This window comes from Gordonia sp. NPDC003429 (assembly GCF_053588575.1).
On sequence record NZ_JBSFQF010000011.1, the window covers coordinates 23,192 to 131,228 of the forward strand.

The following is a 108,037-nucleotide window of genomic DNA, read 5'->3' on the forward strand; positions in this document are numbered from 1 at the left end:
TGAGCGTGCCCACTTCCGGGTCGAGCGTGCCCAGAATCCCGTTGAGCGTGCCCACTTCCGGGTCGAGCGTGCCCAGAATCCCGTTGAGCGTGCCCACTTCCGGGTCGAGCGTGCCCAGAATCCCGTTGAGCGTGCCCGGGTCCGCTCGCTGCCGCCCCTGACGTCAGATCAGCTTGCGCAGCCGGGCGAACTCCTCGACGTCGGCGCGGAACGCGTCCAGCGTGACCAGCGTGTACATCCCGTCGATCTGCTTGTCGGCCCAGAGCTGATGGATGCGACGGAGGTCGGATTGCCGCGATTTCCAACCGATTCCGTCGATCACCGCCAACACGAGTTGCTTGGGCAGACGTACCTCGGCCATTTCCTCGATCTCGCGGACCGCGTCGGTGAGTTTGCTGCCGGTGGAGTCGAACCCCTTCGCGGCCACCACGATGTCGGCCGCACCCTCGCGTCCGACGATGAGGTCGGCGGGTGCGTCCCGGCCGCCGCGGCCGGTGAAGCGAGAGCGAGTCACGTACGGCAGATTCAAATCCCTTGCGATGGACTCGATCTCGTCTTCGATGTGCCGCCCGGAAGCTCCCGCGCGGGTGGCCGTGGCCCGCGTACCCGACCGGGCGACGAGAATATCGGCGAAGGTGTAGGTGCGGGCCATCTGCGCGCGGAGCATCCGAACCAGATCGAATTCTCGGTCCATCCAGTCGACGAGGTCGTACGGGGCGCTGCGCGCCACCTTCTGCCACGACGATGTACCGAACTCGTGGCGCAGGTTGTTGCGCATCTTCTCCTGGGACAGTCCCACCGCCAATCGCAGAATGGTGTCCTCGTCGGCGTGATCGCGCGCCCACACCGCCAGACCGGTCAGGTCGGTGTCGAGCACTTCGGAGAGTGAGTCGACGGCGTCGACGATCCGCTCCGCCTCGGGCGTCGATGCCGTCGGGTCCACGTGCGCGGTCAGCCGACCCAGCGACAAGAGGTAGTCGTCGAACTCGCCGGCGTCACTCATCGGGACCAATCCTGCATCATGGGTGAATCCTGTTGTCGCTCAGTCCCGGCCGATGAACAGGAACTCGCTCACGTCCCGGCGGGTGGCGGCCGCGTGCGTACCGAAGCTGTACTTGTGATCGATCGCGATCACCTCCACCGACGGCTTGACCTTGCCGAGCAGATCGACGATCCGGTCGTGCCCGGGTAACGCGTTCGACGAGTAGGAGAGCACGATCGCACCCGCGGACTCGAAGTGCTCGAAGGTGCGCAGCAAGGCGTCGTCGATGGTGCGTTTGTAGGCGAAGGGAGTGAACCGCTTGGGCAGCTTCTTGGTCTTCGTGTTCTCCATGATGCTCATCCCCTCCCAGTAGACGGAGAGACCCTCCAGGAAGTGATAGCGCTTGATGTAGTCGTTGTCGTCGGTCGGCGGGGCGTACGGCGGGTCGAGATACACCAGGTCGGGTGCTGTGGTGTCGAGGTCGATGTCGAAAACGTCGCCGCAGATGCTGCGATGCCGCCGGCCATTGCTGAACACCGTCGCGTTGTACTCGTGGGCCGAGCGCAGCCGGAAGTGGTCGCGCAGCGACATCCGCAGGTCGCGGCGGCCGTCGGCGTAACGCGAGGAGTCGGTGAAGGTGAATACACCGCGCGGCTGCTTGCGGGCCGCCGACAACACCAGCGCCGAGATGGCGAGGTCGCGCCGGTAGCCGCGCAAACGGTCGATGTGCGACCACGCGGAATCCAGAAAGGCGCGGTCGTCGGCGGAGAAGTAGAGGCCGTCGAAGGTGCGGGCGATGAAGTCACGGTCGTCGGCGGGTGGGCCGCAGATCTCGTCGACGAGGTCGGGTTCGAGGCGCACCGACGAGTTGGCGACCGTCGCGCGGGTGATGATGTGCGGGAAGGTCAGGAAGTCGTTGGTGGTGACCGCGAATCCCTGTGCCTTGAGCAGGTAGGAGACGACGCCGGACCCGGAGAACGCGTCCACCGCGGTGCTGCCGCCGATCTCGGCGAAGGTGCGCTCGAGGTGGGGGAGCAGGCGATACTTGGAGCCCATGTAGCGCAGCCGCGGGAACCGCTGGGCGCGCGCCACCACCGCCGCGGAACCGACCGGATGCCCGCCACGTGGCGACTCCGGCCCGTCGCCGGTGAACTCTTGTCGACTCACGAGGAAAGAATGTCACGGGCTCCCGACAGATCCACGGCCAACACGGGAACGGACGCTCGACAACTACGGTCATCGGGCGTCGAATCGACCTAGACTGTTGGTATGTCGTCGGTATTCACCAAAGTCATCAATGGAGAACTCCCCGGTCGTTTTGTCTGGAAGGACGGTCAGTGCGTGTCCTTTCTGACCATCGAGCCGGTCACCCCGGGGCACGTGCTGGTGGTACCGCGTAAAGAGGTCGACCACTGGGAGCAGATGGACACCGCGTCGTTCACCCATCTCGCCGACGTCGCACAGAAGGTGGGACGCGCGATCAAGGAGGGGCTCGGGGCGCCCCGCATCGGCATGTTGATCGCCGGTTTCGAGGTTCCGCACGTGCACATCCACGTGTTCCCGGCAGTGAGCATGGAGACCTACGACCTCAGCAAGGCCCGCAGGGACATCTCGGCCGAGGAACTCGACGCCGACGCGAAGAAGATCCGTGCCGCCCTGCGCGCCACCGGATACGGGGAGTACGTCGCCGACTGACGTCGAGCGTGCCCACTTTCGGGTCGAGCGTGCCCGGATTCGCGCGGTTCACACGGTGCGATGGATCAGCAGCGGCAACACCGCTGACGCACCCGCCTCACGCAACGCCGCCGCGGCCAGGGTGATCGGCCAGCCGCTCCGCGTTTCGTCGACCACCAGCAACACCGCCTGACCCGACACCTCCGGAGGCGGATCACCGAGATGGTCACGCCAGTAGCCGGCCTCCACGGCACCCGGCGCATCACGACCGGGCGGGTCGCCCTGACGAACGGGCAGCGCGCCGCCAGGGCGACGTCCGACGACCCGCAGGTGTTCGGCGAGGTCGTCGGCCAGTCCGGTTCCGGTCAGGCGCAACGAGAGGATCAGGTCGGGCCGAACCCCGGTGGAACGAACCCACGCCGACAACGTCGCCACCGCGGCGTCGCCGAGATCGGCGAGCGCCTGCGTGTCGTGGTCACGGGCAGCGGTCAGCAGATCCGACCACTCCGGCGCATCGGCGTGGGCCAGTACCCGGCCTTCGGCGGCCGCGAGATCCGCCGGAATGCGACCGCGACGGCCGAAGTCACCACCCGGCCACATCTTGCGGGGTTCCAGGGTCTGCGCCGATCGACGCAGCGAACCCGTGATCGTCCGGACCGTTGCCGGGTCGACCGCGGCGTTCAGCGGAGGGGTGAGAGCGCCGCGACAGACCGAACACCGGCCGCACGGCTCCGACTGTGCATCGTCGAGAGATTCGGTGAGCAACTGCATCAGGCAGCGGCGGCCGGCGATGTAGGACCGCATGATGTCGGCTTCCCGACGACGCACCGCCAGCACGCCGTCGTAGTGGTCGGCGTCGTATACCCACGGCGTCCCCGTCGCCGACCATCCGTCCGGTCCGCGCTCGGTGGCGCCGTCGACGGCGAGTTGTTTGAGCATCAGCTCGATGCGTCCACGACGCATTCCCGTCCCGGCCTCCAACGCGGGTACCGACATCGGTGCGTCCGCGGCGCCGAGTGCATCGAGCAGAGTCCGCATCCGCTCGGGCTCGGGGATGGTCGCGGTGGCGAAGTACTCCCACACCGAGTTGTCACCGGCCGCGGCGAGCAACACCACCACCGCATCGTCGAGCGCTCGCCCGGCGCGACCGACCTGCTGGTAATACGACACCGGCGACGGCGGCGACCCGACGTGGACGACAAATCCGAGGTCGGGTTTGTCGTAGCCCATCCCCAGCGCCGACGTCGCGACCAGTGCCTTGACCTCGTTGCGCAGAAGTGCGTCCTCGAGTTGGTGGCGGCGGTCGGCGTCGAGTTGGCCGGTGTAGGCGGCGACCGGGACGGCGTCGCCGTGCACCGCGCGAATCGCGTCGACGAGACGGTCCGCATCGGCGACGGTCAGCACGTAGACGATGCCCGAGCCGGGCAGTTCCGGCAGGTATTGCGCCACCCAGGCGTATCGATCGATGGGTGAGAGTCCATCGATCACGTTGAGATGCAACGACTTGCGGGCGAGTGGACCGCGCAGCACCAGCGTGTGCGAGCCGAGTTGGGTGGCCACGTCGTCGGTCACCCGGCTGTTCGCGGTGGCCGTGGTCGCCAACACCGGGGTGTCGGGATTCAGCGACCGCAATACGTCGGCGACACGGCGATAGTCGGGCCGGAAATCATGACCCCAGTCGGAGATGGCGTGCGCCTCGTCGATCACCAGCAACCCCAGATTGCCGGCCAGCGCGTCGAGCACCCGGCGGCCGAAACCCGGATTGGCCAGCCGTTCCGGCGAGACCAACAGCACGTCGACGTTGCCGGACCGCAAATCGGATTCGATGGAATTCCACTCGTCGACGTTGGACGAGTTCAACGTCGCCGCCCGCAGCCCGGCACGTCCGGCGGCGGCCACCTGATCACGCATCAGTGACAGCAGAGGTGAGACGATCAGCGTCGGTCCCCGGCCATGCGCCCGCAGGATCGCCGTCGCGGTCCAGTACACGGCCGACTTGCCCCACCCCGTCGCCTGCACAACGAGTACACGCGGCCCGCTCGCTTCGCTCACGGCGCCGGGCACACGTGGCCCGCTCGCTTCGCTCCCGGCGCCGGGCACACGTGGCCCGCTCGCTTCGCTCCCGGCGCCGGGCACACGTGGCCCGCTCGCTCCGAGCAACCCGACCACCGCAGAGAGCTGGTCGTCGCGCAACCGGGCGCCGTCACCGGCGAGGCTGCTGATCACCCCCTCGGCGACTGCGCGGTCGGCATCGGAGAGGGTGGGGGCGCTGGTCATGTCCGCAAATCTAGCGACCCCCGCTGACAGCGCCTGATCCTGCAGCTTCCCGCGTCTCCATTTCCTTCCCGCGTAGGTAATTTGCGACGCGGGAAGGAAACAGGTGCGCGGGAGCGAGGAGACAGCCGGATGTGGGCACGCTCGACGGGGATCTGGGCACGCTCGACGCTCACAGCCAACTGGCAGGTTCGGCGCAGAGTGGATGAAGTTTGCGCACCGATTCTTGATGACATGACCACAGACGCCCTCCCGCAGGCCGCGGCCGCAGTGACGACCGTCGCCGACACCTCGGTGGCCGTGCCCGTCCTCGACATCGTCGTGCCCGTCTACAACGAAGAGGCCGACATCACCCGCTGCCTGCAGCGACTGCACGCTCACCTCACCGCCGACGTACCGTTCACCGCGCGGATCACCGTCGCCGACAACGCGAGCACCGACAACACCGTCGCGATCGCCGCCGAACTCGCGGGCGAACTCGGCGGCATCCGCGTGATGCACCTCGACGAGAAGGGCCGCGGCCGGGCGCTCAAGGCGGTCTGGACTCGCAGCGACGCGCAGATCGTCGCCTACTGCGACGTCGACCTCTCCACCGACCTCAACGCGTTGCTGCCGCTGATCGCGCCACTGGAGTCCGGCCACTCCGACATCGCCATCGGCACGCGGCTGGCGCGGTCGTCGCGGGTGGTGCGCGGCCCCAAGCGTGAATTCATCTCGCGCAGCTACAACCTCATCCTGCGCACCACGATGCGGGCGAGGTTCTCCGACGCCCAGTGCGGCTTCAAGGCCGTGCGCGCCGACATCGCCCGGCAGGTGCTGCCCTACGTGAGCGACACCGGCTGGTTCTTCGACACCGAGTTGCTCGTGATCGGCGAACGGATCGGACTGCGCATCGCCGAGGTGCCCGTCGACTGGACCGACGACCCCGGCAGCACCGTCGACATCGTGTCCACCGCGCTGGCCGACCTGAAGGGGTGCGCGCGGGTGGGCTACGCGCTGGCCACCGGCCGCCTCCCGATCGCGCAACTACGGGCCACCGTCGGACGCGAGCGTGCCCCCGGCCCCGCCATCGCGGGAGTCCCCCACGGAATGGTCGGCCAACTGGCCCGCTTCTGCGTGGTCGGGGTGGCCTCGACCGTCGCCTACGCGGTGCTCTACCTGCTGCTGCACTCGATTCTCGGCGCCCAGGTCTCGAACTTCGTCGCCCTGGCGATCACCGCGATTCTCAACACCGCGGCCAACCGCCGCTTCAGCTTCGGGGTCCAGGGCCGCGAGGACGCACTCAAACACCAGTTCTTCGGCCTCGGGGTGTTCCTCTTCGGGTGGGCCGTGACCGCCGGTTCGCTGGTCGCGTTGCACTCCTTCGCGCCCGCCGCGTCCAAGCACGTCGAACTCGCGGTGCTGGTGATCGCCAACCTGGTGGCCACCGCCACCCGCTTCGTCGGGCTGCGCTGGGTGTTTCGCGCTCACCTGAAGGCCCGCACCGCCGGGTGACCCCGCGCCCCCACACGCCTACGCTCCCAACGACGAGAATCGAGACGATGACAACGACCGCAGATTCGACGACGGCCCCGGATCACCGGGGCCGTGCCGCTGTCGACGCACCGAGCACCTCCACCCGCGCACGGCTGTGGGAATCGCTGTCCCTGGCCGCGCTGCTCATCGGGACGACGGTCATCTACCTCTGGAACCTGTCGAGCAACGGGTTCGCCAACTCCTTCTACTCCGCCGCGATCCAGGCCGGTTCGCAGTCGTGGAAGGCATGGTTCTTCGGGTCCAGCGACATGGCCAACTCCATCACCGTCGACAAACCGCCTGCGTCCCTGTGGATTCCGGCGATCTCGGTGCGCATCTTCGGTCTCAATTCGTGGGCGATCCTGGTGCCCAACGCGCTCATGGGCGTGGCATCGGTGGCGCTGCTGTACTGGATCACCCGCAAGTACCTCGGACACTGGGCGGGAATTCTCGCCGGCGCCACGCTGGCGATCACACCGGTCGCGGCGCTGATGTTCCGGTTCAACAATCCCGAGGCGCTGCTGATCCTGCTGATGATCGCCGCGGTGTGGGCGTGTCTGAAGGCGGTCGAGGACGGCCGGTTGCGCTGGATGATCCTCACCGGTGTCTTCGTCGGATTCGGTTTCCTCACCAAGCAACTGCAGGTGATGCTGATCGTCCCCGCGCTCGCGCTCACCTACTTCGCCTTCGGTCCCGGCACCTGGCTCCGGCGGCTCGGTGGCTGCTTCGCCGCGCTGGGCGCGATGATCGTCAGCGCCGGCTGGTGGCTGCTCACGGTGGAATTGTGGCCGGCGTCGTCGCGACCGTGGATCGGCGGCTCGCAACACAATTCGGTGCTCGAACTCACGTTGGGCTACAACGGGTTCGGACGCCTCAACGGCAACGAAACCGGCAGCGTGGGACCGGGCATGAACCGCGGCTACGGCGCGGCATTCGGACCGGGCGGTACGGCAGGCGACTTCGCCGGACCGCCCGGAGCCGGCGGCCGCGGACCGGGCGGCGGCATGTGGGGTCAGCCGGGCTGGCTGCGCATGTTCCAGCCCGAGCAGGGTGGGCAGATCGCATGGCTCATCCCGTCGGCCCTGGTGCTCGGCGTGGCGGCGTTCATCGTCATCGGCCGCGCCAAGCGCACCGACACCCGACGCGCCTACCTGTCGGTGTGGGGACTGTGGCTGCTGGTCACCATGGGTGTGTTCAGCTTCATGGCGGGCATCTTCCACAGCTACTACACCGCGGCCCTGGCGCCGGCGGTGGCCGCGGTGCTGGCCGGTGGGGCAGCGGTGGCGTGGCGTGCCCGCACCACGATCTGGGTGCGATGCGTGCTGGCCGCCGCGGTGTGGATCGCCGCGATCTGGGGATTCGTGCTGCTGAACCGCTCACCCGATTTCGTTCCGTGGCTGCGGTACGTGGTAATCGTTGTCGGCATCATCGGGGGTGCGGTGATGCTGGTGGCCCACCGCGCCTACCTGGGTGCGCTCGCCATCGCGACGTCGCTGCTGGCCGCGCTGGCCGGACCGTTCGCCTACACCGTCGACACCATCACCACACCCAAGCAGGGGTCGATCATCAGTGCGGGCCCCGCTGTCGCGGGTGGATTCGGGCCGGGTGGATTCGGACGCGGCGGCATGCGTATGGGTCGGTCGAACTGGGGCCAGGGTCCTGGAACCATGCCTCCCGGCGGGATGGCTCCCGGCGGCCCCGGACAAGCTCCCGGTGGCCCGGGACAGGCACCCGGCGGCACGGCACCCGGCGGCCCGAGACAGGCTCCCGGCGGCATGGCACCCGGCGGCCCGGGACAGGCTCCTGGTAACCCGACCGGCACCGGTGCCGACGGCGGCATGGGCACGTACGGCATGGGCGGACCCGGCATGGGCGGACCCGGCGGCGGCCTGCTCATGGGATCGCGCCCCAGCGCGGAGATGATCACGCTGCTGCGCACCGACGCCGACCGGTTCACCTGGGTGGCCGCCGCCGTCGGCTCCAATACCGCATCGGGATACCAGCTCTACTCCGGCTACTCGGTGATGCCGATCGGCGGCTTCAACGGCACCGATCCGTCGCCGACCCTCGAGCAGTTCCAAAAGCTGGTGGAGCAGAAGAAGATCCACTACTTCATCGCCGGCGGCGGTTTCGGGGGCCGAGGTTCGGACACCAGCAGGCCGTCGGGACAGATCACCGAGTGGGTGGAACAGAACTTCACCGCCAAGACGGTCGACGGCGCCACCGTGTACGACCTCACCGACCCGAAGTAGGCCGCAGCGCGACGTGACGGGGCAGGCTGCCCCGATTAGGGTCACACCGTGGCACTCACCATCGGACACCGGCTGACCAGGATGATCGGCCGCGACCCCCACGAGCAGCGACGGGCCGCGACCAACCTGGAACTGTTCTACGACCTCGTGTTCGTGGTGATCTTCTCGGTCGCCGGCACCCAACTCGCGCACTACCTCGCCGAGGGACACTTCCGCACGGCGATCCTCGGCTACGTGCTGTGCACGTTCGCCGCGATCTGGGCGTGGATCAACTTCACCTGGTTCGCGTCCGCGTTCGACACCGACGACTGGTTCTTCCGCGGCGTGGTGCTGGTGCAGATGATCGGCGTCGCGATCCTCGCGCTGGGCGTGTCCCCGGTCTTCACCTCGATCGACCACAACGAGCACGTCGACATCCGCGTCGTGGTCACCGGTTACGTGGTGATGCGCGTCGGTCTCCTGACCCAGTGGCTGAGAGCCGCGTACCAGAGTCCCGAGTGCCGCAAGACGTGCCTCACGTACGCGGCCGCGATCATCGTGGCCCAGGTGATGTGGGTGATCACCGCCATCGTCGACCTCGCCTTGTGGCCCACGTTCATCGCCATTGCCGTCTGCGCGTTTGTCGAGCTCCTCGGTCCTGTGATCGCCGAGACCAGGGTGCGGCCCACGCCGTGGCACCCCCACCACATCGCCGAACGCTATTCGCTGCTGACCATCGTCACCCTCGGCGAGGGAGTGGTGGGCACCGTCGCCGTGCTGCAGGCGGTGGTCGACCACGACGGCTGGACGCTCGACGCGGGTGTGTTCGGGGTATCGGCAATGGTCGTCACGTTTGCCATGTGGTGGATCTACTTCACCGTGCCGGTGGGCGACGCCCTGCATGCGCACCGCAACAAGTGCTTTCCGTGGGGGTACGGACACACCATCGTGTTCATGTCGGCCGCGGCCACCGGTGGGGGACTCGAGGTGGCGGCGCTGTGGAGCGAACACGAGGCGTCCATCGGCGCCGGGGCCGTGGTGGCCTGCGTGGCCGTCCCGCTGGGCATCTACTGCCTGTCCATGCTCGTGATGTACGACTACCTGCTGCCGTTCGATCCCCTCACCATCGTCACCGGGATCGGGGTCATCGCGTTCCTGACAGCCGGGATCGCGCTCGCCTCGGCCGGTGTCTCGCCGGCCGTCGCCGTGGTGGTGGTGGCGGTGGCGCCGCTGTTCGTCGTGGTCGTCGACGAGTTGGTGGGCGTGCACCGGCGCGCGCGGGCCCTGTCGGGCATCGGGGTGGACATCCGCGTCGGGTGATGGCCACGCGCTCGGTGTCGACTGCGTGGGGTGGCTAGAGTCATGGGCGTGCGCGTACTAGTCATCGGTTCGGGCGGCCGCGAGCACGCCCTGCTCATCGCATTGTCCCGCGACCCATCGGTCACCGATCTGCACGTGGCGCCGGGCAATGCCGGTACCGCGTCGGTCGCGACCAACCACCGGGTCGACGCGACGTCGGCGGATTCGGTGGTCTCCCTGGCGCGGGAGATCGCCGCCGACCTGGTCGTGATCGGACCCGAGGTGCCGCTGGTGCTCGGTGTCGCAGATGCGTTGCGCGACTCCGGATTCGCCACCTTCGGTCCCAGCGCGCAGGCTGCGCGGATCGAAGGGTCCAAGGCTTTCGCCAAGGACGTGATGGCTGCTGCCGGGGTGCGCACCGCGCACAGCGAGATCGTCGACAACCCGGCGCGGCTCGACGCCGCACTCGACCGTTTCGGCCCCACGTGGGTGGTCAAGGACGACGGACTCGCCGCCGGCAAGGGGGTGGTGGTGACCGCCGACCGCGCCGCGGCCCGCAATCACGCCGCCGAATGCCTCGAGATGGGCCACCCGGTGCTGCTGGAGAGTTTCCTCGACGGCCCCGAGGTGTCGTTGTTCTGCCTGGTGGACGGCGACACCGTGGTGCCGCTCATCCCGGCGCAGGACCACAAACGTGTCGGTGACGGCGACACCGGACCCAACACCGGCGGCATGGGCGCCTACACCCCGTTGCCGTGGCTGCCCGACGAGGTGACCCGGCAGATCGTCGACGACGTCGTGACGCCGGTGGCCGCCGAACTCGTGCGCCGCGGGACACCGTTCTCCGGACTGCTCTACGCCGGGCTGGCCATCGGCGCCGACGGCCCCGCCGTGGTCGAGTTCAACTGCCGCTTCGGCGACCCGGAAACCCAAGCGGTGCTCGCGCTGCTGAAATCCCCACTGGGACAAGCACTCAACGCCACCGCGACGGGCACCCTGGCCGGCCTGCCGCCGCTGGAATGGGTCGACGGTTCGGCCGTGGTGGTGGTGGTGGCCGCGGAGAACTATCCCGGCACACCACGTACCGGCGACGTCATCACCGGCGCCGACGGCGAGGGTGTGCTGCACGCGGGCACCTCGCTCGACGCCGACGGGGCGGTGGTGTCCTCGGGCGGTCGGGTCCTCGGCGTGGTGGGAGTGGGCGCCGACCTCGCCGAAGCCCGGGCGCAGGCCTACGAGCGGATCGCCGGCATCAAGCTCCCCGGTTCGCACTACCGCACCGACATCGGCAAGGCCGCGCTCGAGGGGCGCATCCACATCTGACCGGCCCGGCTGTGATGACCGGCCCGGCTGTGATGACCTGGCGAGCCGGCTCGCGGGATGACCTGGCGAGCCGGCTCGCGGGATGACCTGGCGAGCCGGCTCGCGGGATGACCTAGCGGGCCAGTTCGCGGCCGAGGAACTCCACCTGATCGGGCAGCACCGAGCGCCAGTACCGGTTGGTGTGCCCGCCGGCGGCGGTGCCGAACGCGGCGGGCGGATGCAATCCCGCCGCCCATTGCCGCGTGTAGGTGAAGAACTGATCGCTCGATCCGATGCTGATCAGCAGCGGGATCTTCGCGAAGGCGGCCTGCTGGCCGAACAGCGAATTCTGCTGGTAGTCCTCGAAGCTGTCGAACGCGCGCGGCGGATAGTTGCGCGGGTCGGCCCATAGCGCGGGCGAACTGACCGTGACGGCGGCCACCCGCGGCGAGCCGAGCAGCGCGGCGAGGCGCAACGCCCCGTAGCCGCCCATCGACCAGCCGAACAGCCCGATCCGTTCGGTGGACAGATCGAGCTGGGTGTTGCCCGCCAGCATCGGCAGGAACTCGTCGAGGACCATCGCCGCGCCGTCGGTGCCGTCGACGCGGGGGTGCCAGTAGTTGCGGGCACCGTCGACGGCGGCGATCGCAAACGGCGGGTTGCCCGCGTCGACGTAGGACTGCAGCACGTTCTGGATGGCGAGCTTGTCGGTGAAGATCGCCCTCTCGTCGGTGTTGAGTGCGTGCAGCACCACCACCACGGGGAGCCGACCACTCACATTGTCCGGTCTGGCCACCGCCCACCGGGTGAGCCGACCACCCATCTTGGCCGACACGAAACTTCCGGTCACCAGCGCCGGACCACGCGCGATGGGGGCGGGTGAGGTTTCCGAGGGGAGCTCGTCGTCGGCGCCGCGCGGTTCGGCCCGGCGCTTGTCGACGGTCATCGCGTCCGAGCGGGAACACCCGGCCAGTGCGCCGAGGGCGGCGACGCCGGCGCCGGAGATCAGCAGCGAACGACGATTCACCCGGCCCACATCGGGGCCGGGTGAATGATGCTGGGGGATGGGGCGGTCGGTGCTCATCGCCTCAACAGGTTACTGGGTACGCCCGCCGATCACCCACGACGTGTACGTCACACGCCGCAGACGCGTCGCGGATGGTCGGGGACTCAGGCAGGAACCCCGGCGTCGAGCGTGGCGATCGCGGCCTTGAGCTTGGTGGTGGCGTCGGCGGCCACCTCGGGCAGCCCGGGGGAGTCGGTGACCCGCACCATGATGTCGGGGTTCATCGCCTCGACGATCACCGTTCCCGGTGCATCGACGTCCTCGCGGACCACCACGTTGCACGGCAGGAGCAACCCGATCTGACGGTTGGTGCCGAGCGCACGATGTGCCAGCGCCGGATTGCAGGCGCCGAGAATCAGATAGCGCTCCACGTCCTCGTCGAGCTTCTTCTTGAGCGTCGCTGCGACGTCGATCTCGGTGAGTACGCCGAATCCCTGTTCGGCGAGGGCGGCCTTGGTACGTTCCACCGCCTCGTCGAAGTCGATGTGCAGCGTGGTGCTGTAGCCGAGTTGCATTGCTGTCCTCTCGTTGCGCCGGTCAGGCGAGTGCGAGGAACAGTTTCTCGAGTTGTTCCTCGTTCATGGGCTCACGGGTGGCCTGGTCGCCGGTCATGCATTCGCGTAGGCCGGTGGCGACGATCTTGAAGCCGGCACGATCGAGCGCACGGGACACCGCGGCGAGCTGTGTCACCACGTCCTTGCACTCGCGTCCCTGCTCGATCATCGAGATCACTCCGGCCAGCTGGCCGTGCGCACGGCGCAGCCGGTTGAGCACAACGGTGATGGATTCTTCGTCGCCGACCATGACTACTTCTCTCTGTTCTTCCGACGCGGGATTGAGTACCCGCTCTTACACTGTATCCCCCACCGGGTATTCCGACGACCACCGAACTCAGTGGCTGAACGAGATCGACGGCAGGATTCGGTCGAGCCAGCGCGGGGTCCACCACGCGCCGCGGCCGGTGATCCGGAGCAGCACCGGGAGCAGCACGAGCCGGATGAGCATGGCGTCGAGCAGCACCGCCACACCGAGGATGATGCCCATCTCCTTCGGCGGCAGCGGCTGTGCCAGGGCGAAGGTGAAGAACACCGCGACCATCACCGCCGCGGCCGCGAAGATGATGCGCCCGCTGTAGGCGATGCCGTTGATCTGTGCGGTCATCGGGTCGTCGGAGTGCTCGTAATGCTCCTTGGCGGTGGCCAGCAGGAACACCGTGTAGTCCATCGCGATGGCGAAGATCATGGCGAAGAAGAACACCGGCCCCCATCCGTCGAGGAAGCCCTGCGGGGTGAAGCCGAGCAGTCCGGCGCCGTGACCGTCCTGGAAGATCAGCTTCGCCACACCGAAGGCGGCCGCCGTCGACAACAGGCTGACCAGCGTGCCGAGCAACGCGATGAGCGGTGCCCGCAGTGCCACGAGCAGCAGCAGGAAGCCGAGGGACAGGATCACCGCGACGATGATCGGGAACCAGTGATCCAGTGCGGCCTGCAGGTCGATGTTCTCGGCGGGAGCGCCGCCGACCAACGCCTGTGCGGGTAGCCGCTCACGCAGCGTGTCCAGGATCTGGTTCATCTGCGAGTCGGACGGGTCGACCGACGGAATCGCCTGCAGCATCACATAACCGGAGCCGTCGGTGGCGGACTGCGGGGGCGTCACCATGGCGATGCCCGGGGTGCTGGCTGCGGCCGCGGCGGTGGCCGCGGCATCGGCCTGCGGAACCACGATCTGCAGTGCCCCGGGTGCGCCGGCGCCCATCTGCGTGGCCACCACCTCGTAGCCCTGACGCACGGGGGCGTCATTCGGCACCACGTTGATCGACGGCATCGCCACCTTGAGCCCGAGGACCGGAAGTGCCAGCAAGATCAGGATCGCCACCGAGACCACGGCGAACGGCCAGGGATGCCGATGCAGCAGGTGCCCCCACTTCTCGAACAGCGGCGAGTGATGCTGCTGGGACTTCGCCCACGGCAGCGATCCGGCATTCACCTTGGGTCCGAGTGCGGCGAGCACCGCGGGCAGCAACGTCATGGTGGCCAGCAGCACGAACACCACCGCCAGCATGATGCCCACCGCCATCGTCCGCACCGCCGGTGCGGGCACCAGCAACACCGCCGAGAGACTCACCAGCACAGTCAATCCCGACAGCAACACGGCCTTACCCGCGGTCTCCATCGTCTCGACCACGGCGTGGCGGGGATTGTCGTGCAGGATCATCGCCGCGCGGAAACGCGACACCATGAACAGTGCGTAGTCGATGCCGAGGGCCAGCGCGAACATCATCGCGAAGTTCATCGCCCACACCGAGATCGGGGTGACCGCGTTGAGCAGCACCAGACCGCCGGCCGAGGCGACGAGGCCCGCGATCGTCAGCAGCAGCGGAAGACCCGCGGCGACAAGCGAACCGAACGCGATCACCATGATGGCCAGCGTCACCGGCCAGGAGAACATCTCCGCCTTGAGCATGGCGTCGTGGTTGGCCTTGTTGAAGTCACTCCACAGCGCCGACGATCCGGTCGGGTAGACATGGATTCCGTTGCCCGACAACGCAGTCAGTGCTTCTTTGTGATCGTCGACGGCCCTGACCATCTCGTCGGTGTTCGCGTTTGCCCCGATGATGACGATGCCGGTGCGGCCGTCACGGCTGATCGTCATGCCGGGCTGCGGCGGGATCACGTCGGCGAACCGCGAATCGGCGCGGGCGATGTCGGTGACCTCGGCGATCACCTGCTGGGCCTGTGGGTCCGTGATCGGTCCGTTGTCGGAGTGGATCACCACCTGCACCGCCGCCGACGAGTTTCCGCCGAAGTGCTGCTGCGCGAGTTCGCGCACGGCCACCGACTCCGACCCGTTGGCCTGCCAACCGGCGCCGGCGAGGGAGTTGAACACCGACGGCGCGGCCGCGCCCAGTCCGATGATCAGCAGGGCCCACGCGGCGAACACCCAGCGGCGGTGTGCGGCCACCCACCCGCCGGTGCGTCCGAGTGGGCCGACGCGACGTTCGGGGTCCGGCGGGGTGGGTGCGGCGTCAGGGGTGTCCTGCTCCGTGGGGATGGCGGTCACGTCAACTCCTCATACGGGGTGGGGTGTCGGGATTGATCGCCAACATACCCCAGGGGGTATCTGATGACAAGCTGGTGTCGCTCTGCGTCGACGGGTTGCGGGATGAGCGGATCCGCGAAACGCAACCCGAGCGCCGACCTGAGTTGGCAGCATGTGAACCATGACGGCGGCCACGACACCGAAAGGTGAGCGCCGGCGGTCTCGACTCATCGAGGCCGCCGGTGCGTTGCTGCTCGAGGGTGGTTTCGACGCCGTTCGTCACCGCGCCGTCGCCGACCGTGCGTCGCTGCCGCTGGCGTCCACCACCTACTATTTCGGGTCTTTGGAGGACCTGATGGCGGAGGCGGCCGGCCATGTGTCGCGCAACAACGAGCGCGCGATCGTCGAGCGCGGCGCGGCGGTCACCCGCCGCCGCCGCGGCCATCACGCGACCGCCGACACCCTGTCCGGGGTCTTCGTCGGCGCCGACACGACCCTGCAGGAACTCGCCGCCCGGTACGAGATGATCGCCATCGCGGCGCGTTACCCGCGGTTGCACGACGTGGTGATGGCCCGGCACGAGGTGCTGACCGCGGTGCACGCGGAGGTCCTGGAGAAGTCCGGGCGCGAGGCGCGGCCCGCGCGGATCGGCGACCTCATCGCGGTGGAGGACGGGGCCGTGGTGGGATCGCTGGGCCGTGGGGCGACGCCGGTGCGGGCGGCGCGCGACGCGCTGTCGGAGGTGGTCGACGTGCTGGCCCCACGCATGGGCGTCGGCGTCTAGGCGGGGGACACGTGGTGGCAGGGCGGTACTTCGGGTTCGGGGTCGGGAGACGGGCGGCGCTGGCCGCGCTGGCGCTGGGCGTCGGGGTCGCGATGGCGGTGGGGGCACCGACCGCGGGTCCGGCCACCGCCGCGCCGACCGGTCGGGTGGACCCCGGGGTGCCGTTCTCGTCGGTCGTCTACGGGACCGGATGCACCTACTGGCTCACCCAGCTCGTCAATTCCCGTGGCACCGTGACGTTTTGGGAGACCCGGCAGGGGTATGCCCCCCACCTGATCGCGCGCACGCAACCGCAGTGGGGGCAGGCAACCGTCCGGTGGATTCCGCAACGTCAGGGGAACCGGCTGCTCTACACCGAGCAGAACGGGGTGCGTTCGGCGGTGATCGTCGCCCGCGTCCACCAGGGGTACGGGTCCGGCGGCACCTGCTTCGCGCTCTGAGTGGCGCCCTTAGACTGGTGAGGTGTCCAAACCCGCCATCTCCAATGTCCTGGCCAGTCGCTACGCGTCCGCGGACCTCGCCGGGATCTGGTCGGCGACCAACAAGATCGCGCTGGAACGACGCTTGTGGCTCGCGGTCCTCAAGGCGCAGCGCGACCTCGGGATCGACGTGCCCGACGGTGCCATCGCCGACTACGAGGCGGTGATCGACCGGATCGACCTCGCGTCGATCGCCGAGCGTGAACGCATCACCCGCCACGACGTGAAGGCTCGGATCGAGGAGTTCAACGCGCTCGCCGGTCACGAGCAGATCCACAAGGGCATGACCAGCCGCGATCTCACCGAGAACGTCGAACAACTCCAGATCCTGGAGTCGCTGCGCCACGTGTACGCGCACGGCATCGCCGTGCTGGCCCGGCTCACCGAACGCGCCGCGCAGTATTCGTCGCTGGTGATGGCCGGCCGCAGCCACAACGTCGCCGCGCAGGCCACCACGCTGGGCAAGCGCTTCGCGTCGGCGGCCGACGAACTCATGGTCGCGCTGACCCGGGTGTCCGAACTCATCGAGCGCTATCCACTGCGGGGCATCAAGGGGCCGATGGGCACCAGCCAGGACATGCTCGACCTGCTCGGCGGCGACGCCACCAAACTCGCCGACCTCGAGGCGCGCGTGGCCGATCATCTCGGATTCGCCCGCTCGCTGACCTCGGTCGGTCAGATCTATCCGCGCTCGCTCGACCATGACGTGGTGTCGTCGCTGGTGCAGCTCGGCGCCGCACCGTCGTCGCTGGCCCACACGATCCGGCTGATGGCCGGCCACGAGCTGGTCACCGAGGGTTTCCAGCCTGGGCAGGTGGGCTCCTCGGCGATGCCACACAAGATGAACACGCGCAGCTGCGAACGGGTCAACGGGCTTCAGGTGGTGTTGCGCGGCTACGGGTCGATGGCCGCCGAGCTCGCCGGCGCCCAGTGGAACGAGGGCGACGTGTTCTGTTCGGTGGTGCGGCGGGTGGCGCTGCCCGACGCGTTCTTCGCCATCGACGGGATGCTGGAGACCTTCCTGACCGTGCTCGCCGAGTTCGGCGCCTACCCGGCGGTGGTCGCGAATGAGCTCGACCGCTACCTACCGTTCCTGGCCACCACCAAGGTGCTGATGGCGTCGGTGCGAGCCGGGATGGGTCGCGAGACGGCGCACGAGGCCATCAAGGAGCATGCCGTGGCGGTGGCGCTCGCGATGCGCGAGGAGGGTCGCGAACCCGACCTGCTCGACCGCCTCGCCGCCGACGACCGCATCCCGCTCGACCGTGCCGGGCTCGACGCGCTGCTCGACGACAAGGAAGCCTTCGTCGGGGCGGCCGGCGCTCAGGTGGCCGACGTCATCGCCGCCGCGGAGAAGCTGATCGCCGAGAATCCCGACGCCGCGGCCTACGCACCGGCGCCCATCCTCTGACCGGTGCGCCCGGGTTGCTGACCGGTGTGTCCACGCCGTGTCACGCGTCGCGGTTGCGGTCGGCGTGGCCGAGTTGCCAGTCGGGCAGCCCGGCGTCGCGGACCCGGCGTTTGAGTTCGGCGGCGTCGGGGAACCCGCCGTCGGTCTCTCGCTCCCACACCTGCACATCGTCGACGTCGATGGTGAAGACGCCGCCGGTGCCGGGCACCAGCGTCACCGAACCGAGGTCGGTGCCGAAGGTGTTCAGCAACTCGGCGGCCATCCAGTTGGCGCGCAGCAGCCAGTTGCACTGGGTGCAGTAGGTGATGGTGATCCGCGGCCCGGGCATGCGGCTCAGACTGTCATACCTCTAAGGTCGAAGCCATGCGGCCGGCACTGGAGTCATATCGGCATCTCGCCTCGGGCAAGGTGCGCGAGATCTACGAGATCGACGCCGACACCCTGCTGATGGTGGCCAGCGACCGCATCTCGGCATACGACTTCGTGCTCTCGCCCGCGATACCCGATAAGGGCGCCATCCTGACCGCGATGAGCTTCTTCTGGTTCGACGCATTGGGTGTGCCCAATCATCTGGCCGGCGGCCCCGACGACGAACGCATCCCCGACGGGCTCGTGGGACGGTCGATGGTGGTGCACCGACTCCCGATGCTGCCGGTCGAATGTGTGGCCCGCGGATACCTGACCGGTTCCGGGCTGATCGACTACCGGGCCACCGGGGCGGTGTGCGGGGTGGCGCTGCCGGACGGTCTCGACGAGGCCGACAAGCTGCCCGAACCCATCTTCACCCCGGCAACCAAGGCCGAGCAGGGCGATCACGACGAGAACATCAGCTTCGGGAGGGCGGCGGAGATCGTCGGCACCGACGTCGCCGAGGCGTTGCGCACCGCCACCCTCGACATCTACGGGCGTGGTGCGCAGTTGGCCGCGGAGCGCGGAATCATCCTCGCCGACACCAAGTTCGAGTTCGGGCAGGCACCCGACAGATCGCTCGTGCTGGCCGACGAGGTGCTGACCCCCGACTCGTCGCGTTATTGGGACGCTGCCACCTATGCGCCCGGACATGTGCAGCCCAGCTTCGACAAGCAGATCGTCCGGAACTGGCTGACCTCGCCCGAGTCGGGCTGGGACCGGGCGGGCGATGCGCCGCCGCCCACGTTGCCCGCCGATGTCGTCACCCGCACCCGCGCGCGGTACATCGAGGCCTACGAATGGATTTCGCAGAAATCCTTCGACGACTGGCCGCACTAGACAACCGGCCACACCAGAGGATTGGAGATCCGTGCCCGCTCCCGCCGCCAAGAAGGTTCCCTCCGAACGCGTCCACCACGGAGACACCTTTGTCGACGACTACGAATGGTTGCGCGACAAGGACGATCCGGAGGTCGTCGCGTTCCTCGAGGCGGAGAACGCCTACACCGAGGAGAACACCGCCGATCTCGCCGATCTGCGCGCCAGCATCTTCGGGGAGATCAAGGCCCGCACCAAGGAAACCGACATGTCGGTGCCGAGTCGCCGCGGCAACTACTGGTACTACGGGCGCACCCACGAGGGCAAGCAATACGGGATCAACTGCCGCTGCCCGATCCGTGGCGAGGACGACTGGACGCCACCCGAGATCTCCGACGACGCAACACTTCCCGGCGAGCAGATCCTGCTCGACGCGAATGTCGAAGCCGAAGGTCACGACTTCTTCAGTCTCGGCGCGCTCTCCGTCAGCCACGACGGTCAGTGGCTGGCCTACAGCACCGATGTGGTGGGCGACGAGCGGTACACGCTGCGGTTCAGAAATCTCGAGACCGGTGAACTGCTGCCGGAGACCATCGCCGACACCGCGGGCGGTGCGGTGTGGTCGCTCGACGCCGCGCACGTCTTCTACCAGACGGTCGATGCCGCGTGGCGCCCGGACACGGTGTGGCGCCATGACATCGGTGCGGGCACCGAGGATGTCAAGGTGTTCCACGAACCCGACGAACGGTACTGGGTGGGTATGGGCACCACCCGCAGTGACAAGTACCTGATGATCGCCGCCGGATCGAAGATCACCTCGGAATGCTATGTGCTCGCCGCCGATGACCCGACGGGCGAATTCCGCAGTGTCGCACCGCGCGTGGACGGCGTGGAGTACACCGTCGAACACGCCGAGATCGGCGGGTCGGACTATTTCCTGATCGTGCACAACGACATCCGGGAGGGCGAGAAGGCCGACGATTTCGCCATCGACATCGCGCCGGTCGACGATCCGGGGGCGCGTACCGAGTTCATCGGGCATCGTCGCGGCGTGCGGATCGAGGACATCGATGCCTTCCGTGACTATCTCGTGCTCTCCTACCGGGCCGACGCGTTGCCGCGGGTGTCGATCGCCGACCTGCGCCGGATCGACGGTGTTCCGGTGGCCGAGGATTTCGTCGAGGTGGCGGTCGCGCAGGAACTGTTCTCCCTCGGGCTGGCCGGGAATCGTGAATGGGTCACGCCGCGACTGCGTTTCGGGTACGGCAGCTTCATCGAACCGGCCGAACTGTTCGAGCTCGATGTGCACACCGGCGAACGGGTGCTGCTCAAACGTCAGCCGGTGCTCGGCGGCTACGACGTGGCCGACTACGTGCAGTCCCGGGAGTGGGCCACCGCGGCCGACGGCACCCGGATTCCGCTGTCGATCGTGCGACACAAGGACGTCGCCGCACCGGGTGATCCCGGTCAGGCGCCCGCCCCGCTGCTCATCTACGGATACGGTTCGTACGAGGCCAGTTTCGACCCAGGGTTCTCGGTGTCGCGGTTGTCGCTGCTCGACCGCGGCGTGGTCTTTGTCCTCGCGCACATCCGCGGCGGCGGTGAGATGGGCCGGCACTGGTACGAGAACGGTAAGACGCTCACCAAGAAGAACACCTTCACCGACTTCGTCGACTCCGCACGGTATCTCGTGGATCGGGGCTGGACCACGCCCGGACAGATGGTGGCCGAGGGTGGTTCAGCGGGTGGACTGCTCATGGGGGCGGTGGCCAACCTGGCACCGGAACTGTTCGGTGGCATCCTCGCATCGGTGCCGTTCGTCGACGCGCTCACCTCGATCCTCGATCCGTCGTTGCCGCTGACGGTGATCGAATGGGACGAATGGGGCGACCCGCTGCACGATCCGACGGTCTACGAGTACATGAAGTCGTACTCGCCCTACGAGAACGTCACCGCCCAGCCGTACCCGCCCATCCTCGCCGAGACGTCACTCAACGACACCCGGGTGATGTTCACCGAGGCCGCGAAATGGGTTGCCAAACTGCAGGATCTGAGCACGTCGGACAATCCGATCCTGCTCAAGACCGAGATGTCGGCGGGCCACGGCGGGGTGAGCGGCCGCTACAAGCAGTGGGAAGAGATCGCGTTCGAACTCGCCTGGATTCTGCGTCAGACGGGCGCGGTCACCCCGTCGCCCGCTGGTTGAGCTGCTATCGCTGGTTGAGCTGCCATCGCTGGTTGAGCCTGTCGAAACCACCCGCTGGTCGATCCGCCATCGCTGGTCGAGCCGCCATCGCTGGTCGAGCCGCCATCGCTGGTTGAGCCCGCCCGCTGGTTGAGCTTGTCGAAACCACTACGCGGATCTGGGCACGCTCGACGCGGATCTGGGCACGCTCGACTGGGATCTGGGCACGCTCGACTGGGATCTGGGCACGCTCGACTGGGATCTGGGCACGCTCGACGGGGATCTGGGCACGCTCGACGGGGATCTGGGCACGCTCGACTCGGATCTGGGCACGCTCGACGCGGAACGTCAGTGCATGATCGTCGGCGTCATCGCTGCGTCGACATCCTCCTCGACCAGCGGTGAGGCGATCTTCTTGCGCGGCAGGAACAACGCCGGGATGAACGTCAATCCCACCAGCACCACCGCGACGATGAACGTGGTGCCGAACGCATCGGCGGCCCAGGAGAACCACTGATCCGGAGGTGTGGCCGGCAGGTGCATCTGCGGTGGCACACCCGGTGCGTTCGACGCCGCGACCGCCTGCTGGTACTTCTCCGGCGCCGCATTCGACGTGATCGCGAGCAGCGATTCGGTGTGGGTCTTGAGGTTGGTCGCGAGGATCACCGAGATCACGGCGGTACCGATCGACGACGCGGTCTGCTGGACGACATTCATCAGCGTGGACCCGTCGGGCACCTGCACGTTGGTGAGCGTCGCGAGGGCCGCCGACATGATCGGCATCATCGTCATGCCCATGCCGAGTCCCTGGACGAACAGCGCGCCGCAGAGCAGCCAGTACGAGGTGTCGGCGCCCAGGAACACAAAGGTGCCCATGCCCAGGAAGATCAGCACGATGCCACCGAGGACGAACTTGCCCGGGCCGATCTTGTCGGTCATCCGCCCGGCGATCGGCATGGTGAGCATCGCGCCGATGCCCTGCGGGGCCAGCAGCAGACCGGCCGAGAGAGTCGACTCGCCGCGCACACCGATGAAGTACTGCGGATACAGCAGTGACGCACCGAAGAACGCGATCATGAACAGCGTCATGGTGATCACCGCGATACTCAGTGTGCGATTGGAGAACAGGCGCAGGTCCAGCAGCGGCTTGTCCGAGCGCAGCGCGTGCCAGATGAAGGCGGCGATCAGCACCGCGCCGACGATGGTGGGGATGAGAACCTTCGCGGCGATGAACGTGCCCGCGTCGGTGCTCGACGACACGCCGTAAAGGAACAGCGCGAGACCCGGTGAGAGCAACAACAATCCGACGATGTCGATGCTGGGCCGGGACGTCTGCTGGTCACCGGAGAGGGCGAACCACGAGTAGACGAGCGCGACCAGTCCGATCGGCACGTTGATCAGGAACACCCAGTGCCAGCTGGCCTGCTCGATGAGCAGACCGCCGAGGATGGGTCCGGCGATCGGGCCGAGCAGCATGGGGATACCGAGCACCGCCATCACCGATCCGATGCGTTCGGGTCCGGCGGCCTTGGTCAGGATCATCATGCCGATCGGCATCAGCAGGCCGCCGCCGAGTCCCTGCACTACGCGGAAGGCCACGAGTGATCCGATGTTCCAGGCCAGCGCGCACAGCGCCGACCCGATGACGAACAGGACCAGCGAGGTCATGTAGACCCGTTTGGTGCCGAATCGCGCTGCGGCCCAACTCGACAGCGGGATCACCGCGGCCAATGCCAGGGTGTAGCCGGTCATCGTCCAGGCCGCGCCCGCGGCGTTGGTGTTGAACTCGTTCTGGAAGGTGTTCTGCGCCACCGAGACCACGGTGACGTCGAGAATCGACATGATGGCGCCGAGCACCACCACGCCGGCGACCATCAGGACGTGACGGTCGAGTTTGGTGTCGGGTGGACCGGCGTGGACGTTTCCGCCGGCGTCGGTGGAGGAGGTCATGAGAGCGTCTTCTCTTTCGTGATGGCGGACTGGTGAGTGAGATCGAAGTAGTCGACGTCGGCGTCGACGATCTGTCGGAGTGCGGACGTGAGATGGGCGCGAAATTCATCGGGCAGACCCGCGACGAACCGTCCGACGAGGTCGCGCTTCACGTCGAGTTGTGCGTCGACGGCCGCTTGTCCCTGCTCGGTGGGCGCCACCCGCTTGATCCGCCGGTCGGCGGGGTCCTCGCGACGATCCACCAGTCCGGCCTGAACCAGCCGGTCGACCACTCGACCGGCTGCGGCGACCGATAGGTCGACGGCGTCGGCGATCTCGTGCACGGGCATCGGCGTCGGCTCCATGCACACGACGAACAGCACGCGTAGCTGCGAGAACGTGAGTTCGGACGCGGCGAAGGTCTCCATGGCCCGGGCCGTGCCCAGGCAGCTCAACCGCTCCAGGAACGACGTCAGCGCTTCGCAGGCGGCGTCGGCCTGGGAGGTGTGGGGAGCGGAGGTCACCCCGAAATAGTAACGAGCACGCAACTATCGCAGCGACGCAAATATATGTGAGATGCATCGCGTGCGAGATCGGCTGTGATCTGGCCAACACCTCGTCGGTGGGCTGCGGCTACGCTCGGAACATGACCAATATCAAGGACATCCCCGTCACCGCGCTCGACGGCTCGGATCTCAGTCTCGCCGACTTCGGCGGGCCGCTGCTGGTGGTGAACGTCGCGAGCAAGTGCGGACTCACCCCGCAGTACGCGGGTCTCGAAGAGATCGCCGAACGCTATGCCGATCGCGGGCTGACTGTGGTCGGCGTTCCCTGTAACCAGTTCATGGGTCAGGAACCCGGCAGCCCGGAGGAGATCGCCACCTTCTGCTCCAGCACCTACGGCGTCACGTTTCCCCTCCTGGCGAAGTCCGACGTGAAGGGCGACGCGCAACACCCGCTCTACGCCGAGCTGACACAGACCGCCGACGCCGACGGCGAGGCGGGCGACGTGCAGTGGAACTTCGAGAAGTTCGTGGTCGACGCCGACGGGACGGTCACCCATCGCTTCCGGCCGCGCACCGAACCCACCGCACCGGAGGTCGTCGAGGCCATCGAAGCCGCGCTCTGAGCCCGGCCGGGGCAAACGGTAAGGTGAGCGTGGTCGCCGAACATCCAGCCATCATCTGACGGCTGGATTCTTCTCCAGATGGGAGCGCTAGCCGATGGCACGAGTGGTGGTCGATGTGATGCCGAAGGCCGAGATCCTCGACCCGCAGGGGCAGGCGATCGTCGGCGCGCTGGGGCGTCTGGGCTTCACCGGGATCGGCGAGGTACGCCAGGGCAAGCGATTCGAACTCGAGGTCGACGACTCGGTGGACGACACCACGCTCGAGCGCATCGCCGAGGAGCTGCTCACCAACACGGTGATCGAGAACTTCAACGTCTCGCGCGTGGTCGACTGACCGCCCGCGACACCAGACGATCCCCCCTCATCCGGCGCCTCTGTGACGAGTAGGACCTCATGACTGCACGAATCGGTGTGATCACCTTCCCCGGCACCCTCGACGACATCGACGCCGCCCGCGCGGTCCGTATCGCCGGTGCCGAGGCCGTCGAACTGTGGCACGGCGACGCCGATCTCAAGGGTGTCGACGCGGTGGTGGTGCCGGGCGGTTTCTCCTATGGCGACTACCTGCGTGCGGGCGCCATCGCCAAGTTCGCGCCGGTCATGGGATCGGTGGTCGAGGCCGCCGGCAAGGGAATGCCGGTCCTGGGTATCTGCAACGGATTCCAGATCCTGTGCGAGGCCGGATTGCTGCCCGGTGCGCTCACCCGCAATGAGGGACTGCACTTCATCTGCCGCGATCAGTGGCTGCGCGTGGAGTCCAACAGCACCGCGTGGACCTCGCGGTACGAGCGCACCGCGGAGATCCTGATCCCGCTCAAGTCCGGCGAGGGACGCTACGTCGCGCCCGAGCGCAAACTCGAGGAACTCGAGGGCGAAGGTCTGATCGTGTTCCGCTATGCCGGCGACAACCCGAACGGCTCGGCTCTCGACATCGCGGGTATCAGCAGCCCCGATGGGCGCATCGTCGGCCTGATGCCGCATCCCGAGCACGCCACCGAGGCGCTGACGGGTCCCAGCGACGACGGGCTCGGCATGTTCTATTCGGTCATCGACTCGGTCCTCGCCAGTGCCTGAGACCCCTTCAATCGCCACCACCGCGACGGCGGGCGGTCTCGGTCGTTTCATCGACAAGTCCCCGTCGCCGTTCCACGTCTGCGCCACTGTGGCCACCGAACTCGAGGACGCCGGTTTCCGGAGGCTTCTCGAGGAGGACGACTGGTCCTCGGAAGAACATCTCGCACCGAACTTCCTGGCGCAGGACTCGTCGCGACGCTTCTACGTGATCCGCGGCGGATCGATCATCGCGTGGGACCAGGGCGACGGCGACGCGTTCCGGATCGTCGGCGGGCACACCGACAGCCCCAATCTGCGGGTCAAACAGAATCCCGACCGCTTCTCGGCCGGTCTGGCGATGGTGGCGCTCGAACCGTACGGCGGCGCCTGGCTGAACTCGTGGCTCGACCGCGACCTTGGTCTCTCGGGGCGGCTGGCCTATCGGGTGGGCGAGCGGGTGGAGCATGCGCTGGTGCACGTCACCGAGCCGGTGATCCGGGTGTCGCAGTTGGCCATTCACCTCTCCGAGGACCGCAAAGGGGTGTCGCTGAATCCGCAGCGCCACGTCGACGGAATCGTCGGGGTGGGCGAGGGGCGGCCGATTCTGCGGTGGGTGGCCGAGTACGCGGGCGTCGATCCCGATGCGCTGCTCGGCTGGGAACTGATGACCCATGACGTGAGTCCATGCAGTCTCGTCGGCGCCGACGACGAATTGCTCAGTGCGCCACGGCTGGACAATCAGGGCACCTGTTATGCGGGATTGCGGGCGCTGCTCGACGGTGAACCGTCGATCCACACCCGGGTGCTGGCACTGTTCGACCACGAGGAAGTGGGCAGCGGCTCCGAACGTGGTGCGGCATCGGATTTCCTGGCCACCACGCTGGAGCGAATCGTGTTGGCGCGCGGTGGATCTCGTTCGGACTATCTGCGTGCGATGGCGGCGAGTTGTTGCGTGTCGGGCGACATGGCGCACGCCACCCACCCGAACTACCCGGACCGGCACGAACCGTCGCACCGGATCGCGGTGAACGGCGGTCCGGTGCTCAAGGTGAACCAGAATCTGCGGTACGCCTCCGACGCGATGGGGGAGGCCATCTTCGCGCTCGCCTGCGAGGTGGCCGGGGTGCCGCTGCAACGGTACGTCCACCGTGCCGATCTGCCGTGCGGCTCCACCATCGGACCCATCACCGCCACCCGCACCGGACTGCTCACCGTCGACGTCGGGGCACCGCAGCTGGCGATGCACAGCGCGCGAGAACTGATGGGTGCGGCCGACGTGCCGATGTATTCGGCTGCGCTGCAAGCTTTCCTGAGCGCCGAGTGAGGGTCCGGAGTGAGTCCGGCCCGGTGGCCGCGCAGGATCAGTAGCTGCGGGCGAATCCGAGCACGTTGCTGACGTAGTCGGCGGAATTGTTGTAGCGCAGCACGGCTGTCCCCTCGGCAACCGGGTTGCGCAGATCCAGATTGCCGTCGCACAGGTACCGGGCGGTGGTCAGTGCGGCGTCGAAGATGTTCTGGGGGTCGGCGATTCCGTCGCCGTTGCCGTCGGCTGCGTACTTCTGCCAGGTGGCCGGGAGGAACTGCATCGGGCCCACCGCGCGATCGTGAGTGGGATCGCCGTCGAGACGTCCACCGTCGGTGTCGGCAACCACCTGATTGCCGGCGAGTGAGCCGTCGAGCGCGGGCCCGAAGATCGGGGTGCGCAGCGCGCCGTGGGCGTCGGTGTCGCCCTCGTTGGCATGATGTGATTCCACCTTGCCGATGCCCGCGATGAGCGTCCACGGAATGCCGCAGCCGGGCTGGGTGCGGGCCATGGTGTTCGCGGCGCGGCGATAGGCCTCATAGTTGATCGTGGGCACCGCACCGTCGGTCACACTGACCGGCAGCGGAGGCGGCGGTGCGGCCGGTCGGGCGACGACCGGGGCAACAGCAAGTGTGCGGGCGGGTGGGCTGTCGGGGCCGGTGGACTCCTGGTGCGGGCTCTGCGCCGCAACGGCCGGCACCGAGGGCTGCACGTGGTCGGCGCCTGCCGACGACGCCGCGGTGAGCGCACCGCCGGCCGCGAGCAGCGCGGCCGCGGCGAGCGGCACACGAGAGACGCTCGAGACCCGCGCCAGAATCGGATCCCGGGGCTTGGAGTGCTTACCCAAACTTCAACCTCACACGTACATCGGCGGACAGACCGGAGCCGACCGTACATGTTCCCGTGTCCGGAGCGTTATCTCAGCGTTATACAAAACTGAGGATGGGCTGAGCCTCCCAGGCGCCCGTGCAGGTCAGCTCGAACGCCCACCACGAACTATGAGCTCGACCACACCCGGCGCTCAGCCGGGACGTAGCACGCTCAGCGAGGTGCCCTGGGTGACGACGATGTATCCGTCCACGACGCGGGTCTGACCGAGAAGTGGCCGACGCCATGCGATGCGTCGTTGTGCCGGATCGAAGGCGGTGAGCTGATCGGCATTGGCGAAGACGACGAGGTCACCGGAGGAGCCGACACAGCGGAGCGAATCGATGTTGGCGTCGGGCTCGTCGAGTGACGGCACCGGAAGCGCCCCGACTCTCGTTCCATCTCTGAGGCGGTAGACCTCCCGGGAGCGATCCTTGCGGGCGAAGGCCACCATCGTCCCGCACGGCCGCGTGTTGGCCTTCGACAACTCGGGGTCGGTGATCTGCCACAACGGCTTTCCGCGGGCCGGGTCGCGCACCTCGTACTGCCCCTGGGTGGCGGCCTCCATCTCGGGGATGCCGGTGCCGGCGATCACCGGGAGGATCGACGCGCCGCCGAGCACCCGGGAATCGGGCTGACGTGCGGTGGGGCGCCGGCTGACGGTGCCGTCGACCACGGCGTAGGTGGTCACGCTCTCTGCCCCGAAAGTGTTGTGCGAAACGGTGATCCCCGAAGCGAAGCGCCGGATGTCGCACGCGGCGCAGGTGACCTCGTCGGTCCCGTCGGAGGGGTCGACGACGAACTCGTTGCCGTCGGCGGTCGAGATCAGCAGGATGCCGTGGGAGAACGAGGCGGTCGCCGCCGCGGCGAAGGTGCGGTTCCACACCGATCGCCCGGACGGCGAACGCATCGAGACGCGATAACCGGCCTGGTCGATCCGCAGGAAGTCCGTGCCCACGCCGATCACCTGTGCGGTGTCGTCGAGGGGCAACCGGGCGCCGAGTCGGCCGGTGTCGTCGACGGAGTAGAAGCCGTCGGGGGCCTGACCGAGTTTCAGTGCGCATCCGACGCCGCCGGAACCGTCGAAGGCGCACGCCCCCAGGCCCACCACCACCGGAGCGGACCACACACGACGGCCGGTGTAGCGGTCCACCATGACGAAGGCGCGGCCGATTCCGCTCGGATACGCCAGCAGCCAGCGGTCTCCGTGACTGTCGGCGACCTCGATCGGCGACGCCGACTGGTATCCGGGCAGGTCGGCGTCGGCGACGGTCCAGGCGACGTCGGGCTGTCGCGGGTAGCTGCGGAGCTGCCCGTTGTCGTAGGTGGCCTGCGATGTCGGAGTGCCGATGGAGAGCACCACGCCGACCGTCGCGACGAGCACGGCCGACAGGATGAGGGTCACCGTGCCGATGCCGAAGGGAACGTGTGCGACGAACCGCTTGGCGGCACCGCGGATGGACATGGGCAACAGTCAATCACGGGTGCGTGCCCGCGGAACCGGCCGCCGTGGTGGATCGCGGCGGCCGGGTCGGGTGATGCGGGCCCGGTCTGCTCGCCTAGGTCGCGGCGGGCTCGAATGCGGTCCGCGCCACCTCGGCGAACGAGGTCGACGGACGGCCGATGAGATCGGCCAGATCGGTGGAGTCCGAATCGAGCTCGCCGCGGGCCACGCCCGCGTCGGAGTCGGCCAGGATCTTCGCGAACGCCTCGGGGATGCCGGTGCTCGCGAGCGCCGCGGCGTAGTCGGCCTCGGGCAGATCCTGATAGCGGACGGGAGAGCCGCTGACCTCGGCGAACGTCGCGGCGAAGTCGGCGTGCGTGAGGTGTTCGGAGCCGTTGAGCTCGTACACCTCGCCCCCGCGGGCGTTGACCAGCGCGGCAGCCGCTGCCGCCGCGTAGTCGGCGCGCGTCGCGCCGGCCACCCGGCCGTCACCCGCACTGCCGTAGAGCACGCCGGAGGTGACCGCGGCCTGCGCGCCGCCGAGGTAGTTCTCCCAGTACCAGCCGTTGCGCAGCAGGACATACGGGATTCCGGCGTCGGCCAGTAGTTTCTCTGTGTCGAGATGCTCGGTGGCCAGCGCCAGTGTGCTGGTGTCGGCGCGCAGGATCGAGGTGTAGGCGATCACACCGACGCCGGCGGCCTTGGCGGCCTCGATCACGTTGGTGTGCTGGCTCACTCGCGCGCCCACCGCGCTGCTCGACACCAACAGGAGGCGGTCGACGCCCGCCAACGCCGAACGCAGCGCGGCGGGATTCTCGTAGTCGGCCACGCGGACGGCGACGCCCGCTGCGGCCAGCGCGCTCGCCTTGTCGGCGTCGCGCACGATGGCGACGATGTCGGTCGGTGCGATGCCCCTCTCGATCAGTGCGTCGACGGTGGCGCCGCCGAGATGTCCGGTCGCGCCTGTCACTGCATACGTCGTCATGGTGGTCCATACCTTTCTGGGTGATGTCAGCGATTCCTCTCGATCATGCACTTACTATTTGTGCAGTGCAACAGTGGGGGTAAGCACATGATGGTTGGTGGGGTATTGTTGTCTCATGGCCGCTGACCTGCCCACCCCCGGTGTCGACGTCGGTCTCGATCTGGACCCGACGCTCGAGGCCGACGTGTTCGCGCGCGACTGCGGGTCACGCGAGGTGCTGGGCGACGTCACCAGTCGGTGGGGGTTGCTGGCGTTGGGTGCGCTCTACGACGGTGATCTGCGATTCAGTGCGTTGCGACGGCGTGTGCAGGGTGTCAGTGAGCGGATGTTGTCGGTCACACTGCAGACGCTGGAACGCGATGGCATGGTCAATCGCACTGTGCTGCAGTCCATTCCGCCCAAGGTCGAGTACTCGCTGACCGAGTTGGGACGCGAGGTGGCGGTGCGCTTGATCGACGTGATCGAACTCGTCGAATCGCGATTGCCGGAGGTCAGTGACGCGCGCACGGCGTACGACGCGGCACGCGGTGACAGTGGATCTCCTCGCTGACGCCGATTTCCGGTCTGTGGTCAGAAGAGCTGACCGAGATAGAACCGCGCCCCCTGATCGTCGGCGCACAACGCCACCCGACCGTAGGCCTGCCGCGCGGGCTCGTCGACGATCTGCCCGCCCGCCTCGCGGACCCGGAGCACGGCGGCATCGATGTCGGCGACGTTCCACATCGGGATCGACACGGACTCGTCGGCACCGCCGGCGACTCCCACCTGCGGCCGCACGTCGTCGACCTCCCACCCGTCGTCGATGCGTCCGGCGTGGAACGTCCAGCCGAGCGCGGCGTGGTGGAAGTCCCGGAACCGCTCGCTGTCGGGCGTGTGGATGGTGAGGTACGACATCTCGCCGACACCGCGCGGGTGCTGATCGGGGCGTGCCGTGCCCGGTGCGGGTACGTGGACCGAGAAGGCGACCCCCTGGTCGTCGACGGCATCGATCACCTGTGTGCCGTCGCTCGACACGTCGGAGACCTCGCCCGCCCGGCCGCCCGCGGCGATGATCGCCGCGCTTGCCGCGTCGAGATCATCGACGGCGTACACGCAGTACAGGGTGTTCGTCCCGTAGCCGGGGGCATCCGAAATACCCAGTCGGTGAGCGAGATTGGTCACCTGCCTGCTCGCGGCGTCGTACTCCCAGCCGAGTACCGACCCGTAGAAGCGGGCGGCGCGCACCGCATCCGGCGTCTGCAGCGACATGTAGACGATGTCGCCGCGGCGGATCGGGTCGGCTGTCGGCTCACCACTCGCGGCGGTGACGACCGGTCCGGTGAGCATCCAGCGGTGACCGAACGGGTCGATGATCGTCGCCGTCCTGGTGCCGTGCGCCTCGTAGGGTTCGCGGGTGACCGCCGCCCCCGCCCGTTCGGCCCGGCGCAGCGCAGCATCGGTGTCGTCCACCGGCAGCATCAGGCTCACCGAGACGTGCCCGGGTTCTGGTGCACGCAAACCCATGTCGGGGAATTCCGTGGCGAGATAGATCACCCCGCCGCCGATCTCGAGTTCGGCATGACCGATCCGGTTGTCGTCCATCATGATCGGCTCACCGCGCAGTCGGGCGCCGAGATTGCTCACGTACCAGTCGATCGCCGCGCGGGCGTCGCCGACGGTGAGGTAGGGCAGGGCGCCGGGACGTTCGACCAGCGGTGTGTCGGGCTCGTCGAAAGTGGTGACAGCCGTGTCGGTCTCGACGATGGTGGTGTTGGACATGATGACTCCCTCGGGTAGGGTGGCGCCGCGTGTCAGCCGGTCACGCAGCCGGGCGGCGAAGTCGGGGTCGGGCGCGACCGGGGTGTCCCACCCGGGTGCCACGGAGGCGCTCAGGGCGACGAAAGGATCTGGTGCCGAACCGAATTCGGTGCTGTCGTGGCTCATCCGCGTTCTCCTTCCCGGATGATCGGCGATTCACTCGGATAAGCTTCGCGGAATGCGTGCTTGGCCCGGGTGAGCAACGCCTCGGTGGCGCCGACGGTCCGTTGGAGAATGGCCGCGCACTCGGCCACCGGTAGATCGTCGACGTAGCGCAGCGTCAGGGCCGCGCGGTTGACCGGTGAGAGCCGGGCAAGCGTGGCGTGAGCGACCATTCGGTCGAGGTGTGCATCCCAGTCGTCGAGTGCGGATTCGGGCGGGTCGCCCACGGGTTCGGGGGTGCGCTGGGCGCGGCGCCAGTGGTCGGCGAGCTTGTGGCGTGCCACCCCGATGAGCCACGGCGTCGTGGGAGCGGTGTCGGCGTTGCGGCGCAGGGTGTCCATCGCCGCGAGGAATGTCTCCGAGGTGACGTCCTCGGCCACGCGGCGATCCGTGCACCGCCGGAACACGTAGCCGTAGACGGCAGGCAGTGCCTCGTCGTAGACCTCGAGAAGGGCCTCGGGGCCGTGGGAGTGGACGCTCACATACTCATCATCGTCGCGGCGGGCGGGAATCCGACGCTTCGGCGCCGGATTCCCGCCCGCATTGTCCGAACCCGTTCTCTCGTGGGTGCCGAAACGCTCAGCTGTGCGGGGGGAACGTGCCGATCCGGAAGATCCGGCCGGCGAACCCGAACGCGGTCACCTCGGTGGGCCCGCCGCTCGCGCAGCACAGCGGATCACGGTCGAGCAGCCAGCGGTAGCGGACGGTGACCGAGTACTTCGTCGAGCGTGCGATGAAGGTGAACGGGTATGGCTTGGGGTCGACCGTGCCCAGGAACCGGCCGTGTTGGAACAGCAACACCCGCGATTCGTAGGTGCCGTCGCCGATCCCGTTCCCGTTGACCAGCATCCAGTCCAGAAAGCAGCCACCGGACACGGGATTGGTGCTGGCCCGGTACGGCGACCAGGTGCCGCCGTTGGAATCGCGGCCGATCTTGGTGAGCGAGGTTCGGGCGAGCGGCGAGTTCACGTCGAAACACAGCCCATGGCCGCTGCCGTACGGAGCGGCCGAGGCGGTTCCGCTCCCCAGCGCCGTCGCGCCGAGGCTGCCCGCGACGAGGCCGACGAGGGTGAGCATGAGCACGCACAGGCGCCGGAAGCCGAGCGAACGGACACGGCGGGTGCGGATGGGGATACCGGAGGAGAACCGGGTGGTGGGAGGGTGCATGGTCGTGCCTTCCGATCGGGGAGCCGGTGGACGCCGGCCGCAGACCGCGTGGCGGGCCCGCTGCTGGTGTGATCGGAGGTCGGCCAGGGCCCTGTTAGCGGTTCGGGGCGCTGGTCATTCGCGTGTCATACGACCTCGGCGTGGATGGCGCGAATGAGCCACTCGCGATAGTCGTCGTCCGACCAGCCGCGTTGACCGACGAGCATGTCGTAGATCTCCGGGGAGATGAGCGCCCACAAGGCATCCCGCAGGCGTTCGACGGTGACCGCGGCACGCGCCGGACCCGTCGACAGCAGTGTGGTCGCCAGGGCGGTCATCCCCGCGAGGCGCTGACGTAACAGGTCGTCGTACAGATCGGCGAGGGCGGGGTCGCGGGCAACGCCGTCGCGGATGGCGAGCATCAGCCGCGACGAGCGGGCGGCACGACCGGTCGCCAGCCGGGCGTACATGCGGATCTTCTCGTCCAGGTCGGGCTCCTCGTCGATGGCGCCCGACTCGGGGCGATCGGCCATCGGTACGGGGACGTCGTCGCCGGCGATCGCCTGATCGAAGGCCTCTTTGATCAGACCGGCCTTCCCGCCGAAGTTCTTGTAGATGGTCTCCGGGGAGACGTCGGCGGCGCGGGCGATGTCGGCGACGGTGGCGGTGTACCCGTCTCGTTCGACAACCGAGGTCGCAGCGGACACGATGCGACGCCGGGTGGCCCGGGCGTTCTCGCGTCGGGCGGAGTTGTCGTAGCCGCGCGTGCGGGCACCGCGCTCATTGACTCCAGGCACTCTGTAATGAATACTCTATTTCTAATACAGACCGTCTGTATCCAAATGACACGCCCGACCCGAGGATGCGACCATGAACACCTCCGAAGCGACCGACGTCGCGCTGCGCTCTCTCGTCGACATCGGTGCGGGCACCCGCGAATCGTTCGACGCGCACATCCATCCCGACGCGACCAATCGGGAGGCCCACCAGGAGCCGCCGGAGTGTCGCGGTCGCGGTCCGGAAGCGTTCTGGGCCACCGCGCTCTGGCTGCGCGCAGCGTTTCCCGACGTCACACACGAGGCGCATGAGGTGGTGGCCCATGACGACCTGGTGGTGGTGCACGCGACCATGTCGGGCACACACCGGGGTCCCTTCGTGGTGTACGACGACGCCGGCAACGTCGAACGGGCCTTCGCGCCGACCGGCCGGACATTCACCGTCACCCAGACGCACTGGTTCCGCATCAGAGACGGCCTGTGCGTGGAGCACTGGGCCAATCGCGACGATCAGGGCATGGCCGGCCAACTCGGCTGGATTCCGCCGAGTCCCGCCTACCTGCTGCGTTGTGCGCTGGCCACGCGGAGAGCTCGCGCGACGGCGCGATGAGATTCGGGGAGCCGGCAAGTCTGTATCCGCATGGCTACCGCAACGATTTCCTCCATGCTCCTGTCCTCGGACGATCCGAAGCGCCTCGCCCAGTGGTACGCGCGGGCGTTCGAGGCCGAGCTCATGAGCGTGCCAGGCGCACCCGACGGTGAGGGCTACACCATCGTCGACCTCGACGGCTTCGCTCTGATGCTGGACACACGTGCCGACGTCTCGGGCGCGAAACCGCAGGGAGCCCGCGCGATCCTGAATGTCGAGGTCGATGATCCCGTCGCCACCGCGGGCCGGCTCGACGCGCTCGGCGCGGAGTGGGTCAGCCCACTCGAGGATCGCGACGGCAACCACTTCGGTACCGTCGCCGATCCCGACGGCAACTGGGTGCAGATCCTGCGCCTGAGCGACGCGCACGAGGCTCAGATGAGCGCGCCGACGTCGGCGTTCTCGGGCTTTGCCGTACGTGACCTCGAGGCCACCGAGGCGTTCTATCGCGACGTGCTGGGCATGCGGGTGCTGCGTTTCCCGATGGGCGCAGACGCCGAGGGAGCGGGCGCGTACCTCCTGGGAATCCGGATCAACCGGGGCACCACGGTGCTCGCCTATCCGAAGCCCGATCACCAGCCGGCGTCGTTCACGGTGCTCAACATCCCGGTTCCGGACCTGGTGGCACGGGTCGACGAGCTCGCCGCGCGTGAGGTCGACTTTCTCCGCTACGACGGATTCGACCAGGACGAACGCGCGATCGCCCACGGACACGGCCGCGGTCCCGACATCGCCTGGTTCGCCGACCCCTCCGGCAACGTGATCGCACTCCAACAGCGCTGAAGGTCTGTCGTTTCGCTCTCGGCGTAGCGCAGTGCCCCTTAACGCGGAACATGGCCCTGTGCTGGGCGGTTGTACCCCGCAGACCCCGGTGAGACGGAAATCCGATCAGAACCGACCGGGCGTTAACTGCAGGTGCACACCACGCGACCACTAGAGTGGAGCACACGCTGGTCGTCGTCTATCCGACACCACCGCAGTTGTCGCCACCTGACGGTTTTCTCAACGACGGCCGGGGCGCTACCAATGTGAGGGAGAACAATGTTCGAACGGTTCACCGACCGCGCACGCCGGGTTGTGGTCCTCGCCCAGGAAGAGGCGCGGATGCTCAACCACAACTACATCGGGACCGAGCACATCCTGCTGGGTCTGATCCACGAGGGCGAGGGCGTGGCCGCCAAGGCGCTCGAGTCGCTGGGTATCTCCCTGGAAGGTGTCCGCAGCCAGGTCGAGGAGATCATCGGCCAGGGGCAGCAGGCACCGTCGGGGCACATTCCCTTCACTCCGCGCGCCAAGAAGGTCCTCGAGCTGTCGCTGCGTGAGGCGCTGCAGCTCGGACACAACTACATCGGCACCGAGCACATCCTGCTCGGCCTCATCCGTGAGGGTGAGGGTGTGGCCGCTCAGGTGCTGGTCAAGCTGGGCGCCGACCTCAACCGGGTCCGCCAGCAGGTCATCCAGCTCCTGTCCGGCTACCAGGGCAAGGAGCCGCAGGAGGCGGGCACCGGCGGCCGGACCAGTGAGTCGGGCACCCCGTCGACCTCGCTCGTGCTCGACCAGTTCGGCAGAAATCTGACCGCTGCCGCGGCCGAGGGCAAACTCGATCCGGTCATCGGACGCGAGAAAGAGATCGAGCGGGTCATGCAGGTGCTCTCGCGCCGCACCAAGAACAACCCGGTGCTGATCGGCGAGCCCGGCGTCGGCAAGACCGCCGTCGTGGAGGGTCTCGCGCAGGCCATCGTGAACGGTGCGGTGCCCGAGACCCTCAAGGACAAGCAGCTCTACACCCTCGACCTCGGTTCGCTGGTCGCCGGCAGCCGCTACCGCGGTGACTTCGAGGAGCGGCTCAAGAAGGTCCTCAAGGAGATCAACACCCGCGGCGACATCATCCTGTTCATCGACGAGCTGCACACGCTCGTCGGCGCGGGTGCCGCCGAGGGTGCGATCGACGCCGCCAGCATCCTGAAGCCGAAGCTGGCCCGCGGTGAGCTGCAGACCATCGGTGCCACCACGCTCGACGAGTACCGCAAGTACATCGAGAAGGACGCCGCCCTCGAGCGTCGTTTCCAGCCCGTCCAGGTGGGCGAGCCGTCGGTGGAGCACACCATCGAGATCCTCAAGGGCCTGCGCGACCGCTACGAAACACACCATCGGGTGTCGATCACCGATGGCGCGCTGGTCGCCGCCGCCACCCTGGCCGACCGGTACATCAACGACCGCTTCCTGCCGGACAAGGCGATCGACCTCATCGATGAGGCGGGCGCGCGCATGCGCATCCGCCGGATGACCGCGCCGCCAGACCTGCGTGAGTTCGACGAGCGGATCGCCGAGGCCCGCAAGGAGAAGGAAAGCGCGATCGACGCACAGGACTTCGAGAAGGCCGCGAGCCTGCGCGACAAGGAGAAGCAACTCGTCAACGAGCGTGCCGAGCGCGAGAAGCAGTGGCGCAACGGCGACATGGACGTCGTGGCCGAGGTCGACGACGAACAGATCGCCGAGGTGCTGGGCAACTGGACCGGTATCCCCGTGTTCAAGCTCACCGAGGAGGAGACCACCCGTCTGCTCCGCATGGAGGAGGAGCTGCACAAGCGGATCATCGGCCAGGAGGATGCGGTCAAGGCCGTGTCGAAGGCCATTCGCCGTACGCGTGCGGGTCTGAAGGACCCCAAGCGTCCGTCCGGCTCGTTCATCTTCGCCGGCCCGTCGGGTGTCGGAAAGACCGAGTTGTCCAAGGCGCTGGCCAACTTCCTCTTCGGTGAGGACGATGCGCTCATCCAGATCGACATGGGTGAATTCCACGACCGGTTCACCGCGTCGCGTCTGTTCGGTGCGCCTCCCGGCTACGTCGGGTACGAAGAGGGTGGCCAGCTCACCGAGAAGGTGCGCCGCAAGCCGTTCTCGGTGGTGCTGTTCGACGAGATCGAGAAGGCACACTCGGAGATCTACAACACGCTGTTGCAGGTGCTCGAGGACGGCCGCCTCACCGACGGTCAGGGCCGCACGGTCGACTTCAAGAACACCGTGCTGATCTTCACCTCGAACCTCGGTACCTCCGACATCTCCAAGGCCGTGGGTCTGGGCTTCACCAAGGGCGACGATTCGACGTCGAATTACGAGCGGATGAAGCTCAAGGTCAACGACGAGCTCAAGAAGCACTTCCGTCCTGAGTTCCTCAACCGTATCGACGACGTGATCGTCTTCCACCAGCTGACTCAGGAGGAGATCATCCAGATGGTCGACCTCATGATCAACCGGGTCGAGACGCAGTTGAAGAACAAGGACATGGCGCTCGAGCTCACCGACAGGGCCAAGTCGCTGCTGGCCAAGCGCGGTTTCGACCCGGTGCTCGGTGCTCGGCCGCTGCGTCGCACCATCCAGCGTGAGATCGAGGATCAGCTCTCGGAGAAGATCCTCTTCAACGAGCTGACCCCGGGTCAGATCGTGTTGGTGGACGTGGAGAACTGGGACGGCGAGGGCGACGGGGACGGTGCCAAGTTCACCTTCACCGGCTCCGAGAAGCCCCGCGAGCTGCCCGACGCTCCGGCCGAGCTGACCAGGCCGGCGACACCCAGGGCGACGTGAGCTAGCCCGGTCGATTCAGCGCGCGAGCGGCCGCCGTCGTGTGCGCGTTGAGCGTGCCCATTTCCGCGTTGAGCGTGCCCATTTCCGCGTTGAGCGTGCCCGCTTCCGCGTTGAGCGTGCCCGCGGGCGGTGGTTTCGACAAGCTCAACCAGCGGGGAAGCTCAACCGGCGGGCGGGATGCTCAGCTCCGCGGTCCGCCGAGGGCGTCGACCACCAGGTCGGCGACGCCGGTCTTGCCGGCTTCGTCGGGGTGATACGGGATCGGCGGGGCAAACCCACGCAGCCATGGTTGCGCCGAGCAGACGGTGTGCGCGGCTCCCGCACGTGACGCCTTCACCAGGGTCGCTCCGGTCTCCTGCGCCGCGCGAGCCGTCGCCGCGGCGAGTGCATCGAAGATCCGTACGGTTTCCGCGATCTGATCGGGGTTCAGCGGCAGCAGTGCGCAGGGCAAACCCCCAGCCACTACCGCGGGCGGATAGTCGACGAGGACCACCTCGGCTCGCGGCGCGCGCTGCCGCACCACGTGAATGGTGTCGACGATCTCGCGTTGCACGGCGGCGTAGCGAGCCGGGCCGGGTTCTGGCGCTGGCTCCCGGCCGAAGGCACATCCGCGCGGTGCTGTCCCCGGAATGATGCCGTCAAGGACGGTCTGGCAGCTCATCGTGATCAGTCGTGCGATGTAGCCGATGTCGTTGCCGCCGGTGGTGATGGTGACCAGCGCGGTATCGCGCGTCACGGCGTCGATCTGCGGGCTCGGCATGAACTTCTGTGGGACCGAAACGATGTTCGCAGTCGTCGCACCAGAACATGTGGCGTCCACCAACTGCATGTGGCGTGCGCGCGCGACCTGGTGCGGATAGTTGTCGGCGGTACGCAGGCATCCGCCCTCCGGGCCCGGGGACGCGTCGGGACCCGAGGCATAGGAGCTACCCAGGGCGACATACTTCGCCGGCGTCTCCGCGGCAGCCCGGACGGCCGGCTTCATCGTCGGTCCGGGCGTTCCGCCCCCACTGCCGGGCAGCACGACGGCCGCGGCCGCGACGAGAGCAGCGACCGCAATGAGACCGCGGTGCAGATGGCGACGGGACACGACAGACATTTTCACATACATCGTGCTCGCGTCGTCGGCGACACCGCTGTCGAGTGATCTACACAGACGACGAGGTCACCCGGTGGGCACGCTCGACCCGGATCCGGGCACGCTCGACGCGAATCCGGGCACGCTCGACGGGGATCCGGGCACGCTCGACGGGGATCCGGGCACGCTCGACGCGGATGTGGGCACGCTCGACGCGGATGTGGGCACGCTCGACGGGAATCTCAGACGGCTTGCTCGACATATTCGTGGTCGCGGTGCCGGTACTGATGCCACGCGACGATCAGCGCCGAGACCGCCAGCAGCGCTCCGGTGACGGCGAGCAGATTCCCCACCCACAGGCCGAAGACGCCGCGCAGCAGCGCGCCCACCGCGATCGACGCGACCGCGACGAGCAGCGAGCGCAGCGCATTCTGCGAGCGCCAGTCGATGCGGCTGCGACCGGTGGTGATCAGACTGATCGGGCTGCGGCGAAGCACCTCCACCACGAACACGGTGAGGGCGACCGTCGCGGTGTAGGCCAGCAGCACCCGCGGAAAACCCGGCCACGACGTGATGTTGATGGCGGGGTAGAGAGCACTCAGCGCCAGGGGATGGGCCAGATAGATCCCGAACGACCGGTCCGACGCGGTGCGCAACACGGCGTCGGGTATCGAGCCCGGCGTGCGGCGCTGCTGCCAGATGGTGCCGAGGCAGTAGAGGATCACGATGATGGCCATGAATGCGAACACGTTGTGCGGCAGGAACACGTTGGTGGCCCGTCCCACCGAGGTGCCGTTCGAGGTCAGGTAGAGGTAGTAGATCAGTGTGCCCACCACGGTCGCCGCGCACAGGGTCAGCAGCTGCCACCGCCACCGGATCACGAACGCCTGAAACGCCTCGTAATGCATGGCGGCCACACAGCCCGCGAGAATGAAGAACTGATACGGGAAGATCGTGATCACCAGGTGGGTCCACAGCACATGTGCGGGACCGTCGGCGAAGATTCTGGGTACCGGGCGCACCATGAAGTACATCAGCGCCACCTGGATCGCGAAACTCACCGCCAACTGGTAGCGATGAAAACCCCACGTACGCTTGAGGATCACCAGGATCAGCGGGAACACAGCGTAGATCTGCATGCTCACCGACAAGAAGTACAGATGATACATCGCGTTGCCGGTCACCAGATCGTAGGCAATGCTCTTGGCTGCGGTGATCATCGACTGTTGGTCGGCCACAACGCCTTTGAGTGTGGCGATTCCGTCGATGCGGTACCGCCCGTAGGTCCAGTAGAACAGCGTCCACGTGACGAACGGCAGCCCGATGAGTTTGAAACGCCGCCGCCAGAACGGGATCGGATCGAGCGAACGATTGCGGTACTGGTAGGTGAGGACGAAGCCGGTCAGGGCAAAGAAGCCGTAGCGGGTGTATCGGAGGAACACCTCCACCGCACCGGCGGCGACGCTGGTGGCGGCGGTCGTGATGATCATGACGTGATCGAGGATCACGCCGCCGAAGGTGACCAGCCGTACGAGATCGATCTGGTACAGGTGCTTGTCGCGCCGGGTCGCGGTCACCGGTTGCGGACTCTCCGCACGAATGTCGTGTTTATCCGTTTCGCGGGGTTCCTCGGGTTCCGGGGCGCGATCCGTGGTCGTGCTAACGATCGCTCACCCTCCGTTTCCGCGGAATTCACAAGCCGGACGTCAGGCACGCTACACCGTGTTTTGTGCCGCGGACTTCTCAGGTCGCTGTGCGCGATCGTCTCCACCACACGGTCGCGCCGAGCCCGGCAGCGATGAAACATGACGCGGCGCCCACGGCCAGCCCGGCCCGGGCACCGGCGACCTCGATGATCCACCCGATCAGTGGCCCGCCGATCGGGGTGGAACCCATGAACGCCACCGACCACAGCGACATCACCCGACCGCGCATCCGCGGTTCGGAGTTCAGCTGGAGCGTGGCATTGCCCGTGGACATGAAGGACACGCTCAGCCAGCCGACGAAGAACAGGGCGGCGATCGCCATCCACAGTGTCGGCGCTGCCGCGGTCAGTGCGATGGTGACGCCGAATCCGGTGGAGGCGATCACCAGGGTTCGCAGACCGGTGGTGCCGCGCGCCGCGACGATCAAACCGCCCACCACCGCCCCGACGCCCATCGACGAGGTCATGAAACCGAACGCTTGCGGGCCACCGTCGAAGACGTCCCTGGCCGCCGCGGGCAGCGACACCTGGAACTCGTAGGCGAGGGTGCCGACGAGACCCATCATCAGTAGCGGCACCCAGAGGACCGGTTTGTCGGCGACGTAACGCAATCCCTCGCGCAGTTGGCCCTTGGCCCGCGCGACGGGCTGCTCCTCGGTGATCTCGGCGGTCCGCATCATCGCCAGAGAGGCCACCACCGCGACGAAGCTGGCCGCGTTGATCGCAAAACACCACCCGGCGCCCGCCGCCGCGAGCAGCACGCCGGCCACCGCGGGCCCGACGGACCGGGCCGCGTTGACCATCACCGAGTTCAGGGTGACCGCATTGCGGATCAGGTCGGTGCCGACGATCTGGTGGATGAAGGCCTGACGAGCCGGATTCTCGAAGGCGTTGTTGAGGCCGAGGAGCAGCGCGAGTACGGCAATCTGCCACACCCGTACCCACCCGCCGAAGGTGAGCACGGCCAGCACAGCCGCCAGCACCCCCATCACCGACTGCAAGGCGATCATGAGCGTCCGACGATCCACCCGGTCGGCCACCACCCCCGCGTAGGGCCCGATCACGAGGATCGGCACCGCCTGTAGGGCGACGATCACGCCGAGGGTCGACGTCGAGCCGCTCAGTGTCAGCACCAGCCACGCCTGCGCGGTGGCCTGCATCCAGGTGCCGATGAGCGATACGGCCTGGCCGGTGAAATAGAGGCGGTAGTTGTATACCGACAGCGACGCGAACGCGCCCGACGCCGACGGCGCATCCGCGACCACACCGCGCGAGGGCTCGGTGCGCATGCGGTCGTCGGTCATCAGACCCAGCGTAGGCCCCGAGTCTGTGGGTCCACTCCGATGCTGGAGGCGGCTACCGCCAGGCCGCCGAGCGTCCGGACCAGTTCGCCAGACGCTCGGTGGGTCCCGCGTCGGGTCGAGGCTCGACGACGGGCGCGAACGGCACACCGGGATCATCGCGGATCTCCGCCGGAATGAACCGTTGGGCCACCGCGAGTGTGACGCCTGCCGCCTCCGGATCACCTTCGGCGGGTTGTCCGGTGGCCTCGGCGAGATCCCAGGCGTGCACGAGGGTCTCGTTGACGTAGCCCCACAGCGCGCCCGCGCCGGGCACCTGACCCCAGGGCACGGTGACCATGGCCGACAGCTTCGCGTCGTCGCTCCACAGGGCGATGGCCTCGGCCACTGCCTTCGCATACGACACGGCATCGTGGCGGTCGGCGATCGACGGCACGCTGGTGACGTCGATACCCGCGCCGAGTGCCACGGCCCGGCGCGCGGTACCGACGATGTGTGCCGACAGGGTCTGAACGTCGAAATCGGTGCAGGGCGTGGGGTTGCCGAGCTGATCGTCATCGACGCTGGCGAGCAGGTCGGCCATCCAGGAGGTGGCCGTCTTGTAGAACGGTCGGGGATCGGCGGGCTGAGTCATGGTGAGCCTTTCGGACGGGTCGGAGCGCGTGCAGAACCCAGTGAATCGCTGATACATGACACCTTCTGTCATGTATTCGTGGAGAATTTCCGACATGCGGGCCGAACGCCTCCTGAACCTGATCATGCTGCTGAAGACGCATGGGCGGATGACGGTGGCGCGAATCGCCGCCGAACTCGACGTCTCCGAGCGGACGGTGTTGCGCGACATCGACGCACTGTCGCTGTCGGGGGTGCCCGTGTACACCGAGCGTGGCCGCCACGGCGGCGTCGCGCTGGTCCCCGGCTACCGAACCGACCTCACCGGACTCACCCCGGATGAGGCGGCCGCGCTCCTCGCCGCGGGCGGGCGCCTCGAGTCGTCGGCGCTCTCGAGTGCGATGCGCAAGATCGCGGCCGCCCTGCCCGAGGCCTACCGCCCCGATGCGATGCGCGCGGCGCAGCGCGTGCTGGTGCGCCCCGAGGGATTCGTCCGCGCACCGGCGCCACTCGACGCGCTTGGTCCTCTGCAGCAGGCGGTGTTCGACGGCCGGCGGGTGCGGCTCGACTATCGACGCCCGGGTTCGGCATCGGCCGTCGAGCGCATCGTCGACCCGGTGGGTCTGATCGTCGCCGGCGACACCTGGTACCTCGTGGCGAATGTTGCTGGGGCAGAGCGCATGTACCGGGTGTCACGGATCAGCGACGTCACCGTTCTCGACGTCCCCGCCGAGCGAGCCGACGATGTCGACCTCGACGAGATCTGGCAACGTCGACGTGCCGAGTTCCGGGCCGGATTCGAGTCGCTGGATGTGGTGATCGACTGCGCACCAGGTGATGTGGCACGCTTCACCGATCTGGGAATCGCCGTGACCGGCGTCGCCGCCGGCGGCGAGCACGCCGCTCGAGTCGTCTTGCACTTCGGTGACCGTCGCCGCGCGGAACGAACGCTCTGGGCGGCACGGTTCGACATCGCGTTCCGCGTTGTCGAACCCGCCTGGATTCACGAATCACTTGCTGCGGCCGCACGTGCGGCCGTGGCGTCGCCAACTTTTGTGGACCCAACCGCTCAATAGACTATATTTCGTGCCATGAGCGAGGAGGCCCGACCGCGCCGCCGGCGTCGGCCGCGACTGTCCGACGAGGCGGCCGAGCATGTCCGCGAACTCATCGTCTCCGGCGGGCTCGCGCCGGGGGAGTTCATCCGGCCCGAGAGCATGGCCGCCGAACTCGACATCTCGGCCACCCCGATGCGTGAAGGACTGCTCTCGCTACAGAGCGAGGGGCTGCTGCGGGTGGAGCCGCGCCGCGGCTTCGTGGTGGCGCCGCTGAGCAGCACCGACGTCGAGGACGTGTTCACCGGACAGGCCCTGCTGGCCGGCGAACTCGCGGCGCGGGCGGCCACCCGGATCACCGGCGACGATCTCGACGAACTCGAACGCATCCAGTCCGATCTCGAGAAGTGTGCTCGCGCAAACGATTTCGATCAGGTGGAGCTCCTCAACCATCAGTTTCACCGGATCGTCTATCGCGCCGCCGACTCGCCCAAGCTGTCCTGGATGATCAAGGGGTCGCTCAACTATGCGCCGCGACGGTTCTTCGCGTCGGTCGAGGGCTGGCCGCAGGCATCGGCCGCCGACCACCGCGCGATCATCGACAGCCTGCGTGATCGCGACCCCGACGCCGCCCGCGCCGCGATGTCGGCGCACATCCGCAACGCCGGACATCTGCTTGCAGCCCACCGGAAGAGCTGATCGATCAACCGGCGAGGAACTCCAGCGCCATCGGGCCGGCGGTGTCCCGGCATTCGTCGAAGTAGCCATGGCGGGCGCCGTCGAACAGGTGCACCCGCGCGTCGGGGATGCGTTCGGCGAGGATATCGGCGTTGACGGCCGGCGCGAACAGGTCGTCGGTGCCGTGCAGGATCAGTGTCGGCGCGGCGATCTCGGGCAGTCTGCCCCACGCGTCATGGGTGTTGCTGGTGCGCAGGTGGGCACGCCGCGCCCGGTCGCTCATCGTCGGATCGCCGAGAACCTGGTAGGGACCGGGGTGTTCGGCCTGCCACCGCGGTGTGTACATCAGGTCGGTCATCACCGCCGCGGCATCCGGACCGGCGAGCGCACGACGGATCTCCGGTGCGCGTTCCACCGCGTGATGACCGCCGGATGTGGTGCAGCCCAGCACGAGTCGACGCAACCTCGGTTGCGCGGTGATCGCGATCCACTGCGCGGTCCGACCGCCCATCGACGTGCCGTACACATCGAACCGGCCGATGGAAAGGGAGTCGAGTACCGCGATCGCGTCCTGCGCGAACTGTGGTGTGCTGTATCGGCCGTCGGGTGAATCGCTGTCGCCGGTGCCGCGGTAGTCGAAGGTGATGGTGGTGTGATCGCGGGTGAAATCACCGCGGGTGCGGTCCCACCAGCGATGGGTGTTGGCCTGCCCGGGCAGCAGCAACAACGCCGGCCCGGTGCCGCGCACCTGTACGGCGAGACGCGTGCCGTCGGCGGTGCGGGTGATCTGGTGGTATTCGGTCAACGCTGGGCCGCCGCGAGAATGCGCTCGGCACGGGCGACGACGGGCGGATCGACCATCTGACCGTCGACCGCGATAGCGGAGCCGTCGGACCGCGCCACGGCATCCACGATCCGCTCGGCCCACGCCACCTCCTCCGATGACGGAGCCAGGCACTCGTGCACCACCTCGACCTGCGCCGGATGGATACACAGCTTGCCCTGCAACCCGATCCGGGCGGCATAGCGCACGTCGTCGGTCAGCCGACCGGGATCGCGCAACGCGGTGGTGACCCCGTCGACGGGACTACCGATCCGGGCTGCCGCCGATGCCACCACCAGCGACGACCGGGCGAACAGCAACGCCTCGCGGTCGTCGGGATCGACCCTGAGTTCCGCGGCGAAATCGATGGCGCCGAAAGCTATCCGCGCCACGCCGCTCACCTGCGCGAGGTCGGCGCAGCGGGTGAGTCCCACCGCGGTCTCCACCAGCGGGATCACCGGCGCGGCGGTCGCCGCGGCGATGTCGGCGAGCGACTCGGCCGACTCCGCCTTCGCCACGAGGGTCGCCGCTCCGAACCGCGCGGCGAGCGCCACGTCGTCGCGATGCCATTCGGTGGTCGCCGCGTTGACCCGGATCACCGCGCTGTGACCGGCCGCGAGCCACCCGGCGACGTGGTCGCGCGTGGACACCTTGTCCGTTGGGGCCACCGCGTCCTCGAGGTCGATCACCACGACGTCGGCTCCGGCGGCCTCCGCCTTGGCGAAGCGCTCCGGACGGTTGCCCGGCACGAACAGAAACGTCCGGGCGGTGTCGAGATCGTCGGGACCAGGTTCGTCGGCGGCCATCAGAAGGTCCCGTGCGCGGTGACGTGGACGGTGTCGGCGCCGCTGACAACCCGCAGGTCGGCCCCGTCGCCCTCGGGATGTCCCACCACCCGGAACCGGTCACCGAGGAACAGTGGCTTGCGCAGCCGGAAGTCGAAGTGACGCAACGACACACCGTGATTGTGTGCGCGAGCGAGCTCCGCCAGGTACGTCGCCAGCAGTGGTCCGTGCACCACCAGGTCGGGGTATCCCTCGACCCCGGTCACATAGGGCCGGTCGTAGTGGATGCGGTGCGCGTTGGAGGTGAGCGCGGAATACCGGAACAACAGCGCGGCGGTGGGGATCGGCTCGGCGGTCCAGGGCCGGTCGGTGGCGCCGAGCTCCTCGATCTCCCGGGTGAACGGCCGAGACGATCCGGAATCGCTGCGGTACACCAGGTTCTGGTCCTCGATGAGCCGGACGGCACCGCCCTGGGAGTATTCGCTGCGCACGGTGACGAACAGCATGTCGCCGGTACGGCCGTGCTTTTCGACGACGTCCAGCAGGCTCGACCGCTTCTGCGTGGGTTCGCCGAGTCGAAGCGGTTGCGACACCGACATGGTCGATCCCGCGAACATGCGTCGGCGGTCGGGGATCGGCGGCAGGAAGTGGCCGTCGGCGGGATGCCCGTCGACGCCCAGCGCTGCGGTTGCGGGCCAGTCGGGAAAGAAGATCCACTGCCACGGGAGCGGCAGTTCGCCTCCCGCAGTGAAGGTGTCGCCGAGATCCAGGGTGGCGGCGAGTCGCGTCGCCTGTGCCGGATCGAGGTCGTCGGCCTCGACCACCGGTTCCGGCGACCACGACGTGAGGTAATCGGTCAGCGAAGTGCGGGTGTCGGTCACCGGCGTTCTCCCGGGTTCGTGGCGGACAGGGGGCTGGGGGTGGACACAGGAGGTGTGTCGCGGTCGGGGATGCCGAGCACTCCGTCGGCCGCCAGGCCGGCGATGTCGGCGTCGGCGAGGCCGAGTTCGTGTGCGATGGAGACGGTGTCGGCGCCGAGTGACGGGACCGCATCCATGCGCGGGCCGGCACCCAGGTCGATCGGCGGGAGCAACGCGCGTATCGGGCCGTTCTCGGTGTCGACGCTGCGCCACCGATCCCGGGCGGAGAGCACCGGATGGTCGAGGAATTCGGTGACGGTGTTGACGCCGCCGAATGCGATGCGCGCCCGGCCAAGGCGGTCCGACAACTCGTCGGACGAGTACCGTCCGACGTGGGCCTGCACCTTCTCGTTGATCTGATCACGATGGGCCACCCGTGACGTGTTCGATCCGAAGCGCGGGTCGGACGCCAGGCCCGGGTCGTCAAAGACGTTCTCGCACAGACGATGCCACTCGGGCTCGTTCTGGATGGCAAGCAAGAAGACGTGACTGTCGGCCGCGGTGAACGGACCGTACGGCGCGATGGTGGCGTGCTGGGCGCCGAAGCGCCCGGGTTGTTGGCCGGCACCGGCGGTGAAGTGCGCGGGCTGGCCCATCCATTCGGCCAGCGCCTCGAACAGCGACACCTCGATGTGCGCGCCCTCGCCGGTGACCTGTCGCCGGTAGAGCGCGGCCAGAACCCCGGAGAAGCCGTACATCCCGGCTGCGATGTCGGCGATCGAGACGCCGGCCTTCGCGCCGTCGTCGGGGGTTCCGGTGATCGAGACCAGCCCGGTCTCGCATTGGACCAGCAGGTCGTAGGCCTTGCGGTCGGCCCAGGGGCCGGTGCTGCCCCAACCGGTGATCGAGAGTGTGATCGTGCGGGGATTACGGGCCCGGATGGCGTCGGCGCCGAATCCGAGCCGGTCGGCGGCACCCGGTCCGAGATTTTGCACGATCACGTCCGCCCGGTCGGCGAGGTCGTGGAGTATCGCCCGGCCACGTTCGCTCTTGACGTCGAGCGCGATCGACTCCTTGGACCGGTTGAGCCAGACGAAGTAGCTGGCGAGCCCGTTGACCGATTCGTCGTAGTAGCGCGCGAAATCGCCGGTGCCGGGTCGCTCGACCTTGATCACCCGGGCGCCGAGGTCGGCGAGCTGCCGGGTGGCGAAGGGCGCCGCGACCGCATGCTCGAGGGAGAGCACCGTCACGCCCTGGAGCGGGAGCATCAGATCACCTCCGGGAGAGAAGGTTATTGGGTTGATGGGTCAAATGGCGAGCCCGCCGCGGGCGACGAGCTGTTTGGCGATCACGTTCTGCTGGATCTCGTTGGTGCCCTCACCCACGATCATCAGCGGAGCGTCGCGGAAGTAGCGCTCCACGTCGTATTCGGTGGAATAGCCGTAGCCGCCGTGGATTCGGACCGCGTCGAGAGCGATCCGCATGGCCGTCTCCGAGCAGAAGAGTTTGGCCATGCCCGCCTCCATGTCCGAGCGCCGGCCTGATCCGACCCGTTCGGCGGCGTCGAGGAGCAGGCTGCGTGCCGCGGCGAGCTTTGTGCCCATGGTGGCCAGCATGTTTCCCACCGCTTGGTGTTTCCAGATCGGCACACCGAAACTCTCGCGTTCCTGGGCGTAGCGCAGTGCGTCGTCGAAGGCGGCCCTGGCGACGCCGGTGGCGCGCGCCGCGACCTGGATCCGGCCCACCTCGAGCCCCGTCATCATCTGTGCGAAGCCGCGGCCCTCGGTGCCGCCGAGCACGGCATCGGCCGGGACGCGGGCGTCGGTGAAGTTGAGTTCACAACTCTCCACGCCCTTGTAGCCGAGCTTGGGTAGGTCGCGGGAGACGGTGAATCCGGGAACCTTCTCCACCAACAGAATCGACACGCCCGTGTGCGCCGGCCGGGCGTGCGGATCGGTCTTGCACAACAGCGCCACCAGGCCGGATTTGCGGGCGTTCGAGATCCACGTCTTGGACCCGTTGATCACGTACTCGTCGTCGTCGCGGCGGGCAGATGTCGTCATGGCCTGCAGGTCGGAGCCGCCGCCCGGCTCGGTGAGCGCCATGGTGGCGCGCAGTTCTCCGGTCGCCATGCGGGGCAGGTACTTCTGCTTTTGCTCGTCGGTCCCGAAGGTCAGGATGAGCTTGGCCACCACGGTGTGCCCGCCCATCGCACCGGCAAGACTCATCCAGCCGCGCGCGAGTTCCTCGGTGACCTGCGCGTAGCAGGGCATCGACACCTGTGCGAATCCGTAGGGCTCGGGGATGGCCAACCCGTAGACGCCCATCTCCTTCATCTGCTCGATGAGCGCCTCGGGATAGGTGTTGGCGTGCTCGAGGTCGCGGACCACCGGACGGACCTGCTTGTCGACGAAGTCGCGGACGGTCTCGACGATGGCCTTCTCTTCGGTGGACAGGGTGTGCACGGGGACTCCTTCGGTAAACTCTATAGAAAATAGAGTATAGCCCGAGCGTCGCGGTCACAACTGCCTAACGACCTCCGTCCGGGTTTGTCGAGCCACGAGCGCCCTGAGTAACATCTGAGACTGATGTTACGAATGTGACTAAAGGGGCAGATGTGAGTAAGCGATGGATTCGCCGTGTGGGAGCATTCGCGGCGCTGTCCGCGGTGACGGTTGGCGCCGGCACGCTCAGCGGCGTCGCGGCCGCCGACCCGTCGCCGGCCGGCCCCATCCCGTCGGTCTCCAGCATCCAGACCGTGGTGCACGATTCGCCCCTGCAGAGCACCCTCATCGTCTACTCGGCGTCGATGAACAAGCCGATTCCCGTCACCGTGCTGCATCCCAAGGACACCGGCAAACCGGTTCCCACGCTGTATCTGCTCAACGGCGCCGGCGGCGGCGAGGATTCGGCGACCTGGGCCGCGAAGACCTCGTACGCGCAGTTCTTCGCCGACAAGAACGTCAACGTGGTGACCCCGATCGGCGGTGCGTTCTCGTACTACACCGACTGGCAGCGCGACGATCCGGTACTCGGCCGCAACAAGTGGCAGACGTTCCTGACCAAGGAACTCCCGCCGTTGATCGACAAGGAGTTCAAGACCACCAAGGCCAATGCGATCGCGGGCATCTCGATGGCAGGCACCTCGGTGCTCAACCTCGCCATCGCCGCGCCCGGTCTGTACAAATCCGTGGCGGCCTACAGCGGATGCGCGCGCACCAGCGATCCCCTGGGCATGCAATACATCCGGATGGTCGTCGGCGACCGTGGCGGCGGCAACATCGTCAACATGTGGGGTGTGCCCGGTGGGCCGGGGTGGCGTGCCAACGATCCCTACATCAATGCGGCCAGACTGCGGGGCACCAAGGTCTACATGACCAGTGGAAGCGGACTGCCCGGGCCCTACGATCAGCTCAGCTCGCCGTTGATCGCCGGCGACCCGGTGACCCTGGCCAACCAGGTGGCCCTCGGCGGGCTGATCGAGGCCGCGGTGAACAACTGCACCCAGCAGATGACGCAGCGCCTGCGTGCGCTACGCATCCCGAACACGGTGATGTTGCGGCCCAACGGAACCCACTCCTGGGCGTACTGGGAAAAGGATCTGCACGACACCTGGCCCCTGATCGAGGCCGACCTGCGGCCGCAGCCCGCGCCCAAGCCGGCGCCGCAGCCCGTGTCGAAGAAACCCTCCACCCGCTGAGCGCCGGGCGTTACTCCTCCACCCGGCTCTTCAGCAGTAGTCGCACGGTCAGTTCGAGACGATTGGTGACGTCGGTGGCCGAGGCGCGCCGGGTCAGCCACTGCACGAGATTCGACATCCACACGTCCGCGAGCACACGCGCGATCGCCAGGTCCTCGTCGGTCGGTTCACCTTCGTCGACGATGGCCCCGGCCAGCAACCGGTCGATGATCGAGGCCACCTGATCGACCTCGGTGGTCGCCGACGCGTCGGCGAACATGAACGCGCGGGTCATCGCTTCGGTCAGCAGCGGATCCCGTTGCATCGCAAAGGTGATCATGTCGAGGACGTGGCGCAGACGCTCGATCGCGTTGTCGCCGCGCAGTTGCGAGCGGTCGACGCGGGACTCCACCCGTTCGAGTTCGCGCGCCAGCGCGGTCACCAACAGATGCACCTTGGACGGGAAGTAGCGGTAGAGAGTGCCCACGGCGACGTCGGCCTTGTCGGCGACGGTGCGCATCTGCACCGCGTCGTACCCGCCCTTGGAGGCAAGCGCCAAGGTCGCGTCGAGAATGCGTCGACGGCGATCACGCTGCGCGGCCGAACCGCTTTCCCCGGCCGAGCCGACCGGGGTGCGCGCCGTGGCGCCCTCCGGTGACACGTTCTCCTCAGCTGTCTGCCGGGCCATGCGTTCGCACCATCGTCACGTGAGATCTCCTCGGTTCGGCGGGTGGTTGCCGACACCCACCCATGGCATATTAGAACAGGTTCTATTTCCTGGTCACAACTCGACATGCAGAGGATTCAGAGTGACGCTAGCCACCTCTCCCGAACAGATCGCGGTGTGTACGTCGATCTCGTCCTGGGCCGATCGCCTCCGCACCACCGAGCTCGTCCGTGCCGATCTGGAGAAGCCGAGTGACCGGTGGCGTGAGCTGTTCGGCCAGCTCGGAGACTTCGGGGTGTTCGCGACGGCGCTGCCGGAAACATGCGGTGGACTCGGCGGGAGCTGGGCCGATGTGGCGGCGATGCTGCAGGAATGCGGCCGCAGGCTGGTGCCCGGGCCGATCGTCGCCACGGTGGCCGCCGCGATCGCGTTGTCGGCGTCCGACGACCCGCGCGCACCGGAACTGCTCGACGAGGTGATCGGCGGCGAGCGGCCGGCGGTGGTGCCCGCGAGGCTCACCGCGTGGGATGAGGTACCCGAGTTCGACGGGCGGCTCGATCTCGGTCCGGTCGCGGGATACGACGACGACCTGGTGGTGCTGGTGTGCGCCGCGGTTCCGGGGCGGCGCGGATCGTTCTGGATCGTGCCGCCCGGGGCCGGTGTGCGCGAGGTGATGCCGCAGGCGGTGATCGACGGCACGGCGTCGGTGTCGCGGGTCTCCATCACCGGACTGGTTGCCGACGACCTGATCGCCTGCCCGAACGGGCCGATGCTCGTCGGGGCGTTGGCGTGCGGTCGCACCGCGTATCAGAGCGGCGTGGCGCGCTGGGCGCTCGACACCGCGGTCGCCTACGCCAAGGTGCGCACCCAGTTCGGGGCTCCGATCGGCTCGTTTCAGGCGGTCAAGCACCTCTGCGCCGACATGCTGTGCGACACCGAGCAGATCGAGTCCGCGGCATGGGATCTCGCCGGCTCCCTGGACCGGTTCGCCGCGGCCGACCACCCGGAATACCTGCTGGATCAGCTCACGATGAGCCGACTCACCGCCGACGTGCTCACCGCCGACCTGCCGGTACGCGTCACGCAGGGTTGCGTCCAGGTGCTCGGCGGCATCGGCTTCACCTTCGAACACGACGCGCATCTGTACCTGCGGTCGGCGGTGGCCGCGCGCGCCGCAGTGGGTGCGGCAACCCGGCAGCGCGCCGACCTCGCCCGATGTGGATTCGACGGTGTCCGGATCACTTTCGACGTCGACCTGTCGACGGTGGAGGAGCGCCGCGCAGAAGTCCGGGCCGCCGTCGCCGAGGTCGCCGCTACCGACCCCGTCGGCCGGCGCGGGAAGCTCGCCCGATCGGGCTACCTGGCCCCGCACTGGCCGCCGCCCTACGGACTCGGCGCGAGTCCGGCGCTGCAACTCCTCATCGACAGCGAGTTCGAGGCCGCCGACGTGGAGCGGCCGGACCTGGTGATCGGCGCCTGGGCCGTGCCGACGATCCTCGATCACGGCACCGACGCGCAACGTGACCGGTTCGTGGTGCCCACGCTCGAGGGCGACATCGTCTGGTGTCAGCTGTTCAGTGAGCCCGAAGCGGGTTCCGACCTCGCGTCGTTGCGCACCCGCGCCACCCGGGCAGACGGCGGCTGGCTGTTGTCGGGGCAGAAGATCTGGACGTCGCAGGCGCACAACGCGCAGTGGGGGATCTGCCTGGCGCGCACCGACCCCGAGGCACCGAAACACAAGGGGATCACCTACTTCCTGGTCGACATGAGCACGCCGGGCATCGACATCCGGCCACTGCGCGAACTGAGCGGACAGGCCAACTTCAACGAGGTGTTCCTCGACGATGTGTTCGTGCCCGACGACTGCGTGGTCGGCGAGGTCAACGCCGGCTGGCGCCTGGCACGCACCACATTGGCCAACGAACGGGTCGCCATGGGCGGATCGGGTCTCGGCAAGGAGATGGACGCGCTGCTGCGGCAACTCGCGGACTCTTCTCGCGCCCTCGACGCCGGTGAGATGCGCAGGCTCGGCGACCTGGTCGCCGACGCCCACATCGGCCGGGTCCTCGACGCGCGGTCGGTGGCCCGGCGGGTCCAAGGGCTGGACCCGGGTGCGCTGTCGAGTGTGCGCAAGCTCATCGGGGTGGCGCATCGGCAATCGGTGCCCGCGTTCGGTCAGGATCTCCTCGGTGCCGAGGGACTCGTGGCATCCGATGCCGGCGACCTCCTCCTGCAGAACCGCTGTCTGTCCATCGCCGGTGGCACCACCCAGATCCTGCGCACCGCCGCCGCCGAACGCATTCTCGGACTGCCCCGCGGCTGAGAGTCGCCATGCGGCGAAAACCGCAGATCATGGGCCATTGAGGACACACGGCCCGCCGGGTCTGATACAACTAGAACAAGTTCTAGTTCTGTTCCGCTCCGACGAGGAGGATACGGGTGGATTTTGCGCTCGATTCCGCGGCCACGGCGGTGGCCGACGTCGCCGCCGACGTGCTCTCCCGGCATCGCCCCGACTGGGCCGATCGCTTCACCGACGACGGTTTCGACGACGCGGTGCCCGGTGGTTTCGACACCGTCCTGTGGCGGGCGGTGGTCGATGCCGGTCTGGTCGCGCTGCCGCTACCCGCGGCGTTCGGGGGCGACGACCTCGGCGTCTGCGACGTCGCGCCGATGCTGCGGCGGTTGGGGGAGTCGGCGGCGGTCACCCCGGCCATCGGATCGGTGACATCGGCCCTGGTACTCGACGCGGTCGACCCGGACTGCGCCGCGGATGGACCGTGGGCGCGCTGGGGCCGCACGCTGACCGGCGGCGGCCGGCATGCGGTGGCCCTCGGTGAACCCGGCGACACGCTGACCGTCACGCCGCACACCACCCTGCGCGACGGACGGCTCAACGGCACCAAAACCGGTGTGCTGCACGCGGAGGGGGCCGATGCCCTGCTCGTCGCCGCCGACGCCGGCGTGATCGCCGTGGACCCGACCTCTTCCGGCGTGAGCGTGGTTCGTACCCCCGCGTCGAGCTGCTGGGGGGAGTTCACGGTGCGCTTCGACGACGTCGCCGTCGACGATGCGGACCTGCTGACCGCCGACCTCGCCGTGCAGCGCGACTACTACCGCGTCGCGCTGTGCACCTACGCCGACGGCCTCGTCGCCGGTGCCACCCGGCTCACCGCCGACCACGTCTCCCAGCGCAACCAGTTCGGCAAACCCATCGCGCTGTTCCAGGCGGTGGGCCAGCAACTCGCCGACATCTACGTCGTCGGGCGGTCGCTGCACCTGGCCGCCACGTCGGCGGCCTGGCGCCTGTCGCAACGGCGTGACGCCGACCACGACCTGGGCATCGGCACGTACTGGATCGCCGCCGAGACCCCCGCCGCCATGCGCACCATGACCCACCTGCACGGCGGTATCGGCGTCGACATCACCTATCCGCTGCACCGCTACTTCTCCATCGCCAAAGACCTGGCCCGACTCGTCGGCGGTGGCGACGCGCGACTCGACGAATTGGCCGACCTGGGGGAGCTCGCCGATGTTCATTGACCTCACCGACGATCAGAAGGCGCTGAAGGCACAACTGCGCGAATACTTTTCGACGCTGATCGAACCGTCCGACGCCGCGGAGATGGTCACCGACCGCCACGGCGCCGCCTATCGCAGGGTGATCCGACAGATGGGACGTGACGGCTGGCTGGGTGTCGGCTGGCCGAAAGAATACGGCGGCAAGGGTTTCGGCGAGATCGAACAGCAGATCTTCACCAACGAGGCAGTCCGCGCCGACGTGCCGCTGCCCGCGGTGACCCTGCAGACCGTGGGGCCCACACTGCAGGTGTACGGCACACCGGAACAGAAGGAGAGGTTCCTGCCCCGCATCCTCTCCGGTGAGGTGCATTTCGCGATCGGGTACACCGAGCCCGAGGCCGGCACCGACCTGGCGTCGCTGACCACCTCGGCCGTTCTCGACGGCGATCACTACGTGGTCAACGGCCAGAAGATCTTCACCACCGGAGGCCACGACGCCGACTACATCTGGCTCGCGGTGCGCACCGACAAGGACGTGCCCAAGCACAAGGGCATCTCGATTCTGATCGTCGACACCTCCGATCCGGGCTTCAGCTGGACACCGATCATCACCGCCGACGGCGCCCACCACGTCAACGCGACCTACTACAACGACGTGCGGGTGCCGGTCGGGATGCGGGTGGGCGGCGAAGGCGACGGCTGGAAGCTGATCACCACGCAGCTCAACCACGAACGGGTCATGCTCGGCCCCGCCGGACGGATCGAGGGACTCGCGGCCCGGGTCCGCCGGTGGGCCGCGCAGGCGGGACCGGACGGCACGGCGATCGTCAAGCAACCCGATGTGCGGCGCACGCTGGCGCAGATCGACGCGTACGCACGAATCAACGAACTGCTGAACTGGCAGGTCGCCTCCACCGGCGAGGCCATCTCCATGGCCGACGCCGCGGCCACCAAGGTCTTCGCCACCGAACGGGTGCAGATGGTGTGCCGGATGGTCGACGAGATCGTCGGCCGTTACGGTGATTTCACCGACCCGCAGACCGCGGCCCTGGTGGAGTGGCTCGATGTGCAGGAGAAGCGCAACGTGGTCATCACGTTCGGTGGAGGGGTCAACGAGGTGATGCGGGACATGATCGCCACCGCCGGTCTCGGATTGCCGCGGGCCAAGCGATGAACGCCGTCTCCGCCGCCGAGATCCGCTCCGCCGCACAGATACTCATCGACGCCGGAGCCAGTGCCCCGGTGGCCGGGCGGGACCCCGTGAACACGCCGATGATCAACAACTGGGTGGAGGCGATGGGGGACCGCAATCCCGTCTACGTCGACGCCGACGCAGCGCGTGCCGCCGGTCATCCCGGCATCGTCGCGCCGCCCGCGATGGCCCAGGTGTGGACCATGCGAGGGCTGCACGGTGTGCGCGCCGCCGACGATCCGCTCGGCCGGGCAAGCGAACTCTTCGACGAGGCCGGCTACACCTCGGTGGTGGCCACGAACTGCGACACCACCTATCACCGATATCTCGAGGTGGGTGAACAGGTCTCGCTGTCGAGTGAACTCCTCGACGTGACCGGGCCCAAGAACACGGCGCTGGGCGAGGGCTGGTTCTTCACCACTCGCAACACGTGGTCGGTGGGCGACGAGGTGGTCGCCGAGATGAATTTCCGCATCCTCAAGTTCCGGCCGCCGGCCGCCGAGGGTTTCGACAAGCTCAACCAGCGGGGGGACGAGCTCAACGAGCAGGGGGACAAGCTCAACCAAGATCTCGACCCCACCCGGATGCTGCGGCCGAGTGTTTCGCGTGACACCGCGTTCTTCTGGGACGGCGTGGCGGCGCACGAACTGCGGATCCAACAGACCGCCGACGGCACCCTGCGTCATCCGCCGGTCCCCGCCACCTGGAAGCCCCGCGATCCCGACGGCACGTATCCGCAAACCGACTTCGTGGTCGCACAAGGGACCGGCACCGTCTACAGCTACGTGGTGCATCGTGCGCCCAAGGTGCCCGGTCGTACGCTCCCGTTCGTGGTGGCGCTGGTGGAAGTCGATGAGGGCGTGCGGATGCTCGGCGAACTGCGCGACGTCGAACCCGACGACGTCGAGATCGGCATGCCCGTCGAGGTCACCTTTCTCGACTTCCCGGCCGACGCCGACGCGGGCACCGACGCGTGGACGCTCTACGCCTGGCGCCCAGTGGCGCGGGCCGGTTCCGCGGAGGCACGGCGATGACCGCCGGCGTGGCATCGACGGTGGTGGTGGGAACCCAGCTGCCGCCATTGACGATCGACGCGTCACCGACGTTCGTGGTGTCCACCGCGCTGGCCACCCGCGACTTCCAGGATGTGCACCACGACCGTGATCTGGCACAGGCCAAGGGCTCGGCGGACATCTTCGTCAACATCCTCACCGACACCGGACTCGTCGAACGCTTCGTCACCGACTGGGCCGGACCGTCAGCGCGGATACGGTCGATCTCGTTGAAACTCGGCGTGCCCTGGTACGCCTACGACGCGGTCACCTTCACCGGCGAGGTCACCGCCGTCGATGACGAACTCGTCACCGTGGCCGTCACCGGCGCCAACAGTCTCGGCAAGCACGTCATCTCGACCGTCACCCTCACGATCGGAGCACACCGATGAGCCTGTCGGGCAACAGCTTGTCGGGTAAGGCCGCCATCGCGGGGATCGGCGCCACCGACTTCTCCAAGGACTCCGGACGCAGCGAACTACGACTGGCCGCCGAGGCCGTCTCCGCCGCGATCGCCGACGCGGGCCTCACACCCGCCGACGTCGACGGTCTGGTCAGCTTCACCATGGACACCAATGCCGAGATCGCCGTGGCCCGGGCGGTCGGTATCGGTGACCTCACCTATTTCTCGCGTATCCACTACGGCGGTGGCGCCGCGTGCGCGACGGTGCAGCAGGCCGCGATGGCGGTGGCCACCGGCGTGGCCGATGTGGTGGTGGCCTACCGGGCGTTCAACGAACGCTCCGGTCTGCGCTTCGGTCAGGTCAATTCCGCGGTGGCCAACCAGGAGAACTCGTCGGGCACCGACAACGCCTTCAGCTATCCGCACGGACTGTCCACCCCGGCCGCGTTCGTCGCGATGGTGGCGCAGCGCTACCAATACGAATACGGCGCCACCAGTGAGGATTTCGGGCGCATCGCGGTGGTCGACCGCAAACATGCGGCGTGCAACCCCAACGCCTTCTTCTTCGGCAAGCCGATCACGCTCGAGGACCATCAGAGTTCCCGATTCATCGCCGAGCCCCTGCATCTGCTCGACTGCTGCCAGGAATCCGACGGCGGCGTCGCGGTGGTCGTGGTGTCCGCAGAGAGGGCCCGCGATCTGCCCCACCGGCCCGCGATGATCGCGGCGGCGGGGGCCGGCAGCGCCGACGACCAGTTCATCATGACCAGCTACTACCGCGACGAACTCGCCGCGCTCCCCGAGATGGGACTCGTCGGGCGGCAGCTGTGGGCACAGTCGGGGCTGCGTCCCGACGACATGGACGTCGCCATCCTCTACGACCACTTCACGCCCTACACACTCCTGCAACTCGAGGAACTCGGGTTCTGCGGCCGCGGCGAGGCCAAGGACTTCGTCCGGGAACCCGGCGCCTTGGAAGTGGGCGGACGGCTGCCGCTGAACACCCACGGCGGGCAACTCGGTGAGGCCTACATCCACGGCATGAACGGCATCGCCGAAGGAGTTCGCCAACTGCGCGGCACCTCGGTAAACCAGGTCGACGACGCCGCAGCGGTGATCGTCACGGCCGGAACCGGCGTGCCGACCAGCGGACTGGTACTGACCGCCGCCTGACCCCGACCACCGAACCACCCCGACCACCGAACCACCCCGACCACCGAACCACACAGTCACTGTCATTCCACCGACGAGGAGGCCGGAACGATGAAGTTCAACCTGGCAGATGTTTTCGAAACCGTCGCCGATTCCGTGCCGGACCGGATCGCGGTGAGTTACCAGGGACGCCAGATCAGCTACGCCGAGCTTGACCGGCTCGCCACGCAGGTGGCACACATGTTCGCCGCCAACGGCATCGGCGCCGACGACCACGTGTCGCTGTTCCTCAAGAACAGCGTCGAACATGTCACCAGCCTGCTCGGCCTGCTGAAGATCCGAGCGGTCCCGGTGAACATCAACTACCGCTACACCACCACCGAGCTGCACTACATCTTCGACAACTCCGATTCGTGCGCCGTGGTCGTCGAACTGCCCGAACACCAGCGCAGCCTGGCGCAGCTACTCGGCGAACTCCCGCTGGTGCGTACCGTTTTCGTGATCGGCGACGTTGTCGACGACCTCGTGACCGCGGCAGCCGGACTGCCCGGTGACCGGACGGTGAACGTCGTGACCTTCGCTGACTACGAAACCGCTTCGGCGGAGCGGGATTTCGAACCGCGCACCGGCGACGAACACTATCTGCTCTACACCGGGGGAACCACGGGATACCCGAAAGGCGTCATCTGGCGACACGACGACTTCTTCCGCAAACCCATCTCCGGCGGCAATCCCTACGGCGAGGCCCGCCGTGATCTCGCCGAACTCGGTGCCGCGGTCAAGGATTTCCCGTCCATCGCGTTCAACATCGCGGCGCCCCTGATGCACGGCGCCGCGTCGTACTCGCTGTTCACCTTCCTCACCCTCGGCGGTCGGCTGGTGTTGATGCGCGACTTCGACCCCTCGGCGATCGTCACCGGCATCGAGGAGGAGAAGATCCAGATCGTCCTGATCGTGGGAGATGCGATGGGGATGCCGCTGGTGGAAGAGCTCGAGCGGCGCGCCGGGGAGGTGGATCTGTCCTCGCTGTTCTCGATCACCTCCGGTGGTGCCATCTGGTCGCAGCACGTGCGCGAACGGATGGCGGCGGTCAAACCGGATCTGGTGCTGCGCGACAACTTCGGCGCCTCCGAATCGGGCAACGACGGCGAGATCTTGATGGACGACAACGGCAACCTGCGGGTTCCGCCGACCGAGAAGATGATGGTCGTCGACGAACGCCTGACGCCGATCGAACCGGGGTCCGGCGATGTCGGCTACATCGCGCGCATCGGCAACGTCCCGCTGGGCTACTACAAGGACGAGGAGAAGTCCGCCAAGACGTTCCCGACCTTGCCCGACGGGCGACGCGTGTCGATTCTCGGGGACATGGGCACCGTGGAGGCCGACGGCACCATCGTGTTCCTCGGCCGCGGCTCCCAGTGCATCAACACCGGCGGCGAGAAGGTGTACGCCGAGGAGGTCGAGGCCACCCTGCATGCACATCCCGCGGTGGCCGACGCGCTGGTGGTGCCAGTGCCCGACCCGCGCTACGGGCAACGGGTGGCCGCCGTGGTCACGGTGGCCGACGGATTCGCCGAACCGTCCCTGGAGGAACTGCAGGACCATTGCCGGGAATCGTTGGCCGGCTACAAGGTTCCCCGTGCGGTGGTGTTCGTCGACGAGGTCAAACGCACGCCCGCCGGTAAGGCCGACTACAAGTGGGCCAAGAACGCCGCGGCGGTGGGGGCGACCGCAGTGGTGTAGCGGGATGGTGCCATAAAGATCACCGCTCAGAGGAGCGGACTGCACCGGTACCACCCGACCTTCGCTGCGGTGACCTTTCTGGATGCTCTCACATCCAGAGCCCGACCCACAGCGCGAGCACCGCCGCTACCAGCGTCGGCGGCACCGACACCACGCCCAGCGCCAGGTGGGTGCGCGATCGCGGGGGTATGGATTGTCGGCGTAACACGTCGCGCCACAACAGATTCGCCAGCGAGCCGAAATACGTGAGATTCGGGCCGATGTTCACGCCGATCAGCACGGCCAGCACGAGAGCGGGCTGGTGGGCGACCAGCGGGACCAGCAGCAGCGTGGCGGGCAGATTGTTGAGCAGATTGGCCAGCACCGCGGCCAGGGCCGCCGCGCCGAGCAGTGCGAGTAGACCGGTGCCCGTGGGTAGCAGGTGGGCGACCAGGTCGCCCACCGACCCCTCGCGGACCGGCAGGATGATGACACCCAGCGCCGCGACGAAGACGAGAAACGGCACGTTGAGCGCCGAGATCGTCCGCTGCACCGCCGCACCCGGTGCCCTGCGCAGCGACGGAATCACCATCACCACCGCACCGATCGTCGCCACGAGATACAGCGGTATGCCGAGCGGTTCGGCCACGACGAACGCCACCAGCAACACCACGAGCGCGGCCAGAGCGGCACGGGTGGAGCGGCTCGGTGCCGCGATCCCCGCACCGGTGTCGGGCGCAGAGGCCACGGCGGCGCGTCGACTCAGTTGCTCGGCGAAGAACCAACGAAACACCAAGTACTCCACCACGACGGCCGCCATGAAGGGGGCGGCCATCAGGCCGGTGAAGCGCGCGAAGCTCAGGCCCGTGGCACCGAAGGCCAGCAGGTTGGTGAGGTTGGAGATCGGCAGCAACGTCGACGCGCTGTTGGCGAGATGGCTGTTGGCCATACCGATCGGGGCCACCGCCACGCCCACCCGGCGCGCGGCCAGAACCGCCACCGGAGTGAGCAACACGGTGGTGGTGTCCAGGCTCAGCACGGCCGTGGTGAGCGCGGCCACCACGAACACGATCTGCAGCAACCGAATCGGTGAGCCGCGGCACGCGCCCGAGATCACTCCGCCCACCCAGTCGAAAACACCTGCCTCCGAACAGATGTCGGCGATCACCAACATGGCCGCCAGGAAGACGATGGTGGGGCCGATGCCGGTCATCTCGGTGCGGGCCGCCGCCACGGTGGTCAGCCCGACAACCAGCACCCCGATCGCGGCGGCCACGGCCACCAGCGCAGTCATCACGCGGCCCGTCGACAGGGTGGTCACGATCACCACGAGCAGGATCGCGACCGACACGATGGTGCCCAGCGGTGTGTGGACCCCGATCACCGTGCCGAGCGTACGCCGTCAGGTGTCCGCGTTGGCGTCCCAACCGAATTTGTTCTCGCCGGCCACCGGTTCGGAGTCGGCCTCGAGTGCGACCACCCGGCGCGGGGCGAGCCAGACGAGTACGAGGGATCCGGCGATGAGCACGGCACCGAGGATGACGCACGCCTGATTCATCGGGGTGATGAAGGCGGTGCGCGCCCCGTCGAGGATGGCTCCGGCTAGGTCGCCTGCCTGCGCGGGCAGCCGGTCGGCGACCGCCGTCGCCTCGGCCAGCGATTTGGAGATGCTGGTGGCGGCGTCGCCCGCCTGCGTGATGAGCGCCTGCCCGCCTGCGGTATCGCCCGCGGCGATGCGCTGCTGCCCGGCGGCGGTGAGTTGTGTGCGCGCGAGGTCGGCGGTGGCGCTGACGCGTGTGGTGTACCCGGCCGCGAGCAGCGAGCCGGCCAAGGCGATGCCGATGGCGGCGCCGAACTCGCGGGCGGTGTCGTTCACCGCCGACCCCACACCCTGGTTCTCCAGTGGGGTGTTGCTCATGATCGCGGTGGTCGACGGTGCGGTGGCCAGTCCGATACCCACGGCGACGAGCGCGAGCATCCACGCCATCATCCAGTACTCGTCGTAGTCCACCAGGCCGAGCGCCAGCAGTCCCGTACCCGCGATCAGGATGCCGCCGGACAGCACGAAGCGCAGCGAGTGGAAGCGCACCGCCAGCCAGTTGCCGACGAGCGCGAACACGCTGACGCCGATCACCATCGGCATCAGCGCGAAAGCCGAACGCAGCGGCGAGTATCCGAACACCAGCTGCAGCCGCTGCAGAAGGAGGTAGAAGGCTCCGAAGGAGGCGAAGAACTGCAGCATCACCGACAATGCGCCTGATCCGAAGGCGCGGTTGGTGAACAGTCGGACGTCGAGAAGCTGGTGCGGGCTCCTGAGTTCCACCAGGCAGAACGCCACCAGCAACACCACACCGCCGACGAGGCCCACCAGCACCAGCGGATCGGCCCAGCCGCGGTGCGGTGCCTCCAGCAGGCCGAAGATCACTCCGGTGACGCCGAGGATCGACAGCGCCGACCCGAGCACGTCGAAACGCTTGGGTTCGTCGTCGCGCGACGACCCGATGGTGACGCAGAGCGCGGCGACCAGTGCTGCCGAGGCCGCGAAGGTGATGAAGATCGAATGCCACGAGAAAAACAGGAGCAGCACACCGGTGACGAAGAATCCGGCGATCGCCCCGGCGCCGGCCACCGCGGCCCAGATGCTGACACCGAGACTGCGCTTGTCCGACGGCACCCCGGAGGTGATCAGCGACAGGGTGGTGGGCATGATCAGCGCGGCGCCCGCCCCGGCGAGCACGCGGGTGCCGATCAGCTGCGTGGGGTTGGCGCTCCAGATGGCCAGCAGCGACGCCACGGCGAAGACGATGAGGCCGATCACCAGGATTTCGCGACGCCCGTACCGGTCGCCGATCGCACCCGCCGGCAGCAGCAGGGCGGCCAGTGCGAGTGTGTATCCGTCGGCGATCCACGTCATCTTTCCCGCGTCGGCGCCGATGTCGACGGCGATGTCGGCGAGGGCTGTGTTGAGGGCCGCCATCGCGGCCACCACCATGCTGACGGCCGCGCAGGCGATGAAGATCAGCCATGCCGCCCGCAGGCCGGTGCGGTTCATACCGAACACGGTGTTCCGGCCTCGACGGCGTGGCGACGGCCCAAGTGGGTCGTTTGTGCGACACGCGGCGCGGGAATCACGCCACGCGACGCACCATGTGACACATTTATCACTGTAGTAACAAACCCGGCGAGGTGTCGCCGCCACCTGGACGGCACCGATCCGGACAACCGAAAGTGAGAGATCATGGCCTCACCCCAGGTCGCATCTTCACGAACCACCGAGGCCCCGGTCCGGGTCCACGTGTGGCGAATCCTGTCGATGCTGGCAGCCCTGGTGCTGGTCATCGTCGGCTTGCTGCTCATCCTCACCTCTGCCGCCTAGCGCGTCTCAGGTTGCATGCCGGTCAGCCGGCATGCTTCTCAATGGCGGCACCGACTCCCGGAAGTGCTTCGGCGACATAGCCTTTGGCCTTGCCCCGGAGCGATTTGTACGCCTTGGCCAGGGTTGGCCTGGCACCGCCCACCTGATCATCGGTCACCTGCAGCAGCGCCTCGGTCGCGGCATCGGAGTTCGCGGCCAGGTGATCGCCGAAGGCCACCCCGGCAGGCTTGGAATCCCAGAAGGGTGCCAGTGCAGTCAGGAAGTCGGGGAGCATCTGATCGGTCGCGCGGGCGACGATGTCGGGCTTGACCTTCTGCACCGCGCCGTAGGCCGCCTTGACCGCGGCACCGCCGAGTCCCTTCTGCTTGGACACCTCGGTATCGATGACGCCGGTCAGGTCGGCCACCGTGGCGGCGCGGTCGGTGTCGAGCAGGGACTGCAGCGAGTCGGTCATCGCATCTCTTTCGTCGTCCGCGGCATCGCGCGGTGGGCACGGATTTCCGGAGATGACCCTATCCCGGCCGGGTTCAGTCCGTGATGGCGCAGATCACATTGCCGAGCGCGGGTGCGCCGTCGCGCTCGGCGACCGTGGCGGTCACCATCGGGCCACCCTGCTCGTCCCAGATCTGCACGTCGAGGGTCTCGCCGGGAAACACGACGCCGGCGAAGGTTGCGGCGTAGTCACCCAGGCGGGTCACGTCGCCGTCGAGGACGGAGTCGACGATGGCGCGGCACACCAGCCCGTAGGTACACAGTCCGTGCAGGATGGGTCTCGGGAACCCGGCCCGCCTCGCGAAGTCGGGGTCGGAGTGCAACGGGTTGCGGTCGCCGCACAACCGGTACAGCAACGCCTGGTTGGGCAGCGTCGGCACCGTGAGCAGGTGGTCGGGCTCGCGGTCGGGGTAGGCGATCCGGCTCGACGCCCCGCGTTCGCCGCCGAATCCGCCCTCGCCCTTGGCGAAGATGGAGGACCGCTCGGTCCACAGCGGTGTGCCGGTGTCGTCGACGGTTACCCCTTCCTGGATGATCACCGCCGCGGATCCCTTGTCCTGCACCTCGACGATGCGCTTGCGCGTGGTGGCCTTACCCGCCGGGGGCAACGGCCGGTGCACGATCACCTGCTGGCTGCCGTGCACCACCTTCGCGAGGTCGATGTCGATCCCGGGGAACGACACGGTCGGTGCCTCGGTGGCGTGGAAACCCGCCGCGACCGTCGCGAAGGTCGGCAGCACCTTGGGGTCGGCGTCGTCGACATAGCGCAGACCCTCGGGGTCCATCGGATCGGCGGCCGCGCCGACCGCGAGGTGATAGAGCGCGACGTCCGAGGCGGACCACGAGAAGGTCACCTCGGGGAGTTCGGCGCCGACGGCGACGGACGGATCGATGGGCACCGGTCACACTCCTGATTCGGTGGGGGACGGGGATTCGGTGGGGGATGTGGTGGGGGACGGGACCTCGCCACGGGCATGTTCCGCGGCGTCGAGGGCGGCGAGATAGCCGAAGACGAGTGCGGGTCCGATGGTGGCGCCCGGCCCGGCGTAGGTGTGGCCCATCACCGGCGCGCTGGTGTTGCCCGCGGCGTAGAGGCCGTCGATCACCGAACCGTCGGCGCGCAGCGCACGTCCGGCGGCGTCGGTGTCGATACCGCCCTTGGTACCCAGGTCGCCGGGCACCATCCGCACCGCGTAATACGGGGCCTTGGCGACCTCGCCGAGGCTCGGATTCGGCTTGTGCGTGATGTCGCCGTAGTAGTGGTCGTAGCCGCTGCGGCCTCGGCCGAAGTCTTCGTCGACGCCTTTCCTGGCGAATCCGTTGAACCGTTGTGTGGTGGCTGTGAGCGCGTCGGCGGGCACCCCCATCTTCTCGGCCAGCGCGGAGAGGGTGTCGGCCTTGACCACCACCCCGGACTCGTACCATTTGCGGGGCAACGGTTGCCGCGCGTTGATGCCGGCGAACAGGTACCGGTTGCGGCAGGTCTGGTCGAACACCAGCCAGGACGGCACATTGCGGCCGGGCCCCTCGCCCTGGCCGAATTCGCCGCCGTACATCTGATGCACCGCCTCGACGTAGGGCAGCGACTCGTTCATGAAGCGCTCACCGCGTTCGTTGACCATGAATGTGCCGGGCACCGCCCGTTCGGAGAGCGCGAACCACGGGCCCCGCGGCAGGGGGATGGTCGGACCCCACCACGCGTCGTCCATCAGCGAGACCGCGGCACCGATCTTGAGTCCGGCGTTGATGCCGTCGCCGGTGTTCGACGGTGCGCCGGTGGTCCACTCCGAGCCGATCGGTTCGCGCTGGTATTTGCGCCGCATCTCGGCGTTGTGCTCGAAACCCCCGCAGGCCAGGATCACCCCGTGCCGGGCCCGGATCGGCACCCGCGTGCCGTCGGATTCGGCGATCACACCCACCACGCGGTCGTTCTCGGTGACGAGGTCGACGAGTGCCGTGTTCAGCCGCAGTGGTACCCCGGCACGGCGCACGCCGAGGAGCAGTTCGGCGGTGAGCGCCGCTCCCATCGCGATGAGCTTCTTGCCCCGTGTGCGCGCCCAGAAGAACCGGCCGCCCACCTTGGCCATGCGCAGCGGGCCGCGCCAGTGCCGCAGTCCCGTGTTGAGCCATCGGTAATCCGATTGCAGCACAACCATGTTGAGCGGCGCCTTGGTGTACTGGGGATGCAGCGTGTCGAGGTCGGCACCCAGTGCGCGCGCGTCGAAGGGTCGCGGCTCGATGCTGCGCCCACCGAGTCTGCCGCCGGGTGCCTCCGGGTAATAGTCGGAGTAGTTCTTCACCCATTCCAGGTCGAGAGGGGCGTGGTCCATCAGGAAGTCGAGCGCTTCGGGGCCGCGGTCGATGTACGCGTCGATCCGGTCGGGGCGGGCGTGGTCGCCGATGATCGCCCGGACGTACTCCCGGGCCGCTTCCGGTGTGTCGTGCACGCCGTCGCGGCGCAGGACCGAATTGTTGGGGATCCACACGCCGCCGCCGGACCGCGATGTCGATCCGCCCCAATACGCCGACTTCTCGATGATCACCGCCCGCAGTCCGTTCGCGGCGGCGGTGATCGCCGCGCTCATCCCGGCGGCGCCGGCGCCCACCACGATGACGTCGTACGTCTGGTCACTGCCGTCCGGGGCACTGCTGTCCGATCGGGGGCGCATTCCCGCGGCTGCGTCGGCCATCGATGAGTTCCTTCCACCGCAACTGAAACGTGTTCTCATCAAAAATTAGAACACGTTACAGAATTGCTGCGCCAGTGCCCGCGTGTCCCGGGCGTCCACAGCGCGCGGTCGGCGACCTCGGCCGGTACTGCTCAGCCGAGGATTCCGCGCTCGCGCAACGCGCTGATCTGATCGGGGAGGTAACCCATCGCGGCGAGCACGTCGTCGGTGTCGGCGCCACGCGGCACGGCGGGCCGTGGGGGCCGGGCGGCGGAGCGACCGAGTGACAGCGGGACCCCGATACCCCGGTACTCCTCGGTGTCGATGAACAGGTCACGATGCCGGACCTGCGGTTCGTTCAGTGCCGCGGCGACGTCGTTGACCGGACTCGACGCGACGCCCGCCGCGTCGAGGCGCGCGGCCAGATCGGCGCGTGGCCACGACGACACCGCCTCGCCGAGAATCAAGATGAGTTCGTCCTGATGTGCGTGGCGTGCGCCGTTGGTCGCGAATCGTGCGTCGCCCGCCAGATCATCGAGTCCGAGAACTCCGACGAGAGCGGCGAATTGGCGGTCGTTGCCCGCGCTGATGAACACGTCGCCGTCGGCGGCGTGAAACACCTGATAGGGGACGAGCGTGGGATGGACGTCGCCGGTGCGCACCGGCACCGTGCCGTTGGCGGTCCAGTTCGCCGAATGGGGATGCAGGATGGAGATCACCGCGTCGAGCAGCGCGACGTCGACGATCTGGCCGCGGCCGCTGCGGGTGCGCTCGAACAGTGCGAGCAGGGTGCCGGAGAACGCCATGTTGGCGGCCACGAGGTCGACGATGGGCACGCCCACCCGAAGCGGGTTGCGGTCGGGATAGCCGTTGATGCTCATCAGGCCGCCAAAGCTCTGCAGTACCGCGTCGTAGCCGGGGGCGCCGCCCATCGGCCCGTCGACGCCGTAGCCGGTAATGCGGGTGTAGACCAGGCCCGGATTGCGTTCGGCGAGGACGGTGTCGTAGTCGAATCCCCAGCGGGCCAGGGTGCCCGCCTTGAAATTCTCGATCACCACATCGGCGACGTCGAGCAATTCGCCGAGCACCGCCTTTCCTTCGTCGCTGCGCAGGTCGAGGCAGATGTTGTCCTTGCTGTGGTTCATGCCGGTGTAGTAGGCGCTGCTGTCGGCGGACACGAACGGCGGTCCCCAACCGCGTGTTTCGTCGCCGCTCGGTGCCTCCACCTTGAGGACCTCGGCGCCCTGGTCGGCGAGCATCTGCGCGGCCAGCGGGCCGGCCAGAACCCGGCTCAGGTCCAGTACGCGGAGTCCGGCGAGTGCGCCGGAGTTGTCGGGGTCGTCGGCCCCACGCCACGCGGCGCGGCCGTCAATCGCGGGAGCCGGCCCCCCGCCGGTGGATACGCCATCGCTTACGGTCACGCGTCATCGTATCCGCGGGTCGACGGGGCTCATCGGTGGGTGGGTGAGGCCAGCACGCACCGCGTACCCCGGAAGATCGTGGGCATGCACTTGTTGCAATGAATGCACAACGAACGGGTGGAGTTCTCGGCCGCGATGCGGTTGATCAGATCGGGTTCGCGCAACAGCGCTCGGGCCATGGCGACGAACTCGAAACCCTCGGCCATCGCGCGGTCCATCCCGTCCTTGTCGGTCACCCCACCGAGCAGCACGAGCGGCATCTGCACGGCGTCCCGGATCTGGCGTGCCTCGTCGAGCAGGAACAGATCCCGGTAGGGATACTCCCGGATGAAGTGCTTGCCGACCATCGTGATGCCCGCGCGCATCACCGGTGGCATGATCGCGCCGAACTCGTGCACCGGTGCGTCGCCCCGGAACAGGTACATCGGGTTGAGCAGCGAACTGCCCACGGTCAGCTCGATCGCGTCGAGATTGCCGTCGTCCTCCAGCCAGCGCGCCACCTCGATGGCCTCGTCGAGCCAGAATCCGCCCGGCACGCCATCATCCATGTTCAACTTCGCCAGCACGGCGATCCGGTCGCCCGCCGCGCGACGCACCTCGCCGGCGGTTTCCCGGACGAGTCGCGCACGGTTGGCGAGGCTGCCGCCGTAGCGGTCCTCGCGATGATTGAGCTTCGGGCTGAGAAACGAACTGGCGAAATAGTTGTGCCCGAAGTGAATCTCGACGGCGTCGAATCCGGCGTCGATGGCCAGGCGGGTGGCGGTTCCGTGCGCTTGTCGGATGCGCTCGATGTCGGCGAGGGTGGCGGCATGGACGATCTGTGGGCCCATCGGGTTGAGGCGGCGCGACGACGACAGCGCCCGCACCCCGTTCGACTTGCCGTTGGCCACCGGGCCGGCGTGCCCGATCTGGGCCGATGCGGCCGCTCCGTGCGCATGTACCGCGTCGGTGAGCCGCCGTAAACCGGGCACGGCCTCGTCGCGCATCCAGAGCTGGTTGGCCTCGGTACGGCCCTCCGGGGCCACCGCGCAGTACGCCACGGTGGTCATGCCGGCCCCGCCGGCGGCGACGCGACGGTGGAACTCGATGAGATCGTCGCTGACCAGTGCGCCCGGCGACATGTGTTCGAAGGTGGCCGACTTGATGATGCGGTTGCGCAGCGTGACCGGGCCGAGGGTGGCGGGTGCGAGCGGATCGGGGGGCGGCGTCGGGGTGCGTGAGATGCGGCTCGGCGGCGCGGACATGGATGGAGCGCATCATCTTTGTTCTAGTGTGTCAACGGTCTCGGCGCGGTGCGTTACCCGGTCCCGCCGAGTTCCAAGCGGTTGAAGGAGATTCGGATGGGTGTGTACGCGGTGACCGGCTCGGCGTCCGGGATGGGTTCGGAGGTGGTGAGAAAGCTTCGCGCCCAGGGTCATACGGTGATCGGAGTTGACGTCAAGGAGGCCGAGGTCGTCGCCGATCTGTCGACGGCGCAGGGCCGGCGGACCGCGGTGACGGCGGTGCTCGAGAAGAGCGGCGGGGTACTCGACGGCGCGGTGCTCGCGGCCGGGCTGGGACCCGATCCGGGCAAGGAGCGGATGCGGCTGCTCGCGGAGGTGAACTACCTGGGAGTGGTCGAACTGCTCGAAGGGTGGCGTCCGACGCTGGCCGAGGCCGACGAGGCGAAGGTGGTGGTGTTCTCGAGCAACTCGACCACCACCGTGCCGGTGGTGCCGCGGCGGACCGTCAAGGCCTACCTCGACCGCGACATCGACAAGGTGCTCACGTCGATCCGCATCTTCGGATCGAAGGGTGCGCCGCCGATGGCGTATGCGGGGTCGAAGATCGCCGTCAGCCGCTGGGTGCGGCGCGCGGCCGTCAGCCCCGAGTGGGCCGGTGAGGGTATCCGGCTCAACGCGCTGGCCCCCGGCGCCATCATGACCCCGCTGCTCGAGCATCAGCTGTCGGCACCCTCGGGCAAGGCCGTCAACAGTTTTCCGGTCCCGATCGGTGGATTCGGCAATGCCGGACAACTCGCCGACTGGGTGGTGTTCATGCTGTCGGACGCCGCCGACTTCCTGTGCGGCAGCGTGGTCTTCGTCGACGGCGGAACGGATGCGTACTTCCGCTCCGACGATTGGCCGCGGCCGGTCCCGGTGCGCGGACTGCTCCGCTACGGGCTGCGCTTCCGCGGCTTCGGTCGCCGTCGCCGCGACTGACCCGACCCGGCTCCCGCGAATGTCCTGCGGACGTGAGGTACCGCGCAGGTAGAACATGTTCTAAAATAGAACACGTTCACCTGACTGAGGAGCACACGAAATGGCCGTCGACCAGGCATTACGCGAGCAGATCGCCGCCGACCTGTGGGACGCGGAACGGACGGCTACCGCCATCGACCCCCCGACCGTCGCTCATCCCGACCTCGACGTGGTGGACGCCTACGAGATCCAGCTCATCAACATCCGCAAGCGACTCGACGCCGGTGCGCAGGTGGCCGGCCACAAGGTGGGCCTCGCCTCGGAGGCGATGCAGAAGATGATGGGTGTCGACGAACCGGACTACGGGCACCTGCTCGACGAGATGAAGTATCTCGAGCGCACGCCCATCGACACCTCCACCCTCTGTTTCCCGCGGGTGGAGGTGGAGGTCGGGTTCATCCTGGGGGCCGATCTACCCGGGGCGGGCTGCACCAACGAGGACGTGATCGACGCCGTCGAATGGGTGGTGCCGTCGATCGAACTCATCGACTCACGCATCCGGGACTGGAAGATCAGCCTCTGCGACACCATCGCCGACAACGCGTCGTCGTGCGGATGGATCCTGGGGGAACAGCGAGTGCCGATCGCCGACATCGACACCGGGGATGTGGAGGCCACGCTGCACCGCAACGGTGAGGTGGCGGCCAAGGGCAATTCGTCCGCGGTGCTGGGACATCCACTCAACGCGGTGAGCTGGCTGGCACGGAAGGTGGAGGGCTTCGGTGTACGTCTGCGCAAGGGCGACCTCATCCTGCCCGGCACCGCGACGCGTGCCATCGACATCGCACCCGGCGACCACTTCGTCGCCGAATTCACCGGAATCGGTTCGGTGACACTGGATTTCACGTGAGTAGAGGAGACCACGACGTGGCCAAACTGACCGCAGCCATCATCGGATCGGGCAACATCGGCACCGACCTGATGTACAAGCTCGAGCGATCCGAGACGATCGAACCCCGCTGGATGGTGGGGATCGACGCCGACTCCGAAGGGATGAAACGGGCTGCCGACCACGGCCTGATCACCATGAGCGGCGGTGCCGACGAACTGCTCGGCAGTTCCGAACGCCCCGACCTCATCTTCGAGGCCACCTCGGCCTACGTGCACCGTGAGTATGCGCCTCGCTACGAAGCGGCCGGAATCGTCGCCGTCGATCTGACCCCCGCCGCCGTCGGTCCTGCGGTGGTGCCGCCGGCCAACCTGCGCGAGCACCTCGACGCACCCAACACCAACATGATCACCTGCGGCGGCCAGGCCACCATTCCGATGGTGCACGCGGTCAGTTCGATTGTCCCCGTGCCGTATGCGGAGATCGTGGCCTCGGTGGCGTCGGTCTCGGCAGGCCCGGGAACCCGCGCCAACATCGACGAGTTCACCCGCACCACGTCGAAGGGAGTCGAGACCATCGGCGGCGCCGACCGGGGCAAGGCGATCATCGTCCTCAACCCCGCCGACCCGCCGATGATCATGCGCGACACCATCTTCTGCGCGATCCCCGCCGACGCCGACACCGATGCGATCGCCGAGTCGATCCACAAGCGGGAGAAGGAGATCCAGTCCTACGTGCCCGGCTACCGATTGTTGCAGGATCCGCAGTTCGATCCGCCGAGTGTGATCAACGGCGGCCACGCGCGGGTATCCATCTTCGTCGAGGTGGAAGGTGCGGGCGATTTCCTGCCGCCCTACGCCGGCAACCTCGACATCATGACCGCCGCCGCCACCAAGGTCGGCGAAGAGATCGCGAAACAGAAACTGGGAGTCTCGGTATGACCATCACTCATGAGGGTCTGATGGCCCACGCGCGGCCCTACTCCGACACCCTTGACATCCGGATCACCGACTCGTCCCTGCGCGACGGCAGCCATCACAAGCGCCACCAGTTCACCACCGACGACGTGCGTGCCATCGTCGGAGCGCTCGACACCGCGGGTGTGCCGGTGATCGAGGTGACCCACGGCGACGGTCTCGGCGGGTCGTCGTTCAACTACGGGTTCTCCAAAACCCCTGAACAGCAACTGATCAAGGCCGCCGCGGAAACCGCGACACGCGCCAAGATCGCGTTCCTCATGCTGCCGGGGCTCGGCACCAAGGACGACATCCGCGCCGCCCAGGACAACGGCGGTCAGATCTGCCGGATCGCCACGCACTGCACCGAGGCCGACGTGTCCATCCAGCACTTCGGACTCGCCCGCGACCTGGGTCTGGAGACCGTCGGATTCCTGATGATGAGCCACAGCCAGCCGCCGGAGGTGCTGGCACAGCAGGCGCGGATCATGGCCGACGCGGGCTGCCAGTGTGTGTACGTCGTCGACTCGGCGGGTGCGCTGGTGCTCGAGCAGGTCACCGACAGGGTGGCCGCACTCGTCGCCGAACTCGGCGACGACGCCCAGGTGGGCTTCCACGGGCACGAGAACCTCGACATCGCCGTCGCGAATTCGATCAACGCGGTGCGTGCCGGAGCGCAGCAGATCGACGGCTCCATCCGCCGCTTCGGCGCCGGGGCGGGCAACACACCCACCGAGGCGTTCGTGGGTGTGTGCGACAAACTCGGCATCCGCACCGGCATCGACTTCATGAAGATCGCCGACGCCGCCCAAGACGTCGTCCGCCCGGTGATGCCCAGCGAATGCCTCGTCGACCGGTCGGCGATGATGATGGGCTACGCGGGCTGCTACAGCTCGTTCCTCAAGCATGCCGAGGGGCACGCCGAGCGCTACGGGGTGTCGGCGGCCGACATCCTCATCGAGGCCGGCAACCGAAAACTGGTCGGCGGCCAGGAAGATCAGCTCATCGACATCGCGCTGGAACTGAAGAAGAAGGCCGACGCCAACGCCGGAGTCTGAACGCGCGGGCGCGAGCGAAGCGCCACACGCGGGTCGAATCGGTAAACGCGGGACGAATCGGTAAACGCGGTCGGTACAGCCACCGCGTCTACCGATTCGTCCCGCGTTCATGTGTGTCGCCGACTCGTCACACCACCACCAGCTTGAGATGCACGAGCCACTCATGGACCTTTCGCACCATGGTGCTGTGTTCGAGGTCGGCCCAGATCCACCGCACCACCATGATTCCCATGCCGCGCAGCGCGTCCTCGCGCCGCTTCTCACGCAATACCGCCGCGGTCACGTCCTCGCCGGGGCGGAGGTGCTTCTGATACTTCACCGCCCCGTCGAATTCGCCGACGAGCCGTCCGGCCCAGTCGAAGTCGGTACGGGCCACGAGCCCACCGTCGATATCACGGAACTCGTGTTGAAGTCGTGGAAGCGGGAGACCGGCCTCGATCAGCTGGGCGCGACTCCAGGATTCGCCGGGGCTCTCGGCCTTTCCGTCGGCATGATGCAGTGCGCGGCGCGCGACCGTGACCCCGCGTCGGGTGGCGCGCAGCAACCGCTCCATCGTGGCGCGGCACGCTCCGAGGCGCAGCGCGGCGTCGAAAGCCGCCAGTGCCCCGGCGAATCCCATCGTTGCGGTACAGGCGACGTCGACCGCGGTGTACTCGAGCGACGTGATCAGGATTCCATCGATCTCGACGATGTGATCCGGTGGGATCACCCCGACATGATCGTGCCGGGTGGCGCTCCGGGTTCCACCCGCGGCCGATCCCGTGGTGGCGTGGATTCGGCGCAAACCCGGCTTGAGCATGGGGACCCGGTGCATGACAACCGCCGACTGGTGGCTGACCACCGAACTGAGCCGACCGAGTCGAGCCGTGGCGATGACGGCGAGACGGTGAAGTTCTTCAGGGCTGCGGTCGGTGACGGGCGCGAAGGCGCCCCGCACCACACGCACGATGTCGCCACGCCGACAGCTCCGGCGCAGATCCTCGTCGGTGAAGCCCTCGGCGATGCAGGTGTCGCGGTAGATGAGTCCGTGCGCGTCGATCGGAAGCGAAGTCATGCGTCATTGGACGCATGCGGCGCCTCGTGGGCTCCCGACAATGTGAACGCGGGACGAATCGGTACACGCGGTTGGTACAGCACCCGCGTCTACCAACTCGCGCCGCGTCTACCGACTCGCGCCGCGTCTACCAACTCGCGCCGCGTCTACCGACTCGCGCCGCGTTGACGTCGGAACGGGCCGGCGGCTACATCCCGGCCGGCGGATGGCCCAGGCTGATCGCCGCGCCAAACGGATCGACGATCGTTGCCAGCGTTCCGTACGGAGTGTCGGTGGGCGGCATCATCACCGAACCGCCGAGTCTCTCCGCCGTCACTGTGGAAGCCGCGACGTCGTCGACACAGATGTAGACCTGCCAGAACGACGGCATTTCGGCCGGGAACAGGTTGGTGGCATCCATGATGCCGCCGTACGCGGTGTCGCCGAAGAACAGTTGCGAGTAACGCAGCGGATTGCCCGGCTCGACCACCTCGACCGAACTGTTGTCGAAAACCATGTCGGCGCGGGCACCGACCACCTCGGTGTAGAAGGCCACCGACGCCGGGAAGTCCTGGCTCGAACACTCGAACCAATACGGAGCCCCGTGCACGCCCCATTCGGCGAATCCCTTGTGCTTGTCCGACTTCCAGAACCCGACGACGGCCCCCGCGCTGTCGAAGGCGACCATCATCGTGCCCTCCTCTCCGACGTCCATCGGCGGCACCATGATCGATCCGCCCGCCGCCTCGACCGCCTTGACGGTGGCGTCGGGATCGTCGGTGCGCAGATAGATCGTCCACACGTCGGAGGCGCCCTCCGGCGACATCACCGGACCCATTCCCGCGACGCGGTTGCCGTTCAGCCGGAAGTTGCGATAGCCGCCGAAGTCCGGGTTGGGTGCCTCGGCCTCCCAGCCGAACAATTCGCCATAGAAATCCTGTGCCTTGTCGGGGTCGCTGCTCATCAGGTCGAACCAGATGGGCGCGCCCAGCGGGGCGGAGTACTCGGTCATGTGAAGTCCTTTCGGAGCCTGGGCTCGGCCGTGCCGGATGCTGACACGGGTGAGACCTCGATTCTCGCCGAAACTCATCGGTCTGATGCGCGACCGGCCAATGTCGCGACGTGGGTGAGGAAGTCGCGGGCCGCGCCCGCGCGGGGCTCGCGTCCGCCGATCCACACCGCGCGCAGTGCACGACGCAGGTCGATACCGGAGACGGGCACCTCGACGAGCCGGCGGCCGAGATCGTCGCGCACCGACAGATCCGACAGCACCGCGGGTCCGGCGCCGGCGATCACGGCCGAGCGCACCGCCGCGGTCGTCGACAGTTCGAGCACCGGTTGCGCTCGGGGGACGTCCGCGCCGACGGCACCGCTCAGCACGCGGTCGAGGAACAGGCGTGTTCCGGAACCGGATTCGCGGGTCACCAGCGATGTGCGCGCCAGTTCGTCCGCGTCGACCGCGCTGCGTCGACGGGCCCAGGGATGCTCCGGCGGGACGACGAGCACCAGGGTGTCGTCGGCGACGACGCGGCTGTGCACGCCGGGAACGACCTCGGGGCCCTCCACGAATCCGAGTTCGACGTCGCCGGCCCGGACCAGCTCGCAGGCATGTTCGGAGTTCGTCGCGGTGAACGACACCGTGGGTGCCTGTTCGAGGCTGCGTCCGAACGACACCAACCATTGCGGCAGGAGGTGTTCGGCCACCGTCAGGCTTGCGGCCAGGCGCAACTCGTCGCGTCGTTCCCCGCGCAGCGCGGCGAGTCCGGCGTCGAACTCCGATGCCAGGCCCAGGAGTCGATCGGCCCACTCCGACACCAGGATTCCGGCTTCAGTGGGCGTGGTGCCGGTGGGCGATCGGGTGAGCAACGAGATCCCGAGCGTCGCCTCCAGCGCGCGCATCCGCGCCGACACGGCCTGCTGTGTGATGCCCAGTTCGCGCGCGGCGGCGTTGAGGCTGCCGGTGGTGACCACGGCGAGCAACGTCTCCAATGACGGCAGGTCGGGCATGCGCGGGCTCAACACCACGCCAGGTTACAACCTCTGGTTGTGACCCCTACAGAGAATGGGCCTCTACCTGCCGTAGCGCTGTTCGGCGACCGTTGACGTATGACCGACCGTGGACCTACGACGCTGCGCGAACCACTCGCCCCGAGTGGCATACCGCGACCCGAACGGTGGAGCCGCGACCATTTCGCCCACATTCCGCCCAACTGGTTCGCGGCGGTCATGGGTACCGGGATCGTCGCGATCGCGGCACACGCGCTCGGACACAGCCGCCTGCTGGAGGCGGTGTCGATCCTGTTCTGGCTGCTCGCGTGCGCCGTGTACGCCGCGGTGATCTCCGCGACGGTGATGCACTGGCGCCGCCATCCCGACGCCGCGCGAGCCCACCTGCGCCATCCGGTGGTGGCGCACTTCTACGGCGCCGTGCCGATGGCGACGCTGACCGTCGGCACCTCGACCCTGGTCGCGGGCACCCACGTGGTGGGGCCGCGCATCGCGCTCGCCGTCGACCTGGTGTGCTTCACGGCCGGCACCATCGGCGCGGTGGGTACCGCGGTGATGATTCCGGCCCGTCACCTGCTCGGTCACGCCGACCGGCGCGGGGAGCCGTTCGGCGGGTGGCTGATGTCGGTGGTGGCGCCGATGGTGTCGGCCTCGGCGGCCGCGGTTCTCGCCGGGGCGCTGGACTCGGCCGACGCGCGCCGCGCGATGCTGCTGATCGGGTCGGCGGCCTTCGTGCTCTCGCTGGTCCTCGCCGCACCCATCCTGGTCGTGGTGCTGCGGGCGCTGGTGACGACGGGAACGGGCCCCGCCGGTCTGGCACCCACGTGGTGGATCGTGCTCGGGCCGCTCGGACAGTCGGCCACCGCTGCGTGTCTGCTCGCCCATCTCGCCACCGAGGTGACCGGACCGTCATCGACCGCGACCATCGTCGGCCTCGCCCACGTTTACGCCCTCACGGTGTGGGGTGCCGCGGTGATCTGGATCGTCGTCGCCACCACCATCACCGTGCGATCGGTGCGCCGCGGCCTACCGTTCGGGCTGACGTGGTGGTCGTTCACCTTTCCGCTGGGAACCTTCGTCACCGGCTCGGCGGCCCTGGCCGCCACCACGGGCGGGCCGGCGTTCGCCGCGGCTGCGGCCGCGGGCTTCACCTGCCTTCTCCTGGCCTGGGTGATGGTCGCGGTCCGCACAGTCGCCGGGATCGTCGACGGCCGGTTGCTCACCGCACCCGCGCCGGCGTCGGCCCGTGGCACGCTGGGACGGTGAGCACCAGCGTCCCAGAAGAGTCCAGGTCCGACGGACTGCTCGATGCGATTCGCCCCTACCTGTGGCCGGCGATCGCGGTCGCCGGGCTGGCGATCGTCGTCTGCAGCCAGGTGACCTGGGGATACTCGGACGAGGGGGTGCGATTACACGTCACGGGCCTTGGCGGGGTGAGCGCCGACGCGGCGGCGAGCGACGACGTGCGGGCCTTCTTCGGCCAGTACACGCGGCGACCCGGTCTGGCCACGCTCGCACTCGGTGTGGTGGCGATGCTCGCCGGACTGCTCGGGTGGTGGCGCCCGGTCCGCGGCCATCGGAAAGTGGCGTCGCTGCTGGGCGTCGTGGGCGCGGCGTCGGGGGTGGCCGTGATCGTTCTCGCCGTCCGGGTGATCTCCGATCCGTTCGGAAAGCTATTCGCGCCCAACGTGATCGACGCGGTCGAGGGTGACGTGACGTCGTTTCACACCGGGTGGGGGGTGATCGCCACGCTGGTGTTCGGGGTGCTCGCGACGATCGCCGGGATCGCAGCTGCGGCAACGACCGTCATGGGAGCGGCGGATTCGCCCGACCTCACCAGTAGCCGTCCGGATCGACCTCGGGCGACTCGATTGGAATGATGCCCTCGGCGACACCGTGATCGATGCTCGCCGACAATCGCGGGCAGGTCGGCATCATCGCCGGATTGCCGCCGCTGCGGCGTAGCGTCTCGAGCGCGTCACACCGGTTCTGCGCCGCGGTGTTCCACTGCACGCTGGTGTGATGCGGTCCGGTCTTCTTGACCAGCACACACGCGTGGCAGGAGCGGCACTCGATCTCGGTCATGCCGCCGCGCAGGTAGTGGTCGCGGTCGCGGGCGGTGGCCGCGTGGACCCGGGCCGCTCGCTGCGGATCGTCGTGGAAGTCGGGGGCCTTGGCCCAGCCGGGGTCGTGAAGGTGGGACGGCGATGCCCGGTTGGTGGCCCGCGTCATGTGCTCACACTCCCGAGTCGGCGGTCTGGGCGGCCGCCTCGTCCTGTTCTTTGCGCCGGCGCAGGTTCTCCTGGACCTCGATGTTCCAGTTCTCCACGGCCTTGGTGGTGTCGATCTCGTACTCGAACCGCTGTGTCATCTCGTCGGTGACGTCGGACTTGTCGACGTAGAACTGCTCGTACCAGCGGCGCAGCTGATACACCGGGCCGTCCTCCTCGACGAGGAGGGGATTGTCGATGCGCGTCTTGTTCTTCCAGATCTCCACGTCCTGCAGGAATCCCACCTCGATTCCCGCCGAGATCTTCTTCGCCATCTTCTGCGCCTGCTCGGCGGTGAGTCCCTCAGGGACCTTCGCCATCACCCCGTACATCAACACGAACGAATTCGCGTCGATCGGATAGTGGCAGTTCGTCAGCACGGTCTCGATGGTGAACTCGCCGTAGTACTGCACGATCGGGTTGAGCATGTAGGACGGACCGTAATAGGCAGCCATCGACTCGAGCCGCGAATTGGCGTAGTTGGAGCCGAACTCGATGTCGGGGCGCCCGTGGGAGTTCATGTACTGCGCCGCGGTCTCGCCCTCGAACACGTTCTTGAAGTAGTCGGGGAGCGCGTAATGCACGTAGAAGAAGTGCGCCATGTCGACGACGTTGTCGATGATTTCGCGACAGTTGGAACCCTCGATCACCATCCGATTCCACGTCCAGCCGGTCCATTCGTCGGTCCCGAATTCGGCCAGCTCGGGGATCACGCAGTCCTCGGGGGGAGGATTCCCCTCGGGATCGTTGTAGACGAAGACCTGTCCGTTGCGGATCATCGCCGGCCAGGTGCGCGTCTTGGCCAGTTTCGGATTGCGTTTGGCGTACGGCACGCCCGCGCACCTGCCGTTGCCCTTCCACAGCCATCCGTGGAACGGGCAGGCCACATTGCCGTCGCGCAGCGTTCCCTGGCTCAGGTCGCCCCCCATGTGGCGGCAGTAGGCGTCGATCGCGTTGACCGTCGGGCCGCCGTCGGTGCCGTCGTGGGTGATCCAGACCGCGAGTTTGGTACCGAACACCGTGATCGAGTGGGGCGCACCGTCGTCGAACTCCTCGACGAGGCCCAGGCAGTGCCAGCCGCGTGCGAATCGTGACGGCGGGGTTCCGGTGTCGATCTCCCGAACGTCGTCCGAACCCGGTGCCGGACGGCCTCCGGGTGCCGCCGTGGGCTGTGGCGTGACGGTCATCAGTGGCTCTCCTTGCTGCTCGGTCCGGACCGATCTGCGGCCGGTACTCGTGGCGGCGTGGGCGGGATACGCACATCCCGAATACTAGAACATGTTACAAAAACTGTGTTCCGGTTGAACCCCGTCGGCTCGATCGGGGCAGTACATGGGGCCAAAGTCCCGGTCCTCGACAGAAACGAGAACGTGTTCTAATCTCGGTTCACGGGACAACCCCCGAACATCGGACCACCAGGCAGGAGCGGGCGAAATGCCAGCACAACAACTGATCGAGCAGGAGGAGACGTCGGCAGCCGATCGCGCGCAGGCCGCGGCGCAGGTTCTCGAGCAGATCAACACTCTGCTCCCGGAGATCGAGCAACGCGCCCAGTACACCGAGGATCTTCGGAGGGTCCCGGACGAGAATGTCGAGTTGCTTCGCGATGCCGGGTTCTTCAAGCTCATGCAGCCCGCCCAGTGGGGTGGCTACCAGACCGATCCGGTCACCTTCTACGAAGCGGTGCGCAGGATCGCCACCGCGTGCGGGTCGACGGGCTGGGTGGCCGGCATCATCGGCATCCACAACTGGCATCTGGCGTTGTTCGATCAGCAGGCACAGGAGGATGTGTGGGGTTCGGATGCCTCGGTCCGGGTCTCGTCGTCCTACGCGCCGATGGGGATGGGCCAGGTGGTCGACGGGGGTTACCTGGTCAACGGTTCATGGGCGTGGTCGTCGGGGTGTGACATCGCCGACTGGACATTCGTCGGCGGACCGGTCATCAAGGACGGCAAGCCGGTGGACTTCGTGAGCTTCCTGATCCCACGGTCGGACTACACCATCAAGGACGTGTGGAACGTGGTGGGGCTGCGCGGCACCGGGTCGAACACCCTCGAGGTCAAGGACGTGTTCGTACCCACCCACCGGATGCTGAGCTATCGCACCATGGGAATGGGCCAGGCGCCCGGGCTCGAACGCAACACCGCGCCCGTGTACAAGATGCCCTGGGGCACCATCCATCCCACCACGATCTCCACCCCGATCGTCGGGATGGCCTACGGCGCCTACGCCGCCCACGTGGAGCATCAGGGCAAGCGGGTGCGTGCGGCCTACGCGGGCGAGAAGGCCAAGGACGATCCCTATGCCAAGGTGCGAATCGCCCACGCGGCCAGTGACATCGACGCGGCGTGGCGACAACTCTCGGGCAATCTGCAGTCCGAATACGATCTGATCGTCGCGGGGGAGGAGATCCCGATGGAGTTGCGTCTGGCCGCCCGCCGCGACCAGGTGCGCGCCACCGGGCGTGCCATCGAGGCCATCGACCTGCTCTTCGAGAACTCCGGCGCCACCGCACTGGAGAACGGCACACCGATCCAGCGGTTCTGGCGCGACGCGCACGCCGGCCGGGTACACGCCGCCAACGACCCCGAACGGGCCTACGTCGCCTTCGGCAACGGCGAATTCGGCCTGCCCATCGGGGACACGATGGTCTGAGTGGCCGCCAGTCAGGAGAGAAACACCATGGATACCAGTCCGATCCGGACGCTCGGATACATGCGTATCGAGGCCACCGACGTCGATGCCTGGCGCGAGTACGGTCTCAAGGTGCTCGGCATGGTGGAGGGCAAGGGACTCGTCGACGGCGCACTCTATCTGCGGATGGACGACTTTCCGGCCCGGCTCGTCATCGAACCGTCCGACCGCGACCACCTCGGTAGCTCCGGCTGGGAATGCGCGAATGCGCAAGCGCTGCAGGAGGTACGGGATAGGCTCTCGTCAGCCGGGGTGATCTATCGGGAAGGCAAGGACGAGGAGCGAGCCGACCGTCGGGTGGACGAGATGATCGTGTTCACCGACCCGGCGGGCAACACCCTGGAGGCCTTCCACGGTGCCGCCCTGGAACATCGACGCGTGGTGAGTCCCTACGGCCACCAATTCGTCACCGGCGAGCAGGGACTCGGGCATGTGGTGCTCACCTGCGACGACGACAAGGCGGCGCTGGCGTTCTACCGGGACGTGCTCGGCTTCAAACTGCGGGATTCGATGCGGCTGCCACCGCAAGTGGTGGGGCGTGAAGAAGGCGACGAGGTGCCGTGGCTGCGGTTCCTCGGCTGCAATCCGCGACACCATTCGCTGGCCTTCCTGCCCATCCCGAACGCGACGGGTATCGTCCACCTCATGGTGGAGGTGCGTAATTCCGACGACGTCGGACTCTGCCTGGACCGTGCGTTACGGCGTAAGGTCCCGATGTCGGCGACACTGGGCAGGCACGTCAACGACCTGATGCTCTCGTTCTACATGAAGACGCCGGGCGGATTCGATGTCGAATACGGTTGTGAGGGACGCCAAGTGGACGACGGCGACTGGATTGCCAGGGAGAGCACCGCGGTGAGTCTGTGGGGACACGACTTCACCGTCGGATTCAAGAATCAGTGACCGGGAGGCAGTGGCGTATCGATGTCCCAGACACCGTACGGGTCAAGTGAATTCGATACCCGCCAGTTCCGCACCGCGATGGGCCAGTTCTGTACCGGCGTCACCGTCATCACCACCATCAACGCCGACGGCGACCCGGTCGGTTTCGCCTGCCAGTCGTTCGCGGCGCTCTCCCTCGACCCGCCGCTGGTGTTGTTCTGTCCGCAGAAGACCTCCCGCACCTGGCGGGTGATCGAGGACAAGGGGATGTTCTGCGTCAACGTGCTGTCCAACCGGCAGCAGAACGTGAGCGCATCCTTCGGCGCACCCGGTGAGGACAAGTTCGCGGGAATCACCTGGGACCCGTCGCCGGGCGGGTTGCCGGTGATCCGTCATGCCCTGACGTGGGTGGAGTGTTCGGTGGACCGTGTGGAGGACGGCGGCGATCACCACATCGTCATCGGCCGGGCGCGCACGCTCGGGGAGGTGCTGCAGGACAAACCACTGCTCTTCTACCGCGGCGGCTATCTGTCCACCGAGCATCCGCGGGTCACTCCGGCCCAGGCCGAGTTGGAGAACTTCCTCACCTGGACCGGAGGCGACACCTGGCTATGACCCGCTCGCTGCCCGTCGACGATGACGGCACGGGGACCGATGCCACCGGGCCCGCGGTGACCGATCCGTTCACCGATGCGATCACCGAGGCCGGAAAACTGATCGCCTCGTGCGGGATCGCGCGCACCGAGCAGGATCTGGCCGAAGGCTACGACTACCTCGCCGGAAGCATCGCCGCGGTCGGGCAACTGGTCCGGGCCAGGGAACTCTCCCATCCCCACTTCGTCACCTCGACCGGCCCGTACACCAAGATGGGCCTCGACAACCCGGACACGCTCTACTACCACGCCGACGTGGAACCGACCGGCACCTACCGGGTCTGGGGCCGGCGAGGCACCACGGTCGATCTGAGTTTCCAGGTACTGCGTGGCGATTACAGCCCGACCGAAGTGCCCGGCGGCGACGACGCCTTCGACGACCGTCGGATCCCGATCGCCGCCGACGGCTCGTTCTCGATCAGCTTCGGTCCGCCCCGCGACGACCCACCGACCGGCTACTTCGTGCTCGGTGAGGGTGCCTCGATGCTCGCGGTGCGCGAGGTCTATTCGGCGTGGTCGGAGGTCAAGGGCATGATCGCGATCGAACGCACCGACACGGTGGGCACGGCCCCGGCCGAACCCGACCTCGCGCGGGTGACCCGCCGTTACGCCACCGCCGGGAAGATGTTGCTGGCCCGGATGCACACCTGGTTGAACTTTCCGAAGTGGTTCTACCTCGACGAACCCGTCAACACCTTCACACCGCCGCGGCGCACACCGGGCGGGCTGGCCACGCAGTACTCCTCGGTGGGCCACTATCGGCTCGACGACAACGAGGCGATGATCATCACCGTGCCGAAATCGGCTGCGCCCTATCAGGGATTCCAACTCGGCAGCATGTGGTACATCTCGCTGGACTACGTCAACCACCAGACCAGTCTCAACACCGCGCAGGCGCAGGTGGACCCGGACGGAATGATCCGCATGGTGGTGGCCCATCGCAACCCCGGGGTGGCCAATTGGATCGAGACCACCGGCCGCGAGACCGGGATCATGCAGGTCCGGTGGCAGCGGCTCGGCGGGAGCGATACCGAAAGCCCGTCGATCCCACCGGACTCGGGCCCCACGGCGCAAGTCGTCGATGTCGGCGACGTCGATGTCCATCTGCCGTACCTGGCGCACAATCGCATCGATGCATCCGCGTGGTCGCAGCGAATCACTCTGCGACAAAGGTCTTTTGCCGAACGGATGCTGGGATGACGGGGATGCTGGGATGACGGGGATGCTGGGATGACGGGGATGCTGGCCGGCAAGGTGGTGGTGGTCTCCGGTGTCGGGCCGGGGCTGGGCCGGTCGATCTGCTTGCGCGCCGCGGCCGCCGGAGCCACGGTGGTGCTGGCCGCGCGCACCGAGGGTTGCCTGCGCGAGATCGCCGCCGAGGTCGAACAGGCCGGCGCAACCGCACTCGTGGTGCCCACCGACATCACCGACGATGCCGCCGTCGCCGGCCTGGTGGCCACCACGGTGGGCACCTACGGGCGGGCGGATGTACTGGTGAACAACGCCTTCGCGCTGCCGTCGATGAAATCGCTGGCGCGCACCGACTTCGAGCAGGTCACCGCAAGCCTCGACCTCACCGTGCTGGGGACACTGCGCGTGATCCGGGCATTCACCGATGTGCTGGAAGCCGCGGCCGCCGCACCGGGCCGTGACGCGAGCGCGACGAGTGCGATCGTCAACATCAACTCGATGGTCATCCGGCACTCGGAGCCACGGTACGGCAGTTACAAAATCGCCAAGTCGGCCTTGCTCGCGATGTCGCAGACCCTGGCGACCGAACTCGGTGACAAACGAATCCGGGTGAACTCCGTTGCCCCCGGATACATCTGGGACGATCAGCTCAAGTGGTACTTCGGTGAGGTCGCGCAGAAGTACGGCATCACCGTCGATGACGTGTACGCGCAGACTGCGGCCCGGTCCGATCTCAAACGGCTACCCGAACCCGGCGAGATCGCCGACGCGGTGGTGTTTCTCGCGTCGGATCTCGCGAGCGCGATCACCGGCCACACACTCGATGTGAATTGCGGGGAATACCATGACTAGTTCGACGGGACCGCGGGTCGACGTCGGCACCGTCGACGACCTCCACGAATCGGCAACGCGTGCCATAGGTCTCGACGACTTCGGCGATGACGCCTACCTCGAGCCGCTGCGGGTGCTGCTGGCGTCCTACGCTGACGACGCGAACCTGACCGAACTCGGCAGCAAGATGTTCCGGTACTTCCTCAAGGGGGCACTCGTCGCCCGGCTGGTGAGCGAGGCGTCGTGGCGGGCGAACCCCGACCACGCGTCGGTGCCGATCACCCGGCCGATCTTCGTGACCGGACTGCCCCGCACCGGCACCACCGCGCTGCACCGGCTGCTGGCGGCAGACCCCGCCCATCAGGGACTCGAGATGTGGCTGACCGAGTTCCCGCAACCGCGCCCGCCGCGCGACTCGTGGCCGCAGAACCCGATCTACCAGCAGATCGACGCCGGGCTCGCCCGCCACCATGTCGAGAATCCCGAGTTCATGGGCCTGCACTACATGGATGCCGGCGAGGTGGAGGAGTGCTGGCAGTTGCTGCGGCAGAGCATCATGTCGATCTCCTACGAGTCGCTGGCGTATCTGCCGACCTACTCGCGGTGGCTGGCACAACAGGACTGGACGCCGGCCTACCAACGGCATCGACGGAACCTGGCGCTGATCGGCTCCAACGATCGCGACAAGCGCTGGGTGCTGAAGAACCCGAGTCACCTGTTCGCCCTCGACGCGCTGATGGCGGTCTACCCCGATGCGCTGGTGGTGCAGACCCATCGGCCGCCGGAGACGATCGTGGCGTCGATGTGCAGTCTCGCCGAACACGCCACCCGCGGATGGTCGACGACCTTCGTCGGCGACGTGATCGGTACGACCCAGATGGAACTGTGGTCGCGCGGACTCCGTGAATTCTCCACGGCCCGCACCGGATACGACCAGGCACAGTTCGTCGACGTCGAGTTCGCCGATCTGCGCGCGGATCCGATCGGCACCGTCGAACGGGTGTACGCGGCACTCGGCGCGGAACTGTCGGGGCCCGCGCGGGCGGCGATGCAGGCGCTCGATGCCCAGAGCCGCTCGGGTGCGCGGGCGCCGCGGCACACCTATCGGCTCGAGGATTACGGCCTGTCGGCGGCACAGATCGCTGCCGCGTTCTAAGGTCGGTGCATGGCCCCACCGGCAGGTCGACGGACCGAAGAGGGATTCCGACGACTGATCGCGTTCTCCGACGCCGTGGTGGCCATCGCATTGACCCTGCTCGTATTGCCGTTGACGGAGATCGGTGGCGAGCTTGCCGGCGAGTCGTCCGTTTTCCACGTGCTCAGCGACAACGCGGACACGATCACCGGTTTCCTCATCAGCTTTGCCGTCATCTGGGTGCTGTGGCGCAATCACCACCGCGTGATGGAGAACTTCTGCGGATACGACCGGATTCTAGTCGACCTGCATCTCGTCTGGCTGTTTACGATCGTCGTCCTACCGTTTGCCACCGCCCTGATCAGCGGTCCCCGGATCCGTTGGGCCACAGCGTTCTACATTCTGGTGCTGATGGTGTCGATCGCCTGTCTGGTGGCCATGGCCGCGTGGGGCAAACGTCACCGGCAGTTGCTCGACAGCGGACCCGAGGTGGACGCCTGGATCGATCGCCCGCCCGATCTCGGCACCGTGATCATGCTCGCGATCGCGTTCGTGGTGGCACTCGTGTTTCCGCAGCTGGGCAGTTGGTCGCTGCTGCTGCTCTTCGGCGCGGGCCCGGTGGACGCGGCGATCGGGCGGGCGTTGTCGAGGCGCGCGCACCAGAGCTGAACACCTCCGGAAAAGGCGATCCGACCTACATCGACGCGTTCTGTCGGTAGTCGCATGTATGTTCGATTCATGTCCAGTAAGGAGTTCCTCGGCGACCCGCTCGACGAGTCGCGGTACGACGTCGACGTCGAGGAGGAGAACGAGTTGCCGCCCGCCCCGGCGGTGGCGGCGATGGATCGAATCAGCGATCAATTGGCGGCCGACCAGGATCTCGCCGCCGAGGATCTGGTGGTGATGATCGCGCATTGTCAGGCCACGGTGGCCGCCGCCCAGTTCCGGCTGCTGCAGGCGGTGAGTCTGCTCCACGACGTGCGCGCCGAGGAGTACGCCGAGCGGGTGGGGGAGGCCACCACCGGTCAGGTCGCGTCGCTGGAGGCGATGGCCCAGGTCGTGATGGCGGGGCTGTCGGGAGCCGATCGGCGCGCCGAATTCGGTCCGGACGGACTCGAACAGGCGATGGCCGAGGTGGGTGCGGTGTTGTCGATGCCGCCCGCGCAGGCGCGTGCGATGATCGTCGCCGGCCAGGCGATGCGATACCGGTTACCGTTCACGTCGGTTGCGCTGTCGTGCGGGCGGATTGACCTGCGGCGCTTCCAGATCGCGGTCGCCCGCACCGAACTGGTGGACCCCGAACTCCTGGAGAAGGTCGATTGCCGATTGTCGCTGGCGATCATGGAGCGCGATCAACTCTCGGTCACTCGGTTCACCGCACTGGTGGACGCGATCGTGGCCGAGGTGGACCCGGCGGCGATGAAACGGCGCCGCGCACGTGCGCAGCGGGATCGCGACGTGCAGGTTCGGGAAGACAGGTTCGCGCCCGGCCAGTCGCGAGTCACCGCACAGGTGCCGACGATCGACGGCGCCCGCTTGAACTCACGGCTCTCGGAACTGGCCGACGGAGTCCACGACGCCGACCCGCGAACTCGTCCGCAACGGCGCGCCGACGGCTTGATCGCCCTGGCCCGCGGACGCGGTGCACTCGATTGCCAGTGTCCAGCCTGCGTTTCTCCGGACAACAGGAACGCTGAGCCCGAGAACGCCGAGCCCGAGAACGCCGATCCCGAGGCACGGGTCGGCGACTCCGATCTCGATGCTTCCGCGCGCGGCGTCGCCGACGGTTGCACCACGCCGCCACCCGGTCCACGCGCGGTGATCCACGTGGTGGTCAATCGGTCGACGCTTGACGGTGCCGACGACGCGCCCGCCTACATCGACGGGCACGGTGTGGTCGATGCGCAATCCGTACGTGAATTGGCGGCGGAGCCGGATGCGGTCTGCGTGGAGGTGTCCTCAGGCGGAGACAGTCCCGTCGATGGGCCGTCACCGATGCGGTACCGACCGAGCAGGAAGTTGCAGACCTTGGTGCGCACGGGTGAGCTGTGTTGCACTTTTCCGGGATGCACCAATCCCGTGTGGACCGCCGACCTCGATCACACCCGACCGTTCGATCACGAGGACCCCGAATCCGGTGGTGCTACAACACGACGGAACCTCAAGCCGCTCTGCCGTTTTCACCACCGCGTCAAAACCTTCACCCCGTGGCGCGACCACCAGGATCCACTCGGGGTGGTGGTGTTCGAGTCGCCAACCGGACATATGTTCTACGGCAACGCCTTTCGGGGTATGGATCTATTCCCTGCACTCAAGCCGAGACCGCCGGACCATCCCGCGCGGTCCTATATCGACGGCGGCTACGAGAATGCGCGTGCCGTCGCGGAGCGTGCGCAGCAACGCTGGGACGATGCACACCCACCGCCGTTCTGACCGTCAGCGACGCAGTGCGGCCGCCATGTCGGCCACCACCTCGTGTGGCTGACCGAACAGTTGCGCGCTGCCGTGCGCACGTTTGAAGTAGAGCCCGATGTCGTGTTCCCAGGTGATCCCGATGCCGCCGTGGATCTGGATGGCCTCACCCGCGACAGTGGCGAATGCTTCCGAACAGTACACGTGGGCGGCTGCGGCAAGGTCGCCCGCCGACGGGTCGTCGGTGACGACGGCGTCGACCGCGGCCTGTGCCAGCGACCGCGCGGACTCCACCAGGGTGTACATGTCGGCCATCCGATGCTTGAGGGCCTGGAACGAACCGATCACGCGGCCGAACTGCGTGCGTGCGGAGGCGTAATCGACCGTCAGGCGCAGTGCCCGCTCGGCCCCGCCGACCTGCTCGGCGGCCAGCAGTGCCCACGCCGCCGTGCGCACCCGTGCGCGCAGATCGCCCGGCGCGGTCACGGCGGCCGCCGCGACGTCGTCGAACCGCACTCGTGCCAGCGGACGGGTGGGGTCGACGGTGGGCAGCGGTGTGACCGTCACTCCCGCAGCGTCGGCGGCCACCTCGTGCAGGGTGACGCCCGAGGGGGTGTCGCCGAGCACGAGCAGCAGGTCGGCGGACTCCCCGTCGATCACGTATTCGGCCGTGCCGGTGAGCAATCCGGCTTCGGCGAAGACGCCGATGGTGTTCCAGCCGGTGGCGCCGGCCCAGCACACCGATGCGATGCGCTCCCCGGACGCAATGGCGGGCAGCAGACGAGCGCAGGCATCGTCGTCGCCGCTGTACCGCAGGGTGGCCACCGCCAGCGCCGACGAGTACAGGGGTACCGGACTCAGGGTGGCACCCAGCTCTTGGAGAATCACGGCGGTTTCCGCGAACGACGCGCCGACCCCGCCGAAGCGTTCGGGCACCGGCAGCGCCGCGACGCCGATCTCGGTGCACAGCGTCTGCCAGAGGTCGCGATCGATGCGCGGTGTGCCCGCCATCGCGCGCCGCACGGCCGCCGAATCCGACCGTTTGCGAAGGAGGTCGGCGACGGATTCGCGCAGTGCGGCACGGTCGTCGGCCGAGATGGCGCCGACCTCGGCGGGGGCGGTCACAGTGACTCCAGGATTCTCGCGCGATGCTGCGCGGGCGTTCCCCACGCCGACATCAGTGCTCGCGTCTTGGTGAGGTAGAGGCAGAGGTCGTGCTCGGCGGTGTAGCCGATGGCGCCGAACACCTGCAGGGCTCGGCGCGCGGCGAGGTGCGCGGCGTCCGCGGCGGCCACCTTGGCCGCGCAGATGTCGCGGGCCACGTCGGTCCCGTCCGGCACCGCGCCGTCGACTCCGACCGCTGCTCCCAGAACCAGTGGCCGCGCCATCTCGAGTGCGATGGCGACGTCGGCCAGATGGTGTTTGACCGCCTGGAACGATCCGATCTGACGTCCGAACTGCCGACGCGCCACCGCGTACTCGGCGGCCATCGCGAGCATCCCCTGACCGAGACCGAGAAGCTGTGCGGCGGTGGCCAGCGCGCCGAGCAGGGCCGCTCGATCGGCGTCGACCGTCTCGGCGATCACCTCGGCGGCCCGCACCGTCGACACCGTGCGGGTGGGGTCGACCGACGGGCTTGCGCCGACGACCTCTCCGACCGCCAGCGCGCCTTCCTCGACCACGTAGATGTGTTCTGCGGCAACCGCATCCGCTGCGCCCGCTGTCCACGGATCGATGGCCACACTGACGAGGCAGCCCGCGGCGATCTCCGCGAGACGGGCGGCGGCGGGAGTTCCGACCAGCAGATTCGGGACCACCGCGATGGTCTCGGCGAGCGGGCCGGGCATCGCGTGTCGGCCGAGTTGTTCGGCGGCGACCACCATCTCGACGGCTCCCGCGCCCGCGCCGTCATGCTCCTCGTCGATCATGAGACCGAACACACCGGTCTCGGCGAGTTGGGTGAACACCCTTGTCGAGGGTGTGCGATCACCGGTGGCCCAGGCTCGCGCAACGGCGGGGACGTCGGCCTTGGTCAGCAGGGCGTCGATACTCGACGCCAGGTCGTCGTGGATGTCGGAGAGCAGAAAATCCATCGTGTCACCGATCCCCGCGCGGCAGGCCGAGTAGACGCTCCGCGATCACATTGCGTTGAATCTCGTTGGTACCCGCGTAGATCGGGCCCGACAGGGAGAACAGATAGCCGTCCATCCACGGACCGTCGACCTCGGCGTCGGTGCCGTGCAGGTCCAGCGCGGTCTCGTGGGCGGCGATGTCCCACTCCGACCAGAACACCTTGTTGATCGACGACTCCATGCCCAGTTGCCCGCCGGATGCGAGTCGGCTCACGGTGGCATAGGTCGACAATTCGTAGGCGCGCGACCCGATCCACGCGTCCGCGACCCGCGCGTCGGTGCCTGCGGTCGAGGGGATCTGGTCGCGGCGTGATTTCCACAGCGACACAAGACGATCGGTGGTGGCCAGGAATCGTCCCGGCGAGCGCAGTGACAGGCCGCGTTCATTGGCGGCGGTGCTCATCGCAACCCGCCAGCCGTTGTCCACCGCGCCGATCACCCCGGATTCACCAGGCGCTCGCGGGTCGTCGGGCACAAAGACGTCCTCGAGGAAGAGTTCGGCGAATCCCGGTTCGCCGTCGAGTTGGGGGATCGGCCGCACTGTGACACCGGGCGCCCGCAGGTCGAACATGAAGTAGGTCAACCCGCGATGACGCGCGGCGTCCTTGTCGGAGCGGAAGAGGCCGAACGCGCGGTCGGCGAAACTCGACCGCGAACTCCACGTCTTCTGGCCGTTGAGCAGCCAACCGCCGTCGGTGCGGGTGGCCGTCGATCGCAACGACGCGAGGTCGCTGCCGGCTTCCGGCTCACTCCATGCCTGGCCCCAGATGTCGTCGGCACGGGCCATCCGCGGCATGATGCGCGCCAGCTGTTCGGGATGGGCGTGCTCGAACAGGGTGGGGGCCAGCAGAAAGATGCCGTTCTGGCTGACCCGTCCGGGAGCCCCGGCGCGGTAGTACTCCTCCTCGAAGATCACCCAGTGCAGCAGCGGGGCGTCACGACCCCCGAACTCGGTGGGCCAGCTCACCACCGACATCGCGTCGGCGGCCATGGTGCGTTCCCACTCACGGTGGGCCTCGAAACCCTCGGCGGTGTCCATCGACGGAAGAGGCTGTGCCGGAACGTGATCGGCGAGCCATGCGCGGACCTCCGCGCGAAAGTCCGCCGCGGCGTCGTTGAATGTGAGATCCATTCGTCAGCTCCGGGTGGCTGTTGATGTGGCTGTTGTCGGTGTGGCTGCCGGTGGTGTGGCGGCGGACTTCATCGACCCCGCGTTCATGCCGCCCAACGAATCCCCGCCCGATGCCTCGGCATTGGCCGAGTGGGCGAAATGGTGCCAGCCGAACACCGAATCCATCGCGTTGCGCAGACCCATCTGGTCCTCGCAGATGTTCACCGCCTTCTTCGACAGGAACAATCCCTGCATCGGCATCGCCACCATCTGTTCGGCGATGGCATCGACCTTGGCTGCCAGCCCCTCTCGTTCCACCACATGATTGACCATGCCCCAGTCGGCCGCCTGGGCGGCGCTGAAGCGTTGGCCGGTGAACAGGATCTCCTTGGCCCGGCGCGGCCCGAGCACAAAGGCGTGCGCAAAGTACTCGACCCCCGGAATCCCCATGCGGGCAACGGGATCGGAGAAGAAGGCGTCGTCGGACGCGACGATGAAGTCGCACGACCACGCCAGCATCAGGCCGCCGGCGATGCAGGCGCCGTGGACCTGCGCGATCATCGGTTTCGGGATGTCGCGCCACCTCCGGCACATACCCAGATAGACCTCGGTCTCGCGGGCGAGGCGCTGATCGCCACCGCTCTTGTCGGTGTGATCCCAATGCAGTGCGGCCACGTTCTCGTAGAAGGTGTCCACATCGCGTTCGGGGGTGCCGATGTCGTGTCCGGCGGAGAAGTGCTTGCCGTTCGCGCGCAGCACGATCACCTTCACCGCCGCGTCGTCCACCGCCCTGCGGAATGCGGCGTCGAGCGAATAGGTCATCACCGAGTTCTGGGCGTTGCGGTACTCGGGCCGGTTGAGGGTCACATACGCCACGGCGTCGCCGGGGCCGCCGACCTCGTAGGCCACGGGTGAGGTGTCCGGGCCCAGATCGTCGGGGCGCAGCGGTGCGGGGATGGCGGCGGAACTCATGGCACGAGCCTAACCTAGCAAGTGCTTGGTTGGTAGTCGTCGTCCAGCCGCTGGTGCGGGCGCGGCGCGCGGTCGCGCGGGTCAGCCGACCCGCAGTGTCCCGCTGCAGGACGTGGTCGGGATGGCCCACAGTGCGTTGCGATTCACCGCGCTGAGGGTGACGCGGACGTTCCCCCGGCCGGTGTTCAGGTCGAACTTCGGTCCGCCGACGTAGAGTCCGATGCCGGCCCGGTCGACTGCGGTGCCGCGTCGTCCGTTGTCCAGGTTGTGCCAGTCGAGCCGTCCGACGGACTCGTATCCGCCGGTGGCCGTCCAGAATGTGGAGATGTCGTTGACCTCGGCGCGGACCCGGCCCGGTCCGGTGGGGTAGACGAACAGACGCGCGGTGCTGAAGGGTTGATCGACGATGTTGGGGCTGATACCCCAGCATCGCTCCAACGGTGCGACGGTCATCGCCGACGCGGGTCCGGGGTTCACTGTGACACCGATGACGGTGAGGGCGGCAACACCGGCGACCGCGGCGGCGAGGATTCTGGCGATGGACGGGCGACAGATCATCTGAGACTCCGAATGCGTTGTGGGTGGACGAGCGCGAACGTGGGCGGACGCTCTACGTGCCGATTCGTATATAGCGGACAAGTCGTTAGCCGCCACGTATGTTGTGACTGTTCCGTGACCGCCACGTCGGCGTCCATCGTGGTGCCGCGCCGCGGGCAGGGGTGGTGGTGCGCCACGGGCCGCGGTAGGCGGACAATGTCGCCCGGGGCCCACGGGCCCGCGGTAGCGTTGACTTCACCGATCGGCACCCGATGCCGAGTGTCAAGGAGGGTCTGGTTGGTTTCGTCCGCATCGGACACCTCGCATAGCGGCGGACTGCCATCCGGTCCAGTCCACCCCGATGTTGTGTGGCAGACGACCAAGGTGACCCGCGATCAGCGCCCCCACACCGGTGCCACGGTCTGGTTCACCGGGCTGTCGGCGTCGGGCAAGTCCTCCCTGGCAATCGAGCTCGAACGACTGCTGGTGGCTGCGGGACGCCCGGCATATCTGATGGACGGCGACAATCTGCGCCACGGATTGAACTCCGACCTCGGGTTCTCCGACGACGATCGACGCGAGAACATCAGGCGGACGGCCGAGGTGGCCGCGTTGTTTGCCGACTCGGGATCGGTCGCCATCGTCTCGCTCATCTCACCGTTCGCCGAGGAACGCCGCCGCGCACGTGAGATCCACGCCGAGCGGCGTATCGCCTTCTATGAGGTCTTCGTCGACACACCGCTCGACGAGTGCGAGCGCCGCGACCCGAAGGGGCTCTACGCCCGCGCCCGCCGCGGCGAGATTCGCCACTTCACCGGGATCGACTCGCCCTACGAACGCCCCGAACACGCCGATCTGGTGATCACCCCGGCCGACGGCGCGCCCGCCGCGGCGGCCGAGACGGTACTTCGTAACCTGGGTCTGTAGTAGGCAGCACGGACCGCGAGACGCTGAGAAGACGACGCTGAGAAGACGACGCTGAGAAGAAGACGCTGAGGAGACCACGAGTGGACGACCGCACCCTGGCCGGAGAACTCGCGACCGCAGCAGGCACCCTGCTGCTCGACATCCGGACGCACAGTGGACTGATCGGACGCGAACTCGGCGACGAGGGCGATCGCCGGTCCAACGACTTTCTCCTCGCCCGACTCGCTGCCGAGCGGCCGGACGACGCGGTGCTGTCGGAGGAGTCGGCCGACGACAAATCGCGTCTCACCGCGGCGAGGGTGTGGATCGTCGACCCGGTCGACGGCACCCGTGAATACGGCAGCGTCGATGCCGACGGTCGCGGTCGCAGCGACTGGGCCGTGCACGTGGCGCTGTGGTCGGCCGACGGGGGCGGCACGCTCATCGCCGGAGCGGTGGCGCTGCCCGCGCTCGGGGTCACCTACCTCGACGACGCGACGCCCGTGGCACCCACGGCCGGCCTCGCGGCCACTCCGCGCGGCGACCGTCCACGCGTGGTGGTCAGCGGCTCGCGTCCGCCCGCGTTCTCCCAGGATGTGGCCGACGCGATCGGCGGAGAAGTGCTCCAGATGGGATCGGCGGGAGCCAAGGCGATGGCGGTGGTGCGCGGCGAGGCCGACGCTTATGTGCACGCAGGCGGGCAGTACGAATGGGATTCGGCCGCCCCGGTGGCCGTCGCAGCGGCAAAAGGCTTGTGGTGCGGGCGAATCGACGGGTCACCGCTCGTCTACAACCAGGACGACACGTATCTTCCCGATCTCGTCATCTGCCGACCCGAGTTGCGGGAGCGGATCGTTGCGGTGACCGCCGCCTGCTAGACCGTCTTCGCACCGATCGGCGTCCGACTCCTTCGCGCAGGAGCACTTCAGCGGTGGTCCCGTCGAGAAGTGATCGGACGGCCGACACTCAGCGGGACAACGCGGACATCACATTGGCGACGGCGGCGCGCATGTCCTGTTCCTCGATCCGCATCAGGTCGTCCTGCGAGAGCGAATCCAGATCATCGGCGGCCAGCCGGTATTCGCGCTCCTCCTCGGCCGCTTCGATGATGTTGCGGACGAACCGTCCGTTTCCGGCCAGGTCGATGCCGCGGCGTACCGAGACGCCGTCGTCGCGTACGTCGTGATACAGCGGGGTGCAGGCGCGTTCGAGTTCGGCCACCGCCTGCGGGGTGAGCGTCGAATCACGTTGCGCCGCAATGTATTCACCGATGCGAGCCAACTCGTCGGGGGTGTACGACACGAAGCGTACCCGTCGCGCGAAGCGTGACGACAGCCCCTCGTTGGCCGCCAGGAACCGGTCGATCTCGGTGTCGTAACCGGCGATGATCACCACCAGGCGGTCGCGGTTGTCCTCCATGCGCGCCAGCAGTGTGTCGACGGCCTCGCGGCCGAAGGCGTCGCCACCGGAGAGTCCCTGCTGGATGAGGGTGTAGGCCTCGTCGATGAACAGCACGCCGTCCATGGCGGAGTCGATCAGCGCAGAGGTCTTGATCGCGGTGCTGCCCAGGTGCTCGCCGACCATGTCCCGGCGGGTGGCCTCGATCACCTTGTCGGACTTGATGAATCCGAGGCCGCAGTACATCTTGGCGATCACGCGTGCGACGGTGGTCTTGCCGGTACCGGGTGGCCCGGTGAACGCGAGGTGCAGGCTTCGCGCCGACGTCGACAGGCCCCGGTCGGCGCGCACCCTCGCCAGCGTGGCCGCCGACTGCAGCTTGGCGACCTGCTGTTTGACCGAGGTGAGGCCGACCTGTGCGTCGAGTTCGTGCTGCGCCTCGGCCACCATGTCGCCGGCGCCCCCGGCGTCGGCCCCATCACCGGTGGCACCGCCGGTGACCAGTACCGATGGCTGGTCGGGTACGGACTGGGGATCCCAGGGGTCGGTGCGTGCCGCGATCTGTTCTGCGGTGGTCACCGAGAGGCGCAGCGACGGGGAACGCAGCGCCTCGGCCGCCGCGGTGAGGCCGGGGTCGCGGGCGTAGGCCTGCTCCAGGAACGATTTCGCCTTCTCTTCGTGGCCTTGGCCGCGCAGGGCGAGTCCATAGGTGTACATCGCCCGGCCGGCACATGCGGGGATGGGGCTGTCGAGGGCCCTCTCCAGGCGTCGGAGGGCTTCGGCGGTCAGGTCGAGTTGCGCGCAGGCGGTGCCGGTGAGGTAGTCGGCGACCGAGGTCATGTACGGGTCGTGCCACGACTCGGACCGCGCCAGCGCGGAGAGCACATCGGGCCAGCGCTGCGTGCGGAACTGCAGCACCGCCTCGATGAACTCGACGATCGGTCGGCGGGCGGTGATGCCGTCGAGCACCTCGCGGGCCCCGGCGTGGTCGGCGCCGTTGATCAGGGTCGCCGCGTAGGCGGCCGCGGCCTCGGTCGCGTCGGTCAGCGGATAGTCGATGAACATGCCGGTGTACCAGCGTCCCACCAGGGTTCGCTCGGGCAGACCGAGCCGGCGCTGTTCGTGGCCGATGCCGTTGCGGTGGCGATAGAGGGAGAGCAGCACCTCGTTCTCGGTATCGCCGGTGGCGAGCCGGCCGAGCCAGGCGTCGGCCATCGTCGGATCCCATTCGCTGGCGCGGGTGAATGCCTTGGCCGCCTGCCCGGGATTGTTCACCGGCTCCATGCCCTCCACGGGTATCCCCGAAGACAGGATGCCCAGCTCGAAGAGCTGCCGGGCCTTGCGGACGTCGGCCATCATTTCCCCCACGTGTCCGGAACCGGCGAGTGAACGCGTAGGGACAGGGTAGACGGTGCCGATGGGACCCTCCCTCTTGGTCTGACCCGACCTTCCTCCGCTGCAGAAGCCGCCCCCCGGCCGAATGCGCTGCGGCCGGTAGAATCGCACGGGTGAGTGCCCCTGTGGATACCGTGTCGGCCGCGGCCGCGAGCCCCGATCTACCCCAGCCCTTCCGCGAACTCGGACTCAAGGACGACGAGTACGAACGGATTCGCGCGATCCTCGGCCGGCGGCCCACCGACGCCGAACTCGCCATGTATTCGGTGATGTGGTCCGAACACTGCAGCTACAAGTCATCGAAGGTGCACCTGCGCTATTTCGGCGAGACCACCACCGACGAGATGCGGGCCGGGATGCTCGCGGGTATCGGCGAAAACGCGGGCGTGGTCGATGTCGGCGACGGATGGGCGGTGACGTTCAAGGTCGAGTCGCACAATCACCCGAGTTACGTCGAGCCCTATCAGGGTGCGGCCACCGGGGTCGGCGGCATCGTGCGCGACATCATGGCGATGGGTGCCCGGCCGATCGCGGTGATGGACCAGTTGCGCTTCGGCCCGGCCGACGCGCCCGACACCCGCCGGGTGCTCGACGGCGTGGTCCGCGGCGTCGGTGGCTACGGCAACTCCCTCGGGCTGCCCAACATCGGTGGGGAAACCGTCTTCGACGCCAGCTACGCGGGCAATCCGCTCGTCAACGCGCTGTGCGCGGGTGTGCTGCGCACCGAGGACCTGCAACTGGCGTTCGCGTCGGGCACCGGCAACAAGATCATCCTGTTCGGCGCGCGCACGGGCCTCGACGGCATCGGCGGTGTGTCGGTGCTCGCGTCGGAGACCTTCGACGACACCGGTGAGGACTCGGGACCCAACCGCAAGAAGCTGCCCAGCGTCCAGGTGGGTGACCCGTTCACCGAGAAGGTGCTCATCGAATGCTGCCTGGAGCTCTATCACGCGGGACTGGTGGTTGGCATCCAGGATCTCGGCGGCGCCGGACTATCTTGCGCGACAAGCGAACTCGCCTCGGCGGGCGATGGTGGCATGCACATCGACCTGGAGAAGGTACCGATGCGCGCCGCCGGCATGACCCCCGCGGAGGTTCTCTCCAGCGAGTCGCAGGAACGTATGTGTGCGGTGGTCACCCCGGAGAACGTCGACGCGTTCCTCGTGGTGTGCGCCAAGTGGGACGTACTCGCCACGGTGATCGGTGAGGTCACCGACGGCGACAACCTGGTGATCACATGGCACGGCGAGACCGTTGTGGACGTGCCGCCGCGCACCGTCGCCCACGAGGGTCCGGTGTACGAGCGCCCGGTGGCCCGACCGGACTGGCAGGACGGCGTGGTGGCGTCGACGACCGAACCACTCGGGCGTCCCGACACTCCCGACAGGCTCCGTGAGACCGTGCTGACCATGCTCGCCTCGCCGGCGCTGTGCAGCCGGAAGTTCATCGTCGAGCAGTACGACCGCTATGTGCGCGGCAACACCGTGCTCGCCGAGAACGCCGATTCCGGGGTGATCCGCATCGACGAGCGCACCGGCCGGGGTATCGCACTGGCCACCGACGCGTCGGGCCGCTACACCTTCCTCGACCCGTACCGGGGCGCTCAGCTCGCCCTGGCGGAGGCCTACCGCAACGTGGCCGCCTCCGGCGCCACCCCGAAGGCCGTCACCAACTGTCTCAACTTCGGCTCGCCCGAGGACCCGGCGGTGATGTGGCAGTTCCAGCAGGCCGTCCGCGGTCTGGCCGACGGGTGCGCGCAGCTGGGCATCCCGGTCACCGGCGGCAACGTGAGTTTCTACAACCAGACCGGTGCCACCGCCATCCTGCCCACGCCGGTGGTCGGGGTGCTCGGTGTGATCGATGATGTGCACCGTCGCATCCCCACCGGGTTCGGTACCGAACCGGGTGAGACGCTGATCCTGCTCGGGGAGACCCGCGACGAATTCGACGGCTCGATCTGGGCTCAGGTCACCCATGACCATCTCGGCGGTGTGGCACCGGCAGTCGACCTGGCCCACGAGAAACTGTTGTCGCAGATCCTGACCGCGGCGTCACGCGACGGGTTGGTCTCTGCCGCACACGACCTCAGTGAGGGCGGGCTGATCCAGGCGGTGGTGGAGTCGGCTCTGGCCGGTGAGACCGGTGCCCGGATTCTGCTTCCGGAGGACGCCGACCCGTTCGTGTGGCTGTTCTCGGAGTCGACGGGACGAGTGCTGGTGGCGGTGCCGCGAACCGAGGAGTCGCGTTTCGTCGCGATGCTCGACGCCCGCGGAATGCCGTGGACCCGCATCGGAGTGGTCGATCAGGGCAGCGATTCGGTGACGGTGCAGGATCAGTTCGAGATCGCACTGAATGAACTGCAGGCCGTGTACGAGGGAACCCTCCCGCGCCTGTTCGGCTGACGTCCCCTCGTCGAATGAAGATCCCGGTATCCCCCGAGACGTCGTGACGGCAACTCGGCTAGGCTCCACACGATCCATTCGAGAGGAAGCAGATGTCGAACCCCTACGACAACCAGGGCGACCCGAATCAGGGCGGCTATGGCCAGCAACCCTACGGCCAACAGCCCTACGGTCAGCAGCCCTACGGGCAACAGCCCTACGGCCAGCAGCCGTATGGGCAACAGCCGTACGGTCAGCCCTATGGTGGTCAGCCCTACGGCGGTGCGCCGCAGTACGGCTACGGTGCTCCCGGACCGTCGCCGGACAACAATCTGGTCTGGGCAATCCTGTGCACCGTCCTGTGTTGCCTGCCGCTTGGCATCGTGGCGATCGTGAAGGCCACGTCCGTGGACAAGCTCTGGGCCGCCGGCGATTATCAGGGCGCCCAGCAGGCTGCTGACGACGCCAAGCGCTGGTCCATTTGGGGTGCGGTCGCCGGGGTTGTATTCAGTGTCGTCTCGGTGATCATCTATGTCATCATCATCGCCGCCGCGGTCAACAGCGGCACCGGCACCACGTACTGACCCCGAGCCGGGTCAGCCGCGCGACGCCCGCACCGTCGGACGCGCCGCGCGGTTCGAGCGCGCCCTCGGCAGCGGCCTGGCCCGGGTGTCACACCACCCGGTCCTGGGCCCGGTGACCGTGGTCGCCTCCGCCGGATTGTGTTGTACCGCAATCTGGTTGGGTGATCCCACCACCCCGGGCGGGCCTTTGCCGGTGTGCCCCACCAAGCTGCTGCTCGGAATCGACTGTCCGGGTTGTGGATCGCTACGCGCGATCTATGCGCTGCTGCACGGTGACGTGTCGGATGCCTTGCGCTACAACGCGGTCGGTGTTGCCGCCATCGCCCTGCTGGGGTGGGCATTCGTCGCCTACTGCGTCGGGCTGTGGCGTGGACGCCGGGTGCGCAGCTGGCAACACCTGCGGTTCGCACCCGCGGTCACCCTCGTCGTGGTGCTGATCTGGTTCGTGATCCGCAACATTCCGATCGCCCCCTTCGACGCGTTACGCGTCTGACCGCTCCGGGTCACCAGGAGGCGGCGATCGCCGCGATGGTCTCCGCATCGTCGGTGGTGATCTGGTGGGCACCGAGGTCGACGAGCCTGCGCAGCACCGGAACGGTGGACGAATCGATCCGGGTGAGCGTGTAGGCGTCGACCTGGCGGTCCATTCGGGCGAAGGCGGCGATGAGATCGGCGCCGCGGTCGGCGGCAGCCAGAACGAGACCGTGATCGAGGTAGATCATCTCCGCGCGCGGTGCCGCCTGCACCGCATCGAGCACGAATCGCGCGAAGTCCCCCGAGTCCAGAACGCGCCCGATAGCGCCGTGGTGGCAGGGGTCGTAGCCGACATGCAGATCGGGCACCGCGTCGCACAGGATGCGCACGGCGCGCGCGTCGCCGCACGACAGGATCGCATGGGATGCGATCGGCGCAACCGCTGCGACGAAGACGTCGATCGCGCGTGCGTCGAGGGCCGCGGCATCCTCCTTGAAATCCAGTTGCAGCATAGCCTCGGAGGCGACGTCCACACCGTCGAGCAGCCCGGCGAGATCTTCGAGCAACAGCACTCGTTGGTCGGTGGGTCGCCCTGTGTTGTCCCGGAGAGTCAGCGTCCGCAGATAGGCGGCCGACAGCGCCGACACCTCGCCGTGCCCCGTGGTCGCGTGGTCGATGTGGCGATCGTGGAGGATGGCACAGCCGCGGTCGGCGTGGATCACCAGGTCGACCTCCACGCTCGCGCCGACCCGCATCGCCTCGACGATCCGGGCCGGGGTGAAGGCAGGATCGTCGGCGCGGCGACGTGCGCGGTGCCACTTGAGACGGGTGGTGTGCCCGTCGTGGGTGATCGCCAGCGGGGGATCGCTGGAGGTGGGCGGTGCGGCGCTCGGCATCGACGTCGAGACTATCCGAATGCCTTCGCGAAGCGGCAGCGCGCGGGGAATCCCGCAAAGGCCTCCGGCAATGTGGAACGTGTTCTAGTTTGGGGGTATGACGCTGCGGGTGGTCGAGTGGTCGACGGGCACAGTGGGACGCCGTGCGATCGCCGGGATAGATGCGCATCCCGATCTGGACCTGGTCGGCGTGTGGGTATCCGACCCGGCGAAGGTTGGCCGTGACGCAGGTCGGCTCGCCGGGCTGGGACGAGATCTCGGCGTGTACGCCACCGACGACGCCGACGCGTTGCTCGCACTGGCGCCGGATTGCATCGTCCACACCGCGATGACCGACGATCGGGTGGTGGAGGCGATCGGCGACCTGACGCGTTTCGTGGCCGCCGGGATCAACGTGGTGTCGAGTGGCCCGGTGGTCCTGCAGTTCCCGTACGGCATCCTGCCCGAGGCGATGATCACTCAGATCGACGAGGCCGCCCGTGCCGGCGGGGCAACCCTGCACGTCAACGGAATCGATCCGGGGTTCGCCAATGATGTTCTCCCGCTGTCGATGACGAGTCTGTCCCAGCGGATCGACGAGGTGCGGTGCCTGGAGATCGCCGACTACTCGACCTACTACCAGCCGGTGGTGATGCGAGATCTGTTCGGCTTCGGACGGCCGATGGACCACCGTCCGGTGCTGCTCAACCCGGGGGTACTGGCCATGGCCTGGGGGAGCGTGGTGCGCCAGCTCGCGGCGGGTCTCGGCATCACGCTCGACGAACCCCTGGTGGAGCGCGTGGAACGCGTTGCCGCCGAACGTGATTACACCACCGTGTCGGTGGATGTCCCGTCGGGGTCGATGGCTGCCCTGCATTTCGAGGTCGCCGGGCAGGTGGACGGCGTGGACCGGATCGTGGTGGAGCACTTCACCCGCACTCACCCCGACCAGTGCCCGGACTGGCCGACACCGGCCTCAGGCGATGGCTGCTACCGCATCGTCGTCAGCGGTGAGCCGCAGATGCAGGTCGAGTTCGCCCACCACGGGGAGCACGGCGACCACAACGTGTCCGGGATGATCGTGACCGCCATGCGGCTGGTGAACGCTGTCGCCGCAGTGGTGAACGCGGAGCCGGGATTGAGTACGGCACTGGACCTTCCGCTGATCACCGGCCGCGGTCTGGTGGCTACGCAGGGTTGAGTGGTTCGGTCAGTGCGTGCCGGGTGCGGTAGTCGGTCGGATTCATTCCGTAGCGCCGCTTGAAGTTTCGTGTGAGCTGATCGGCTCCGCGGAAACCGTTGGACCGTGCGATCGCGGCGATCGTGCGATCGCGCGGTCCCAGTGCGAGTTCTGCTGCCGCTCCCTCGAGCCGTTGATTCACGATCAGGCCGCTGACGGTGGCTCCGGTGCCCTCGAACGCGCGATGAATCGTGCGCGTACTCGCGTGCAGTCCGGCGGCGATCGCCTCGCATGTGAGATTCGGGTCCGACGCCCGGGATTCGATGATGTCGAGGACACTCTTGCGGATGTCGACGACCCGCGTCGGCGGATGACTGAAGCCCTCGCGGCAGGACACGACGAGGAGCGCCATCCGCAGCAAGATGTCGTCGAGACCGGACATGTCGACAGCAGCGTCGCTCGACTCGTCCACGCACACAGCCGCGATGAAGTCGCGGGCGCGGGTGGCGGCGGTAGACAGCTGCCACGGTTTGGCCACGAGGTGCGACACGTCCACGTCCCAGATGCGCAATCGTTCCGCGGGGATCGCGATGTTCACGGCATCGATGGGCCGCGACATGGCATGCAGTTCGTACGGCCGGTCATTGCGCAGCGCAACGGCTTCGCCCGGGTGGAGGCGGAAACTGCGCCCGGCATGAACCCCGGAGGCGCTTCCGCTGAGCGGCATCGCGAGATAGACGAAGTTCCGGTAGGCGTCGGCGGCCTGATCCGGAGTGCGTATCGACGTCCTGATGTCGCCGCTGAGTCGGAGACACCAGACCGATCCGGTACGGCGGAACGACGCGGTGGCCTGCGAGCCGGGGAACGCTTCGGTGTGTGCGGCAGGCGTCAGATGCTGGTTGCGCGTGATGGTGTACCTGTGCGTGCCGGTGTCGGTGACACGCGAGGCATCGCCGGAGAGGACCGCGCTTCCGGATGTGCTGGAGGGGCGGTGCTTGTCGATATGGTTGCGGTAGGTCATTGCCCATCCTGGCGTCAAAAGCTGCTGATGTGTCGTTGATAGTCCCATCTCTACACCCGAATCGGGCCACGCCGCATGGGGTTCGGTGGTAGGCATTCGCTCTGGCGGGGCGGGTGGCGCAGATGAGCGGCACCATGTCGCGATCTGAAGTGCGCGCCCGCTCAAAGGATCTGGAAGTCGCGATCCGACACGTCGAAGATCAAACGCGGGATCGTCGTCGATAGCTGTTCAGTCGCCGAGGGTTCCGGTTCTCGTCCCCGGCGTCACCACAGAACGGATCAATACGATGAAAGTCCTTGGATTCACCCGTCCACGTCGGCGTGGGTTGTCCCGCGTCGCACCAGTGCTCCTCGCCGCGGGAATCGTGGCCGGCGCGGGCGCTGGTGCGTTGCTGGCCCCGCCCGCCTCGGCAGATCCCCAGAGTGAGGCCCAAACGGCGATCAATGGTCTTCTGCAGAAGATCGACGCCGGTCACGCCGATCGTGGCTTCAACAGTTCCGGTCTTGGCGCCAGTACTTCCGGAGTGGAGGCGGTGGGCGACGGTTTCCGGCAGAACTTCTCCGGGGGCTCCATCTTCTGGTCGGAAGCGACGGGCGCGCATGTGATCTACGGCGCGGTGAACGCCAAGTACGCCGAGGAGGGAGGTCCTACCGGATCATTGGGCTTCCCGACCGGTGACGAGACCGCCGGACCGTTCAAACCGACGAGCCGGATGGCGCCCTTCGCGGCGGCCGACAAGCCGGTGATCTACTGGACGCCGAGTGACGGAGCGTGGGTGGTGCGTGGCCCGTTCAGCGCCGCTGTCGGCAAGCTGGGCGCCGAACTCGGTGCTCCGACAGCCGATCTCACCACCGACGGGAACGTGCTGACCCAGCGCTTCGCGGACGCGACGCTGAGTTACGACAAGTCCACCGGTGCATGGACGTCCACACCTGATGCCTCGCTGGCGGCGAAGCTGTCGGGCATCGCCGTTCCGGGAATGACCGCGCCGACCGTCGGCGCCCCGACGATGACCGCGCCGACGATGACCGCGCCGACGGTGGCGGCTCCGAGTGTGAACACCGGCTCGTCCGGGATCTCGCCGTGGTGGTGGCTGCTGCTCCCGTTGGCGCTGCTGCTGCTCGGTCTGTTGTGGTGGCTGGGTTCGCGGCGCCGCCGCACCACCCTGCCGACCGTCAAAACACCCGCTGTCACGACACCCACCGTCAAGACGCCTGACGTGTCGGCCAAGCGTATCGCCGGCACCGCGGCAGCCGGCGCGGCGGGCGCCGCGGGTGTGGCCGGTGCGGCAGCGGCCAAGGGCAAGTTGCACACCGACAGATTCGACGAGGCGCTGGTGGGTGGGAATGGTTCTTCCACCTATTCGCTGAGGGGTGTTTCGACACCAGTGCCCCTCGGCGCGCATCTCCCACTGGCAGGGTCGTCGTTGGCTCCCGACGGCTACCCGATCAAGGGCAACGCGAACTCCGGGCTCTACCACACTCCGGACATGCGCTCCTATCGCCAGACCAAGGCCGAGATCTGGTTCGAATCCACCGCTGTGGCCGAAGCGGCAGGATTCAGCAGGGCCCGCACCAGCTGATGGACCCAGCAGCCGGCAGGGGCGCCCGCGTCGGACCATTCCGGTGCGGGCACCCCCGCATGGCCGCGCCCCTCGAGGTCACGAATTTCGCAGCGGCATCCCGGTGCGTGCATGCATGTCCAGCAGGCGACGGAACTCGGCCGGGCTGGTGCCGTAGTGACGCTTGAAGTTGCGCGTGAATTGGTCGGCACCCCGAAAGCCGTGTGCGCGGGCGACAGCGGCGACGGTGCGATTGGGGTCGCCATGTGCGAGCTCCATCGCAGCGCCGGTGAGGCGTTTGGCCATGATGAGCCCGGCCACCGTGGTGCCGGTGCCGGCGAACGCACGATGCAGAGATCGCGTGCTGGCGCTTATCTGCCACGCAATCGACGCGCACGAAAGTCGCGGGTCCGAGTATTGCGAGTCGATAATGCGAAGCACCGACTTTCGAGTGTCAATCAATCCACTCGGGGGTGCGGAGGCCGGGTCGCGGCAGGAAAAGAGGATCAGCGACATGCGCGTGAGTATCTCGTCGAGTCTGGGCAGATCGATCAACGGGTCCGCGGGTTGGTCGACAATGATGTCGGCGATGAAGTCACGTGCTTCGATGGCGAGGCTCGACAGGCTCCACACCGTGGCGGTCACCTCGTCGACATCGACCTCCCAGATCCCCAAACGATCGATTGGGAAGGCGATCACTGCCCCGTCGATGGCGTTGTCCACTCCATCGACGGTAAACGTGCGGTCGTTTCGAAGCGCGACGACCTCACCGGATGCACAAGGAATTGTCGTCCCTCCTGTGCGCCGGCGAGACTTCCTTCAATGGGGCAGATCAGGAAGACTTGCGGTACATAGGCAATGGTGAGGTGCTCGGTGGTGCGCGCCGCATGCCCGAGTCCCCCGGTGAATCGCGCGCACCAGGCGTCGCCGGTACGCCGGAATGATGCGGTGCCTCCTTTGTCGGCGGCTCCGCTCACGTCCGCGGACTTCGCGAGTCGTGCGTCGGACGTGTACTGAAGGGGGTTGCCATTCCAGACGCTGAGGATCTCCGGCGAGAGATGTTCATCGAGTATCGAGCTTGAGGGCGGCTGCGCATTCAGCCCGACGTTGTCACGCAATTCTGCGTCGTCATCTGATTCGGGCGCTGTGACTCGACTATCTGTCGTCATCGAGTGAACCTTCATTACACACTCGTCATCCCGCTTTTCGCTGTGGCTTCAGATGGCGGGGCGCGGCCAGGTGGTGACCAACTGTCGGCATGTCAATTGTTCGCAATTGATTCACGATTTCGGCCCGTGCCCACCGGGTTGGTCGCAGGCTGGATCCTTGTCACTCCGGATGGCTGTCCCATCGAGGGCAACGCAAACTGATCGGCGTCGACTGAAGTCGTGAACTTGGCCGCGAATCGTTCGGGCTCTGCCATGCCCGTGAGAAGGTTGTGCGGGGACCGGTCGTCGACGTTGCCACTGAAACAACGGAAGTCGGCGGGGCGCATCCCGTAGTTGCGTTTGAAGCTCCGCGCCAACTGGTCGGCACCGCCAAAACCGTGCGCGCGTGCGACCGCGGCGATCGTGCGGTGTGGGCTCCCATGAGCGAGATCCGTCGCGGCACCTGCGAGACGCTTCGCTGTGATCAGCCCGGACACGGTGACGCCAGTGCCCTCGAACGCGCGATACAGCGTGCGGGTGCTGGTGCGCAGAGCGTCGGCGATCGATGTGCACGACAGCGTCGGATCCGCCGACCGGGAATCGATGATGTCGAGAACCGATCTGCGGACTTCGTTGAAAGATCCGTCGTTCTCATTAGAGATCGACGCGATCGAGGGCAGTAGAAGAAGTGCGAGCCTTATGAAAATCTCGTCGATTTGAGGCAGCTGGATCAAGGGGTTCGTCGACTCATCGAGGATGGTGTCCGCAATAAAGTTGCGAGCGTGTATGGCCACCGGAGACAATGGCCAGGTTCTGGCGGTCGCTGCGTCGAGGTTGATCGCGCGGAGCGATAGATGATCGGTTGCGATGCAGATGCAGGCCACATCCGTGTAATGCGTTTCGGCATGTAATTGAAATTCATGGTCGTTACGGAGCGCGACCACCTCGCCCGGGCGCACGACAAATCTCTTCCCGTCCTGAGTGCCCGACAATGTGCCGTCGATCGGTGTCCCGAGGCAGAGGCGGGGGACGAACGGTCTGGTGAGTTGTTCCGCGGCTCGTGCGGCGTAATCCAGTTCACCGGTCAGTCGGACGCACCACGCCGTTCCCGTGCGCCGCACCGATGCGCTGACGTGTCCGCCTGGGAATGTCCTCACATCAATGTCGCCGGCGACCAGGTTGTTGCGCGCCGGCGAATAGCCGGTCCACGTATTGCCGACACGCTCCCCGCGTGGCGCACTTCGTTGCTCGATCAGCGTCATCGATAGCCCCCTTTACACACTCATTGCAGTTATCGCAGGGCGATTTCAGAACGATACCGAACTGCGTCTTGGTGGGTGGAACGAACGATTGACTTGTCAACTATTCGCCGTCGATTTGGCTTATTGGCCCACGTCTTCCTCGCCCCGGTGCGCGACAAATCTCTTCCCGTCCTGAGTGCGCGTCGATGTCCGTCGATCGGTGTTCGGGGGCAGAGGCGGGGGACGAAGTGTCCGCTTAGAAGGTCCCCACAACAATGTCGACGGCGACCGGATTGTTGGCTCTTCCGGATTCAGAGTGCATGCAGTCGTTCTGCGAGTTGGCCGGAGTGGATGAGTGACCGCAAGATGTAGTGGTTGAGGTTGCGGAAGCCG

At 67.6% G+C, this 108,037-nt stretch carries 101 protein-coding genes and 1 pseudogene; 50 read left to right on the forward strand and 52 right to left on the reverse strand.

Annotation, left to right across the window (positions count from 1 at the left end; all coding sequences use genetic code 11):
- Window positions 1–163: 163 nt before the first annotated feature.
- Window positions 164–1,003 (reverse strand): hypothetical protein, encoded by an 840-nt coding sequence (locus ACWDSI_RS14345; protein ID WP_449756923.1) that lies wholly within the window; start codon window positions 1,001–1,003, stop codon window positions 164–166.
- Between the two features lie 39 nt (window positions 1,004–1,042).
- On the reverse strand, window positions 1,043–2,149 hold the full coding sequence (locus ACWDSI_RS14350) for a DNA adenine methylase (protein ID WP_449756924.1): 1,107 nt from the start codon (window positions 2,147–2,149) through the stop codon (window positions 1,043–1,045).
- A 102-nt stretch (window positions 2,150–2,251) separates the two neighbouring features.
- Between ACWDSI_RS14350 and ACWDSI_RS14355 the strand changes: the two genes are divergently transcribed.
- Window positions 2,252–2,677, forward strand: a complete 426-nt coding sequence (locus ACWDSI_RS14355) for an HIT family protein (protein ID WP_449745891.1) — start codon at window positions 2,252–2,254, stop codon at window positions 2,675–2,677.
- 48 nt (window positions 2,678–2,725) lie between these two features.
- On the opposite strand, the gene ACWDSI_RS14360 is transcribed toward ACWDSI_RS14355, so the two are convergent.
- On the reverse strand, window positions 2,726–4,933 hold the full coding sequence (locus ACWDSI_RS14360; RefSeq protein WP_449756925.1) for a RecQ family ATP-dependent DNA helicase: 2,208 nt from the start codon (window positions 4,931–4,933) through the stop codon (window positions 2,726–2,728).
- Between the two features lie 231 nt (window positions 4,934–5,164).
- On the opposite strand from ACWDSI_RS14360, the gene ACWDSI_RS14365 reads away from it, so the two are divergent.
- The 4 genes from ACWDSI_RS14365 (at window position 5,165) to purD (ending at window position 11,298) form a co-directional block, all read left to right on the forward strand.
- Window positions 5,165–6,424 (forward strand): glycosyltransferase, encoded by a 1,260-nt coding sequence (locus tag ACWDSI_RS14365; protein ID WP_449756926.1) that lies wholly within the window; start codon window positions 5,165–5,167, stop codon window positions 6,422–6,424.
- Window positions 6,425–6,471: 47 nt separating this feature from the next.
- Window positions 6,472–8,697, forward strand: a complete 2,226-nt coding sequence (locus tag ACWDSI_RS14370; RefSeq protein WP_449756927.1) for an ArnT family glycosyltransferase — start codon at window positions 6,472–6,474, stop codon at window positions 8,695–8,697.
- 81 nt (window positions 8,698–8,778) lie between these two features.
- Window positions 8,779–9,996, forward strand: coding sequence for a low temperature requirement protein A (locus ACWDSI_RS14375; protein ID WP_449756998.1), 1,218 nt, complete (start codon window positions 8,779–8,781; stop codon window positions 9,994–9,996).
- A gap of 48 nt (window positions 9,997–10,044) precedes the next feature.
- On the forward strand, window positions 10,045–11,298 hold the full coding sequence (gene purD / locus ACWDSI_RS14380; protein WP_449756928.1) for a phosphoribosylamine--glycine ligase: 1,254 nt from the start codon (window positions 10,045–10,047) through the stop codon (window positions 11,296–11,298).
- 112 nt (window positions 11,299–11,410) lie between these two features.
- On the opposite strand, the gene ACWDSI_RS14385 is transcribed toward purD, so the two are convergent.
- The 4 genes from ACWDSI_RS14385 to ACWDSI_RS14400 form a co-directional block, all read right to left on the reverse strand.
- Window positions 11,411–12,361, reverse strand: a complete 951-nt coding sequence (locus ACWDSI_RS14385) for an alpha/beta hydrolase (RefSeq protein WP_449756929.1) — start codon at window positions 12,359–12,361, stop codon at window positions 11,411–11,413.
- Window positions 12,362–12,447: 86 nt separating this feature from the next.
- Complete coding sequence (locus ACWDSI_RS14390; protein WP_449756930.1) at window positions 12,448–12,858, reverse strand: DUF302 domain-containing protein; 411 nt, start codon at window positions 12,856–12,858, stop codon at window positions 12,448–12,450.
- 22 nt (window positions 12,859–12,880) lie between these two features.
- On the reverse strand, window positions 12,881–13,147 hold the full coding sequence (locus ACWDSI_RS14395) for a metal-sensitive transcriptional regulator (RefSeq protein ID WP_449756931.1): 267 nt from the start codon (window positions 13,145–13,147) through the stop codon (window positions 12,881–12,883).
- Between the two features lie 87 nt (window positions 13,148–13,234).
- Window positions 13,235–15,394, reverse strand: coding sequence for an MMPL family transporter (locus ACWDSI_RS14400; RefSeq protein WP_449756999.1), 2,160 nt, complete (start codon window positions 15,392–15,394; stop codon window positions 13,235–13,237).
- Window positions 15,395–15,563: 169 nt separating this feature from the next.
- On the opposite strand from ACWDSI_RS14400, the gene ACWDSI_RS14405 reads away from it, so the two are divergent.
- The 3 genes from ACWDSI_RS14405 to purB are packed head-to-tail and all read left to right on the forward strand — an operon-like array spanning window position 15,564 to window position 18,056.
- A complete protein-coding gene (locus ACWDSI_RS14405; protein WP_449756932.1) occupies window positions 15,564–16,166 on the forward strand; it encodes a TetR/AcrR family transcriptional regulator in 603 nt (200 codons plus the stop codon).
- Between the two features lie 14 nt (window positions 16,167–16,180).
- Window positions 16,181–16,606, forward strand: coding sequence for a hypothetical protein (locus ACWDSI_RS14410; RefSeq protein ID WP_449756933.1), 426 nt, complete (start codon window positions 16,181–16,183; stop codon window positions 16,604–16,606).
- A 22-nt stretch (window positions 16,607–16,628) separates the two neighbouring features.
- On the forward strand, window positions 16,629–18,056 hold the full coding sequence (gene purB / locus ACWDSI_RS14415) for an adenylosuccinate lyase (protein ID WP_449756934.1): 1,428 nt from the start codon (window positions 16,629–16,631) through the stop codon (window positions 18,054–18,056).
- A 40-nt stretch (window positions 18,057–18,096) separates the two neighbouring features.
- Here the strand turns inward: purB and ACWDSI_RS14420 are convergent, their stop codons facing one another.
- Complete coding sequence (locus tag ACWDSI_RS14420; RefSeq protein WP_449756935.1) at window positions 18,097–18,384, reverse strand: SelT/SelW/SelH family protein; 288 nt, start codon at window positions 18,382–18,384, stop codon at window positions 18,097–18,099.
- Window positions 18,385–18,419: 35 nt separating this feature from the next.
- Here ACWDSI_RS14420 and ACWDSI_RS14425 point away from each other — a divergent pair, with 35 nt between their 5' ends.
- Both ACWDSI_RS14425 and ACWDSI_RS14430 read left to right on the forward strand, forming a co-directional pair.
- A complete protein-coding gene (locus ACWDSI_RS14425) occupies window positions 18,420–19,304 on the forward strand; it encodes a phosphoribosylaminoimidazolesuccinocarboxamide synthase (protein WP_449756936.1) in 885 nt (294 codons plus the stop codon).
- A 31-nt stretch (window positions 19,305–19,335) separates the two neighbouring features.
- Window positions 19,336–21,489, forward strand: coding sequence for a S9 family peptidase (locus ACWDSI_RS14430; protein ID WP_449756937.1), 2,154 nt, complete (start codon window positions 19,336–19,338; stop codon window positions 21,487–21,489).
- Window positions 21,490–21,816: 327 nt separating this feature from the next.
- Here ACWDSI_RS14430 and ACWDSI_RS14435 read toward each other — a convergent pair whose 3' ends face one another.
- Window positions 21,817–23,418 (reverse strand): DHA2 family efflux MFS transporter permease subunit, encoded by a 1,602-nt coding sequence (locus ACWDSI_RS14435; protein WP_449745876.1) that lies wholly within the window; start codon window positions 23,416–23,418, stop codon window positions 21,817–21,819.
- A complete protein-coding gene (locus ACWDSI_RS14440) occupies window positions 23,415–23,921 on the reverse strand; it encodes a MarR family winged helix-turn-helix transcriptional regulator (RefSeq protein ID WP_449756938.1) in 507 nt (168 codons plus the stop codon). The genes ACWDSI_RS14435 and ACWDSI_RS14440 overlap by 4 nt, the downstream gene beginning before the upstream one ends.
- A gap of 122 nt (window positions 23,922–24,043) precedes the next feature.
- On the opposite strand from ACWDSI_RS14440, the gene ACWDSI_RS14445 reads away from it, so the two are divergent.
- The 4 genes from ACWDSI_RS14445 to ACWDSI_RS14460 all read left to right on the forward strand — a co-directional run bounded on the left by ACWDSI_RS14445 (window position 24,044) and on the right by ACWDSI_RS14460 (window position 26,903).
- Entirely contained in the window at window positions 24,044–24,526 is a 483-nt protein-coding gene (locus ACWDSI_RS14445) for a glutathione peroxidase (protein WP_449745874.1), read from the forward strand.
- Window positions 24,527–24,620: 94 nt separating this feature from the next.
- Window positions 24,621–24,860, forward strand: coding sequence for a phosphoribosylformylglycinamidine synthase subunit PurS (gene purS, locus ACWDSI_RS14450; protein ID WP_449745873.1), 240 nt, complete (start codon window positions 24,621–24,623; stop codon window positions 24,858–24,860).
- Between the two features lie 59 nt (window positions 24,861–24,919).
- Entirely contained in the window at window positions 24,920–25,600 is a 681-nt protein-coding gene (gene purQ / locus ACWDSI_RS14455) for a phosphoribosylformylglycinamidine synthase subunit PurQ (RefSeq protein WP_449745872.1), read from the forward strand.
- Window positions 25,593–26,903, forward strand: a complete 1,311-nt coding sequence (locus ACWDSI_RS14460; protein WP_449756939.1) for a M18 family aminopeptidase — start codon at window positions 25,593–25,595, stop codon at window positions 26,901–26,903. The genes purQ and ACWDSI_RS14460 overlap by 8 nt, the downstream gene beginning before the upstream one ends.
- 37 nt (window positions 26,904–26,940) lie before the next feature.
- Here ACWDSI_RS14460 and ACWDSI_RS14465 read toward each other — a convergent pair whose 3' ends face one another.
- From ACWDSI_RS14465 to ACWDSI_RS14475, 3 genes are all read right to left on the reverse strand, one after another.
- Entirely contained in the window at window positions 26,941–27,729 is a 789-nt protein-coding gene (locus ACWDSI_RS14465) for a lytic transglycosylase domain-containing protein (protein WP_449756940.1), read from the reverse strand.
- A 174-nt stretch (window positions 27,730–27,903) separates the two neighbouring features.
- Window positions 27,904–29,214 (reverse strand): hypothetical protein, encoded by a 1,311-nt coding sequence (locus ACWDSI_RS14470; protein WP_449756941.1) that lies wholly within the window; start codon window positions 29,212–29,214, stop codon window positions 27,904–27,906.
- A gap of 94 nt (window positions 29,215–29,308) precedes the next feature.
- A complete protein-coding gene (locus tag ACWDSI_RS14475; protein WP_449756942.1) occupies window positions 29,309–30,178 on the reverse strand; it encodes an NmrA family NAD(P)-binding protein in 870 nt (289 codons plus the stop codon).
- 115 nt (window positions 30,179–30,293) lie between these two features.
- Between ACWDSI_RS14475 and ACWDSI_RS14480 the strand changes: the two genes are divergently transcribed.
- Window positions 30,294–30,728 carry a winged helix-turn-helix transcriptional regulator gene (locus ACWDSI_RS14480; protein WP_449756943.1) on the forward strand — a complete coding sequence of 145 codons (435 nt, stop codon included), beginning with the start codon at window positions 30,294–30,296 and terminating at the stop codon, window positions 30,726–30,728.
- A 20-nt stretch (window positions 30,729–30,748) separates the two neighbouring features.
- Here ACWDSI_RS14480 and ACWDSI_RS14485 read toward each other — a convergent pair whose 3' ends face one another.
- The 4 genes from ACWDSI_RS14485 to ACWDSI_RS14500 form a co-directional block, all read right to left on the reverse strand.
- Window positions 30,749–32,101 (reverse strand): VOC family protein, encoded by a 1,353-nt coding sequence (locus tag ACWDSI_RS14485; protein WP_449756944.1) that lies wholly within the window; start codon window positions 32,099–32,101, stop codon window positions 30,749–30,751.
- Complete coding sequence (locus ACWDSI_RS14490) at window positions 32,098–32,619, reverse strand: RNA polymerase sigma factor (protein ID WP_449745865.1); 522 nt, start codon at window positions 32,617–32,619, stop codon at window positions 32,098–32,100. Before ACWDSI_RS14490 ends, ACWDSI_RS14485 begins: the two co-directional genes overlap by 4 nt.
- 97 nt (window positions 32,620–32,716) lie before the next feature.
- On the reverse strand, window positions 32,717–33,304 hold the full coding sequence (locus tag ACWDSI_RS14495; protein WP_449756945.1) for an LppP/LprE family lipoprotein: 588 nt from the start codon (window positions 33,302–33,304) through the stop codon (window positions 32,717–32,719).
- A gap of 125 nt (window positions 33,305–33,429) precedes the next feature.
- Entirely contained in the window at window positions 33,430–34,080 is a 651-nt protein-coding gene (locus ACWDSI_RS14500) for a TetR/AcrR family transcriptional regulator (protein WP_449756946.1), read from the reverse strand.
- A gap of 73 nt (window positions 34,081–34,153) precedes the next feature.
- Here ACWDSI_RS14500 and ACWDSI_RS14505 point away from each other — a divergent pair, with 73 nt between their 5' ends.
- The 3 genes from ACWDSI_RS14505 (at window position 34,154) to ACWDSI_RS14515 (ending at window position 38,290) form a co-directional block, all read left to right on the forward strand.
- The gene (locus ACWDSI_RS14505) at window positions 34,154–34,669 is read left to right on the forward strand and encodes an ester cyclase (RefSeq protein WP_449745862.1); all 516 of its coding nucleotides are present in this window, start codon (window positions 34,154–34,156) and stop codon (window positions 34,667–34,669) included.
- A 30-nt stretch (window positions 34,670–34,699) separates the two neighbouring features.
- A complete protein-coding gene (locus ACWDSI_RS14510) occupies window positions 34,700–35,491 on the forward strand; it encodes a VOC family protein (RefSeq protein ID WP_449756947.1) in 792 nt (263 codons plus the stop codon).
- Between the two features lie 258 nt (window positions 35,492–35,749).
- Window positions 35,750–38,290: an ATP-dependent Clp protease ATP-binding subunit gene (locus ACWDSI_RS14515; protein WP_449756948.1), complete on the forward strand. Its 2,541-nt coding sequence runs from the start codon at window positions 35,750–35,752 to the stop codon at window positions 38,288–38,290.
- Window position 38,291: 1 nt separating this feature from the next.
- Here ACWDSI_RS14515 and ACWDSI_RS14520 read toward each other — a convergent pair whose 3' ends face one another.
- The 6 genes from ACWDSI_RS14520 to ACWDSI_RS14545 form a co-directional block, all read right to left on the reverse strand.
- A complete protein-coding gene (locus tag ACWDSI_RS14520) occupies window positions 38,292–38,432 on the reverse strand; it encodes a hypothetical protein (RefSeq protein WP_449756949.1) in 141 nt (46 codons plus the stop codon).
- Between the two features lie 39 nt (window positions 38,433–38,471).
- On the reverse strand, window positions 38,472–39,389 hold the full coding sequence (locus ACWDSI_RS14525) for an SGNH/GDSL hydrolase family protein (protein ID WP_449745858.1): 918 nt from the start codon (window positions 39,387–39,389) through the stop codon (window positions 38,472–38,474).
- A 49-nt stretch (window positions 39,390–39,438) separates the two neighbouring features.
- A complete protein-coding gene (locus ACWDSI_RS14530) occupies window positions 39,439–39,630 on the reverse strand; it encodes a hypothetical protein (protein ID WP_449757003.1) in 192 nt (63 codons plus the stop codon).
- Window positions 39,611–40,945: an acyltransferase gene (locus tag ACWDSI_RS14535; RefSeq protein WP_449756950.1), complete on the reverse strand. Its 1,335-nt coding sequence runs from the start codon at window positions 40,943–40,945 to the stop codon at window positions 39,611–39,613. Before ACWDSI_RS14535 ends, ACWDSI_RS14530 begins: the two co-directional genes overlap by 20 nt.
- Before the next feature lie 166 nt (window positions 40,946–41,111).
- A complete protein-coding gene (locus ACWDSI_RS14540; RefSeq protein ID WP_449756951.1) occupies window positions 41,112–42,377 on the reverse strand; it encodes an MFS transporter in 1,266 nt (421 codons plus the stop codon).
- Window positions 42,378–42,429: 52 nt separating this feature from the next.
- On the reverse strand, window positions 42,430–43,008 hold the full coding sequence (locus ACWDSI_RS14545; protein ID WP_449756952.1) for a TIGR03086 family metal-binding protein: 579 nt from the start codon (window positions 43,006–43,008) through the stop codon (window positions 42,430–42,432).
- Window positions 43,009–43,102: 94 nt separating this feature from the next.
- Between ACWDSI_RS14545 and ACWDSI_RS14550 the strand changes: the two genes are divergently transcribed.
- Both ACWDSI_RS14550 and ACWDSI_RS14555 read left to right on the forward strand, forming a co-directional pair.
- On the forward strand, window positions 43,103–44,062 hold the full coding sequence (locus ACWDSI_RS14550; RefSeq protein WP_449745854.1) for a helix-turn-helix transcriptional regulator: 960 nt from the start codon (window positions 43,103–43,105) through the stop codon (window positions 44,060–44,062).
- A gap of 15 nt (window positions 44,063–44,077) precedes the next feature.
- Window positions 44,078–44,740, forward strand: a complete 663-nt coding sequence (locus tag ACWDSI_RS14555) for a GntR family transcriptional regulator (protein ID WP_449745853.1) — start codon at window positions 44,078–44,080, stop codon at window positions 44,738–44,740.
- A gap of 4 nt (window positions 44,741–44,744) precedes the next feature.
- Here ACWDSI_RS14555 and ACWDSI_RS14560 read toward each other — a convergent pair whose 3' ends face one another.
- The 5 genes from ACWDSI_RS14560 to ACWDSI_RS14580 are packed head-to-tail and all read right to left on the reverse strand — an operon-like array spanning window position 44,745 to window position 49,652.
- Window positions 44,745–45,524, reverse strand: coding sequence for an alpha/beta fold hydrolase (locus ACWDSI_RS14560; RefSeq protein ID WP_449745852.1), 780 nt, complete (start codon window positions 45,522–45,524; stop codon window positions 44,745–44,747).
- Window positions 45,521–46,348 carry an HpcH/HpaI aldolase/citrate lyase family protein gene (locus ACWDSI_RS14565; protein ID WP_449745851.1) on the reverse strand — a complete coding sequence of 276 codons (828 nt, stop codon included), beginning with the start codon at window positions 46,346–46,348 and terminating at the stop codon, window positions 45,521–45,523. Before ACWDSI_RS14565 ends, ACWDSI_RS14560 begins: the two co-directional genes overlap by 4 nt.
- Window positions 46,348–47,208: an FAS1-like dehydratase domain-containing protein gene (locus ACWDSI_RS14570; RefSeq protein ID WP_449756953.1), complete on the reverse strand. Its 861-nt coding sequence runs from the start codon at window positions 47,206–47,208 to the stop codon at window positions 46,348–46,350. The genes ACWDSI_RS14565 and ACWDSI_RS14570 overlap by 1 nt, the downstream gene beginning before the upstream one ends.
- Entirely contained in the window at window positions 47,205–48,455 is a 1,251-nt protein-coding gene (locus ACWDSI_RS14575; RefSeq protein WP_449756954.1) for a CaiB/BaiF CoA transferase family protein, read from the reverse strand. The genes ACWDSI_RS14570 and ACWDSI_RS14575 overlap by 4 nt, the downstream gene beginning before the upstream one ends.
- 39 nt (window positions 48,456–48,494) lie before the next feature.
- Entirely contained in the window at window positions 48,495–49,652 is a 1,158-nt protein-coding gene (locus tag ACWDSI_RS14580) for an acyl-CoA dehydrogenase family protein (RefSeq protein WP_449756955.1), read from the reverse strand.
- Window positions 49,653–49,846: 194 nt separating this feature from the next.
- Here ACWDSI_RS14580 and ACWDSI_RS14585 point away from each other — a divergent pair, with 194 nt between their 5' ends.
- Window positions 49,847–50,887 carry an alpha/beta hydrolase gene (locus ACWDSI_RS14585; RefSeq protein ID WP_449745941.1) on the forward strand — a complete coding sequence of 347 codons (1,041 nt, stop codon included), beginning with the start codon at window positions 49,847–49,849 and terminating at the stop codon, window positions 50,885–50,887.
- A 10-nt stretch (window positions 50,888–50,897) separates the two neighbouring features.
- Here the strand turns inward: ACWDSI_RS14585 and kstR are convergent, their stop codons facing one another.
- Window positions 50,898–51,554, reverse strand: coding sequence for a cholesterol catabolism transcriptional regulator KstR (kstR, locus tag ACWDSI_RS14590; protein ID WP_449745847.1), 657 nt, complete (start codon window positions 51,552–51,554; stop codon window positions 50,898–50,900).
- A 121-nt stretch (window positions 51,555–51,675) separates the two neighbouring features.
- Here kstR and ACWDSI_RS14595 point away from each other — a divergent pair, with 121 nt between their 5' ends.
- The 7 genes from ACWDSI_RS14595 to ACWDSI_RS14625 all read left to right on the forward strand — a co-directional run bounded on the left by ACWDSI_RS14595 (window position 51,676) and on the right by ACWDSI_RS14625 (window position 60,600).
- On the forward strand, window positions 51,676–53,856 hold the full coding sequence (locus ACWDSI_RS14595; protein WP_449756956.1) for an acyl-CoA dehydrogenase family protein: 2,181 nt from the start codon (window positions 51,676–51,678) through the stop codon (window positions 53,854–53,856).
- Window positions 53,857–53,972: 116 nt separating this feature from the next.
- Window positions 53,973–55,076 carry an acyl-CoA dehydrogenase family protein gene (locus ACWDSI_RS14600; RefSeq protein WP_449756957.1) on the forward strand — a complete coding sequence of 368 codons (1,104 nt, stop codon included), beginning with the start codon at window positions 53,973–53,975 and terminating at the stop codon, window positions 55,074–55,076.
- Window positions 55,066–56,229: an acyl-CoA dehydrogenase family protein gene (locus tag ACWDSI_RS14605; protein ID WP_449756958.1), complete on the forward strand. Its 1,164-nt coding sequence runs from the start codon at window positions 55,066–55,068 to the stop codon at window positions 56,227–56,229. Before ACWDSI_RS14600 ends, ACWDSI_RS14605 begins: the two co-directional genes overlap by 11 nt.
- Complete coding sequence (locus tag ACWDSI_RS14610; RefSeq protein ID WP_449756959.1) at window positions 56,226–57,281, forward strand: bifunctional MaoC family dehydratase N-terminal/OB-fold nucleic acid binding domain-containing protein; 1,056 nt, start codon at window positions 56,226–56,228, stop codon at window positions 57,279–57,281. Before ACWDSI_RS14605 ends, ACWDSI_RS14610 begins: the two co-directional genes overlap by 4 nt.
- Window positions 57,278–57,691, forward strand: a complete 414-nt coding sequence (locus ACWDSI_RS14615) for a MaoC family dehydratase (RefSeq protein WP_449756960.1) — start codon at window positions 57,278–57,280, stop codon at window positions 57,689–57,691. Before ACWDSI_RS14610 ends, ACWDSI_RS14615 begins: the two co-directional genes overlap by 4 nt.
- Window positions 57,688–58,875, forward strand: a complete 1,188-nt coding sequence (locus ACWDSI_RS14620) for a lipid-transfer protein (protein ID WP_449756961.1) — start codon at window positions 57,688–57,690, stop codon at window positions 58,873–58,875. The genes ACWDSI_RS14615 and ACWDSI_RS14620 overlap by 4 nt, the downstream gene beginning before the upstream one ends.
- Before the next feature lie 90 nt (window positions 58,876–58,965).
- On the forward strand, window positions 58,966–60,600 hold the full coding sequence (locus ACWDSI_RS14625; RefSeq protein ID WP_449756962.1) for an AMP-binding protein: 1,635 nt from the start codon (window positions 58,966–58,968) through the stop codon (window positions 60,598–60,600).
- An 88-nt stretch (window positions 60,601–60,688) separates the two neighbouring features.
- Here ACWDSI_RS14625 and ACWDSI_RS14630 read toward each other — a convergent pair whose 3' ends face one another.
- Entirely contained in the window at window positions 60,689–61,963 is a 1,275-nt protein-coding gene (locus ACWDSI_RS14630) for an SLC13 family permease (RefSeq protein ID WP_449756963.1), read from the reverse strand.
- An 18-nt stretch (window positions 61,964–61,981) separates the two neighbouring features.
- Window positions 61,982–63,631 carry an MFS transporter gene (locus ACWDSI_RS14635; protein ID WP_449756964.1) on the reverse strand — a complete coding sequence of 550 codons (1,650 nt, stop codon included), beginning with the start codon at window positions 63,629–63,631 and terminating at the stop codon, window positions 61,982–61,984.
- 186 nt (window positions 63,632–63,817) lie between these two features.
- On the opposite strand from ACWDSI_RS14635, the gene ACWDSI_RS14640 reads away from it, so the two are divergent.
- The gene (locus tag ACWDSI_RS14640; RefSeq protein WP_449756965.1) at window positions 63,818–63,955 is read left to right on the forward strand and encodes a hypothetical protein; all 138 of its coding nucleotides are present in this window, start codon (window positions 63,818–63,820) and stop codon (window positions 63,953–63,955) included.
- 22 nt (window positions 63,956–63,977) lie between these two features.
- Here ACWDSI_RS14640 and ACWDSI_RS14645 read toward each other — a convergent pair whose 3' ends face one another.
- The 5 genes from ACWDSI_RS14645 to ACWDSI_RS14665 form a co-directional block, all read right to left on the reverse strand.
- Window positions 63,978–64,409 (reverse strand): DUF6918 family protein, encoded by a 432-nt coding sequence (locus ACWDSI_RS14645; protein ID WP_449745836.1) that lies wholly within the window; start codon window positions 64,407–64,409, stop codon window positions 63,978–63,980.
- 73 nt (window positions 64,410–64,482) lie between these two features.
- A complete protein-coding gene (locus tag ACWDSI_RS14650; RefSeq protein ID WP_449756966.1) occupies window positions 64,483–65,346 on the reverse strand; it encodes a MaoC/PaaZ C-terminal domain-containing protein in 864 nt (287 codons plus the stop codon).
- 3 nt (window positions 65,347–65,349) lie between these two features.
- Window positions 65,350–67,116: a 3-oxosteroid 1-dehydrogenase gene (gene kstD, locus ACWDSI_RS14655; RefSeq protein ID WP_449757000.1), complete on the reverse strand. Its 1,767-nt coding sequence runs from the start codon at window positions 67,114–67,116 to the stop codon at window positions 65,350–65,352.
- Window positions 67,117–67,268: 152 nt separating this feature from the next.
- Window positions 67,269–68,537 carry a CaiB/BaiF CoA transferase family protein gene (locus ACWDSI_RS14660; protein ID WP_449756967.1) on the reverse strand — a complete coding sequence of 423 codons (1,269 nt, stop codon included), beginning with the start codon at window positions 68,535–68,537 and terminating at the stop codon, window positions 67,269–67,271.
- A gap of 29 nt (window positions 68,538–68,566) precedes the next feature.
- Entirely contained in the window at window positions 68,567–69,781 is a 1,215-nt protein-coding gene (locus tag ACWDSI_RS14665) for an NADH:flavin oxidoreductase (RefSeq protein WP_449756968.1), read from the reverse strand.
- A 96-nt stretch (window positions 69,782–69,877) separates the two neighbouring features.
- Between ACWDSI_RS14665 and ACWDSI_RS14670 the strand changes: the two genes are divergently transcribed.
- The 4 genes from ACWDSI_RS14670 to dmpG all read left to right on the forward strand — a co-directional run bounded on the left by ACWDSI_RS14670 (window position 69,878) and on the right by dmpG (window position 73,620).
- Window positions 69,878–70,738, forward strand: a complete 861-nt coding sequence (locus ACWDSI_RS14670) for an SDR family oxidoreductase (protein WP_449756969.1) — start codon at window positions 69,878–69,880, stop codon at window positions 70,736–70,738.
- Window positions 70,739–70,838: 100 nt separating this feature from the next.
- Window positions 70,839–71,627, forward strand: a complete 789-nt coding sequence (locus ACWDSI_RS14675) for a 2-keto-4-pentenoate hydratase (protein ID WP_449756970.1) — start codon at window positions 70,839–70,841, stop codon at window positions 71,625–71,627.
- A gap of 17 nt (window positions 71,628–71,644) precedes the next feature.
- A complete protein-coding gene (locus ACWDSI_RS14680) occupies window positions 71,645–72,547 on the forward strand; it encodes an acetaldehyde dehydrogenase (acetylating) (RefSeq protein WP_449756971.1) in 903 nt (300 codons plus the stop codon).
- Complete coding sequence (gene dmpG, locus ACWDSI_RS14685) at window positions 72,544–73,620, forward strand: 4-hydroxy-2-oxovalerate aldolase (protein ID WP_449745828.1); 1,077 nt, start codon at window positions 72,544–72,546, stop codon at window positions 73,618–73,620. Before ACWDSI_RS14680 ends, dmpG begins: the two co-directional genes overlap by 4 nt.
- A gap of 127 nt (window positions 73,621–73,747) precedes the next feature.
- Here the strand turns inward: dmpG and ACWDSI_RS14690 are convergent, their stop codons facing one another.
- From ACWDSI_RS14690 to ACWDSI_RS14700, 3 genes are all read right to left on the reverse strand, one after another.
- The gene (locus ACWDSI_RS14690; RefSeq protein WP_449756972.1) at window positions 73,748–74,674 is read right to left on the reverse strand and encodes a hypothetical protein; all 927 of its coding nucleotides are present in this window, start codon (window positions 74,672–74,674) and stop codon (window positions 73,748–73,750) included.
- A 187-nt stretch (window positions 74,675–74,861) separates the two neighbouring features.
- Entirely contained in the window at window positions 74,862–75,665 is an 804-nt protein-coding gene (locus ACWDSI_RS14695; protein ID WP_449745825.1) for a VOC family protein, read from the reverse strand.
- Window positions 75,666–75,739: 74 nt separating this feature from the next.
- A complete protein-coding gene (locus ACWDSI_RS14700) occupies window positions 75,740–76,660 on the reverse strand; it encodes a LysR family transcriptional regulator (protein WP_449757001.1) in 921 nt (306 codons plus the stop codon).
- Window positions 76,661–76,759: 99 nt separating this feature from the next.
- Between ACWDSI_RS14700 and ACWDSI_RS14705 the strand changes: the two genes are divergently transcribed.
- Together ACWDSI_RS14705 and ACWDSI_RS14710 are read left to right on the forward strand one after the other, a co-directional pair.
- Window positions 76,760–77,926, forward strand: a complete 1,167-nt coding sequence (locus ACWDSI_RS14705) for a TDT family transporter (RefSeq protein WP_449756973.1) — start codon at window positions 76,760–76,762, stop codon at window positions 77,924–77,926.
- Window positions 77,923–78,540 (forward strand): hypothetical protein, encoded by a 618-nt coding sequence (locus ACWDSI_RS14710; RefSeq protein ID WP_449756974.1) that lies wholly within the window; start codon window positions 77,923–77,925, stop codon window positions 78,538–78,540. Before ACWDSI_RS14705 ends, ACWDSI_RS14710 begins: the two co-directional genes overlap by 4 nt.
- Here ACWDSI_RS14710 and ACWDSI_RS14715 read toward each other — a convergent pair.
- The gene (locus ACWDSI_RS14715) at window positions 78,494–78,892 is read right to left on the reverse strand and encodes a hypothetical protein (RefSeq protein ID WP_449756975.1); all 399 of its coding nucleotides are present in this window, start codon (window positions 78,890–78,892) and stop codon (window positions 78,494–78,496) included. The genes ACWDSI_RS14710 and ACWDSI_RS14715 overlap by 47 nt on opposite strands.
- A gap of 4 nt (window positions 78,893–78,896) precedes the next feature.
- Window positions 78,897–80,117: a Rieske 2Fe-2S domain-containing protein gene (locus ACWDSI_RS14720; RefSeq protein WP_449745821.1), complete on the reverse strand. Its 1,221-nt coding sequence runs from the start codon at window positions 80,115–80,117 to the stop codon at window positions 78,897–78,899.
- 247 nt (window positions 80,118–80,364) lie between these two features.
- Between ACWDSI_RS14720 and hsaA the strand changes: the two genes are divergently transcribed.
- The 8 genes from hsaA to ACWDSI_RS14760 all read left to right on the forward strand — a co-directional run bounded on the left by hsaA (window position 80,365) and on the right by ACWDSI_RS14760 (window position 88,749).
- Entirely contained in the window at window positions 80,365–81,585 is a 1,221-nt protein-coding gene (hsaA, locus tag ACWDSI_RS14725; RefSeq protein ID WP_449756976.1) for a 3-hydroxy-9,10-secoandrosta-1,3,5(10)-triene-9,17-dione monooxygenase oxygenase subunit, read from the forward strand.
- 27 nt (window positions 81,586–81,612) lie between these two features.
- Complete coding sequence (gene hsaC, locus ACWDSI_RS14730; protein WP_449756977.1) at window positions 81,613–82,527, forward strand: iron-dependent extradiol dioxygenase HsaC; 915 nt, start codon at window positions 81,613–81,615, stop codon at window positions 82,525–82,527.
- Between the two features lie 21 nt (window positions 82,528–82,548).
- The gene (gene hsaB, locus ACWDSI_RS14735; protein WP_449745818.1) at window positions 82,549–83,121 is read left to right on the forward strand and encodes a 3-hydroxy-9,10-secoandrosta-1,3,5(10)-triene-9,17-dione monooxygenase reductase subunit; all 573 of its coding nucleotides are present in this window, start codon (window positions 82,549–82,551) and stop codon (window positions 83,119–83,121) included.
- Window positions 83,118–84,359 (forward strand): hypothetical protein, encoded by a 1,242-nt coding sequence (locus ACWDSI_RS14740; protein WP_449756978.1) that lies wholly within the window; start codon window positions 83,118–83,120, stop codon window positions 84,357–84,359. Before hsaB ends, ACWDSI_RS14740 begins: the two co-directional genes overlap by 4 nt.
- Before the next feature lie 30 nt (window positions 84,360–84,389).
- Entirely contained in the window at window positions 84,390–85,202 is an 813-nt protein-coding gene (locus ACWDSI_RS14745; RefSeq protein WP_449756979.1) for an SDR family oxidoreductase, read from the forward strand.
- A complete protein-coding gene (locus ACWDSI_RS14750; RefSeq protein WP_449756980.1) occupies window positions 85,195–86,337 on the forward strand; it encodes a sulfotransferase family protein in 1,143 nt (380 codons plus the stop codon). Before ACWDSI_RS14745 ends, ACWDSI_RS14750 begins: the two co-directional genes overlap by 8 nt.
- 9 nt (window positions 86,338–86,346) lie before the next feature.
- The gene (locus ACWDSI_RS14755; RefSeq protein WP_449756981.1) at window positions 86,347–86,985 is read left to right on the forward strand and encodes a TMEM175 family protein; all 639 of its coding nucleotides are present in this window, start codon (window positions 86,347–86,349) and stop codon (window positions 86,983–86,985) included.
- Window positions 86,986–87,054: 69 nt separating this feature from the next.
- A complete protein-coding gene (locus tag ACWDSI_RS14760; protein ID WP_449756982.1) occupies window positions 87,055–88,749 on the forward strand; it encodes a DUF222 domain-containing protein in 1,695 nt (564 codons plus the stop codon).
- Window positions 88,750–88,752: 3 nt separating this feature from the next.
- On the opposite strand, the gene ACWDSI_RS14765 is transcribed toward ACWDSI_RS14760, so the two are convergent.
- The 5 genes from ACWDSI_RS14765 to ACWDSI_RS14785 all read right to left on the reverse strand — a co-directional run bounded on the left by ACWDSI_RS14765 (window position 88,753) and on the right by ACWDSI_RS14785 (window position 93,501).
- Entirely contained in the window at window positions 88,753–89,853 is a 1,101-nt protein-coding gene (locus ACWDSI_RS14765; protein ID WP_449756983.1) for an acyl-CoA dehydrogenase family protein, read from the reverse strand.
- Window positions 89,850–90,821 (reverse strand): acyl-CoA dehydrogenase family protein, encoded by a 972-nt coding sequence (locus ACWDSI_RS14770; RefSeq protein ID WP_449756984.1) that lies wholly within the window; start codon window positions 90,819–90,821, stop codon window positions 89,850–89,852. The genes ACWDSI_RS14765 and ACWDSI_RS14770 overlap by 4 nt, the downstream gene beginning before the upstream one ends.
- Window positions 90,822–90,825: 4 nt before the next feature.
- Window positions 90,826–91,992 (reverse strand): acyl-CoA dehydrogenase family protein, encoded by a 1,167-nt coding sequence (locus ACWDSI_RS14775; RefSeq protein WP_449756985.1) that lies wholly within the window; start codon window positions 91,990–91,992, stop codon window positions 90,826–90,828.
- A 3-nt stretch (window positions 91,993–91,995) separates the two neighbouring features.
- Window positions 91,996–92,943 (reverse strand): enoyl-CoA hydratase, encoded by a 948-nt coding sequence (locus tag ACWDSI_RS14780; protein ID WP_449756986.1) that lies wholly within the window; start codon window positions 92,941–92,943, stop codon window positions 91,996–91,998.
- An 81-nt stretch (window positions 92,944–93,024) separates the two neighbouring features.
- Window positions 93,025–93,501, reverse strand: a complete 477-nt coding sequence (locus tag ACWDSI_RS14785; protein WP_449756987.1) for a hypothetical protein — start codon at window positions 93,499–93,501, stop codon at window positions 93,025–93,027.
- A 327-nt stretch (window positions 93,502–93,828) separates the two neighbouring features.
- On the opposite strand from ACWDSI_RS14785, the pseudogene cysC reads away from it, so the two are divergent.
- Both cysC and ACWDSI_RS14795 read left to right on the forward strand, forming a co-directional pair.
- Window positions 93,829–94,407 (forward strand): annotated as a pseudogene (gene cysC, locus ACWDSI_RS14790) (adenylyl-sulfate kinase); the annotation flags it as partial.
- An 80-nt stretch (window positions 94,408–94,487) separates the two neighbouring features.
- Window positions 94,488–95,264 carry a 3'(2'),5'-bisphosphate nucleotidase CysQ gene (locus ACWDSI_RS14795; RefSeq protein ID WP_449756988.1) on the forward strand — a complete coding sequence of 259 codons (777 nt, stop codon included), beginning with the start codon at window positions 94,488–94,490 and terminating at the stop codon, window positions 95,262–95,264.
- Window positions 95,265–95,352: 88 nt separating this feature from the next.
- Here the strand turns inward: ACWDSI_RS14795 and eccA are convergent, their stop codons facing one another.
- The gene (gene eccA / locus ACWDSI_RS14800) at window positions 95,353–97,140 is read right to left on the reverse strand and encodes a type VII secretion AAA-ATPase EccA (RefSeq protein ID WP_449757002.1); all 1,788 of its coding nucleotides are present in this window, start codon (window positions 97,138–97,140) and stop codon (window positions 95,353–95,355) included.
- Window positions 97,141–97,292: 152 nt separating this feature from the next.
- On the opposite strand from eccA, the gene purL reads away from it, so the two are divergent.
- The 3 genes from purL to ACWDSI_RS14815 all read left to right on the forward strand — a co-directional run bounded on the left by purL (window position 97,293) and on the right by ACWDSI_RS14815 (window position 100,637).
- Window positions 97,293–99,581 carry a phosphoribosylformylglycinamidine synthase subunit PurL gene (gene purL / locus ACWDSI_RS14805; protein ID WP_449756989.1) on the forward strand — a complete coding sequence of 763 codons (2,289 nt, stop codon included), beginning with the start codon at window positions 97,293–97,295 and terminating at the stop codon, window positions 99,579–99,581.
- Between the two features lie 92 nt (window positions 99,582–99,673).
- Window positions 99,674–100,144, forward strand: coding sequence for a CD225/dispanin family protein (locus ACWDSI_RS14810; protein ID WP_449745806.1), 471 nt, complete (start codon window positions 99,674–99,676; stop codon window positions 100,142–100,144).
- The gene (locus ACWDSI_RS14815; protein ID WP_449756990.1) at window positions 100,092–100,637 is read left to right on the forward strand and encodes a DUF2752 domain-containing protein; all 546 of its coding nucleotides are present in this window, start codon (window positions 100,092–100,094) and stop codon (window positions 100,635–100,637) included. Before ACWDSI_RS14810 ends, ACWDSI_RS14815 begins: the two co-directional genes overlap by 53 nt.
- Window positions 100,638–100,647: 10 nt before the next feature.
- Here the strand turns inward: ACWDSI_RS14815 and ACWDSI_RS14820 are convergent, their stop codons facing one another.
- Window positions 100,648–101,514, reverse strand: a complete 867-nt coding sequence (locus ACWDSI_RS14820) for a glycerophosphodiester phosphodiesterase (RefSeq protein WP_449756991.1) — start codon at window positions 101,512–101,514, stop codon at window positions 100,648–100,650.
- A 97-nt stretch (window positions 101,515–101,611) separates the two neighbouring features.
- Between ACWDSI_RS14820 and ACWDSI_RS14825 the strand changes: the two genes are divergently transcribed.
- A complete protein-coding gene (locus ACWDSI_RS14825) occupies window positions 101,612–102,694 on the forward strand; it encodes an NAD(P)H-dependent amine dehydrogenase family protein (RefSeq protein WP_449756992.1) in 1,083 nt (360 codons plus the stop codon).
- On the opposite strand, the gene ACWDSI_RS14830 is transcribed toward ACWDSI_RS14825, so the two are convergent.
- A complete protein-coding gene (locus ACWDSI_RS14830; RefSeq protein WP_449745802.1) occupies window positions 102,681–103,694 on the reverse strand; it encodes a helix-turn-helix domain-containing protein in 1,014 nt (337 codons plus the stop codon). The genes ACWDSI_RS14825 and ACWDSI_RS14830 overlap by 14 nt on opposite strands.
- Window positions 103,695–103,980: 286 nt before the next feature.
- Between ACWDSI_RS14830 and ACWDSI_RS14835 the strand changes: the two genes are divergently transcribed.
- Window positions 103,981–105,276, forward strand: a complete 1,296-nt coding sequence (locus tag ACWDSI_RS14835) for an LGFP repeat-containing protein (protein WP_449756993.1) — start codon at window positions 103,981–103,983, stop codon at window positions 105,274–105,276.
- Between the two features lie 78 nt (window positions 105,277–105,354).
- On the opposite strand, the gene ACWDSI_RS14840 is transcribed toward ACWDSI_RS14835, so the two are convergent.
- From ACWDSI_RS14840 to ACWDSI_RS14850, 3 genes are all read right to left on the reverse strand, one after another.
- On the reverse strand, window positions 105,355–105,978 hold the full coding sequence (locus tag ACWDSI_RS14840) for a helix-turn-helix transcriptional regulator (RefSeq protein WP_449756994.1): 624 nt from the start codon (window positions 105,976–105,978) through the stop codon (window positions 105,355–105,357).
- Complete coding sequence (locus tag ACWDSI_RS14845; protein ID WP_449756995.1) at window positions 105,951–106,424, reverse strand: hypothetical protein; 474 nt, start codon at window positions 106,422–106,424, stop codon at window positions 105,951–105,953. The genes ACWDSI_RS14840 and ACWDSI_RS14845 overlap by 28 nt, the downstream gene beginning before the upstream one ends.
- 92 nt (window positions 106,425–106,516) lie before the next feature.
- Window positions 106,517–107,665 carry a helix-turn-helix transcriptional regulator gene (locus tag ACWDSI_RS14850; RefSeq protein WP_449756996.1) on the reverse strand — a complete coding sequence of 383 codons (1,149 nt, stop codon included), beginning with the start codon at window positions 107,663–107,665 and terminating at the stop codon, window positions 106,517–106,519.
- Window positions 107,666–108,037: the final 372 nt, after the last annotated feature.

Coding starts and splice junctions, on each gene's coding strand:
- ACWDSI_RS14755 (WP_449756981.1), top strand. CDS start 86,347: ATGGCCCCACCGGCAGGTCGACGGACCGAAGAGGGATTCCGACGACTG.
- ACWDSI_RS14775 (WP_449756985.1), bottom strand. CDS start 91,992: ATGGATCTCACATTCAACGACGCCGCGGCGGACTTTCGCGCGGAGGTC.
- ACWDSI_RS14815 (WP_449756990.1), top strand. CDS start 100,092: ATGTCATCATCATCGCCGCCGCGGTCAACAGCGGCACCGGCACCACGT.
- ACWDSI_RS14525 (WP_449745858.1), bottom strand. CDS start 39,389: ATGTCTGTCGTGTCCCGTCGCCATCTGCACCGCGGTCTCATTGCGGTC.
- ACWDSI_RS14345 (WP_449756923.1), bottom strand. CDS start 1,003: ATGAGTGACGCCGGCGAGTTCGACGACTACCTCTTGTCGCTGGGTCGG.
- ACWDSI_RS14670 (WP_449756969.1), top strand. CDS start 69,878: ATGGGTGTGTACGCGGTGACCGGCTCGGCGTCCGGGATGGGTTCGGAG.
- ACWDSI_RS14470 (WP_449756941.1), bottom strand. CDS start 29,214: ATGTCCATCCGCGGTGCCGCCAAGCGGTTCGTCGCACACGTTCCCTTC.
- ACWDSI_RS14545 (WP_449756952.1), bottom strand. CDS start 43,008: ATGACTCAGCCCGCCGATCCCCGACCGTTCTACAAGACGGCCACCTCC.
- ACWDSI_RS14420 (WP_449756935.1), bottom strand. CDS start 18,384: ATGCCCGGGCCGCGGATCACCATCACCTACTGCACCCAGTGCAACTGG.
- ACWDSI_RS14485 (WP_449756944.1), bottom strand. CDS start 32,101: ATGAGCCACGACAGCACCGAATTCGGTTCGGCACCAGATCCTTTCGTC.
- ACWDSI_RS14540 (WP_449756951.1), bottom strand. CDS start 42,377: ATGACCGACGACCGCATGCGCACCGAGCCCTCGCGCGGTGTGGTCGCG.
- ACWDSI_RS14445 (WP_449745874.1), top strand. CDS start 24,044: ATGACCAATATCAAGGACATCCCCGTCACCGCGCTCGACGGCTCGGAT.
- ACWDSI_RS14435 (WP_449745876.1), bottom strand. CDS start 23,418: ATGACCTCCTCCACCGACGCCGGCGGAAACGTCCACGCCGGTCCACCC.
- ACWDSI_RS14675 (WP_449756970.1), top strand. CDS start 70,839: ATGGCCGTCGACCAGGCATTACGCGAGCAGATCGCCGCCGACCTGTGG.
- ACWDSI_RS14850 (WP_449756996.1), bottom strand. CDS start 107,665: ATGACGCTGATCGAGCAACGAAGTGCGCCACGCGGGGAGCGTGTCGGC.
- ACWDSI_RS14605 (WP_449756958.1), top strand. CDS start 55,066: ATGTTCATTGACCTCACCGACGATCAGAAGGCGCTGAAGGCACAACTG.
- purS (WP_449745873.1), top strand. CDS start 24,621: ATGGCACGAGTGGTGGTCGATGTGATGCCGAAGGCCGAGATCCTCGAC.
- ACWDSI_RS14620 (WP_449756961.1), top strand. CDS start 57,688: ATGAGCCTGTCGGGCAACAGCTTGTCGGGTAAGGCCGCCATCGCGGGG.
- ACWDSI_RS14665 (WP_449756968.1), bottom strand. CDS start 69,781: ATGTCCGCGCCGCCGAGCCGCATCTCACGCACCCCGACGCCGCCCCCC.
- ACWDSI_RS14770 (WP_449756984.1), bottom strand. CDS start 90,821: ATGGATTTTCTGCTCTCCGACATCCACGACGACCTGGCGTCGAGTATC.
- ACWDSI_RS14635 (WP_449756964.1), bottom strand. CDS start 63,631: ATGAACCGCACCGGCCTGCGGGCGGCATGGCTGATCTTCATCGCCTGC.
- ACWDSI_RS14575 (WP_449756954.1), bottom strand. CDS start 48,455: ATGCTCCCGCTCCAGGGCGTGACGGTGCTCTCCCTCGAGCATGCGGTC.
- ACWDSI_RS14365 (WP_449756926.1), top strand. CDS start 5,165: ATGACCACAGACGCCCTCCCGCAGGCCGCGGCCGCAGTGACGACCGTC.
- ACWDSI_RS14700 (WP_449757001.1), bottom strand. CDS start 76,660: ATGCCCGACCTGCCGTCATTGGAGACGTTGCTCGCCGTGGTCACCACC.
- ACWDSI_RS14530 (WP_449757003.1), bottom strand. CDS start 39,630: ATGTCGAGCAAGCCGTCTGAGATTCCCGTCGAGCGTGCCCACATCCGC.
- ACWDSI_RS14480 (WP_449756943.1), top strand. CDS start 30,294: ATGGCCGCTGACCTGCCCACCCCCGGTGTCGACGTCGGTCTCGATCTG.
- ACWDSI_RS14370 (WP_449756927.1), top strand. CDS start 6,472: ATGACAACGACCGCAGATTCGACGACGGCCCCGGATCACCGGGGCCGT.
- ACWDSI_RS14425 (WP_449756936.1), top strand. CDS start 18,420: ATGCGGCCGGCACTGGAGTCATATCGGCATCTCGCCTCGGGCAAGGTG.
- ACWDSI_RS14830 (WP_449745802.1), bottom strand. CDS start 103,694: ATGACCTACCGCAACCATATCGACAAGCACCGCCCCTCCAGCACATCC.
- ACWDSI_RS14615 (WP_449756960.1), top strand. CDS start 57,278: ATGACCGCCGGCGTGGCATCGACGGTGGTGGTGGGAACCCAGCTGCCG.
- eccA (WP_449757002.1), bottom strand. CDS start 97,140: ATGGCCGACGTCCGCAAGGCCCGGCAGCTCTTCGAGCTGGGCATCCTG.
- ACWDSI_RS14760 (WP_449756982.1), top strand. CDS start 87,055: ATGTCCAGTAAGGAGTTCCTCGGCGACCCGCTCGACGAGTCGCGGTAC.
- ACWDSI_RS14555 (WP_449745853.1), top strand. CDS start 44,078: ATGAGCGAGGAGGCCCGACCGCGCCGCCGGCGTCGGCCGCGACTGTCC.
- ACWDSI_RS14495 (WP_449756945.1), bottom strand. CDS start 33,304: ATGCACCCTCCCACCACCCGGTTCTCCTCCGGTATCCCCATCCGCACC.
- ACWDSI_RS14505 (WP_449745862.1), top strand. CDS start 34,154: ATGAACACCTCCGAAGCGACCGACGTCGCGCTGCGCTCTCTCGTCGAC.
- ACWDSI_RS14705 (WP_449756973.1), top strand. CDS start 76,760: ATGACCGACCGTGGACCTACGACGCTGCGCGAACCACTCGCCCCGAGT.
- ACWDSI_RS14510 (WP_449756947.1), top strand. CDS start 34,700: ATGGCTACCGCAACGATTTCCTCCATGCTCCTGTCCTCGGACGATCCG.
- ACWDSI_RS14720 (WP_449745821.1), bottom strand. CDS start 80,117: ATGACCGTCACGCCACAGCCCACGGCGGCACCCGGAGGCCGTCCGGCA.
- ACWDSI_RS14645 (WP_449745836.1), bottom strand. CDS start 64,409: ATGACCGACTCGCTGCAGTCCCTGCTCGACACCGACCGCGCCGCCACG.
- ACWDSI_RS14475 (WP_449756942.1), bottom strand. CDS start 30,178: ATGACGACGTATGCAGTGACAGGCGCGACCGGACATCTCGGCGGCGCC.
- ACWDSI_RS14750 (WP_449756980.1), top strand. CDS start 85,195: ATGACTAGTTCGACGGGACCGCGGGTCGACGTCGGCACCGTCGACGAC.
- ACWDSI_RS14610 (WP_449756959.1), top strand. CDS start 56,226: ATGAACGCCGTCTCCGCCGCCGAGATCCGCTCCGCCGCACAGATACTC.
- ACWDSI_RS14825 (WP_449756992.1), top strand. CDS start 101,612: ATGACGCTGCGGGTGGTCGAGTGGTCGACGGGCACAGTGGGACGCCGT.
- ACWDSI_RS14395 (WP_449756931.1), bottom strand. CDS start 13,147: ATGGTCGGCGACGAAGAATCCATCACCGTTGTGCTCAACCGGCTGCGC.
- kstD (WP_449757000.1), bottom strand. CDS start 67,116: ATGCGCCCCCGATCGGACAGCAGTGCCCCGGACGGCAGTGACCAGACG.
- ACWDSI_RS14565 (WP_449745851.1), bottom strand. CDS start 46,348: ATGGCCGCCGACGAACCTGGTCCCGACGATCTCGACACCGCCCGGACG.
- ACWDSI_RS14385 (WP_449756929.1), bottom strand. CDS start 12,361: ATGAGCACCGACCGCCCCATCCCCCAGCATCATTCACCCGGCCCCGAT.
- ACWDSI_RS14810 (WP_449745806.1), top strand. CDS start 99,674: ATGTCGAACCCCTACGACAACCAGGGCGACCCGAATCAGGGCGGCTAT.
- ACWDSI_RS14390 (WP_449756930.1), bottom strand. CDS start 12,858: ATGCAACTCGGCTACAGCACCACGCTGCACATCGACTTCGACGAGGCG.
- ACWDSI_RS14640 (WP_449756965.1), top strand. CDS start 63,818: ATGGCCTCACCCCAGGTCGCATCTTCACGAACCACCGAGGCCCCGGTC.
- dmpG (WP_449745828.1), top strand. CDS start 72,544: ATGACCATCACTCATGAGGGTCTGATGGCCCACGCGCGGCCCTACTCC.
- ACWDSI_RS14745 (WP_449756979.1), top strand. CDS start 84,390: ATGACGGGGATGCTGGCCGGCAAGGTGGTGGTGGTCTCCGGTGTCGGG.
- ACWDSI_RS14835 (WP_449756993.1), top strand. CDS start 103,981: ATGAAAGTCCTTGGATTCACCCGTCCACGTCGGCGTGGGTTGTCCCGC.
- ACWDSI_RS14375 (WP_449756998.1), top strand. CDS start 8,779: ATGATCGGCCGCGACCCCCACGAGCAGCGACGGGCCGCGACCAACCTG.
- ACWDSI_RS14405 (WP_449756932.1), top strand. CDS start 15,564: ATGACGGCGGCCACGACACCGAAAGGTGAGCGCCGGCGGTCTCGACTC.
- ACWDSI_RS14550 (WP_449745854.1), top strand. CDS start 43,103: ATGCGGGCCGAACGCCTCCTGAACCTGATCATGCTGCTGAAGACGCAT.
- ACWDSI_RS14360 (WP_449756925.1), bottom strand. CDS start 4,933: ATGACCAGCGCCCCCACCCTCTCCGATGCCGACCGCGCAGTCGCCGAG.
- hsaA (WP_449756976.1), top strand. CDS start 80,365: ATGCCAGCACAACAACTGATCGAGCAGGAGGAGACGTCGGCAGCCGAT.
- ACWDSI_RS14690 (WP_449756972.1), bottom strand. CDS start 74,674: ATGACTTCGCTTCCGATCGACGCGCACGGACTCATCTACCGCGACACC.
- ACWDSI_RS14515 (WP_449756948.1), top strand. CDS start 35,750: ATGTTCGAACGGTTCACCGACCGCGCACGCCGGGTTGTGGTCCTCGCC.
- ACWDSI_RS14845 (WP_449756995.1), bottom strand. CDS start 106,424: ATGACGACAGATAGTCGAGTCACAGCGCCCGAATCAGATGACGACGCA.
- purQ (WP_449745872.1), top strand. CDS start 24,920: ATGACTGCACGAATCGGTGTGATCACCTTCCCCGGCACCCTCGACGAC.
- ACWDSI_RS14740 (WP_449756978.1), top strand. CDS start 83,118: ATGACCCGCTCGCTGCCCGTCGACGATGACGGCACGGGGACCGATGCC.
- kstR (WP_449745847.1), bottom strand. CDS start 51,554: ATGGCCCGGCAGACAGCTGAGGAGAACGTGTCACCGGAGGGCGCCACG.
- ACWDSI_RS14785 (WP_449756987.1), bottom strand. CDS start 93,501: ATGATCTGTCGCCCGTCCATCGCCAGAATCCTCGCCGCCGCGGTCGCC.
- ACWDSI_RS14715 (WP_449756975.1), bottom strand. CDS start 78,892: ATGACGCGGGCCACCAACCGGGCATCGCCGTCCCACCTTCACGACCCC.
- hsaC (WP_449756977.1), top strand. CDS start 81,613: ATGGATACCAGTCCGATCCGGACGCTCGGATACATGCGTATCGAGGCC.
- ACWDSI_RS14695 (WP_449745825.1), bottom strand. CDS start 75,665: ATGACCGAGTACTCCGCCCCGCTGGGCGCGCCCATCTGGTTCGACCTG.
- ACWDSI_RS14625 (WP_449756962.1), top strand. CDS start 58,966: ATGAAGTTCAACCTGGCAGATGTTTTCGAAACCGTCGCCGATTCCGTG.
- ACWDSI_RS14355 (WP_449745891.1), top strand. CDS start 2,252: ATGTCGTCGGTATTCACCAAAGTCATCAATGGAGAACTCCCCGGTCGT.
- ACWDSI_RS14780 (WP_449756986.1), bottom strand. CDS start 92,943: ATGAGTTCCGCCGCCATCCCCGCACCGCTGCGCCCCGACGATCTGGGC.
- ACWDSI_RS14820 (WP_449756991.1), bottom strand. CDS start 101,514: ATGCCGAGCGCCGCACCGCCCACCTCCAGCGATCCCCCGCTGGCGATC.
- hsaB (WP_449745818.1), top strand. CDS start 82,549: ATGTCCCAGACACCGTACGGGTCAAGTGAATTCGATACCCGCCAGTTC.